This is a genomic window from Pseudoalteromonas sp. PB2-1 (assembly GCF_045040605.1).
Taxonomy (GTDB): domain Bacteria; phylum Pseudomonadota; class Gammaproteobacteria; order Enterobacterales; family Alteromonadaceae; genus Pseudoalteromonas; species Pseudoalteromonas arabiensis.
Map to the genome: position 1 here is coordinate 1,715,073 of NZ_CP090667.1, position 115,343 is coordinate 1,830,415.

At 40.6% G+C, this 115,343-nt stretch carries 103 protein-coding genes and 1 pseudogene (1 of these 104 only partly in view); 58 read left to right on the plus strand and 46 right to left on the minus strand.

The window, feature by feature from the left end:
• The 4 genes in view from rlmKL to L0Z67_RS07925 are tightly spaced (at most 14 nt apart) and all read left to right on the plus strand, a layout consistent with a single transcriptional unit that may run on beyond the window.
• Positions 1 to 78 carry the 3' portion of a bifunctional 23S rRNA (guanine(2069)-N(7))-methyltransferase RlmK/23S rRNA (guanine(2445)-N(2))-methyltransferase RlmL gene (rlmKL, locus tag L0Z67_RS07910; protein ID WP_405128662.1) on the plus strand. It extends 2,040 nt beyond the left edge of the window, so only the last 78 of its 2,118 coding nucleotides appear in the window; its start codon lies off the left edge, out of view; the stop codon is at positions 76 to 78.
• Entirely contained in the window at positions 71 to 304 is a 234-nt protein-coding gene (locus tag L0Z67_RS07915; RefSeq protein ID WP_062568992.1) for a glutaredoxin family protein, read from the plus strand. The genes rlmKL and L0Z67_RS07915 overlap by 8 nt, the downstream gene beginning before the upstream one ends.
• A gap of 14 nt (positions 305 to 318) precedes the next feature.
• The gene (locus tag L0Z67_RS07920) at positions 319 to 2,229 is read left to right on the plus strand and encodes an ABC transporter ATP-binding protein (RefSeq protein WP_062568993.1); all 1,911 of its coding nucleotides are present in this window, start codon (positions 319 to 321) and stop codon (positions 2,227 to 2,229) included.
• 11 nt (positions 2,230 to 2,240) lie between these two features.
• Positions 2,241 to 3,980 carry a DUF3466 family protein gene (locus L0Z67_RS07925; protein ID WP_062568994.1) on the plus strand — a complete coding sequence of 580 codons (1,740 nt, stop codon included), beginning with the start codon at positions 2,241 to 2,243 and terminating at the stop codon, positions 3,978 to 3,980.
• Positions 3,981 to 4,096: 116 nt separating this feature from the next.
• Here the strand turns inward: L0Z67_RS07925 and L0Z67_RS07930 are convergent, their stop codons facing one another.
• The gene (locus L0Z67_RS07930; RefSeq protein ID WP_062568995.1) at positions 4,097 to 4,603 is read right to left on the minus strand and encodes a DUF2062 domain-containing protein; all 507 of its coding nucleotides are present in this window, start codon (positions 4,601 to 4,603) and stop codon (positions 4,097 to 4,099) included.
• Between the two features lie 225 nt (positions 4,604 to 4,828).
• On the opposite strand from L0Z67_RS07930, the gene L0Z67_RS07935 reads away from it, so the two are divergent.
• The 7 genes from L0Z67_RS07935 to tcdA are packed head-to-tail and all read left to right on the plus strand — an operon-like array spanning position 4,829 to position 12,040.
• Positions 4,829 to 6,853, plus strand: coding sequence for a DNA internalization-related competence protein ComEC/Rec2 (locus L0Z67_RS07935; RefSeq protein WP_405128663.1), 2,025 nt, complete (start codon positions 4,829 to 4,831; stop codon positions 6,851 to 6,853).
• A gap of 59 nt (positions 6,854 to 6,912) precedes the next feature.
• The gene (gene msbA / locus L0Z67_RS07940) at positions 6,913 to 8,655 is read left to right on the plus strand and encodes a lipid A export permease/ATP-binding protein MsbA (protein WP_062568997.1); all 1,743 of its coding nucleotides are present in this window, start codon (positions 6,913 to 6,915) and stop codon (positions 8,653 to 8,655) included.
• Complete coding sequence (lpxK, locus tag L0Z67_RS07945; RefSeq protein ID WP_405128664.1) at positions 8,655 to 9,632, plus strand: tetraacyldisaccharide 4'-kinase; 978 nt, start codon at positions 8,655 to 8,657, stop codon at positions 9,630 to 9,632. Before msbA ends, lpxK begins: the two co-directional genes overlap by 1 nt.
• Positions 9,622 to 9,819, plus strand: coding sequence for a Trm112 family protein (locus L0Z67_RS07950; protein WP_036968654.1), 198 nt, complete (start codon positions 9,622 to 9,624; stop codon positions 9,817 to 9,819). Before lpxK ends, L0Z67_RS07950 begins: the two co-directional genes overlap by 11 nt.
• Positions 9,807 to 10,562, plus strand: a complete 756-nt coding sequence (gene kdsB, locus L0Z67_RS07955) for a 3-deoxy-manno-octulosonate cytidylyltransferase (RefSeq protein WP_405128665.1) — start codon at positions 9,807 to 9,809, stop codon at positions 10,560 to 10,562. The genes L0Z67_RS07950 and kdsB overlap by 13 nt, the downstream gene beginning before the upstream one ends.
• A gap of 14 nt (positions 10,563 to 10,576) precedes the next feature.
• A complete protein-coding gene (locus L0Z67_RS07960; RefSeq protein WP_405128666.1) occupies positions 10,577 to 11,242 on the plus strand; it encodes a TIGR01621 family pseudouridine synthase in 666 nt (221 codons plus the stop codon).
• Positions 11,243 to 12,040 carry a tRNA cyclic N6-threonylcarbamoyladenosine(37) synthase TcdA gene (tcdA, locus tag L0Z67_RS07965; protein WP_237115194.1) on the plus strand — a complete coding sequence of 266 codons (798 nt, stop codon included), beginning with the start codon at positions 11,243 to 11,245 and terminating at the stop codon, positions 12,038 to 12,040.
• 6 nt (positions 12,041 to 12,046) lie between these two features.
• Here the strand turns inward: tcdA and L0Z67_RS07970 are convergent, their stop codons facing one another.
• The 3 genes from L0Z67_RS07970 to L0Z67_RS07980 form a co-directional block, all read right to left on the minus strand.
• On the minus strand, positions 12,047 to 12,460 hold the full coding sequence (locus L0Z67_RS07970) for a SufE family protein (protein ID WP_062569002.1): 414 nt from the start codon (positions 12,458 to 12,460) through the stop codon (positions 12,047 to 12,049).
• A gap of 13 nt (positions 12,461 to 12,473) precedes the next feature.
• A complete protein-coding gene (locus L0Z67_RS07975) occupies positions 12,474 to 13,688 on the minus strand; it encodes an aminotransferase class V-fold PLP-dependent enzyme (protein WP_405128667.1) in 1,215 nt (404 codons plus the stop codon).
• 113 nt (positions 13,689 to 13,801) lie between these two features.
• Positions 13,802 to 15,088 (minus strand): citrate synthase, encoded by a 1,287-nt coding sequence (locus L0Z67_RS07980; protein ID WP_062569004.1) that lies wholly within the window; start codon positions 15,086 to 15,088, stop codon positions 13,802 to 13,804.
• Between the two features lie 408 nt (positions 15,089 to 15,496).
• On the opposite strand from L0Z67_RS07980, the gene sdhC reads away from it, so the two are divergent.
• From sdhC to argA, 9 genes are all read left to right on the plus strand, one after another.
• Positions 15,497 to 15,874 (plus strand): succinate dehydrogenase, cytochrome b556 subunit, encoded by a 378-nt coding sequence (gene sdhC / locus L0Z67_RS07985; RefSeq protein ID WP_082401567.1) that lies wholly within the window; start codon positions 15,497 to 15,499, stop codon positions 15,872 to 15,874.
• A complete protein-coding gene (sdhD, locus tag L0Z67_RS07990; RefSeq protein ID WP_062569005.1) occupies positions 15,865 to 16,212 on the plus strand; it encodes a succinate dehydrogenase, hydrophobic membrane anchor protein in 348 nt (115 codons plus the stop codon). The genes sdhC and sdhD overlap by 10 nt, the downstream gene beginning before the upstream one ends.
• Positions 16,213 to 17,985: a succinate dehydrogenase flavoprotein subunit gene (gene sdhA, locus L0Z67_RS07995; protein ID WP_062569006.1), complete on the plus strand. Its 1,773-nt coding sequence runs from the start codon at positions 16,213 to 16,215 to the stop codon at positions 17,983 to 17,985.
• Between the two features lie 10 nt (positions 17,986 to 17,995).
• Positions 17,996 to 18,712, plus strand: coding sequence for a succinate dehydrogenase iron-sulfur subunit (locus L0Z67_RS08000; RefSeq protein ID WP_062569007.1), 717 nt, complete (start codon positions 17,996 to 17,998; stop codon positions 18,710 to 18,712).
• 86 nt (positions 18,713 to 18,798) lie between these two features.
• Positions 18,799 to 21,618 (plus strand): 2-oxoglutarate dehydrogenase E1 component, encoded by a 2,820-nt coding sequence (locus tag L0Z67_RS08005; RefSeq protein ID WP_062569008.1) that lies wholly within the window; start codon positions 18,799 to 18,801, stop codon positions 21,616 to 21,618.
• A gap of 3 nt (positions 21,619 to 21,621) precedes the next feature.
• Positions 21,622 to 23,142, plus strand: a complete 1,521-nt coding sequence (gene odhB / locus L0Z67_RS08010) for a 2-oxoglutarate dehydrogenase complex dihydrolipoyllysine-residue succinyltransferase (RefSeq protein ID WP_237115197.1) — start codon at positions 21,622 to 21,624, stop codon at positions 23,140 to 23,142.
• 176 nt (positions 23,143 to 23,318) lie between these two features.
• The gene (gene sucC, locus L0Z67_RS08015) at positions 23,319 to 24,485 is read left to right on the plus strand and encodes an ADP-forming succinate--CoA ligase subunit beta (protein WP_062569010.1); all 1,167 of its coding nucleotides are present in this window, start codon (positions 23,319 to 23,321) and stop codon (positions 24,483 to 24,485) included.
• Positions 24,485 to 25,357, plus strand: a complete 873-nt coding sequence (gene sucD / locus L0Z67_RS08020; RefSeq protein WP_062569011.1) for a succinate--CoA ligase subunit alpha — start codon at positions 24,485 to 24,487, stop codon at positions 25,355 to 25,357. The genes sucC and sucD overlap by 1 nt, the downstream gene beginning before the upstream one ends.
• A 193-nt stretch (positions 25,358 to 25,550) precedes the next feature.
• A complete protein-coding gene (gene argA, locus L0Z67_RS08025; protein ID WP_193988768.1) occupies positions 25,551 to 26,891 on the plus strand; it encodes an amino-acid N-acetyltransferase in 1,341 nt (446 codons plus the stop codon).
• A 50-nt stretch (positions 26,892 to 26,941) separates the two neighbouring features.
• Here argA and L0Z67_RS08030 read toward each other — a convergent pair whose 3' ends face one another.
• The gene (locus tag L0Z67_RS08030) at positions 26,942 to 28,012 is read right to left on the minus strand and encodes a DUF3083 family protein (RefSeq protein WP_062569013.1); all 1,071 of its coding nucleotides are present in this window, start codon (positions 28,010 to 28,012) and stop codon (positions 26,942 to 26,944) included.
• Between the two features lie 228 nt (positions 28,013 to 28,240).
• Here L0Z67_RS08030 and glnS point away from each other — a divergent pair, with 228 nt between their 5' ends.
• Complete coding sequence (gene glnS, locus L0Z67_RS08035) at positions 28,241 to 29,908, plus strand: glutamine--tRNA ligase (RefSeq protein ID WP_405128668.1); 1,668 nt, start codon at positions 28,241 to 28,243, stop codon at positions 29,906 to 29,908.
• Positions 29,909 to 30,006: 98 nt separating this feature from the next.
• On the opposite strand, the gene L0Z67_RS08040 is transcribed toward glnS, so the two are convergent.
• On the minus strand, positions 30,007 to 32,412 hold the full coding sequence (locus tag L0Z67_RS08040; protein ID WP_062569015.1) for a TonB-dependent receptor: 2,406 nt from the start codon (positions 32,410 to 32,412) through the stop codon (positions 30,007 to 30,009).
• A gap of 156 nt (positions 32,413 to 32,568) precedes the next feature.
• On the opposite strand from L0Z67_RS08040, the gene L0Z67_RS08045 reads away from it, so the two are divergent.
• Positions 32,569 to 33,096 (plus strand): YaeQ family protein, encoded by a 528-nt coding sequence (locus tag L0Z67_RS08045; protein ID WP_193988771.1) that lies wholly within the window; start codon positions 32,569 to 32,571, stop codon positions 33,094 to 33,096.
• Here L0Z67_RS08045 and yfaE read toward each other — a convergent pair.
• The 5 genes from yfaE to ubiG all read right to left on the minus strand — a co-directional run bounded on the left by yfaE (position 33,093) and on the right by ubiG (position 38,628).
• A complete protein-coding gene (gene yfaE / locus L0Z67_RS08050; RefSeq protein ID WP_062569017.1) occupies positions 33,093 to 33,365 on the minus strand; it encodes a class I ribonucleotide reductase maintenance protein YfaE in 273 nt (90 codons plus the stop codon). The two genes, L0Z67_RS08045 and yfaE, sit on opposite strands and share 4 nt — an antisense overlap.
• Positions 33,365 to 34,495 carry a class Ia ribonucleoside-diphosphate reductase subunit beta gene (gene nrdB / locus L0Z67_RS08055; protein WP_062569018.1) on the minus strand — a complete coding sequence of 377 codons (1,131 nt, stop codon included), beginning with the start codon at positions 34,493 to 34,495 and terminating at the stop codon, positions 33,365 to 33,367. Before nrdB ends, yfaE begins: the two co-directional genes overlap by 1 nt.
• Before the next feature lie 70 nt (positions 34,496 to 34,565).
• Positions 34,566 to 36,851: a class 1a ribonucleoside-diphosphate reductase subunit alpha gene (gene nrdA, locus L0Z67_RS08060; RefSeq protein ID WP_062569019.1), complete on the minus strand. Its 2,286-nt coding sequence runs from the start codon at positions 36,849 to 36,851 to the stop codon at positions 34,566 to 34,568.
• A gap of 392 nt (positions 36,852 to 37,243) precedes the next feature.
• Positions 37,244 to 37,918 carry an HAD family hydrolase gene (locus L0Z67_RS08065; protein WP_193988773.1) on the minus strand — a complete coding sequence of 225 codons (675 nt, stop codon included), beginning with the start codon at positions 37,916 to 37,918 and terminating at the stop codon, positions 37,244 to 37,246.
• A complete protein-coding gene (ubiG, locus tag L0Z67_RS08070; protein ID WP_062569021.1) occupies positions 37,918 to 38,628 on the minus strand; it encodes a bifunctional 2-polyprenyl-6-hydroxyphenol methylase/3-demethylubiquinol 3-O-methyltransferase UbiG in 711 nt (236 codons plus the stop codon). The genes L0Z67_RS08065 and ubiG overlap by 1 nt, the downstream gene beginning before the upstream one ends.
• A 176-nt stretch (positions 38,629 to 38,804) precedes the next feature.
• Between ubiG and gyrA the strand changes: the two genes are divergently transcribed.
• The 9 genes from gyrA to pyrF all read left to right on the plus strand — a co-directional run bounded on the left by gyrA (position 38,805) and on the right by pyrF (position 49,048).
• A complete protein-coding gene (gyrA, locus tag L0Z67_RS08075; RefSeq protein ID WP_062569022.1) occupies positions 38,805 to 41,501 on the plus strand; it encodes a DNA topoisomerase (ATP-hydrolyzing) subunit A in 2,697 nt (898 codons plus the stop codon).
• A gap of 69 nt (positions 41,502 to 41,570) precedes the next feature.
• Positions 41,571 to 42,659: a 3-phosphoserine/phosphohydroxythreonine transaminase gene (gene serC / locus L0Z67_RS08080; protein ID WP_405128669.1), complete on the plus strand. Its 1,089-nt coding sequence runs from the start codon at positions 41,571 to 41,573 to the stop codon at positions 42,657 to 42,659.
• A 2-nt stretch (positions 42,660 to 42,661) separates the two neighbouring features.
• Positions 42,662 to 43,942, plus strand: a complete 1,281-nt coding sequence (gene aroA, locus L0Z67_RS08085; protein ID WP_405128670.1) for a 3-phosphoshikimate 1-carboxyvinyltransferase — start codon at positions 42,662 to 42,664, stop codon at positions 43,940 to 43,942.
• 104 nt (positions 43,943 to 44,046) lie between these two features.
• Positions 44,047 to 44,760: a (d)CMP kinase gene (gene cmk, locus L0Z67_RS08090; protein ID WP_062569025.1), complete on the plus strand. Its 714-nt coding sequence runs from the start codon at positions 44,047 to 44,049 to the stop codon at positions 44,758 to 44,760.
• A 92-nt stretch (positions 44,761 to 44,852) separates the two neighbouring features.
• The gene (rpsA, locus tag L0Z67_RS08095; RefSeq protein ID WP_062569026.1) at positions 44,853 to 46,520 is read left to right on the plus strand and encodes a 30S ribosomal protein S1; all 1,668 of its coding nucleotides are present in this window, start codon (positions 44,853 to 44,855) and stop codon (positions 46,518 to 46,520) included.
• A gap of 62 nt (positions 46,521 to 46,582) precedes the next feature.
• Positions 46,583 to 46,870, plus strand: a complete 288-nt coding sequence (ihfB, locus tag L0Z67_RS08100; RefSeq protein WP_062569027.1) for an integration host factor subunit beta — start codon at positions 46,583 to 46,585, stop codon at positions 46,868 to 46,870.
• A gap of 20 nt (positions 46,871 to 46,890) precedes the next feature.
• On the plus strand, positions 46,891 to 47,172 hold the full coding sequence (locus tag L0Z67_RS08105; protein WP_405128671.1) for a lipopolysaccharide assembly protein LapA domain-containing protein: 282 nt from the start codon (positions 46,891 to 46,893) through the stop codon (positions 47,170 to 47,172).
• Positions 47,173 to 47,174: 2 nt separating this feature from the next.
• Positions 47,175 to 48,311, plus strand: a complete 1,137-nt coding sequence (lapB, locus tag L0Z67_RS08110; protein WP_062569029.1) for a lipopolysaccharide assembly protein LapB — start codon at positions 47,175 to 47,177, stop codon at positions 48,309 to 48,311.
• A gap of 32 nt (positions 48,312 to 48,343) precedes the next feature.
• Positions 48,344 to 49,048, plus strand: a complete 705-nt coding sequence (pyrF, locus tag L0Z67_RS08115) for an orotidine-5'-phosphate decarboxylase (protein WP_193988776.1) — start codon at positions 48,344 to 48,346, stop codon at positions 49,046 to 49,048.
• A gap of 287 nt (positions 49,049 to 49,335) precedes the next feature.
• Here pyrF and L0Z67_RS08120 read toward each other — a convergent pair whose 3' ends face one another.
• From L0Z67_RS08120 to L0Z67_RS08130, 3 genes are all read right to left on the minus strand, one after another.
• Positions 49,336 to 50,256 carry a DUF2971 domain-containing protein gene (locus L0Z67_RS08120; RefSeq protein ID WP_405128672.1) on the minus strand — a complete coding sequence of 307 codons (921 nt, stop codon included), beginning with the start codon at positions 50,254 to 50,256 and terminating at the stop codon, positions 49,336 to 49,338.
• A 258-nt stretch (positions 50,257 to 50,514) separates the two neighbouring features.
• Positions 50,515 to 51,060, minus strand: a complete 546-nt coding sequence (locus L0Z67_RS08125; RefSeq protein ID WP_405128673.1) for a DUF4145 domain-containing protein — start codon at positions 51,058 to 51,060, stop codon at positions 50,515 to 50,517.
• A 91-nt stretch (positions 51,061 to 51,151) separates the two neighbouring features.
• Positions 51,152 to 51,538, minus strand: coding sequence for a hypothetical protein (locus tag L0Z67_RS08130; RefSeq protein ID WP_405128674.1), 387 nt, complete (start codon positions 51,536 to 51,538; stop codon positions 51,152 to 51,154).
• Between the two features lie 766 nt (positions 51,539 to 52,304).
• Between L0Z67_RS08130 and L0Z67_RS08135 the strand changes: the two genes are divergently transcribed.
• Positions 52,305 to 53,144, plus strand: coding sequence for a hypothetical protein (locus L0Z67_RS08135; RefSeq protein WP_405128675.1), 840 nt, complete (start codon positions 52,305 to 52,307; stop codon positions 53,142 to 53,144).
• Positions 53,145 to 53,430: 286 nt separating this feature from the next.
• Here L0Z67_RS08135 and L0Z67_RS08140 read toward each other — a convergent pair whose 3' ends face one another.
• The 6 genes from L0Z67_RS08140 to L0Z67_RS08165 form a co-directional block, all read right to left on the minus strand.
• Complete coding sequence (locus tag L0Z67_RS08140; protein ID WP_405128676.1) at positions 53,431 to 54,270, minus strand: hypothetical protein; 840 nt, start codon at positions 54,268 to 54,270, stop codon at positions 53,431 to 53,433.
• A 127-nt stretch (positions 54,271 to 54,397) separates the two neighbouring features.
• A complete protein-coding gene (locus L0Z67_RS08145) occupies positions 54,398 to 54,850 on the minus strand; it encodes a hypothetical protein (protein WP_405128677.1) in 453 nt (150 codons plus the stop codon).
• Between the two features lie 113 nt (positions 54,851 to 54,963).
• Complete coding sequence (locus tag L0Z67_RS08150) at positions 54,964 to 55,458, minus strand: HEPN domain-containing protein (RefSeq protein ID WP_405128678.1); 495 nt, start codon at positions 55,456 to 55,458, stop codon at positions 54,964 to 54,966.
• Between the two features lie 82 nt (positions 55,459 to 55,540).
• Positions 55,541 to 56,104, minus strand: coding sequence for a hypothetical protein (locus tag L0Z67_RS08155; protein ID WP_405128679.1), 564 nt, complete (start codon positions 56,102 to 56,104; stop codon positions 55,541 to 55,543).
• A gap of 494 nt (positions 56,105 to 56,598) precedes the next feature.
• Entirely contained in the window at positions 56,599 to 57,429 is an 831-nt protein-coding gene (locus L0Z67_RS08160; RefSeq protein ID WP_405128680.1) for a S1 RNA-binding domain-containing protein, read from the minus strand.
• A 2-nt stretch (positions 57,430 to 57,431) separates the two neighbouring features.
• A complete protein-coding gene (locus tag L0Z67_RS08165) occupies positions 57,432 to 58,757 on the minus strand; it encodes a DEAD/DEAH box helicase (protein WP_405128713.1) in 1,326 nt (441 codons plus the stop codon).
• A gap of 199 nt (positions 58,758 to 58,956) precedes the next feature.
• On the opposite strand from L0Z67_RS08165, the gene L0Z67_RS08170 reads away from it, so the two are divergent.
• The 6 genes from L0Z67_RS08170 (at position 58,957) to L0Z67_RS08195 (ending at position 67,890) form a co-directional block, all read left to right on the plus strand.
• Positions 58,957 to 59,964 (plus strand): rhodanese-related sulfurtransferase, encoded by a 1,008-nt coding sequence (locus L0Z67_RS08170; RefSeq protein WP_062569036.1) that lies wholly within the window; start codon positions 58,957 to 58,959, stop codon positions 59,962 to 59,964.
• A 234-nt stretch (positions 59,965 to 60,198) separates the two neighbouring features.
• The gene (locus L0Z67_RS08175) at positions 60,199 to 60,831 is read left to right on the plus strand and encodes an outer membrane beta-barrel protein (protein ID WP_405128681.1); all 633 of its coding nucleotides are present in this window, start codon (positions 60,199 to 60,201) and stop codon (positions 60,829 to 60,831) included.
• Between the two features lie 316 nt (positions 60,832 to 61,147).
• Entirely contained in the window at positions 61,148 to 62,125 is a 978-nt protein-coding gene (locus tag L0Z67_RS08180) for an efflux RND transporter periplasmic adaptor subunit (protein ID WP_405128714.1), read from the plus strand.
• Positions 62,125 to 65,202 (plus strand): efflux RND transporter permease subunit, encoded by a 3,078-nt coding sequence (locus tag L0Z67_RS08185; RefSeq protein WP_405128682.1) that lies wholly within the window; start codon positions 62,125 to 62,127, stop codon positions 65,200 to 65,202. The genes L0Z67_RS08180 and L0Z67_RS08185 overlap by 1 nt, the downstream gene beginning before the upstream one ends.
• A gap of 82 nt (positions 65,203 to 65,284) precedes the next feature.
• Entirely contained in the window at positions 65,285 to 67,183 is a 1,899-nt protein-coding gene (locus tag L0Z67_RS08190) for a DUF294 nucleotidyltransferase-like domain-containing protein (protein WP_193988782.1), read from the plus strand.
• On the plus strand, positions 67,183 to 67,890 hold the full coding sequence (locus L0Z67_RS08195) for a 3'-5' exonuclease (RefSeq protein WP_405128683.1): 708 nt from the start codon (positions 67,183 to 67,185) through the stop codon (positions 67,888 to 67,890). The genes L0Z67_RS08190 and L0Z67_RS08195 overlap by 1 nt, the downstream gene beginning before the upstream one ends.
• A gap of 125 nt (positions 67,891 to 68,015) precedes the next feature.
• Here the strand turns inward: L0Z67_RS08195 and L0Z67_RS08200 are convergent, their stop codons facing one another.
• The 5 genes from L0Z67_RS08200 to L0Z67_RS08220 form a co-directional block, all read right to left on the minus strand.
• Positions 68,016 to 69,590 carry a BCCT family transporter gene (locus L0Z67_RS08200; protein WP_062569041.1) on the minus strand — a complete coding sequence of 525 codons (1,575 nt, stop codon included), beginning with the start codon at positions 69,588 to 69,590 and terminating at the stop codon, positions 68,016 to 68,018.
• 340 nt (positions 69,591 to 69,930) lie between these two features.
• Positions 69,931 to 71,598 carry an asparagine synthase B gene (gene asnB / locus L0Z67_RS08205; RefSeq protein ID WP_405128684.1) on the minus strand — a complete coding sequence of 556 codons (1,668 nt, stop codon included), beginning with the start codon at positions 71,596 to 71,598 and terminating at the stop codon, positions 69,931 to 69,933.
• Positions 71,599 to 71,947: 349 nt separating this feature from the next.
• Positions 71,948 to 72,886 carry a biotin-dependent carboxyltransferase family protein gene (locus L0Z67_RS08210; RefSeq protein ID WP_405128685.1) on the minus strand — a complete coding sequence of 313 codons (939 nt, stop codon included), beginning with the start codon at positions 72,884 to 72,886 and terminating at the stop codon, positions 71,948 to 71,950.
• On the minus strand, positions 72,883 to 73,548 hold the full coding sequence (gene pxpB, locus L0Z67_RS08215) for a 5-oxoprolinase subunit PxpB (RefSeq protein ID WP_405128686.1): 666 nt from the start codon (positions 73,546 to 73,548) through the stop codon (positions 72,883 to 72,885). The genes L0Z67_RS08210 and pxpB overlap by 4 nt, the downstream gene beginning before the upstream one ends.
• Before the next feature lie 132 nt (positions 73,549 to 73,680).
• Positions 73,681 to 75,201: a leucyl aminopeptidase gene (locus L0Z67_RS08220; RefSeq protein WP_405128687.1), complete on the minus strand. Its 1,521-nt coding sequence runs from the start codon at positions 75,199 to 75,201 to the stop codon at positions 73,681 to 73,683.
• Positions 75,202 to 75,358: 157 nt separating this feature from the next.
• Between L0Z67_RS08220 and msrA the strand changes: the two genes are divergently transcribed.
• Complete coding sequence (msrA, locus tag L0Z67_RS08225; RefSeq protein ID WP_062569046.1) at positions 75,359 to 76,630, plus strand: peptide-methionine (S)-S-oxide reductase MsrA; 1,272 nt, start codon at positions 75,359 to 75,361, stop codon at positions 76,628 to 76,630.
• Positions 76,631 to 76,709: 79 nt separating this feature from the next.
• Positions 76,710 to 77,480, plus strand: a complete 771-nt coding sequence (locus tag L0Z67_RS08230) for an amino acid ABC transporter substrate-binding protein (protein ID WP_237115210.1) — start codon at positions 76,710 to 76,712, stop codon at positions 77,478 to 77,480.
• Positions 77,481 to 77,558: 78 nt separating this feature from the next.
• On the opposite strand, the gene L0Z67_RS08235 is transcribed toward L0Z67_RS08230, so the two are convergent.
• A complete protein-coding gene (locus tag L0Z67_RS08235; protein ID WP_237115211.1) occupies positions 77,559 to 77,978 on the minus strand; it encodes a hypothetical protein in 420 nt (139 codons plus the stop codon).
• 545 nt (positions 77,979 to 78,523) lie between these two features.
• Between L0Z67_RS08235 and L0Z67_RS08240 the strand changes: the two genes are divergently transcribed.
• Complete coding sequence (locus L0Z67_RS08240; RefSeq protein ID WP_237115212.1) at positions 78,524 to 79,051, plus strand: hypothetical protein; 528 nt, start codon at positions 78,524 to 78,526, stop codon at positions 79,049 to 79,051.
• A 124-nt stretch (positions 79,052 to 79,175) separates the two neighbouring features.
• Here L0Z67_RS08240 and L0Z67_RS08245 read toward each other — a convergent pair whose 3' ends face one another.
• Entirely contained in the window at positions 79,176 to 79,598 is a 423-nt protein-coding gene (locus L0Z67_RS08245) for a hypothetical protein (protein ID WP_062569050.1), read from the minus strand.
• 292 nt (positions 79,599 to 79,890) lie between these two features.
• Between L0Z67_RS08245 and L0Z67_RS08250 the strand changes: the two genes are divergently transcribed.
• On the plus strand, positions 79,891 to 80,136 hold the full coding sequence (locus tag L0Z67_RS08250) for a hypothetical protein (protein WP_237115213.1): 246 nt from the start codon (positions 79,891 to 79,893) through the stop codon (positions 80,134 to 80,136).
• A gap of 92 nt (positions 80,137 to 80,228) precedes the next feature.
• Here the strand turns inward: L0Z67_RS08250 and L0Z67_RS08255 are convergent, their stop codons facing one another.
• The 9 genes from L0Z67_RS08255 to L0Z67_RS08295 all read right to left on the minus strand — a co-directional run bounded on the left by L0Z67_RS08255 (position 80,229) and on the right by L0Z67_RS08295 (position 89,795).
• The gene (locus L0Z67_RS08255) at positions 80,229 to 81,107 is read right to left on the minus strand and encodes a LysR family transcriptional regulator (RefSeq protein WP_062569052.1); all 879 of its coding nucleotides are present in this window, start codon (positions 81,105 to 81,107) and stop codon (positions 80,229 to 80,231) included.
• Between the two features lie 379 nt (positions 81,108 to 81,486).
• Positions 81,487 to 82,143 carry a 3-oxoacid CoA-transferase subunit B gene (locus L0Z67_RS08260; RefSeq protein WP_054553796.1) on the minus strand — a complete coding sequence of 219 codons (657 nt, stop codon included), beginning with the start codon at positions 82,141 to 82,143 and terminating at the stop codon, positions 81,487 to 81,489.
• 11 nt (positions 82,144 to 82,154) lie between these two features.
• The gene (locus tag L0Z67_RS08265) at positions 82,155 to 82,853 is read right to left on the minus strand and encodes a CoA transferase subunit A (protein WP_054553797.1); all 699 of its coding nucleotides are present in this window, start codon (positions 82,851 to 82,853) and stop codon (positions 82,155 to 82,157) included.
• 11 nt (positions 82,854 to 82,864) lie between these two features.
• On the minus strand, positions 82,865 to 83,770 hold the full coding sequence (locus tag L0Z67_RS08270) for a hydroxymethylglutaryl-CoA lyase (protein WP_405128688.1): 906 nt from the start codon (positions 83,768 to 83,770) through the stop codon (positions 82,865 to 82,867).
• A complete protein-coding gene (locus L0Z67_RS08275) occupies positions 83,770 to 85,734 on the minus strand; it encodes an acetyl/propionyl/methylcrotonyl-CoA carboxylase subunit alpha (RefSeq protein WP_237115214.1) in 1,965 nt (654 codons plus the stop codon). Before L0Z67_RS08275 ends, L0Z67_RS08270 begins: the two co-directional genes overlap by 1 nt.
• A gap of 8 nt (positions 85,735 to 85,742) precedes the next feature.
• Positions 85,743 to 86,513, minus strand: coding sequence for an enoyl-CoA hydratase/isomerase family protein (locus L0Z67_RS08280; protein ID WP_237127909.1), 771 nt, complete (start codon positions 86,511 to 86,513; stop codon positions 85,743 to 85,745).
• Between the two features lie 10 nt (positions 86,514 to 86,523).
• The gene (locus L0Z67_RS08285) at positions 86,524 to 88,131 is read right to left on the minus strand and encodes a carboxyl transferase domain-containing protein (RefSeq protein WP_405128689.1); all 1,608 of its coding nucleotides are present in this window, start codon (positions 88,129 to 88,131) and stop codon (positions 86,524 to 86,526) included.
• A gap of 9 nt (positions 88,132 to 88,140) precedes the next feature.
• Positions 88,141 to 89,316 (minus strand): isovaleryl-CoA dehydrogenase, encoded by a 1,176-nt coding sequence (locus L0Z67_RS08290; RefSeq protein ID WP_054561519.1) that lies wholly within the window; start codon positions 89,314 to 89,316, stop codon positions 88,141 to 88,143.
• 44 nt (positions 89,317 to 89,360) lie between these two features.
• Positions 89,361 to 89,795, minus strand: coding sequence for a MerR family DNA-binding transcriptional regulator (locus L0Z67_RS08295; RefSeq protein WP_054553803.1), 435 nt, complete (start codon positions 89,793 to 89,795; stop codon positions 89,361 to 89,363).
• A gap of 341 nt (positions 89,796 to 90,136) precedes the next feature.
• Here L0Z67_RS08295 and L0Z67_RS08300 point away from each other — a divergent pair, with 341 nt between their 5' ends.
• From L0Z67_RS08300 to L0Z67_RS08355, 12 genes are all read left to right on the plus strand, one after another.
• Complete coding sequence (locus tag L0Z67_RS08300) at positions 90,137 to 91,318, plus strand: thiolase family protein (protein WP_405128690.1); 1,182 nt, start codon at positions 90,137 to 90,139, stop codon at positions 91,316 to 91,318.
• 92 nt (positions 91,319 to 91,410) lie between these two features.
• A complete protein-coding gene (locus L0Z67_RS08305) occupies positions 91,411 to 92,901 on the plus strand; it encodes a CoA-acylating methylmalonate-semialdehyde dehydrogenase (RefSeq protein ID WP_405128691.1) in 1,491 nt (496 codons plus the stop codon).
• Between the two features lie 277 nt (positions 92,902 to 93,178).
• Entirely contained in the window at positions 93,179 to 94,336 is a 1,158-nt protein-coding gene (locus L0Z67_RS08310) for an acyl-CoA dehydrogenase family protein (RefSeq protein ID WP_062569059.1), read from the plus strand.
• A gap of 10 nt (positions 94,337 to 94,346) precedes the next feature.
• The gene (locus L0Z67_RS08315; protein ID WP_062569060.1) at positions 94,347 to 95,126 is read left to right on the plus strand and encodes an enoyl-CoA hydratase; all 780 of its coding nucleotides are present in this window, start codon (positions 94,347 to 94,349) and stop codon (positions 95,124 to 95,126) included.
• Positions 95,126 to 96,268: an enoyl-CoA hydratase/isomerase family protein gene (locus L0Z67_RS08320; protein ID WP_405128692.1), complete on the plus strand. Its 1,143-nt coding sequence runs from the start codon at positions 95,126 to 95,128 to the stop codon at positions 96,266 to 96,268. The genes L0Z67_RS08315 and L0Z67_RS08320 overlap by 1 nt, the downstream gene beginning before the upstream one ends.
• A 17-nt stretch (positions 96,269 to 96,285) precedes the next feature.
• The gene (gene mmsB / locus L0Z67_RS08325) at positions 96,286 to 97,176 is read left to right on the plus strand and encodes a 3-hydroxyisobutyrate dehydrogenase (RefSeq protein WP_405128693.1); all 891 of its coding nucleotides are present in this window, start codon (positions 96,286 to 96,288) and stop codon (positions 97,174 to 97,176) included.
• A 9-nt stretch (positions 97,177 to 97,185) separates the two neighbouring features.
• Positions 97,186 to 97,947 carry an SDR family oxidoreductase gene (locus L0Z67_RS08330; protein WP_130149847.1) on the plus strand — a complete coding sequence of 254 codons (762 nt, stop codon included), beginning with the start codon at positions 97,186 to 97,188 and terminating at the stop codon, positions 97,945 to 97,947.
• Between the two features lie 147 nt (positions 97,948 to 98,094).
• Positions 98,095 to 99,918, plus strand: a complete 1,824-nt coding sequence (locus L0Z67_RS08335; RefSeq protein ID WP_062569064.1) for a protein kinase domain-containing protein — start codon at positions 98,095 to 98,097, stop codon at positions 99,916 to 99,918.
• Between the two features lie 256 nt (positions 99,919 to 100,174).
• Positions 100,175 to 100,972 (plus strand): enhanced serine sensitivity protein SseB, encoded by a 798-nt coding sequence (gene sseB / locus L0Z67_RS08340; protein ID WP_405128694.1) that lies wholly within the window; start codon positions 100,175 to 100,177, stop codon positions 100,970 to 100,972.
• 64 nt (positions 100,973 to 101,036) lie between these two features.
• Positions 101,037 to 101,372 (plus strand): lipoprotein, encoded by a 336-nt coding sequence (locus tag L0Z67_RS08345; protein ID WP_405128695.1) that lies wholly within the window; start codon positions 101,037 to 101,039, stop codon positions 101,370 to 101,372.
• Between the two features lie 120 nt (positions 101,373 to 101,492).
• The gene (locus tag L0Z67_RS08350) at positions 101,493 to 102,407 is read left to right on the plus strand and encodes a serine hydrolase domain-containing protein (RefSeq protein WP_405128696.1); all 915 of its coding nucleotides are present in this window, start codon (positions 101,493 to 101,495) and stop codon (positions 102,405 to 102,407) included.
• A 313-nt stretch (positions 102,408 to 102,720) separates the two neighbouring features.
• Positions 102,721 to 102,933, plus strand: coding sequence for a CPXCG motif-containing cysteine-rich protein (locus tag L0Z67_RS08355; RefSeq protein ID WP_062569068.1), 213 nt, complete (start codon positions 102,721 to 102,723; stop codon positions 102,931 to 102,933).
• Positions 102,934 to 103,008: 75 nt separating this feature from the next.
• Here L0Z67_RS08355 and gloA read toward each other — a convergent pair.
• From gloA to L0Z67_RS08375, 4 genes and pseudogenes are all read right to left on the minus strand, one after another.
• Positions 103,009 to 103,540, minus strand: a pseudogene (gene gloA, locus L0Z67_RS08360) (lactoylglutathione lyase).
• 192 nt (positions 103,541 to 103,732) lie between these two features.
• Complete coding sequence (locus L0Z67_RS08365) at positions 103,733 to 104,149, minus strand: VF530 family DNA-binding protein (RefSeq protein ID WP_062569070.1); 417 nt, start codon at positions 104,147 to 104,149, stop codon at positions 103,733 to 103,735.
• 90 nt (positions 104,150 to 104,239) lie between these two features.
• Positions 104,240 to 105,232, minus strand: coding sequence for an MDR family oxidoreductase (locus L0Z67_RS08370; protein WP_405128697.1), 993 nt, complete (start codon positions 105,230 to 105,232; stop codon positions 104,240 to 104,242).
• Between the two features lie 61 nt (positions 105,233 to 105,293).
• Positions 105,294 to 105,926 (minus strand): TetR/AcrR family transcriptional regulator, encoded by a 633-nt coding sequence (locus tag L0Z67_RS08375; RefSeq protein ID WP_237115223.1) that lies wholly within the window; start codon positions 105,924 to 105,926, stop codon positions 105,294 to 105,296.
• 370 nt (positions 105,927 to 106,296) lie between these two features.
• Between L0Z67_RS08375 and rmf the strand changes: the two genes are divergently transcribed.
• Positions 106,297 to 106,467: a ribosome modulation factor gene (gene rmf / locus L0Z67_RS08380; protein ID WP_062569403.1), complete on the plus strand. Its 171-nt coding sequence runs from the start codon at positions 106,297 to 106,299 to the stop codon at positions 106,465 to 106,467.
• 71 nt (positions 106,468 to 106,538) lie between these two features.
• On the opposite strand, the gene fabA is transcribed toward rmf, so the two are convergent.
• On the minus strand, positions 106,539 to 107,054 hold the full coding sequence (gene fabA, locus L0Z67_RS08385; protein ID WP_405128698.1) for a bifunctional 3-hydroxydecanoyl-ACP dehydratase/trans-2-decenoyl-ACP isomerase: 516 nt from the start codon (positions 107,052 to 107,054) through the stop codon (positions 106,539 to 106,541).
• Positions 107,055 to 107,261: 207 nt separating this feature from the next.
• Between fabA and L0Z67_RS08390 the strand changes: the two genes are divergently transcribed.
• Genes L0Z67_RS08390 through L0Z67_RS08400 form a run of 3 tightly spaced genes read left to right on the plus strand, consistent with a single transcriptional unit; the run spans position 107,262 to position 109,370 of the window.
• Positions 107,262 to 108,119, plus strand: coding sequence for a 6-carboxytetrahydropterin synthase (locus tag L0Z67_RS08390; RefSeq protein ID WP_193988810.1), 858 nt, complete (start codon positions 107,262 to 107,264; stop codon positions 108,117 to 108,119).
• Positions 108,112 to 108,930 (plus strand): M23 family metallopeptidase, encoded by an 819-nt coding sequence (locus tag L0Z67_RS08395; RefSeq protein WP_237115224.1) that lies wholly within the window; start codon positions 108,112 to 108,114, stop codon positions 108,928 to 108,930. The genes L0Z67_RS08390 and L0Z67_RS08395 overlap by 8 nt, the downstream gene beginning before the upstream one ends.
• Before the next feature lie 5 nt (positions 108,931 to 108,935).
• On the plus strand, positions 108,936 to 109,370 hold the full coding sequence (locus tag L0Z67_RS08400; RefSeq protein ID WP_062569076.1) for an acyl-CoA thioesterase: 435 nt from the start codon (positions 108,936 to 108,938) through the stop codon (positions 109,368 to 109,370).
• A 220-nt stretch (positions 109,371 to 109,590) separates the two neighbouring features.
• Here L0Z67_RS08400 and L0Z67_RS08405 read toward each other — a convergent pair whose 3' ends face one another.
• From L0Z67_RS08405 to L0Z67_RS08425, 5 genes are read right to left on the minus strand one after another with little or no spacing between them, the layout of a single operon-like run.
• Entirely contained in the window at positions 109,591 to 110,913 is a 1,323-nt protein-coding gene (locus L0Z67_RS08405; protein WP_062569077.1) for a Na+/H+ antiporter family protein, read from the minus strand.
• A gap of 8 nt (positions 110,914 to 110,921) precedes the next feature.
• Positions 110,922 to 112,862, minus strand: coding sequence for a transglutaminaseTgpA domain-containing protein (locus tag L0Z67_RS08410; RefSeq protein ID WP_405127832.1), 1,941 nt, complete (start codon positions 112,860 to 112,862; stop codon positions 110,922 to 110,924).
• Between the two features lie 2 nt (positions 112,863 to 112,864).
• Complete coding sequence (locus L0Z67_RS08415) at positions 112,865 to 113,824, minus strand: DUF58 domain-containing protein (RefSeq protein ID WP_062569079.1); 960 nt, start codon at positions 113,822 to 113,824, stop codon at positions 112,865 to 112,867.
• A gap of 3 nt (positions 113,825 to 113,827) precedes the next feature.
• Complete coding sequence (locus L0Z67_RS08420) at positions 113,828 to 114,721, minus strand: MoxR family ATPase (protein WP_062569080.1); 894 nt, start codon at positions 114,719 to 114,721, stop codon at positions 113,828 to 113,830.
• A gap of 7 nt (positions 114,722 to 114,728) precedes the next feature.
• Positions 114,729 to 115,124 carry a response regulator gene (locus L0Z67_RS08425; RefSeq protein WP_062569081.1) on the minus strand — a complete coding sequence of 132 codons (396 nt, stop codon included), beginning with the start codon at positions 115,122 to 115,124 and terminating at the stop codon, positions 114,729 to 114,731.
• Positions 115,125 to 115,343: the final 219 nt, after the last annotated feature.

Here is a 115,343-nt window from a genome sequence, read left to right on the forward strand (position 1 = left end):
ATTTCAGCGAAAACACTGTCGCCAGACTTTAAGCGTAATAAGCAAATTCATAATAGTTGGCTTATTACCCATGGCTAATTTTACCTTGTATCACACCGATGGTTGTCATTTGTGTGAAATGGCAGATGAGCTATTAAGTGCTGCAAATATACCGTTTGCAGCAAAAGATATTATGGATAATGAGCAGTTAATTGAGCTTTATCAAACAAGTATTCCGGTTGTTGAAAGCAGCCAAGGCAATAAATTATTTTGGCCTTTTGATACTGTCGCATTGGCGCAGTTTATTGCTGATAACAAAGAATAAGAGTAGTAATCACGATGGATTTAATCAGAATAGCCAAGGCACAACTTGCTTATGGTACACACCCACTGCTTGATGATGCTGATGCAGTCATTGAGTCGGGTGAACGTGTTTGTATTGTTGGTAGAAATGGCGCGGGCAAGTCAACCTTACTGAAAGTGCTCGATGGCCAAGTAACACTGGATGATGGTGAAATAAACCAATTAGGTGGTATCCGTATTTCGCGTCTAGAGCAAGATCCACCTAAAGGAGCCGAAGGGACGGTTTTTGATTATGTTGCTCAAGGTATGCCTGATATAGCGAACTTACTGATTGAATATCACCAAGTTAGCAATCAAATGCAGACAGATTATAACGATAAACTGCTGAATAAATTAGAGCGTTTATCAAATCAGCTAGAAACGGTTGATGGTTGGCGTTTCGATACCCGTATTCAGCTTATTTTAACACGTTTAGAGCTAGACCCAGAAGCCAAGCTTGAATCATTATCGGGTGGTTGGCTACGTAAAGTTGCTCTAGCCAGAGCCTTGGTCAGTGAACCTGATTTACTGCTTCTTGATGAGCCAACTAACCACTTGGATATGAGCAGTGTTATTTGGCTTGAGCAGTTTTTAAAAGAGTTTAAAGGCGGCATCGTTTTTATATCACACGACCGTGCATTTATTCGTGCCGTGGCGACCCGTATTCTTGATTTAGACCGCGGCAAGCTGGTTTCATACCCTGGTGACTATGCCGCTTATCTTGAACAAAAAGCGCATGATTTAAAAGTTGAAGAAACGCAAAACGCATTATTTGATAAACGCTTAGCGGAAGAAGAGGCTTGGATCCGCCAAGGTATTAAAGCACGTAGAACCCGCAACGAGGGCCGTGTTCGTGCACTTAAAGCCCTACGTAAAGAGCGCAAACAACGTGTTGATCAAGTAGGTAAAACCGATTTCAACATAGAAACGGCCGATCGTTCAGGCAAACTGGTATTCGAAGCGAAAAACATTGCTCATGCGTTTAAGGATAAGGTGATTGCGAAGGATTTCTCAACACTTGTTATGCGTGGAGACCGTATTGGCCTTGTCGGTCCAAATGGTATTGGCAAAACCACTTTATTAAAAATCTTATTTGGTGATTTAGCAGCTGATAGCGGAAGTGTGAAGCAAGGCGTAAATCTCGAGTTTGCGTATTTTGATCAATACCGTCAAAAACTAGATGAAGAAGCAACCGTGCAAGATAATGTTGCAGAAGGAAAACAAGAGGTGATGATGGGCGGTCGCTCTCGTCATGTATTAGGTTACCTTCAAGACTTTCTATTTCCACCGGCAAGAGCGCGTACGCCTGTTAAAGCCCTTTCAGGTGGTGAGAAAAATCGTTTGTTGTTAGCGAAGTTATTTCTAAAACCGTCTAATATTTTAGTCCTTGATGAACCGACCAATGATTTAGATATTGAAACCCTAGAATTACTTGAAGATATTATTAATCAATATCAGGGTACGGTATTAATTGTTAGCCATGACCGTGAGTTTATCGATAATACTTGTAGTTCTGTGTGGGCATTTGAAGGTCAAGGCAAAATTACAGATATCGTAGGCGGCTATAGTGATTACGAGGCCTACGCTGCTTATTTAGCAGAACAAGAAAAGCAGCTACAGCAGATAAAGCAGGAAAAGCCTGAGGCGAGTAGTCAGCAAGAAAAAGCACAAAAGAAAAGTAATAAACTCTCTTACAAATTAAAACTTGAATTAGAAGAATTACCCAGTAAAGTGGAGCAACTAGAAAAAGCACTCGATGCTCAGCAAATTGTCGTTAATGACCCTGACTTTTTTAAGCAAGACGCTGCAATTACAACAGACGCATTGAACCAATTAGCCCAGTTAGAGTCTGAGCTTGAAGCCGCATTTGAGCGCTGGGAAGAACTCGAAGATTTAAAGAATCAGTAGTAAGGATTAAAATGAAATATAAATTACTCGCTGCCAGTATATTAGCGACTCTTAGCACCTCAGCAATGAGCGCAACATATCAATTGACTGAGCTAGGTCGATTAGATGGTGCAAAACACAGCTATGTTACCGATGTCAGTGAAAACGGTCATATTATTGGTTTAGCAAATGGTGTTTATCGACTGCCTATTGATATCTCTTATATCGATTTTGAAGATAGCGCGATTAGAAATGCATACGATGCAACTAAAGCTAGCTATGAACTTATCGACAAAGAGATCACATTTACACTCGATGATATTGAAAATAACGATGCTGTAAATACCAATGCAGATGCACATGCGTTTATGATCTCTTTTGTAACAGATGCTCGATCTGGTCGTTTAACTAATTCCGAGTATCAAAAGATATCAAGTGCGCTTACTACGGTATACACACCTGAAGGCGCTTCTGAGCAAGTTCTTTTTGATGAACAGTCACTTGATTATGACGGTTTGACTCGCTCAACGACTAATTTATTAAACGCAGTCACCGATGATGGTGTAATGGTAGGTTGGGGCAGTGCGCCTTACGAAAAAACAGCCTTTACGCAAACGGATGAAGACGAAGAAGAAACGCACTTTTTACGTGAGTTTATCAGCCGTGGTATTGTAATCAGTCCTGACGGTGTAAAAGTGCCATTAGTACCCGAGTTTAATGAGTATGGTGGTACAAGTATTGCGACTGATATCGTGCAAACCAGTGATGGTTACGTTGTAGTTGGCAGTGTATCAACAGGCATTCCTGTTGATCGCCAAGAAGACATTGACGATAACTGTGACGGTGAAGACGAACCAGTATCGGACTGTATTGAAAGTTTAGATAGAAACATTTCAACTGGCTTATTTGATAAACGCGCAGTTAAATGGACACTTGATAATAGCCTAAATATTACCAACACTGAGGTTTTTGGTTTAGCAATCACACCAGAAGATGACGAAGACTTTGCCTTTAGAAGTAATGCATTTGCTGTAAACGAAAATGGCCTGATTGCCGGTACATCTGATGTACGTTATGACGATAGACGTTATTCGATGCCTGTTTACTTTGAAAATGGCGAAGTAAAACAATTTATTAATCAAGATGATGACTGGGTTGGCGGTAAGGCGCTCGCAATTAATGATGATAATATCATTGTTGGCTATGCCAATAAGCGTATTGAAGGCACTACCCGTACTAAGTTCTTCTATTTCGATAAAAACAGTAATAGCGTTGTTTTTCCGACAGACTTTTTCACAAGCTCTAGTTCTTTAGCAAACGACATTAACGACAACGGTGTGATTGTTGGTGAAGGTGAAACTGATATTTTCAATTCATCAAGTCGCCGTCGAGAAGGCTTTATGTATACAATTGGTGAAGACAAAATTGTTAACATAAATAGCTTACTACCTTGTTACGAAGCTGATGGCGAGACCCGTTTTAAGTATACTGTTGCTGAGGCGAAAGCAATTAACAACAACAATGAGATTTTTGGTGTTGCAACCAAAACGGTTGAGAAGACAGACACATTTGGTAATGTTGTGCTAGACGTGGACGGTAATATTGAATATGAAAGTGTTGCTGTAGCCGTTAAATTAACACCTACCAGCGGTAGTGTTGAAGAATGCCCTGCGCAAGAGATTGAAGAATATGAGCGTCAATCATCAAGCTTCCCTTGGTACACTTTACTATTACTGCCACTTGCTGCAATGCGCCGCGTGTTCAGAAAATAATAATCCGATACCAACATGCGATAATACTTAAGCATGTTGGTATAAAATGAATGACCATTAAAAACCCAGCTTTTGCTGGGTTTTTTGTCTATACATCTGTTGTTTATTTGGGTACTTTATTTATGTCGATGTAGCCAAGCTTTACGCACAGAGCGTTTCCACAGCATATCGATTCCAAAATAACCAATAATAGCTGCAGCTGTGGCGCAGATGAGTGAGCCAACAAGGAATGCTGGTCCAATTGTTGTCAGGCTGTCTAAAAACCATTGCCAGCTAGGTTCAAACTGAAAATGTTGTGGTGGTTGGGCAAGTGCAATCGTGCCAACGATATAGGAGCAATAAAAAATAGGTGGCATAGTCAGCGGGTTGGTTATCCAAACCGTCGCAACCGAGATGGGTAAATTAACGCGTAAAGGGATAGCAAGTGCGGCAGCTAAAACCATTTGAAAAGGAACGGGGATGAAGGCAAAAAACAAACCGACTGCAAATGCCCCACGGGCTGAGCGTCGATTAAGATGCCATAAATTTGCATCATGCAACAAACGACCAAAAATTCTTAAATATTTATGATCTCTTACCTTGTTATGATCGGGTAAAAACCGTTGGATCGTTTTTTTAGCCATTTAAAGCAACCATTTACATCTATTTGGTTATGCAGTGGATTTATATTCGGTTGTTTTATAACCGTTTATACTTTGCACACTGCGGCGTTTTATATACTCAGTTTTGCTATTGTTTTAGCTGGTGCTTATTTTAAGCCTTTTTCGTCAGTTTTGTTAGGATTTATTTGCGCTATTTTGGTTGTACTTCTTAACGACCACTATTTTTATAGTCTTCCTTACAAGGACTTGAAGAGAAATGAGACCGTTGATGCTAAAATTGAAATCGTATCCATTCACTCAAGCCAATCTCCGTTTTACGTAAAAGCCAAGATTATTGATTTATCAAACCTGGATAAAAACTTCAAAGCGACCCCTTTTGCTATGCTAAGTATCATTAGTGATAATGAAGTTAACGTAGGGGATGTATTAACCAGCAAATTAAAGCTAAAGCCATTTAGGAGTGTAAAGAACTTTGATGTATTTGATGCAGAGCGCTTCGCATTGTCTGAGCGTGTATTATATGAGGGCCGCTCTGTAGGTCAAAGCGTGTTAGTCTCATCACAGCAAAAATCCACTACGCGTGAGTCATACCGTGGTTTTATATTTTCTATCACAGACAAGATGAGGATGCAGTGGCTGTATTATGCATTATTAACCGGCGACAGAAGTAAAATTAAAGACACTGATAAAGTGCATTTAAAAGAACTTGGTTTAAGTCACTTACTGGCTATTTCAGGTTTACATATTGGTCTAATATTCGCGATTGGTTTTTATACCAGTAAGTTTTTGTTCGGTACTTTTTCTGTAAAGTATAGTCAACAGAATAACCTTAATAAGCTATTTGTAGTTATTGGGCTATTGCTTGCATTTTTTTATGTCTATCTCAGTGGTTTCATTGTCTCTGCAACACGAGCACTGTTGATGCTGGCCTGTTATTTAATAGTTTATAGCTTTGCAAAGCAGCCTCTACGTTGGCGAGCCATTCTATATGCGTTAACCATTTTATTATTTTTTGATCCTTTTTCTTTATTAAATCCTGGACTCTACTTTAGTTTTATTGCGGTCATAATTATTTTTTTAACACTGAACTACCGTTCTTACCCAAAATTCAAGCTAGCAAGGGGAATGGTTCAGTTAGTCATAATTCAATGTGCTTTATTCTTAGGGTTGTTACCGATCACGCTTTATTATTTTGCAGGGATTAGCGTCATTGGATTGGTCATAAACCTTATTGCTGTGCCGTTACTCGGCATCATATTAATGCCATTATTAGTCGCGTACAGCTTTTTATCAATGTTGTTCGATTTGAGCTTGTTATGGCAATTCTTTGATGCATTTTTATATCAAGGCTACCAATATCTAACGTCAATACCTTCAGATTGGCGATGGCTAAACTTTTATTTACCCAGCTTTAATTTACTCTTATTGTGCTATATCATTTTAGTAATCCTACTTTTCTCACCTTATAAGCGACTGGTTTTCGTTCCATTAGCGTTAGCACTGATTGATTGGCATTTAACAGCAAAAGGTGAATTTAAGTTAGATGTGTTTGATGTTGGTCATGGACTCATGGTTATGGTTAGTGCAAATCAAAAAGCACTAATCTACGATTTAGGGCCGCGCTACTTTGGACGGTTTGATTATATAAACTCAGTACTGCGCCCTTATATTTTACGTCATAATATTGAGGTTATAGCAACGGTTGTTAGCCACCGAGATAATGATCATGCAGGAGGGTTAGATAGTTGGCAGGCTGCTGGTTTTGGTAAAACGCTTAGTACATTCCATCCAAATGGCCTTGATCAGGCCTGTGAAAAGGTGTTTTTTCAGATTGAAAATCTAAGCGTTAGAACTATCAATCATTCCACATTGTCGATCAACAAGAATGATCAGTCCTGTGTAGTCATGGTGGAGAATAAAAACCATCAAGTATTATTAACTGGCGATATTTCTAAATTGGTAGAGCAAGCATTAGTTGAAAGTAACACGCGTATACAAAGCACTGTGTTGGTAAGTCCACATCATGGTAGTAATACGTCTTCAAGTTCTGAGTTTATAGAGCGAGTCGCACCTGATATTGTTATTCACTCTGCTGCTTATCAAGGGCAGTGGAATTTTCCTCATCCTGAGGTTGTAAAGCGTTATCAGCAGCACCATATACCTCAATTTACAACGGCCAACCTAGGTCATATACGAATCACCTTTTATCAAAATGATTACCAGCTAGAATTTGCGCGTAAGTCACAAAGTTATTGGTTCGAAGAAGATTGACGTTTTGTTTTTACCCCCATAAGGCTACAATAGTCGAAGTCTATGAATAAGAGAGTGTTATGGATCAAACTACATCCCAAATTTATAAGCGCTTAATTAGTTATGTGAGTGATTATAAGCTTATTGCATTTTTTGCTATTGTCGGCATGATTGGTTACTCAGCAATGGATGCATTGTTTATCAATTTAATGAAACCATTTATTGATGAAGGTTTGAATGCCCGTAACACGCAAGTTCTAACTTATGCACCCTTCGTGGTTATTGCATTGGTGCTAGGTCGTGGCATGTTTAATTATATGTCATCGTATTGCTTAAGCTATGTAGGCTCACAAGTTGTTAGAAGCTTACGTCAGCAATTGTTTGAGCATATCTTACATTTGCCAGTTTCTTTTCATGATAAAAATTCAAACGGTGATCTAATTTCAAAAATCACCTTTGATACTGAGCAAGTTCAACAAGCAATTACGAAAGCATTACTTATTGTTGTTAGAGAAGGGGCATTTGTGGTCTTTTTACTATTCAACATGTTTTATACCAGCTGGAAATTATCGCTAATATTCTTAGTTATTATCCCCTTGGTTGCAGTGATTGTTGCGTTCGTATCAAAACGTTTTCGTAAAATTTCAAAAAAAATTCAATCAGCCATGGGGCAAGTTACACGAAGCTCAGAACAAATGCTTTCAGGTCACAAAGTGATCCATGGTTTTGGTGGTCAAAAGCAAGAGATTTCACAATTCTCGGCAATCAATAACCATAACCGTCAGCAACGAATTAAAATGGATGCCACTAAAGCACTCAGTGTTTCTGTTATTCAGATCCTCGCTGCGAGCGCGATGGCAGTGATTTTATGGGTCGTGTCTATGCCTTCGATGATTGACACTATTAGTTCAGGTGATTTCGTATTACTAATTTCATCCATGATGATGCTACTGCGTCCATTAAAACAGTTGTCTAATGTCAACAGTGACCTGCAACGCGGTATCTCTGCGGCGCAAAGTATTTTTCTAGTACTTGATGAAGAAGTAGAAAAAGACACAGGAACGCATAAAGCCGATAAAGTAACTGGGCACATTGATGTTCAAAACGTAACCTTCCGTTATCCTACAAAAGATGAACCTGTTTTAAAAAACTTATCACTCGAAATTAAAGCAGGGGAAAGTATTGCATTAGTAGGGCGCTCAGGCTCAGGAAAGTCAACAATTTCGAACCTCTTACCCCGTTATTATGAGCTCGAAGGAGAGAGTAAAATATTATTAGATGGGGTGCCCTTATCTGATTATAAGCTAACTGATTTGCGTAAACAGTTTGCTTTAGTGTCGCAACAGGTTGTTCTGTTCAATGACACAATTGCTAATAATATTTGTTATGGTTTAGATCGTGTTTTATCAGATGATGAACTAATGGCCGTTGCTAAACAAGCGCATGTTTGGGAGTTCGTTAAGGATTTACCAGAAGGTTTAAACACCATGGTTGGTGAAAACGGTGTGATGCTATCAGGGGGGCAGCGTCAACGTATTGCCATTGCACGTGCTATTTTAAAAGATGCGCCTATTCTCATTCTTGATGAGGCTACATCTGCACTGGATACTGAATCCGAAAAACTAATTCAACAAGCACTTGATACTTTGATGAAACAGAAAACATCGATAGTGATTGCACACCGCTTATCGACTATAGAAAACAGTGATTGTATTTATGTAATTGATCATGGTCAGGTTATCGAAAAAGGCACGCATTCTGAGCTTTTAAGTAAAGACGGTACTTATTCGGCCTTATGTAAAATGCAATTTGGTGAGCAGTAGTGAGTGTCATTGAAAAAAGCTGGTATAAAAAACCAAGCCTATTAACTGTTTTACTCTTGCCGCTAAGTGTTATTTTTTGGTTGATTTCAACGCTGCGAAAATACCTGTATAAAATTAATATACTCAAAGCGTTTAAAGCCCATGTGCCAGTAATTGTTGTTGGTAACATTAGTGTGGGTGGTAATGGTAAAACGCCGTTTGTTATTTGGTTAGCGCAGTATTTGCAACAACAGGGACTGAAGGTCGCAGTGATCAGTCGCGGTTATGGTGGTAAGTCAGCAAGTTATCCGCTTTTAGTCACTGACGATACAGCCACAAGTGAAGCGGGTGATGAACCGGTTCTTATTAAACGTCGTTTAGGCTGTGTTGTGATGGTTGGCCCCGATCGCCAAGCAAGTATCGAGCAGTTACAAAGCCACGACATCGATATCATTATTTCAGATGACGGTATGCAACATTATAAAATGGCGCGTGATATAGAGTGCTGTATTGTAGATAGTGAACGTCAATTTGGTAATGGACTTTTAATGCCGGCAGGCCCACTTCGAGAAACGAAAGCACGCTTAAAGTCAGTTGATTTAGTTGTCGAGAATGGTGGCGAAACAGCCTACAGTTATGATTTGAATGCAAGTCAATTTAGATTAGTATCGTCGTCTGAACACGTCGCAGAAACGCCAACAAACGGACACGCGGTCAGCGCCATTGGCAACCCGGTACGCTTTGAGTTGAGCCTTGAAAAACAAGGTATAAATTTATTATCGACACATCATTTTCGGGATCATTATAATTATCAAGCAACTGACTTTTTAGCATTTGAGAATGAGCCCGTGTTTATGACTGAAAAAGACGCCGTAAAATGCTTTAGTTTTGCTAAGTCAAATTGGTATTATTTACCCGTAGACGCTAGGCCAACAGCCGCTGTTATTGAAAAATTAAATTCATTATTAAAACAAAAAGGGATCCTCCATGGCCTTTGATACAAAATTACTTGAAATTATTGCTTGCCCAGTGTGTAAGGGTAAGTTGCGCCTTGATAAAGAAAATCAAGAGCTTATTAGTACAGCTGCGAAATTAGCTTATCCGATTAAAGATGATATTCCCGTACTTCTTGAAAACGAAGCGCGTGAACTAAGCCAAGAAGAGGTTGATAAGTGGAATTCGTAGTAGTCATCCCTGCACGTTACGCGTCTAGCCGTTTACCCGGTAAACCTTTAGCGGATATATGTGGTAAACCTATGATTCAGCATGTTTATGAAAAAGCGGCTGCATCGGGTGCCAGTGCAGTGTATATTGCTACCGATCATCAAGCCGTGTTTGATGTTGTAAAAGACTTCACTGATAATGTGTTGATGACACGAGAAGATCATCAGTCGGGTACAGAACGTCTTGCCGAAGTAGTTGAAAAGCTCAATCTTACAAGCGACACTATTGTTGTTAATGTACAAGGTGATGAGCCATTACTTGCCAGTGAAAACGTAACTCAAGTGGCAAAATTACTGGCAGAGTCAGATGCACCCATGGCAACGTTAAGTGCAAACATGACTGATACAGATGACATTTTCAATCCCAATTGTGTCAAAGTTGTCAGTGATACAGAACAAAATGCCCTGTATTTTTCGCGTTCGCCCATTCCTTACCATCGTGACGCAATGATGAACGGTGATAATAGCAAACTAAATCTTGCTGACTATGCGCGTCATATTGGTATTTACGCTTATCGCGCAGGCTTTATTCAACAATATATTGCGCTACCTGAATCGCGTTTAGAACAACTTGAGTCACTTGAGCAATTACGTGTTTTATATCATGGTTATAAAATTAAAATTGCAGGAGCTGTGTGTGAGCCTCAAGCCGGTGTGGATACACCTGAAGATCTTACGCGTGTCATAGCCGCTTTGAGCAACTAGTAACAATGACTGAAATGAATAGGGTTCATCTTCATGCACGTGAAGATGACTTTTTTGTTTTTTACAAACCCGCAGGTGTTAGCTTTCACAGTGAAGAATGTGCCGGCTTTGTCGTGCTTGCAGAGCAACTAGTGAACGAAAAGTTATTTCCTGTTCATCGCCTAGATAAAGTGACTTCAGGGTTAATTATTTTAGCTAGAAACAAGCAGACCGCAGCGGAGTTTACAACGCTTTTCACAGCGCATCTGGTTAATAAGTTTTATATAGCCGTTAGCGATACTAAGCCTAAAAAAAAGCAAGGCTGGATTAAAGGCGATATGCAAAAAAGTCGTCGAGGTGCATTTAAGTTACTAAAAAGCCAAGAAAACCCAGCGGTTACTCGCTTTTACTCTAAAAGTATTCGTCCAGGTTTGCGTGCATATTTATTAAAACCATTTTCTGGTAAGACACATCAATTAAGAGTGGCAATGAAAAGTATTGGTGCCCCTATACTCGGTGATGCCACTTACGCTGGAAGCTTGGACGAGCGAACTAATTTGCATGCCTATGCATTGCAATTTAGTTATAAAGGGCAGCTTAAAGAATATCGATATGCGCATACAACAGGCGCACATCTCAATGAAGTTTTTAACGCAGACGAATTCAAAGAGTGGCAGACTCCTTGGACGTTGGATTGGTAAATGAAAGAAACAACACAAGACATTCGCTTTGGTGGTATTAAGCGTTTATATGGTCATCAACAATTTGATTGGCTGCAACAAGCACATTTTTGTGTCATCGGTATTGGTGGCGTAGGCAGTTGGGCTGCTGAGGCGTTAGCACGTACAGGGGTTGGTCAACTGACATTGATAGACCTAGATGATATATGCGCAACCAATGTTAATCGTCAAATTCATGCTTTGACTGGCACCGTAGGTGAAGCAAAAGTCGAAGCAATGAAAACACGTTGTGAGCTGATTAACCCAGATATTAAAATTAATGTGATTGATGACTTTATAACGCTAGATAATATTCGTGAGCATATTCAAGGTTTTGATTATGTGATTGATTGTATTGATGCAGTGAAAGAAAAAGCGGCGCTAATTGCCCATTGTAAACGTATAAAATTACCCGTTATCACAACCGGTGGAGCGGGCGGGCAAACTGACCCTAGTCAAATCAATTTTGGTGATGTTGCTAAGACAACGCATGATCCACTTCTTGCAAAAGTTCGTTATATCTTGCGAAAGCAGTACAACTTTAGTAGCAATCCCAAGCGTAAGTTTAATGTCGATTGCGTTTATTCGACCGAGCAGCTTGTCTATCCAACCTCAGAAGGTGACGTTTGCCAAGCAAAACAAGGCGCAGATGGCTCGATGAACATGGACTGTAATAATGGTTTTGGGTCTGCAACCATGGTTACAGGCAGCTTTGGCTTTTTTGTTGCAGCCAAAGCGATTAGAAAATACCTAGATAAGAAACAGCGTAGTTTAAAATAACGTTTTTTAGCGCTTTTGCTCAGCCATGGCTTGAATTTTATCGACCATGGCTTTGATGCCATTACCACGAGAAGGACTTAAATGGCTAATTAGACCAAGTCGTTCAAATTCATCATATGCATTTATTTGAGTTGCTTGCTGCGGCGTTAGACCATTGTATAAGGCTAAAATTAATGCCAGTAACCCTTTAACAATTCGAGTATCGGAATCTCCAGCCAACACGAGGCTATTCTCCGTGTGATCAAAGTCAATATATAACCAAACTTTACTTTCACAGCCTTTAACTAATGCATCGTCTACCTTCAGCGCTTCAGGCATAACGGGTAGCTGTTTACCTAATAGCATTATTTGGCGGTACTTTTGTTGCCAGCCTGCTGCATTTTCAATGTCTTTTGTTACGGCTTGAAAAGGTGAATTCATGTTTAATCCAAGTTTAATCTAATAATTCAATACTATTTTTAAGGGCGGTGATAAGTGCATCAACATCCTCTTTAGTATTGTATAAAGCGAAGCTGGCTCTAACAGTCCCCGAAATTGATAATTGGCTCATAATCGGTTGGGTACAGTGATGACCACTTCGTACAGCAACACCAAAACCATCTAACAAAGTCGCTAAATCGAAAGGGTGCTCGTTTTTGTAATTAAAGCTGATGTTACCAATGTTATTGTGATGTTGAGAGTAAATGGTAATACCATCAATTGCTGATAATTGTTTTATCGCATAACTGAAAACTGTATGCTCATGTTGACGCATCTGCTGAAAGTTTAACGAGGTTAAATATTCAATCGCCTCAGTAAAGGCTATGACACCCGCAATATTTGGGGTTCCTGCTTCAAATTTTCCTGGTGCCTCTCGAAAAGTGCTTTGTGTTAAGCTCACTGTTTCAATCATTTCGCCACCTGTTTGGTAAGCATCAAGTGAATTTAACAATTCAAAGCGGCCGTATAAGCCACCTAAGCCTGTTGGGCCAAGCATTTTATGTGCGGAAAACACATAAAAATCACAATCAATTTCTCGTAAGTTGGGGCGTAAGTGCATTGCAGCCTGTGCACCATCGATGACTGAAATAGTATTAAAATCTTTACACGCTTGGATGATAGGGGCTAAGTCTGTGATATTTCCCAGCGTGTTTGATGCATGTGTGATAGCAACGACTTTAGGCTTATGTTGTTCGATAAACTCTGCGCACTGTTGAGCGTCAATGACCAAATCACTCGTAATTGGTAAAACAATTAATTCAGCGCCAATGCGCTTCACAAGTTGTTGCCAAGGCACAATATTCGCATGATGTTCAATAGCTGAAATAGCGACTTTATCACCCGCTTTAAGTTTAGATGTTAAGCCGTTCGCAATTAAATTAATCGACTCAGTCGCCCCTTTCGTCCAGACTAGCTCATTACTTTCTACCTGAAAATAGTTGGCAAGGCTTTTACGGGCTTGTTCATACTTACGAGTTGCGTTGTCACTAAGAGTATGACGACCACGATGTACGTTGGCGTTTTCAGCACTGTAAAAGTGCGTGAGAGCGTCAATGACAGCTTGCGGCTTGTGTGATGTGGCTGCTGAATCTAAGTAGACTAATGGCTGCCCATTAATTTGTTGTTTAAGCAGAGGAAAATCAGCACGTATTTTTGCAATATCAAACATGGAAGCCCTTTTACAACGAGAATGCGACGATTTTAATTATTTTGTATAAATAGACAAGTCTAGGGCAATAAAAAAGGCCGCTGTGCGGCCTTTTTTAAGCATTTAAGCAAAAATTAACGCTTGTCCGTTGATACGTAGTCGCGCTTTGTTTCACCAGTATAAAGCTGGCGAGGGCGGCTGATCTTGTGACCAGGTTGAGAAAGCATCTCATCCCAGTGAGAGATCCAACCAACAGTACGTGACATTGCAAAGATGACAGTGAACATGCTTGTTGGAATACCGATTGCTTTTAAGATGATACCTGAGTAGAAATCTACGTTAGGGTAAAGTTTCTTCTCAACAAAGTATGGGTCTTCTAGCGCAATTTGCTCAAGCTTCATTGCGATATCAAGAAGTGGATCTTGAATGTTAAGCTCAGCAAGTACTTCGTGACATGTTTGACGCATTACTGTGGCACGTGGGTCGAAGTTTTTGTATACGCGGTGACCAAAGCCCATAAGACGGAAAGGATCTGACTTATCTTTTGCTTTAGCAACATATTCGTCGATACGGTCAACAGAGCCAATTTCTTCTAACATGTTAAGACATGCTTCGTTAGCACCACCGTGCGCAGGGCCCCATAAAGATGCGATACCGGCAGCGATACACGCGTAAGGGTTAGCACCTGAAGAACCCGCTAAACGTACCGTTGATGTCGACGCGTTTTGCTCGTGGTCAGCGTGAAGCATGAAGATTTTATCCATTGCTTTAGCAAGCACTGGATTAACTTTGTACTCTTCAGCAGGTACTGAAAACATCATGTGTAAGAAGTTTTCAGCAAAGCTTAAATCGTTACGTGGGTAAACAAATGGCTGACCTACATTGTATTTGTAAGCCATTGCTGCGATTGTTGGCAGCTTAGCAACTAGCTTGATAGCACTTGTTTTACGTTGTGTTGCATCAGTGATGTCTAAGTCTTCATGGTAGAAAGATGAAAGCGCACCTACAACACCACATAGCATCGCCATTGGGTGAGCATCAAAGCGGAAGCCTTGGAAGAAGTTAGCAATCTTAGTATCTAGCATTGTGTTGTGCGTGATTTCTTGCGCAAATGCTTCGTACTGTTCTTTCGTTGGTAACTCACCATTTAATAGTAAGTAGCATAGCTCAACGTAGTTAGACTCGTCAGCAAGTTGTTCGATTGGGTAGCCGCGATGTAGTAAAACACCTTTACCGCCATCGATGTAAGTGATTGAAGATTCACAAGAACCGGTCGACATGAAACCTGGATCGTAAGTAAAGTGACCGTGAGAACCTAACGTACGTACGTCAATTACGTCTTGGCCAGCAGTGCCTTGGTAAATTGGAAGTTCGATTGGATCAAGACCATCAATATGGACCGTGGCTTTCTTATCCGCCATCTATTTATCTCCTATTAAGATAACAACTCTGATTGTTATGTTCTGAATCTGTTTAAGCACATTCTTTTCATTTTAACGTGAAAGAGGGGGTTAAAGTCAATTTTTATAAACATTATGCACAAATGGATAATAAATATTCTGTCAGGATTAAATATTATACCATTGGCTAATTCGCAAACGACTCTTACTAAACAAGAATTGTAAAAAGACCTCTGGCTATATATACTATCCAAGGTTTTATACCGTATTGTCTGTAGGTAAACTTTATTTTTACATTTGAGTTTTGCATAAGTGTGAACTTTTTGTGTATCAACACGGTTTACTTAGATAGTTCCATCGAAATTCATTTTGATGGGTTTTAGAAAAACAAGTAGATGAGCTCCTAGTGGGCAAGATGGGCAAGTAACTGTGAAAAAGCAAAGACCTGTAAATCTAGATCTAACAACTATATCTATGCCGGCAACGGCTAAAGCATCAATTTTTCACCGCGTCACCGGTGTTGCATTATTTTTTGCTTTAACGTTTGTCATTTGGGCGTGGTCTGAGTCTCTTTCTTCTGCAGAAGGTTTTGAATTCGTCAAGGGTCTGTTCAGCGGATTCATTGCCAAATTCATAGCATGGGGCACTATTTCTGTATTGGCGTATCACTTAATCGGTGGTATCCGTCATATCATTATGGATATGGGTCACTGGGAAGAACTTGAGTCAGGAAACTTCAGCGCTAAAGTTGCATTAGCTTTAGGCGTTGTAGCTGCAATTCTAGCAGGAGTGTGGATATGGTTTTAAATCAAGCAACTCTTAAACGTGATGGTGTACAAGATTACGTATCGCTTCGTGCGACAGCCTTAATAATTAGCGCTTACGCTATTTTTATTATTGGTTACTTCTTATGCACGCCTGAAGTCACTTTCGAAGCCTGGCAAGGCCTTTTTTCAAACCTAGCAATGAAAGGGTTCACCTTAATTACCCTAGTTTGCATTATGGTTCACACCCGTATCGGCCTTTGGCAAGTTCTTACTGACTATGTTAAATGCGCTAAATTACGTGCTGTTTTAGGCTTTGTATTAAACCTTATGGCTGTTGCTTACGTAGCAATAGGTCTAATCGTTTTATGGGGTGTTTAAGTGAATTATTCTGTTCGTGAATTTGACGCTGTAGTGATTGGTGCAGGTGGTGCGGGTATGCGCGCAGCACTAGCTATCACTGAATCAGGCAAAACCTGTGCACTTATCTCAAAAGTTTTCCCTACACGTTCTCACACTGTGTCTGCACAGGGTGGTATTACGGTAGCTTTGGGTAACTCGCATGAAGATAACTGGGAATGGCACATGTACGATACGGTTAAAGGTTCCGATTTTATCGGTGACCAAGACGCTATCGAATATATGTGTAAAACAGGCCCAGAAGCTATTACTGAATTAGAAAACATGGGTTTACCATTTTCTCGTTTTGAAAATGGCCGTGTTTACCAACGTCCTTTCGGCGGTCAGTCGAAAAACTTTGGTGGTGAACAGGCTGCACGTACTGCAGCAGCAGCTGACCGTACTGGTCACGCGTTATTACACTGTCTTTACCAACAAAACGTTAAAAACAAAACTAACGTATTTTCTGAGTGGTATGCACTAGATTTAGTTAAGAACAGTGACGGTCACGTTGTTGGTTGTACTGCAATCGACATCGAGTCTGGCGAAGTTGTTTACTTTAAATCTAAAGCTGTTGTATTAGCAACAGGTGGTGCAGGCCGTATCTACGCATCGACAACGAATGCTCACATCAACACTGGTGACGGTGTTGGTATGGCTACACGCGCTGGTGTTGCAATGCAAGATATGGAAATGTGGCAGTTCCACCCAACAGGTATCGCCGGCGCTGGTGTACTTGTAACTGAAGGTTGTCGTGGTGAAGGTGGTTACCTTCTAAATAAAGACGGCGAACGCTTCATGGAACGTTACGCGCCAAATGCGAAAGACTTAGCGTCTCGTGACGTTGTTGCTCGTTCAATGATGACTGAGATCCGTGAAGGTCGTGGTTGTGATGGTCCTTACGGTCCACACATCAAGCTTAAGCTTGACCACTTAGGTGAAGAAACACTTAACTTACGTCTTCCGGGCGTATGTGACCTTGCGAAAACGTTCGCACACGTTGATCCAGCCAAAGAACCAATTCCAGTTATCCCAACATGTCACTACATGATGGGTGGTGTTCCAACTAACGTAAATGGTCAAGCATTACAAATTGATGCAAACGGCCAAGAGAAAGTAGTTGAAGGTTTATTCGCTGTAGGTGAGATTGCATGTGTATCTGTACACGGTGCTAACCGCCTAGGTGGTAACTCGCTACTTGACTTAGTTGTATTCGGCCGCGCAGCTGGTAACTTCTTAGGCACATACCTTAACGGTGTTGAAGCAGGTAAAGATGCGTCTGAATCAGACCTTGAAGCATCACTTGCACGCTTTAACCGTTGGGAAAACTCTAAAGCTGGCCAAGGTGAAGACCCAGTACAAATCAAGAAAGATCTACAAATGTGTATGCAACTTAACTTCTCGGTATTCCGTGAAGGTGAGGCAATGGCAACAGGTCTTAAAGAGCTTAAAGAAATTCGTGAACGTCTTCAGTATGCGCGTCTTGACGACAAGTCAACAGAGTTCAATACTGCACGTATCGAATGTTTAGAGCTAGATAACTTGATGGAAACAGCTTATTCAACTGCAGTAGCTGCAAACTTCCGTACAGAAAGCCGTGGTGCACACTCTCGTTTTGACTACCCAGATCGTGATGATGAAAACTGGTTATGTCACTCAATCTTTAACCCAGTTACAGATGAAATGACGAAACGTGAAGTTAACTACGCGCCGAAACTGCGTGAAGCTTTCCCACCTAAAGCACGTACATACTAGGAGCGAGACGATGGCACAAGTACAATTTTCGGTTTATCGTTACAATCCAGATGTTGATAATGCACCACGTATGCAAGACTTCTCGCTAGAAACGCAAGAAGGCCAAGATATGATGGTATTGGATGCGCTTATGCAATTAAAAGAGCAAGATCCAACATTATCATTCCGTCGTTCATGCCGTGAAGGTGTGTGTGGTTCAGACGGTATCAACATGAATGGTAAAAACGGTTTAGCGTGTATTACACCTTTATCAACGCTGCTAAAAGGTGGCAAAGGTAAAATCGTAATTCGTCCTTTACCAGGTTTACCAGTGGTACGTGACCTTGTTATTGACATGAGTCAGTTCTACACTCAATACGAAAAGGTAAAACCTTATCTAATTAATGACACGCCTGCGGCGGGTGAACGTCTTCAATCAATTGAAGAACGTGATAAGTTAGATGGCTTGTATGAGTGTATTTTATGTGCATGTTGTTCAACATCGTGTCCTTCGTTCTGGTGGAATCCAGACAAGTTCATTGGTCCTGCTGGCCTTCTTCATGCGTATCGTTTCTTGGCAGATAGCCGCGATACAGCAACTGAAGAGCGTTTAGCAGACCTTGACGATGCGTTCAGCGTGTTCCGTTGTCACAGTATCATGAACTGTGTTAGCGTGTGTCCAAAAGGTCTTAATCCGACCAAAGCGATTGGACAAATCAAATCAATGCTTTTAAACCGCTCGGTTTAAGGATATTGAATATGTAAGGTGGTTAATTTATTAACCACCTTGTTTTTATAACAATTAATTTCTGCGCTAAAGAAAAGGGCTTATAAATGCACGAAGGTGTGATGAAGGCATGGCTAGAATCTTCTCACTTAAACGGCGGTAACGTTGCTTACGTAGAAGAGCTTTATGAAGCGTACTTAGATGATGCGACTTCTGTGCCAGAAGAATGGCGAGAAGTGTTCGAACAATTACCAAAAGTTGATGGTGTGGATGTTGACGTTAAACATTCAGAAGTTCGTGCACAATTTGCACAGCTTGCTAAAAACAAGCATAGAGAGGTAGTGGTAGCAGAGGGTGGCTCTGGCGATCCTAAACAGGTCAAAGTGCTACAACTTATTAATGCTTTCCGTTTCCGTGGTCACCAAAATGCCAACCTAGATCCATTAGGTATTTGGCAACGCGAACGTGTTCGTGATCTTGAATTGGAATATCACGATTTATCAGAAGCTGATTTTGACCGTGAATTCAATGTGGGTTCGTTTGCCGTAGGTCGCGAAACCATGCCTCTTGGTGAGTTATACCAAGCACTAAAAACGACCTATTGTGGGTCAGTTGGTGCTGAGTACATGCACATCACTTCAACTGAAGAAAAACGTTGGTTACAACAGCGTTTGGAATCAGTGCAATCACGTCCTACTTTTTCAAAAGATGAAAAGCTGCGTATCCTTAAAGGTTTAACAGCTGCTGATGGTCTTGAAAAGTATTTAGGCGCAAAATTCCCTGGTGCTAAACGTTTCTCACTTGAAGGTGGTGATGCATTAGTACCTATGCTTAAAGAGCTAATTCATCGTGCAGGCGAAAGCGGGCAAAAAGAAGCCGTTATTGGTATGGCTCACCGCGGTCGTTTGAACGTACTAGTAAACGTATTAGGTAAAAACCCTTCTGATCTATTTGATGAGTTTGCTGGAAAACACAAAGACACATTAAGCTCAGGTGATGTTAAGTATCACATGGGTTACTCATCTGACTTTGCAACTAAGGGTGGCAATGTGCATATGGCACTTGCGTTTAACCCATCTCACCTTGAAATCGTAAACCCAGTAGTTATGGGCTCGGTTCGTGCGCGTTTAGACCGCCTAGGTGACAAGTCAGGGATTAAAGCATTACCAATCACTATTCACGGTGACTCTGCGATTGCAGGTCAAGGTGTTGTACAAGAAACATTTAACTTATCGCAAACTAATGCATTTAGTTGTGGTGGTAGTATCCGCATTGTTGTTAATAACCAAGTTGGTTTTACAACATCAAAACAGTCGGATGTACGTTCTACGCCATACTGTACTGATATTGCGAAAATGGTTCAGGCACCAATTTTCCACGTTAACTCTGACGATCCTGAAGCAGTTGCATTTGTTACACAAATCGCCCTTGATTTCAGAAATCAATTTAAACGTGATGTAGTGATTGATTTAGTATGTTATCGCCGCCATGGCCATAACGAAGCGGATGAGCCAAATGCGACTCAGCCTCTTATGTACCAAAAAATCAAAAAGCACCCAGTACCGCGTCTTATCTATGCAGACCAACTTGTGTCTGAAGGTTCATTCTCAGAAGAAGAAATAAAAGCACTTGCTGATGAATACCGTAATGGCCTTGACGGTGGTAACTGTGTTGTTGAAGAAATTCAACCAGAAACGTCACACTCTTCTGATTGGGCAAAATTTGTTGGTCACGATTGGAATGTAGAGTATGACGCAAAAGTCTCAGTAGAAAAGCTTAAAGAGCTTGGTAATATCGTTGCTAGCTACCCTGAAGGCCACAAAGCGCAATCACGTGTTAAGAAAATCTACGACGATCGCAAGCAAATGGCAGCCGGTGAAAAACCACTTGATTGGGGTATGGCAGAAACACTTGCTTACGCAACCCTTGTTGATGCGGGCACTGACATTCGTTTAACTGGCCAAGACTCTGGTCGTGGTACGTTCTTCCATCGTCATGCTGTTGTTCATAATCAACAAGATGCATCTACCTACTTACCACTGCAAAACATCAGTGAGAATCAAGGTGCATTTGAAGTATACGATTCTGTATTATCTGAAGAAGCAGTTCTTGCATTTGAATACGGTTATGCAACCGCTGAGCCTACATCACTTGTTATGTGGGAAGCACAGTTTGGTGACTTTGCTAACGGCGCACAAGTTGTATTTGACCAATTCTTAAGCTCAGGTGAGCAAAAATGGGGCCGTTTATGTGGCCTTACATGTTTACTTCCTCATGGTTATGAAGGGCAAGGTCCTGAGCATAGTTCAGCACGTCTTGAACGTTTCTTGCAATTGTGTGCTGATCACAATATGCAAGTGTGTGTACCTTCAACACCTGCGCAAGTATATGCAATGCTGCGTCGTCAATCGGTACGTCCACTTCGTCGTCCATTGATTGTTATGACACCTAAGTCGTTACTTCGTCACCCGCTGGCAACATCAACACTGGAAGAGTTATCTGAAGGTGTGTTCCACAATATGATCGATGAGATCGATGATATTGCAGCTGATAAAGTGGAACGCGTTGTATTTTGTAGTGGTAAAGTTTATTACGAGCTACTACAAGAGCGTCGTAAGCAAGAATTAGATAACATTGCTATTGTTCGCGTTGAGCAGCTATATCCATTCCCTCATGATGAGATGGATACAATTATGCAGCGTTACCAGCATGTTAAAGACTTTGTGTGGTGCCAAGAAGAGCCGCAAAACCAAGGTGCGTGGTATTGTTCACAACACCATTTTGTTGATGCAATCCCACAAGGCGCTAAATTGACTTACGCTGGTCGTAAAGCTTCGGCATCGCCTGCATGTGGTTACATGTCAGTGCATACAAAAGAACAACAAGCGCTCGTTGCAGATGCGCTTACTATTGAAAAGAAAGGATAAGCAATGAGCACAGAAATTAAAGTTCCTGTACTTCCTGAGTCGGTTGCTGATGCTACCGTAGCGACCTGGCACGTAAGTGTTGGCGATAAAGTAAGCCGTGACCAGAATTTGGTAGATATTGAAACAGACAAAGTTGTTTTAGAAGTTGTTGCACCAAATGATGGTGTAATTACTGAAATTTCACAAGAAGAAGGTGCAACTGTTCTTGGCGAGCAAGTAATTGCTTTACTTGGTGATGCTGATGAAGCACCAGCAAGTGATGACACTGCTAAAGAATCAGCACCAGCTAAATCAGAAGAAGACGCGCCGGCTGCGGCGCAATCAGCACCAGCATCAGAAGGTAAAGAAGTGGACATTAAAGTACCTGTACTTCCAGAATCAGTCGCAGACGCGACAATTGCTACATGGCATGTACAACCAGGCGAAGCGGTAACTCGCGACCAAAACTTAGTTGACATCGAAACTGATAAAGTTGTTCTTGAAGTTGTTGCCCAAGATGACGGTATCATGGGTGAGCACATTCACGCAGAAGGTGAAACCGTGCTAGGTGAGCAAGTAATCGGTACTGTTAAAGCCGGTGCTGCGCCAGCTAAATCTGCTGCTAAAGAAGAAGCGCCAGCCGCTTCTAGCGACTCAAATGACAGCTCTGACGTATTAACACCGTCAGTACGTCGTTTAATCGCTGAGAAAGGTCTTGATGCATCTAAAATCAAAGGCACTGGCAAAAATGGCCGTGTAACTAAAGAAGATGTTGATAAATTCTTAAAAGCACCTGCTGCTGCACCAAAAGCTGAAGCTTCTGCACCAGCTGCGCCTATGGGTGACCGTACACAAAAACGTGTGCCTATGACACGTTTACGCAAAACAATTGCTAATCGTCTACTTGAAGCTAAAAACTCAACTGCGATGTTAACTACATTTAACGAAGTGAACATGAAGCCAATCATGGACCTTCGTAAGCAGTACCAAGAAGTATTCGAAAAGCGCCACGGTATCCGTTTAGGTTTCATGTCTTTCTACGTGAAAGCAGTGACTGAAGCACTTAAGCGTTTCCCTGAAGTTAATGCATCTATCGACGGTGATGATATCGTTTATCACAACTACTTCGATATCAGCATCGCAGTTTCTACACCACGTGGTCTTGTTACGCCAGTTCTTAAAGACTGTGACAAGCTATCAGTTGCTGAAATCGAGAAGGGTATTCGCGAGTTAGCACTTAAAGGTCGTGATGGTAAATTATCTTTAGATGATATGACTGGTGGTAACTTCACTATCACTAACGGTGGTGTATTCGGTTCATTGCTATCTACACCAATCATCAACTTACCACAGTCTTCAATCTTAGGTATGCACAAAATCCAAGATCGTCCTATGGCTGTTAACGGTAAAGTTGAAATCTTACCAATGATGTATTTAGCGTTATCTTATGATCACCGCCAAATTGATGGTAAAGAATCTGTAGGCTTCTTAGTGACAATTAAAGAGTTACTAGAAGATCCAACTCGATTATTACTAGATGTTTAATCTAGTTGTATAAAAACTAAGCTGTGAACCATGTTCGCAGCTTTTTTTTTGCGCCTTTGGTCTAACTGGGGTTTTCATGTCGAGCCTTGGGATTTATACTAGGTGCGCAATTTGGGATAGCTGTTTATTTGCATAAATATTCAGCTCTTTTAGTATAAAAAATTGGATAAAGCATCATGAATTTGCATGAGTATCAGGCAAAACAACTTTTTGCCGAATATGGTTTACCAGTTTCTCACGGTTACGCTTGCGATACACCTGAAGAAGCTGCAGCAGCTGCTGAGAAAATTGGCGGTGATATGTGGGTTGTTAAAACACAGGTTCACGCAGGTGGCCGTGGTAAAGCTGGCGGTGTTAAGCTAGTTAAAACAATCGACGAAGTGAAAGAGTTCGCTGCGAACTGGTTAGGTAAAAACTTAGTTACTTACCAAACAGACGAAAATGGTCAGCCAGTAGCTAAAATCCTTGTAGAAAGCTGCACTGACATCGCTAACGAATTATACCTTGGCGCTGTAGTAGATCGTGCTTCTCGTAAAGTTGTTTTCATGGCATCTACTGAAGGTGGTGTGGAAATCGAGCAAGTTGCAGAAGAAACGCCAGAATTAATTCACAAAGCTGAGATCGATCCACTAGTTGGTCCTCAAGCTTATCAAGCTCGTGAATTAGGTTTCAAACTTGGTTTAAACCCAACTCAAATGAAACAGTTCGTTAAGATCTTCATGGGTCTTGCTAACATGTTCAACGATTTCGATTTCGCTCTTTTAGAAATCAACCCGCTAGTAATCACAGACGAAGGTAACCTTCACTGTCTAGACGGTAAAATCGGTGTAGATGGTAACGCGCTTTACCGTCAACCTAAAATCCGCGAAATGCACGATCCTTCACAAGAAGATGCACGTGAAGCTCACGCTGCAAGCTTCGAGCTTAACTACGTTGCACTAGATGGTAACGTTGGTTGTATGGTTAATGGTGCAGGCCTAGCAATGGGTACTATGGACATCGTAAACCTACACGGTGGTAAGCCAGCTAACTTCCTAGATGTTGGTGGCGGTGCGACTAAAGAGCGTGTATCTGAAGCATTCAAGATCATCCTATCTGACGACAACGTTAAAGCTGTTTTAGTTAACATCTTTGGTGGCATCGTACGTTGTGACATGATCGCAGAAGGTATCATTGGCGCAGTTAAAGAAGTAGGTGTAAATGTTCCTGTAGTAGTACGTTTAGAAGGTACTAACGCTGAACTAGGTCGTGAAGTTCTTGCAAGTTCTGACCTTAACATCATCGCTGCTGAGTCACTAACAGACGCAGCTGAAAAAGTTGTTGCTGCTGCGGAGGGCAAATAATGTCTGTATTAATCAATAAAGATACAAAAGTTATCTGTCAAGGTTTCACAGGTGGCCAAGGTACTTTCCACTCAGAGCAAGCGCTTGAGTATGGTACACAAATGGTTGGTGGTGTAAGCCCTGGTAAAGGCGGTCAAACGCACCTAGGTCTTCCAGTATTCAACACAGTACGTGACGCTGTAGAAGCAACAGGTGCAACTGCATCTGTTATTTACGTACCAGCTCCTTTCTGTAAAGATGCTATTTTAGAAGCTATCGATGCAGGCATCGAGCTTATCGTTTGTATCACTGAAGGTATCCCAACACTAGACATGGTTGACGTTAAAGTTAAGCTTGACCAAACTGGTGTTCGTATGATCGGTCCTAACTGCCCAGGTGTTATCACTCCTGGTGAAACGAAGATCGGTATCATGCCTGGTCATATCCACAAGCCTGGTAAAGTAGGTATCGTATCACGTTCTGGTACACTTACTTACGAAGCGGTTAAACAAACTACTGACGCTGGTTTCGGCCAATCAACATGTGTTGGTATCGGTGGTGACCCAATCCCAGGCACTAACTTCATCGACGTTTTAGAAATGTTCGAAAAAGACGAGCAAACTGAAGCAATCGTTATGATCGGTGAAATCGGTGGTACTGCAGAAGAAGAAGCTGCTGAGTACATCAAGCACAACGTGACTAAACCTGTTGTTTCTTACATTGCGGGTGTTACTGCACCTCCAGGTAAGCGTATGGGTCACGCTGGTGCAATCATTGCAGGCGGTAAAGGTACTGCTGATGAGAAGTTTGCTGCATTAGAAGCTGCGGGCGTAAAAACTGTACGTTCATTAGCTGATATCGGTAATGCACTTAAAGAGAAAACAGGCTGGTAATCAGTTTCAATCTCTTAAAAAGGCTCGCTTATGCGAGCCTTTTTTGTATCTGATATATTGCGGCCAATCGATGTCAAAATTTATTCATAAAACAAGAATAATAATGCTTTATTTGTGAATATAAATTCTTTAGACTGATGTCTTGTTTATTCGTTTTTATTAAAAACATCCGATTTTACAAGGTAAATATTACGTGCGTACCACTGAATTGGTCGATGGATTTCGTCAGTCAACACCCTATGTTAATGCCCACAGAGGCAAAACTTTTGTCGTAATGCTTGGTGGAGAGGCAATAGATCAGCCTGGTTGTCGCAGCATTATCAACGATGTTGCATTACTTACCAGCCTAGGTATTAAAATTGTTTTAGTGTTTGGCGCACGACCACAGTTTAATGCAGCACTTGAGCAAGTTGGCATAACTAGTCAGTTCCACAATGAGATACGCGTAACGGATAACGCCACCTTTGATGTAATTAAAAAAGTTGCGGGTGCAATGCAATTTGATATTACAGCACGGTTATCAACGTCTCTTAGTAGTACACCTATGTCAGGCTCTTTTCTGAATGTGGTAAGCGGTAACTTTGTCATCGCACAGCCACTAGGTGTGGATGAAGGGGTTGATTATCATCACTCAGGAAGAGTAAGGCGCATTGACGTAGAGGGTATTCGCCATCAGTTAAATAATAACGGTATTGTATTATTAGGGCCGATTGCGGCATCAGTTACCGGTGAAAGTTTTAATTTAACCGCAGAAGAAATTGCTACTCAAGTAGCGTTAAAACTGCGTGCCGATAAAATGCTCGGTTTCTGTCAAGAAGCCGGTATTTTAGATGAAAATGGCGAAGCAATCGCTGAGTTGATGCCAAACGAAGCGGAACGTGTTTTAGCTAATTACCGCAACCAAGCTGATTCGTGTGTAAGTGCGACTGTTTTCTTACAAGCTGCAATTGATGCTTGCCGAGGTGGTGTACATCGCTGCCACCTAGTTAGTTACAAAGAAGATGGCGCGTTATTACAAGAATTGTTCTCTTTAGATGGTATTGGTACACAAATCGCACCACAAAGCTCAGAGCAACTTCGTAGCGCAACTATCTCTGATATAACCGGTATCATTAACCTTATTAGACCGCTTGAGCAGCAAGGCTATTTAGTGCGTCGTTCACGTGAACAGCTAGAAATCGAAATTGAACAATTTACAGTTATTGAACGTGATGGACTTATCATTGCCTGTGCAGCTTTGTATCCGTTTGCTGATGAACAGGTAGGGGAGTTTGCGAGTTTGGCTGTTCACCCTCAGTACCGAGATGCCGATCGCGGCAGTTATCTACTGAGGTTTATTATTAATAAAGCCAAGCGTGCGGGTTACTCGCATTTATTTGCACTGACTACACGGAGTATTCACTGGTTTTTAGAGCAAAGCTTTGAAATAGTGACAGTTGATGAGTTGCCGGCAAAGAAAAAAGCGCTTTATAACCATGAACGCCGTTCTAAGGTATTGCGTTTGGACCTCACTAAGCTGAGTAAAAACAGGTAACCAAAAGGTGACGCATGGGCGTCACCTTCAATTTTCAATACTGTACTTATCTAATATTGATAGTTAATGTGCTGATAAAAACGTACACGTAAATCTTGCCGAGTTGGGTTGAATGCCAGTTCATCGGTCACTTCATTAATTGCGCTTTGAACTTGGTTCATAAATCGACCATAACCAATATCATGCTTATCTTTATCTGCGGCTGCAATCACGAAATGCAGCACGTCAACTAAGCTCTTGGCATCCCAGTAATGCTGTAATTGGGGTTCTTTCGTGCTGCAATCAAAGGTCAATTTTTGTAGTTCACTGTTGCTTTGCGCATTATCGATATGGCTATTGCGCACTATAGGTCGGGTACCATTAGCGATAAAAGCCCCCAGTGTTAATTGGCGTTTTTCACATGCGCGTTTAAACGCATCAAAAATATACTGATAAAATTGTGTGTAGTTTGCTTCGTTAAGCATATGCTGGAATTGCGTTTTTATCGCACGCGTCACTGGAATTGAGAATCCCGCATAGGTCATTTCACTGTGCTCACTTGGTAAGTGACATTGACGAGACTGATAACGAGGGTAGAGGCTTCTTAATTTATAACCGTAGCTTTCTTTATGGCCTTTTGCTTTTGCAAACATGTCATAAGTAAGGTGTTGGTGATCGCGAATTTTTAGCGAAGATTGGTTGCTTAACAGCTTATCTTGTAAGCTGCTAATGACACGCTGTACTTTATGATGAAACTGGGCTGCATTAGCCCTAATTTCTTCACCGGTTGCCAAGAATAAGAAGCGAATCTTTTTACATTTTTCATCATCCGAAGCAAATATAGTGTGGGCTTCATGGTATTGAGGATTATAAAAAAATAGAATTTGTTTGGCGGTTTCTAAGCTATATGCTTCATCGTGATAACGAACCACGGGTAGTTTATCATTTGCGATTAGATGAACATTGTGAAGTTCATATTCGTCGCATAGTGCAAATAATTCCCTTGCAAGACGCTTATAACTGCAGTTAACTGAGCTAAACTGCGCGAAAAACTCATCGTTTGGTTTAAATTCAACTAGCACATATTGGTTTGCACGTGCTGAGCTTGGAATATAGACTCGATGTTGATTGAGCGAAGCCATCTTTTTTCCTTATTAAAAGTAAAACTGTCGGGACTATATCGCTACTGGATGATCATTTTATTGCGTTAGAACAATTTTTTTACCGATTTTGTCGAGTCTGTGAACTATGTATTCAACAATCGACTTAATATCTTCAATAAACATGATTCAACTACTGTATGTTAAGGTTTGTTTTTGTAATAATGCATTAGTTTTGTCACCATGCAATATTCAGAGGATTATGCTCCTATGGCGGAAATTGAGAATCGCCCAAGTAACTTTATTAGAACGCGTATTGATGAAGATCTCGCAAGCGGTAAGCATGCGACTACGCACACGCGTTTTCCACCAGAACCAAACGGTTTTTTACACATTGGTCATGCAAAGTCGATTTGCTTAAACTTTGGTATTGCCAAAGATTATCAAGGTCTTTGTAATTTACGTTTCGATGATACGAATCCAGAAAAAGAAGACATCAATTACGTAAATTCGATTAAAGAAGATGTGCAGTGGTTAGGTTTTAAGTGGGATGGTGAAATCAAGTATTCATCTAACTATTTCGATGCGTTATACGGCTATGCGGTTGAGCTTATCGAAAAAGGCCTTGCGTATGTGTGTTTCTTATCGCCAGATCAAGCGCGTGAATACCGTGGTACATTAAAAGAGCCAGGTAAAAACAGCCCATACCGTGACACACCAGTTGAAGAAAACCTAGCGTTATTTGAAAAAATGCGTAATGGCGAATTCAAAGAAGGCGAGTGTGTACTTCGTGCAAAAATCGATATGGCAAGCTCATTCATGGTATTACGTGATCCGATTATATATCGTGTCCGTTTTGCTCATCACCACCAAACAGGTGACAAGTGGTGCATTTACCCAATGTACGACTTTACGCATTGTATTTCTGATGCGTTAGAGGGCATTACACACTCATTATGTACGCTTGAGTTCCAAGATAACCGTCGTTTATACGATTGGGTATTGGATAACATTAGCCTTGAGTGTCATCCGCAACAAATCGAGTTTTCACGATTAAATCTTGAGTACACCATTATGTCTAAGCGTAAATTAAACGACTTAGTGGTTAATGGTCATGTTGAAGGGTGGGACGACCCGCGTATGCCAACGATTGCTGGTTTACGTCGTCGTGGTTATACACCTGCATCAGTACGTGAGTTCTGTTCTCGTATCGGTATCACTAAACAAGAGAACATGGTTGAAATGGGTATGCTAGAAGCATGTATCCGTGAAGACCTAAATGAACATGCACCACGTGCAATGGCAGTTCTTGATCCGGTGAAGATTGTTATCGAAAACTATGACGCAGATAAAGTAGAAACGTTATCTGTTGCAAATCACCCGAATAAAGAAGAGATGGGCCGTCGTGATGTGCCTTTCACGCGTGAACTTTATATCGAGCGTGAAGACTTCCGTGAAGAAGCAAATAACAAGTTCAAGCGTTTGGTCCTTGATAAAGAAGTACGTTTACGTGGTGCTTATGTAATTAAAGCTGAGCGTGTTGAAAAAGATGAAAATGGTGAAATTACTACTATCTTCTGTTCTTACGATCCAGAAACGCTGGGTAAAAACCCAAGTGATGGTCGCAAAGTTAAAGGTGTAATTCACTGGGTATCAGCAAGTGAATCTATCACAGCTGAAGTACGTTTATACGACCGTTTATTTAACGTACCAAACCCAGCTGCTGCCGAAGACTTTAACGCAACTTTGAACCCAGAGTCACTCGTGGTGCTTGCTAACGCTAAAGTTGAACCGTCACTTGCCAACGCACAAGCAGAGCAGGGCTTCCAGTTTGAGCGTATGGGTTACTTCTGTCGTGATAGCAAAGCTGAAACATTAGTATTCAATCAAACTGTAGGTCTTCGTGATTCATGGGCGAAGATTGAACTAAAAGGCTAAACCTTTTAACTAAATTTTTAAGTTTCTAAGCTTAATAAAAAACCCTTTCACTTTTAAAGTAAAAGGGTTTTTTTATAACGATTAAAACTTAAGTCAAATTAGAAATAACCGCGAATACCTAAGCTGAAATTACGACCTGGTAGTGGTGCTTTCTCTTTAATAAATGAGCTGTGTACGAAACCTAGCTCATCGGTTAAGTTATCAATATTAATATAAAGCTGTGTATCTACAGGGCCTAAATCGAGTTGGTAGTTAGCAGATGCATCAAACAAAGTATAGCCATCAGTTTTTGTTTCATAGGCTGTGATATCTGACTGCTCAAAATAATGTGTACCTGTTAAGCTAAACTGCCAATCTGCAAATGTGTATTGTAATTCAGAGCCAAGTTTATTGGCTGGCACACGTGGTAAATAGCCTTCACCATCCTTTAATTTCGCAGTTGTTGAATCACCAAATACTTTTACTAATGCACTCGGTGTAACTTGGTAATGAACATCAAACTCAACACCGTAAAGTTTTGCATCTTTACTCGCGAATTGATAAACCGCCATTGCATCTTCATCAGCATCCGCTGCTGACTCTAAACCGTGCTCTTCATCAAATACTAAGCCTGTATTTTGTTGGTAGTAGTAGTTTTCAATATCGTTATAGAAGAAATTAACTGTGTAACCAAAATCGCCAATAAAACGGCGGAAGCTTAAATCAAAATTGGTGGCAGTTTCTTGATCAATATTTTCCGGTTCAAAATGAATTTCACCATCCTCAATGTGATAACCAAGGCCCAATTCATAGGTACTAGTAGCAATGTGCACACCATTTGATAGTAGCTCAGCACTCAGTGGTGCACGCTCTGAACGTGACACACTTAGAGCAACACTTTGACCTTCTTGATATTGCCAAATCGCACCTGCAGATAAGCTAAGGTTTGTGAAATCTTCGCTGTAGCTGATAATTTCAGCTTCTTCGTGTGCTTCTTCCTCGTGGTCATCTTCATGATCGTGATGGTGTTCACTCATGGTGATATCTGAGTCAATTTTGTAATCTTCGATTCGTGCACCTAGCTCAACCGTAACGTCACCAAATTGTCTTTCTTCGAGTAAAAATAATGCGTTTGAAGTTGTGGTGCTGGCAGGGGTAAAGGCTTCTTCACCGTCTGCATCATAATCAGACTCATAAAAGTGATAGCCTGCTATGCCATGCCACTGTCCTAATTTATGCTCAACAGTGGCACGTGCTTCTGTTGTTTCGTTATGAAAAACAGTGCCGATTTCTCCACCTTCAATTTCGGCATGTTGATAATCAGTGTAACCGACACGAAGCGTAATATTTTCGATCCAGTTATCGTGCAATGCATAGCTCATGTAACCTTGCCAACGGTCTTGTTCTAAGCGTGCAAATACTGATTCTTCATGCTCTTGTTCACCTTCATGATGCTCACCTTCTTCATGCTCGTCATGTTCATGATGATGGTGTTCATGAGCAGGAATACCATAGTCAGTTTCAATACGACCATAGGACATACCTACCGTTAAATGTTCACCTACATAGCTAGTACCAAAATTCAGCGTTTCGCTGTCGATAAATGTGTTTTCTACGCTGTTAGCTGTTTCGTGCTCTTCATGCTCTTCACCTTCATGTTCTTCGTGTTCTTCAGGAAGCTCGAAGGTAGGGGTTTCATAATCGTGGCCTTTACGCTTAGTTCCGTCAAAATGGAAATTAAATCCGTTATTACCCGTTTCTAACTTAGCGGCGTAGGTATTGGTATTCGACACTGTATCGTGAGTGTATTGTGCAGCGCCGGTTAGCGTATCGATGCTATCGGTAGGGATGCGATTATCAACGACGTTTACTACACCACCAATCGCACCTGAGCCATAAAGTAGGGTAGCAGGGCCGCGAAGTACTTCGATTTGTTCAGCAGCTAAGCTGTCGTTAGATGTGGCGTGATCTGGGCCTATACGTGAGGCATCGCTGCTATCAAGACCATTTTGGGTGATTTTTACACGTGGACCATCTAAGCCACGAATAATTGGACTTGATGAAACTGGGCCAAAATAACTGGCATTCACACCAGGTAAGCCTTTTAGTGTTTCACCTAAAGTTGGCTTGGCTTTGTTTTTTAAATTATCACCAGCAAGTACATTAACCGGTGAGATCATTTCTAAACTATTTTTATGTAGGGCTGATGCATAAACAACAACAGTTTCAACTGACGTCGGTGTTAGATTGACGACAACAGATTGGCTGTCACCAGAAATTTCTATACGTTTATCAATGTAGTTGTCTTTACTTATGTGGAGTTGGCCTTTGTTATCTACATCAATTTTAAATTGACCTGATTTGTCCGTCACCACTGTTTGTGATTTACCGTGAACATGAATTTCGGCATTTGCAATGGGTTGTTGCTTATCGTCTAGAACTTGACCTGAGATAACAGCTGCAAAGCTTGAATGTGAAAATAAAGCTGCTGCAACGGCACTTGAAAGTACTGTAAGTTTATTCATCGTTCCTACTTCTGAGTTTATTATTAATAATCTTGATATAATATAACACCTCATTTATGGCAAAACAATGACGTTATAGTATAACTTTTGTTTTGTCGCTATTTACCATACATCGGCTATACTCAAGACACCTTACTCGTGTAAAGGTTAACAGCTATGTCTGATAAAAATAGGGTATTCAAGGCACAATTTAGTATCGCTAATTTACGCCAGCACCGTAATCATTCTAAGGTATTTACTACTGCGTGCGAGCGCTCAGAAAGCTACCAGCACTTTGTTCTTAAATTATTAAGTTATTGTGTATTTGCATATAATGAGGATGCTGTGCTTAATGCAAAATCAGATCGTTCGGAGCCTGATGTTGCTATCAAAGCATTAGATGAGCACTATATAACTTGGTTAGTCGTTGATGAACCAGATTTTCCCACTCTCAGTAAAGTGGCGAAAAGGGTGGATGAATTATGGGTAGTGACAACATTGGATGGTGATTGGCTGAATGAATATCAGCATTCACTTGAACTGATCAGCAATGGACATTTGATTGCCTTTGATCATCAATTTATCGATGATTTAGCGTCACACCTAACCAAAAACCTACAGTGGGATGTCACTATTGATGAGCATGCAATCAGTGTTGCAGATAAGCTTGGTTTTTATCAGAGTAAGCAATTAGTTTGGCATTAAAGCTCAATGGTTATCTTACCATTGGGCTTACTGCAACATAGTAAAACTTCGCCTTCTCGCACAAAAGCAAGCGGCTCTTGATTATACTTGACGCTCCCTTCAACTAATTTTGCACGGCATGCACCGCAGTAACCTTCTCGGCATTGGTAGGGGACATCTATTTTTTGTTGTTCTAGGCATTCAAGGAGAGATGAACAGCCAGAATCAAACTCTACATTCTGGCTGTCTGTTCCTGCAAGGATAACCTGTGCAGTGATGTTAGTGCTCATTACAGGTCGAAGTCACCAAAGTCAGATGCATCAACTTGAGAGTCGATTTGACCAACTAGATAAGAGCTAATTTCAGCTTCTTGAGGGGCAACTTGTACATTGTCTGATACCAACCAAGAGTTGATCCAAGGAATAGGATTGCTCTTACTTTCAAACTGAGCAGGTAAGCCTACCGCAGTCATACGTGCATTAGTGATGTATTCAACGTATTGGCATAAGATATCTTTATTTAGACCAATCATAGAACCATCTTTGAATAAGTATTCTGCCCAATCTTTTTCTTGCTCGGCAGCTTCGACAAACATTTGGATCGCTTCTTCGCGGCATTGTGCAGCAACGATCGCCATTTCTGGGTCGTCCTTACCATCTTGCATAATGTTTAGAATGTGCTGTGTGCCAGACAAGTGCAGTGCTTCATCACGCGCAATTAACTTGATGATTTTCGCATTACCTTCCATTAATTCACGCTCAGCGAAAGCAAATGAACACGCAAAACTTACGTAAAAACGAATGGCTTCTAGGATGTTAACCGACATCATAGCAAGGTAAAGCTGCTTTTTAAGATCAAATAAGCTTACTTTGATTTCTTTACCATTAATAACATGTTTACCTTCACCATATAAGTTATATAGCGATACCATGTTGATTAAATCATCATAGTATTTGGTTACCGCATCAGCGCGCTCACTGATTTTTTCATTGCTTACAATATCATCGAAGATAAGCTCAGGAGATTGCGTTACGTTACGAATAATATGCGTATAAGAACGGCTGTGAATAGTCTCGCTGAATGCCCATGTTTCGATCCATGTTTCAAGCTCAGGGATTGATACAATCGGCAGTAAGGCAACATTTGGAGAGCGACCTTGCACACTATCAAGTAGTGTTTGATATTTTAGGTTACTCAAAAAAATGTGTTTTTCATGATCAGGAAGCGCTTGGAAATCTAAGCGATCTTTACTTACGTCAACCTCTTCAGGGCGCCAGAAAAACGATAATTGTTTTTCTATTAACTTTTCGAAAATAGGGTACTTTTGTTGATCGTAACGTGACACGTTTACTGTTTGGCCGAAAAACATCGGTTCTTGTAATTGGTTATTATGGTTTCGACTAAAAGTTGTATATGACATAGTGATTTCTCAAAAAACAGTCAGGACAAAGCGGGCTAATGAGCCCGCCTTTGTTATGTTATTAATTTAATTAGATTTTACAAGCGCCGCCTGCACAACTGTCATCTTCAACCTCAGGTGTTAACTCATCTTGAGAGTCAGATGCACCGTCACGGGTGTTGTGATAGTACAGGGTTTTAACACCGAGTTTATACGCAGTTAGTAAATCTTTTAATAGCACCTTCATAGGTACTTTACCGCCTTCGTACTTAGATGGATCATAGTTCGTGTTTGCAGAGATCGTTTGGTCAACGAATTTTTGCATAATACCAACAAGTTGTAAGTAACCATCGTTTGAAGGAATATCCCACAGTAGCTCGTAGTTATCTTTCAGATTTTCATACTCTGGTACTACTTGCTTTAAGATACCATCTTTACTTGCTTTAACACTGATATGACCACGTGGTGGTTCAATACCATTGGTTGCATTAGAGATTTGCGATGATGTCTCTGAAGGCATGAGTGCAGACAGCGTCGAGTTACGCATACCGTGCTCTTTAATGCTGGCACGTAATGAATCCCAGTCTAAGTGAAGTGGCTCTTCACAGAACTGATCAAGGTCACGCTTGTAAGTATCTGTTGGCATAATGCCTTGAGAATACGTAGTCTCGTTAAATTTTGGACATGCACCACGTTCTTTCGCTAACTCATTTGACGCTTTCATTAGGTAATATTGAATTGCTTCAAATGTTTTGTGAGTCAGCGCATTTGCACTGCCGTCTGAGTAACGCTTGCCATTTTTCGCTAAGTAGTAAGCAAAGTTAATTACACCAATACCTAACGTACGACGACCCATAGTCGCGTTTTTAGCTGCTGGAACAGGGTAGTCTTGGAAATCAAGTAAGTTATCAAGCGCACGAACTGCAAGTTCAGCAAGCTCTTCTAATTCATCAAGTGATTCAATTGCACCTAAGTTAAACGCAGACAAAGTACACAGTGCAATTTCACCTTCTTCATCCATTACATTGCTAAGTGGCTTAGTTGGTAATGCAATTTCTAAACATAGGTTAGATTGACGAATTGGTGCCACAGTCGAAATGAACGGGCTGTGTGTATTACAGTGGTCAACATTTTGTAAGTAGATACGACCTGTGCTTGCACGCTCTTGTGCAAACATTGAGAATAACTCAATCGCTTTAATACGTTTTTTGCGAATTGACTCGTCTTGCTCGTACTTAACATATAGCTCATCAAACTTCGCTTGATCTTCGAAGAAGGCGTCATATAGACCAGGTACATCTGATGGGCTAAATAAAGTGATGTAATCATCTTTAATTAAACGGCTGTACATTAATTTGTTGAACTGTACACCGTAGTCAAGGTGACGAACACGGTTATCGTCAACACCACGGTTGTTCTTAAGAACTAATAAGTTTTCAACTTCTAAGTGCCATAATGGGTAGAATAGGGTTGCTGCGCCGCCGCGTACACCACCTTGTGAACAGCTTTTAACTGCTGTTTGAAAATGCTTATAAAACGGGATACAACCTGTGTGGTACGCTTCACCGTTGCGAATAGGGCTGCCAAGCGCACGAATGCGACCCGCATTAATACCAATCCCTGCACGTTGCGAAACATACTTAACGATCGCAGACGATGTCGCATTAATAGAATCTAGGCTATCACCACACTCGATAAGTACACATGAGCTGAACTGGCGCGTAGGCGTACGCACACCGGCCATGATTGGTGTTGGTAATGAAATCTTGAATGTAGATACTGCATCATAAAAGCGCTTGATGTAGTCAAGACGCGTTTCTTTTGGATAATCAGAGAATAAGCTTGCAGCCACTAAGATATATAAAAACTGTGCACTTTCGTAAATTTCACCAGTAACACGGTTTTGAACCAAATATTTCCCTTCTAGCTGTTTTACAGCAGCATAGCTGAAGTTTAAGTCGCGGTTGTGATCAATATAAGAATCTAACTCATCGATTTCTTGCTCGGTATAATCAACAAGTAAGTGTTGATCATAACGTTTGTCTTCAACTAATTTCGTGATGTGATCGTATAAGCGTGGTGGCTCAAATTGGCCGTACGCTTTTTTACGTAAATGGAATACAGCTAATCGAGCAGCAAGGTATTGGTAGTCAGGCGTATCTTTAGAGATCTGATCAGCTGCCGCTTTGATGATAGTTTCATGAATGTCATCGGTACGAATTCCATCGTAAAATTGAATATGTGATTTTAATTCAACTTGCGAGACAGACACGTTATTTAGACCTTCGGCGGCCCAAGCGATCACGCGGTGGATCTTATCTAGATCAAGTGACTCTTTACGGCCGTCACGTTTGCTTACAGATAGCTGTTGGTTCATAGTCTTGCCTGTATTCCTTGGGAAATTATATTTTTAGTGAAAACTTATTCTTCAGTATAATTTTTATTATTAAACACTAGATTGTGTGAATTGAATAACATTTAGCCACAATATCTGGTGTTCTTTAAATTGCAGATCACAAGATAGTGTGGTCTGCGATCATTTGCAAGGGACAGAAATGCCCCTATTTGTGGATAACTACTGGATAAGCGCATTGTGTTAGTGAGCATTAACCTTTGACCATTCATTGATGATGAAATTTGTAAAAATCAACTCAAGATCTAGAAAATTTACCGTTTTTGAAAATAAATTTTGACTGTTTTTTTTATCGTCAAAGAATGCTCAAAACTCAAACCGATCACAATATATAGTATCTAAATTTAAATATAGCACTATATATGGTTAAATCCATCAATAGGCGAATGCCAATTGAAATCAGCTTGCCAATCCAGAGCAGCATCAACACTGGGTATATAGCCCCATAAAGCAGTAGCACTATACATATTGGCTGCTTTTGCCGCTTGGATGTCGCGCTCCGCATCCCCTATATATAAACAACGACTGGGATCAACATTGAGGATCTCAGCAGTATGCAGTAGTGGATCTGGAGATGGCTTCGCCACGTCTAGTGTATCTCCACTCACCACAGCCATAGCATTACTTAAAGAAGGGATTGCTTTGACTAACGGCTCTGTTAAAAAACCTGGTTTATTAGTCATAATGCCCCATTTAATGTCTTTTTGTTCAAGTGCAACTAAGAGCTGCTCTATACCCTTAAAGCATTTACTGTGCACAGCAATATCTGCAGCGTAGTAGTCAAGAAGCTGCTGGCGCAAGGCGAGTTGTTCAAGTTCGGGCCATTTATCACCAAAGCCTACTTCTAATAATGCATTTGCACCATTAGAAGCTGCGGGGCGATAAACATGCTCAGCAACAGGCGCCACATTGGCATCAGCTAAGACACGGTTTAATGCGCCACCTAAGTCATCTGCGGTATCGAGTAGTGTGCCATCTAAATCAAAGATAAACGCATCAAAATCGATAGGGGGTGTTTGTACACCACTCATCAGACCAGTTTCTCAAAGTGAAGAATGTAATTAACACTGACATCATCATTTAAGCTGTACTGCTTAGAGAACGGATTATAGGTAAGGCCTGTACTGGCTCTTACTTTTAAGCCTGCCTCTTCTGCCCATGCAATAAGCTGTGCAGGTTTTATAAACTTCTTGTGGTCATGAGTACCTTCGGGCACCATTTTTAAAAGCTTTTCAGCGCCAACAATGGCAAATAAGTATGCTTTCGGGGTTTTATTTAATGTTGAAAAGAACACATCGGCGCCCGGTTTGGCAAGTTCTGCTACAGCACGAATAATAGAAGCAGGATCTGGAACATGCTCCAGCATTTCCATACAAGTGATCACATCAAAGCGAGCAGGGTGCTCTTCAGCAAACTCTTCTGCGGGTACTTTAATATAATCAACGGGCACGCCGGTTTCCAAACTGTGTAGTTTGGCAACGGTTAATGGCTCTTGACCCATATCGATGCCGGTCACCTTTGCGCCCATACGTGCCATACTTTCACTTAAGATGCCGCCGCCACAGCCAACATCTAAGGTTTCTTTATCAAATAAGCCGCCCACTTTATCGGCAACAAAATCCAAGCGAAGAGGATTTATTTCATGAAGAGGTTTGAACTCTCCGTCGCGGTCCCACCAACGTTCTGCGATGGCTTCAAACTTTGCAATTTCTGCATTATCTACATTTTGATGTTCGGTCATAAAAAACTTCCTCGTCAATCTGAGGCCATTATATAGGGGTAAATTAATAAATCGCAAAGATTTAGCGCCTGTAAATCTAAATAAATTGTGATAGCATGGTCTGGAAATAATAACTAAAGCTCTGAAGACGGCGCTTTGCCTCTTTATGAGTCAATACTGAAGGAATGTGAAATCAAATGACTGATCTCGCCAATGAAATTCTGCCAGTCAATATTGAAGATGAATTAAAAAACTCCTACCTTGATTACGCGATGAGTGTAATCGTAGGGCGTGCATTGCCAGACGTACGTGACGGCTTAAAGCCTGTTCACCGCCGTGTTTTATTCGCAATGAACGAACTCAATAATGATTGGAATAAACCTTACAAGAAATCAGCACGTGTTGTTGGTGATGTAATCGGTAAGTACCACCCACATGGCGACAGCGCGGTATATGACACCATCGTTCGTATGGCGCAGCCTTTCTCATTACGCTATATGCTAGTTGACGGCCAAGGTAACTTTGGTTCTGTTGATGGTGACTCTGCGGCAGCAATGCGTTATACGGAAGTCCGTATGGCGAAAATGTCACATGAATTATTAGCTGACTTAGAAAAAGAAACGGTTGATTACGTACCTAACTACGACGGTACTGAGCAAATTCCTGACGTATTACCTACTAAAGTACCTAACTTATTAGTAAACGGTTCTTCGGGTATCGCGGTTGGTATGGCGACAAACATTCCACCTCATAACTTAACAGAAGTTATCAATGGTTGTTTAGCGCTTATTCAAAACCCTGATATGACAATTGCTGACCTTATTGAATATATCCCAGGTCCAGATTTCCCGACTGCGGCGATTATCAATGGTAAAAAAGGTATTGAGCAAGCGTACCTAACGGGCCGTGGTAAAGTTTATATTCGTGCTCGCGCTGAAATCGAAGTAGACGAAAAAACTGGCCGTGAGACGATCATCGTCCACGAAATCCCTTATCAAGTTAACAAAGCACGCCTTATCGAAAAGATCGCTGAGCTTGTTAAAGATAAGAAGATTGAAGGTATTAGCGCACTACGTGATGAATCAGATAAAGACGGTATGCGCATCGTTATCGAAATCAAACGTGGTGATGTTGGTGAAGTAATCTTAAACAACCTTTATGCACAAACTCAGTTACAAACTGTGTTTGGTATGAACATGGTTGCACTAGATAACAACCAACCTAAGTGCTTTAACCTTAAAGAAATGCTTGAAGCGTTTATCGTACACCGCCGTGAAGTGGTTACACGTCGTACGGTATTTGATTTACGTAAAGCCCGTGACCGTGCTCACACGCTTGAAGGCTTAGCGATTGCTCTTGCGAATATCGATCCGATTATTGAACTTATTCGTAAGTCACCAACACCAGCAGAAGCAAAAGCAGCATTAACAGCACGCTCATGGGAGCTGGGTACTGTTAAAGCAATGCTTGAAAAAGCAGGTGAAGATAACGTTGCACGTCCTGATTGGTTAGCTGATGATTTAGGTATCCGTGACGGTCAATACTATTTATCTGAGCAACAAGCACAAGCAATTCTAGACCTACGTTTACACAAGCTAACGGGTCTTGAGCATGAAAAGATCTTAGACGAGTACCAAACACTCCTTGATCTTATTGCTGAGCTTTTATTTATACTTTCAAGCCCAGATCGCCTAATGGAAGTTATCCGCGACGAGCTAGTAGAAATTAAAGAGCAATATGGTGACGAACGTCGTACTGAAATCAGTGCAGCGGCTCACGATATCAGCCTTGAAGACCTAATTAATGAAGAAGACGTTGTTGTAACGCTTTCTCACGAAGGTTACGTTAAGTATCAGCCATTATCTGACTACGAAGCACAGCGTCGTGGTGGTAAAGGTAAGTCAGCAACGAAGATGAAAGATGAAGATTTCATCGAACGTCTATTAGTTGCCAATACACACGATACAATCCTGTGTTTCTCAACGGCAGGTCGCTTGTATTGGCTTAAAGTATATCAGTTACCACTTGCAAGCCGTGCGGCGCGCGGTAAGCCAATTGTTAACTTATTACCACTTGAAGCTGATGAACGTATTACTGCTATCTTACCGGTACGTGAGTACGAAGAAGATAAATACATCTTCATGGCGACTGCGTTTGGTACAGTTAAGAAAACACCACTGACTGCGTATAGCCGTCAACGTGCCAGCGGTATCATCGCTGTGAACCTAAATGAAGGCGATAGCCTAATTGGTGTTGATATCACTGATGGCACGAATGAAATCATGCTATTCACTGATGCGGGTAAAGTTGTTCGCTTTAAAGAAGCGGAAGAATCAGCTGTCGTTGATGAAAACGGCAATGCAGTTCTAGACGAAAATGGTAACCCAGAAATCCGCTTCAAAGGTGTACGTCCAATGGGCCGTACAGCGACGGGTGTTCGTGGTATTAAGATGGCGGACGATCAACGCGTGGTGTCATTAATCGTACCTAAGTCAGATGGCGCAATCCTCACTGTGACTGAAAATGGTTACGGTAAGCGTACGGCACTTGAAGATTACCCATCGAAGAGCCGTGCAACGCAAGGTGTTGTATCAATCAAAGTAAGCGAGCGTAATGGCGCTGTGGTTGGTGCAGTACAAGTTGATGACAACGACGAAATCATGATTATCTCTAATCGCGGTACACTCGTACGTACTAGGGTTAATGAGGTTTCTACAGTTGGTCGTAATACACAGGGCGTTATTTTGATACGAACTATTGACGAAGAGCAAGTAGTTGGTTTACAACGTATTGAAGAAATCGAAGTTGATGAGCTTGAAGCCATCGAAGGCGAGGCCGTTGAAGTAGTCGATACAAATCCTGAAGAAACGGGTGATAACCCACCTTCAGAATAACATTGATTTAAAAAGCGGCTTCGGCCGCTTTTTTTATTAGCACTATAATTACTGGAATGAGGCAAAGTAATGACTAAATATAATTTTTGTGCAGGACCGGCAATGCTGCCGCCGGCAGTAATGCAAAAAGCACAAAAAGAATTTATAGATTGGCAAGGTTTAGGTGTATCTGTGATGGAAATCAGCCATCGCAGTAGTGATTTCATAGAGCTCACAGCTAAATGTGAAGCTAGCCTGCGTCGTTTAATGAATATTAGCGATGAATTTGAAGTGTTATTTATGCACGGTGGTGGCCGTGGTCAATTTAGCGCGGTTCCATTGAATCTTCACCTTAATGATAAAACCGCCGTTTATTGTGAAAACGGTGTGTGGTCGAAAGGCGCAACTTCAGAAGCCGCAAAATTCACTGCCGTTGAAAGCATCAATGTACGTGATGATGAGCAGCAAAATGGCCAGTTTTCTATCAAACCAGCGAGCAGCTGGGAATTACCTGCGGATGCATCGTACATTCACTATTGCCCAAATGAAACCGTAGATGGTATTGAAATTTTTGATGTGCCTTCACATCCGTCAGCTCCCATTGTGGCTGACATGTCTTCGACTATTTTATCGCGCGAAATTGATGTGAATCAGTTTGATCTTATTTACGCTGGTGCACAAAAGAATATCGGTCCGTCTGGCTTATCGATTGTTATTATCCGCAAAACGTTACTTGAGCGTGAGGGCCTTGCAAAGCCAGGTATTCTTGATTACGCATTAGAAGCAAAACAAGGCAGTATGTATAACACGCCACCTACATTTGCGTGGTACTTAGCAGCTGAAGTCTTTGAATGGCTTGAAGCAAATGGCGGCGTTAAAGCCATGGAAGAGCAAAATATCGCAAAAGCAGAGCTACTTTACAATTTTATTGATAACTCTGATTTTTATAATAATAAAGTTGCTAAGCATTGCCGTTCACGTATGAACGTACCGTTTTGGTTAAACGACGAATCGCTTAATGACAAGTTTATCATTGAGTCAAAAGAAGCAGGCTTATTAGCTCTTGAAGGCCACCGTATTGTCGGTGGTATGCGTGCAAGTATCTATAACGCGATGCCGTTAGAAGGTGTTCAAGCTTTGGTTAATTTTATGGATAAATTTGCCAAGGAGAACAGCTAATTATGGAACAGCTTCGTCTTGAACCTATTACAAAGGTAAATGGCAGTGTGACACTGCCTGGCTCAAAAAGCTTATCAAACCGTATTTTACTGCTAGCAGCGCTGGCAGAGGGCACCACAGTTGTAGAAAACCTACTTGATAGTGATGACATTCGTCATATGCTAGGTGCGCTAAAACTTCTAGGCGTAAATGTTTCGCTTAACGAAGACAAAACAGTGGCAACTGTCGAAGGTGTTGCCGGTAAATTTAAAACGCCAAGTGAGCCGCTATTTTTAGGTAATGCCGGTACTGCTTATCGTCCGCTTACAGCAGTGTTAGCGGCTGTAGAAGGTGAATACCAACTGGTGGGTGAGCCACGTATGGAAGAGCGCCCAATCGGTCACTTGGTTGATGCGCTACAAGCACTTGGCGGTGATGTTGAATACCTAAAAAATAAAGATTATCCGCCTCTGGCCATTAAAGGCGGCAAAATCAACGGTGGTAAAGTTGACATTGATGGCAGCATTTCAAGTCAATTTTTAACTGCATTATTAATGGCAGCCCCGCTATTTAATGGCGACACAGAAATCACTATTAAAGGCACCTTGGTATCAAAACCTTATATCGATATCACCCTTGATGTGATGAAGCGTTTTGGCGTTACTGTGAGCCATGACAATTACGAAACGTTTTACGTTAAAGGCTGTCAACAGTACCAAGCACTTGAGCGTATTATGGTTGAAGGGGATGCATCTAGTGCTTCTTACTTCGTTGCGGCAGCTGCAATAGCGGGCGGCGAAATTGAGATCAATGGGGTAGGTGCTGCATCTGTTCAAGGCGACATTGGCTTTGCTAAAGTCATGGAACAAGTTGGCGCTAAAATCGATTGGTACGATGAAAAGCTGGTGGTTCGTAAGGGAGAGCTTAACGCCGTAGATATTGATGCCAATGCAATCCCAGATGCCGCAATGACGCTGGCAACTGTTGCGCTTTTTGCAAAAGGTAAAACGGCCATTCGCAACATTTATAACTGGCGCGTGAAAGAAACAGATCGCTTATATGCCATGGCCACAGAGCTTCGAAAAGTAGGTGCTGAAGTTGTTGAAGGGGAAGATTTCATCGAAATTACACCACCTAAAACATTTAACGATGTAGCGATTGATACCTATAACGATCATCGTATTGCCATGTGCTTTGCGATGGTGGCAGTTGGCGGTAAGCCAATTACCATTAACGATCCTAAGTGTACATACAAAACTTTTCCAACGTTTTTCAAAGTACTAGAGTCTGTCTCAAGTCAATAAAACAGAAGAAAATATAAAAAGTTACACTCTAAATGCGGATCTATTATCAGAACTGACGTATAATATCGCGGTTTTATTTTGGTGTGCATTGCAGGAGGTTATAAATGCAGGCGTTATCAATGCCCGTTATCACCATAGATGGCCCAAGTGGTTCAGGTAAAGGAACTGTTTGCCGCTTGTTAGCCGAGAAATTAGGTTGGGATGTATTAGACAGCGGTGCGATTTATCGTGTGTTGTCACTTGCGGCACTCCATCATCAAATTGAATTAGACAATGAAGAAGGTCTTGTTCCTCTTGCTGCAAATTTAGATGTGCAATTTTTGGTTGATAGCCAAGCACACACATCGAAAATTATTTTGGAAGGCGAGGATGTCACAACCACAATTAGAAACGAAGAAGTAGGCGCTGCTGCCTCAAAAGTTGCAGCATTGCCGCGAGTTAGAGAAGCATTGTTACGCCGCCAGCGAGCATTTAGAACTGAAAATGGTTTAATTGCTGATGGTCGTGATATGGGAACGGTTGTGTTCCCTGATGCACCACTGAAGATATATTTGACTGCCTCTGCTGAGGAGCGCGCGCGTCGACGTTTTACAGAGTTGAACGAACGTGGTCTAGATGTTACACTAAGTGGTCTACTTGAGGATATAAAGGCGCGTGATCATCGCGATATGAATCGTGAAGTTGCGCCGCTTGTACCTGCAGATGACGCCATTGAAATCGACACAAGTGATTTTAATGCAATGCAAGTGTTTGATAAAGTTGTAACTTTGTTAGATGAAGCCGTGCTTGCAGGTAAGCTTCCTAAAGCTAAAAAGTAAATTTTTAAGGTGCCGGCAGGAGGCCAGTGCTATTTTAACAACCCCATGCAGCATGGTTGCTAATTGGTTATTTAATTATTTAGAGACGTATAATGTCAGAAAATTTTGCGCAGTTATTTGAAGAAAGCCTAAAGGGTTTTGAAGCAGAGCAAGGCTCTATCGTTAAAGGTACAGTTATCTCAATCGAGAACAACATCGTACTTGTTGATGCTGGTCTTAAATCTGAGAGTGCAATCCCTGCTGAGCAATTCAAAAATGCTGCTGGTGAACTAGAAGTTGCTGTTGGCGACGAAGTAGATGTTGCACTAGATGCAATCGAAGACGGTTTCGGTGAAACTATCCTTTCTCGTGAGAAAGCGAAGCGTCACGAAGCATGGATCCGTCTTGAGAAAGCGTGTGAAGAGCAAGAAACTGTTACTGGTGTTATCAACGGTAAAGTTAAAGGCGGTTTCACTGTTGAAGTTGATTCAATCCGTGCTTTCCTACCTGGTTCACTTGTTGATGTTCGTCCAGTACGTGACACAACTCACCTTGAAGGTAAAGAGCTTGAGTTCAAAGTAATCAAGCTTGACCAAAAACGTAACAACGTTGTTGTTTCTCGCCGTGCAGTTATCGAATCAGAAAACTCACAAGAGCGTGAAGAACTTCTTGCTAACCTTGTTGAAGGTCAAGAAGTTAAAGGTATCGTTAAGAACCTTACTGACTACGGTGCGTTCGTTGACCTTGGTGGTGTTGACGGTCTACTACACATCACAGACATGGCGTGGAAGCGTGTTAAGCACCCTTCAGAAATCGTTAATGTTGGCGACGAAATCGCAGTTAAAGTTCTTAAATTCGACAAAGAGAAGACTCGTGTATCTCTAGGCCTTAAACAGCTTGGCGAAGATCCATGGGCAGCTATCGCTGGTCGTTACCCAGAAGGTTCTAAGCTTTCTGGTCGTGTGACTAACCTTACTGACTACGGTTGTTTCGTTGAAATCGAAGAAGGCGTAGAAGGTCTAGTACACGTTTCTGAAATGGATTGGACTAACAAGAACATCCACCCTTCAAAAGTTGTTTCACTAGGTGACACTGTTGAAGTTATGGTTCTTGAAATCGACGAAGAGCGTCGTCGTATTTCTCTTGGTCTTAAGCAATGTATTGCTAACCCATGGCAAGAATTTGCTCGTCTACAAAACAAAGGCGACCAAGTTACTGGTAAGATCAAATCAATCACTGACTTCGGTATCTTCATCGGTCTTGAAGGCGGTATTGACGGTCTTGTTCACCTTTCAGACATTTCTTGGAACACGCCAGGCGAAGAAGCTGTACGTGAATTCAAGAAAGGCGACGAAATCACTGCTATCGTATTGCAAGTTGACCCAGAGCGTGAGCGTATCTCTCTAGGCGTTAAGCAAATCGAAGCTGACCCTTTCAATAACTACCTGGACGCAAACAAAAAAGGTGCTATTGTTAAAGGTAAAGTGACTGAAGTTGATGCGAAAGGCGCAACTGTTGAGCTAATCGAAGGCGTTGAAGGTTACATCCGTGTAGCTGATATCGCTCAAGAGCGTGTTGAAGATGCTACAACTGTAGTTTCTGAAGGCGACGAAATCGAAGCGAAATACGTTGGTGTTGATCGTAAGAACCGCACTTTAAGCTTATCAGTTAAAGCTCTTTTCGAAGCAGAAGAGAAAGAAGTACTAGAGAAGCTTAAGAAAGAAGAGCCTGCGTTCGAAAACGCAATGGCTGCAGCATTCAAAAATGCTCAAAAAGACTAATCTATAGTCTTTAATTGGAAGGGCAGTTTTGCCCTTCCTTTATCTCTTTTTAAGGAAACGTTATGACTAAGTCAGAATTGATAGAACAACTAGCTGAACAACATGCACATATCCCAGTGAAAGATGTTGAAAATGCCGTTAAAGAAATTCTTGAACAAATGGCCGGTTCATTATCTAGCTCAGATCGTATTGAGATCCGTGGCTTTGGAAGTTTCTCATTGCATTATCGTTCTCCACGCACAGGTCGTAATCCAAAGACTGGCGAAACAGTTGAGTTAGACGGTAAGCACGTACCACATTTTAAACCAGGTAAAGAATTACGTGATCGCGTAAATGAGAGTATTGCCTAGTTTTATACAGGAGTAGTTACTTGTTTAGGGTATTAAAAATTGTATTAATAGCGCTGTGTTTATTTATTGCGTTTGTACTTGGTTCACAAAATCCACAATTGGTGCAAATCAACTATTTAATTGCCAGTAATACGTTGCCCTTAGCTGTTGTAATAAGTATCTGCTTTGTTTTAGGTGTCGCCATTGGTTGTTTTATAAGCTTTACACTGTGTTCGCAGTTAAAGTGGCAAAATTATCGCTTAAAGAAAAAGTTAGCGCCTGAAAAAAACAATAAAAAGCTTGTTGCTAATAAAGACACCTAATCATGATTGAGCTTCTGTTTTTACTTTTACCCGTTGCAGCCGGTTACGGTTGGATAATGGGTAAAAACAGTGCTAAAAACCAAGCTCATCAGCTTAATAGACAAATCACCTCTGAATATTCTAAAGGCCTTAAATTTCTCTTAGACAGAGAAGAAGATCAAGGCTTAGAACACCTTATTAATCTACTTGAAGTCGCTGCTGATTCAGTTGAACACTACTCAACACTTGCAACCATGTTCCGCCGCCGTGGCGAGCTTGACCGCGCAATTAAAATTCATGAGCTATTATTAAAACACCCAAGCCTTGATGAGCAACAAGCTGCTACTAGCCGACTTGAGCTTGCAGAAGATTATATTATGGCAGGCTTATTAGATGGTGCAGAAGAACACTTAGTTTGGCTTGTAAAGGCAGGAAACAAAGACGCGTTAGAGCCAATTATTAATCTTTATTCACAAACCCGTGAATGGGAAAAAGGCATCAATATGTACGAGGCGCACAGTGATTTGTTCACTAAGCCTCAGCATATAAAAGCCATTGCCAACTTTTACTGTGAAGCGGCCTTACAAGATAATGATACGCAAATTATGCGTAAAGCCATTAGCTTAAACCACAAAGCTATTCGCCCATTGTATGAGCTTGGCCACAGTGCATTTATTAAAGAAGACTACGTAAAAGCAATCTACTATTGGCGTGAGCTAATTTGCCAATTTACCTTTTTTGCCCCTGTATTTGTTGAACAGCTAGCTATAAGTTACGAAAAGCTTAATTTAACTCATCAATTTCATGAGCTACTCAACGAGTTGCTCGATAAGGGTGGGGTACTTATAAAAATAAAACACTGCCAAGCTTTACTAGAACAAGGTCATATTGATCAAGCAATCAAATTTTTAACGGATAGTTTAAAACGTCATCCAACTATCCGTGGCTTTAGCTTTTTATTACAGCTACTTGCCAAACAAAACAACGATATTAAAGATGTACTCGATCAAATTGATAAGCTAGTAACGTCTTATATCGCAACCAAACCTGATTTTCAGTGCCAGCACTGTGGCTTTACCAGTCATACCATTTATTGGGTATGTCCATCTTGTAAGCACTGGGAAACAATTGTTCCAAGCCGTGGCATAGACGGTTTTTAATTCATATTAGTCCATTAGTTTTTAGGAAAGTTATGTCTGTCGAAGATTCAAAAAAAGTATTAATTGCCCTTGATTATGATGATCAACAAACAGCTCTTGCGTTTGTAAAGCAATTATCACCTGATGCGTGTCGCCTTAAAGTAGGTAAAGAAATGTTCACGTATTTTGGTCCTAGCTTTGTTAAGGAACTAATCGACTTAGGGTTTGATGTATTCTTAGACCTAAAATTTCACGATATTCCAAACACAGTGGCTAAAGCTGTGACAGCGGCTGCAAAAATGGGTGTATGGATGGTTAACGTGCATGCCTCTGGTGGCGTTGAAATGATGACTAAAGCAAAACACGCTTTAGAACAGTTTGGTGATGATGCGCCATTACTGATTGCAGTAACTGTACTAACCAGTATGGATGCCGCAGAGCTTACTCGTTTAGGTGTAGATAAAACCCCAGAAGAGCAAGTAATTTACCTCGCAAAGCTTGCCAAAGAATCAGGCCTTGATGGGGTAGTGTGCTCAGCACAAGAAGCGAAAAAGCTAAAAGCAGAACTAGGCGCAGACTTTAAACTGGTTACCCCTGGTATTCGTCCTGCAGGCAGCGATGCAGGTGACCAAAAGCGCATCATGACACCAAAACAAGCCGTAGAAGATGGCAGTGACTATTTAGTTGTAGGCCGCCCAATCACTCAATCGGCAGACCCAGTTGCAACATTAAAAGAAATTAACGACTCACTAAAATAACCTCGTTATTTTAAAATAGTCTCTAAAGAGCATTGTAAGCGTGATTTGTATCGCGCTATATACAGTGCTCTTTTTGTTTGTGGCAATTTCCGAAAAAAATTATCTAGGTCATCTACAAACGAGAATTAGACGGGCGAATAAGCTCGTTTATGGACATAAACAATTTAGAGCCGAATGACGGCTCTGTGCCAATAGGAGACGTTGGTCACAAGCAAGACCTGAGGCACAAACCTTTATAAGCCTCATCAAAAATAACAAGGGATACACACTGGTTCAATTTTGATAAATTATCGATATGAAGAGTCTGATTTTTCAATAAAACCATAATCTAAAACGTGTTTGAAATTCCGACTAATAAATGCTTTAAAATCGTTTGTATCTGTTAGTAAGGAGCACTTTGAGCCTAAAACAATGCCCTTTAAGCTTCGGGCGGGGAAAGTATGCTCATAGTAAGAAACAATATTCCCATTAACACATCTAAATTTACTATCTTTGGCATTGTTAGAGTTATAGATCAGTCTAACTTCTTCTTCTTCATTGAAGCTATGATGTTTAAAGAGTAGTGGTGAAGAAAAATAATCTTTACTAGCATTGATCGAGTCTAAACTATCATTACTCTGGCTAACAATCATGTGACGGATCAATCGTTGAACTAATTTTTTACTATAGCTTTCTTGCTCAACTTTATCATACATTACATCTCTAATTTCAACTGGAAAACCTAAGTCTTTATTGATGGATGCTTCTATCTCACTTCTATCAAAAGCTAGAACAATTCCTTTACCATCATCACCATATGCTCTCCACTGGCTAAGCTTGTCTCTTTGTTGTGAGAAACAGCAGATATGTGGGAGTAAAGCTGTTGAAATAAAATTTAAAGAAGATGATATTAGTTCACCTATACTTTCTTTACAAAGATCTCTTAAGGTATCAATAAATTCAGGGTTACTCTCCATATCAGGTATCTTACGCAAGTGAGGTGTTACAGGGTTTGACTTCTGATACTTCTCCATAAATTCAATTATATCTAGCGGACTAAGCGTCAAATTATCTAAAGCAGATTTAAGAAGTGTGTCATGAAGCTTTCCCTCAAGACTATCATTAACACCATTTATACTTGTAACCCATAGCGATTGAGTTTCAATTATGCCAAGAAAACCTTGTACTGAAGTGTAATGATATATCAAGCCATTTTTATCTATATTCATATAAACCTAAAGGTAATTATTTGTAGTCATAGAACGAAAGTAACCTTATAAAAACCAGCAATCTAAGACAAGATATAAAGGGAGTGAAGACTGCTCCATACTAAAAAGAGATTAGAGAGCACCTATTCCCTCTGGAGGACTTCGCTAAAGTGCCAACACCGGACGCTGGCGGCTCAATTAGAGGCAATAAAATAGCTGGTTAAAACTGGCGAGTAACGGGCAATAACCAACTGTTTTTTGTCCTGCTGAATTGACTTGCTAGCTTACGGTTGCACCAATAACAGCAGCACTTTTAACCGCCAAGTCTAAATAACGCTCTGCTTCTGATTGTGTAACAGCAAAATCAGGCAAGTGACTTGCTTTATTTCTGATTTGTCGCAATTGATTAATTAACTCCAAACTATCAGGTGAAAACTTACCTGATGCTGATAGGTGATCCAGCATCATTTTAGGATTAGTCCGTTTAATTGCTGTACCAGTTGATAGCCCGCTTTTCATTGCTGCGGTTTCAATTAATGTCCATGCTTCGACGACTGCTGCTCTAGGAGAAACATCAGCAATACGAAGTAATTGTTCTTTTTGGCTTAAGTCAGTTTCAGATTCACTTACTTGAGGCTTAGCAATATTTTTAGCACTATTTTCAGCTCTACTTAGGCTCTTTTCAAAGCTTGCTTCTACATCTTTATATTTAAAAGATGATACGCGCCCTAATAATTGGCGTACTTCAGCACGAAATATGTATGCAATCCAAATAACTGCAACTGGCCATGCTAATGCTTTAACTAGTTCGACGAAATGTTCCATACTTCCCTTAGTAAGCTTACGCCCAAATAATGGCCAAAAATAGTTGGTTAAAATAAGCGACGCAGGAGCAAGTTCCCATTTAAACGGCTTGTTATGTATTACTCACTTTCTCTAGATTTAGAAGGTAGGATATTTTTCCATGCCTTCCAGACTTTAACTCTGCTTCTTGAATTAGTTCTTTATTATTTGAAGCACTCTTACACCTAAACTGCCCCACATATGTATAATACTTATCATTTTCCGTTTCTTTAGTGAATACAGGAAAAATAGTTTGGGGCTGACTTTTTAATAGTTTTGCTTTTTCTATAACTTTTGGAAGACTACCTGCTTGTATTTGTGTAGGACAGTCGGGATTTAACTCTCGATTAAAGCAACCAGCTAAAATAATGAAACCTTTTTGTGGTAAATAAGTTTGGATTTCACCACCACGGGCTTGTTGAATATCTGTTCTCGTATATTTCTTGTTTAAATCGAACACCAAGACCTCCTTGTAATAGATAACGCTTTGCTAAGTGGAAAATAGTGATGACTATGATCGCGAAGCGATGGACAACTGTTATTTTCCGTTTAAGCAACTTGGTATGTGGTAAATATGCTTAGGCGGATAGATTTGCTGAGACAACCCCGACCCCAGTAGCCCATATACTTTCTACTACTGACCCAAAAAAGATACGAAATCGAGCTTTTAATGTTTTTACCATAGACACCTCCATAATGCTGTCGTGGTCCGAAGGAACCAATCTAATACTTGCGTAACGCAACAAAACCAACAAAAGGGCTACAGAGCCAACAATCGCCATAGGGATTGCCAATCCCTCAACTATTACCCCTATCGGCCTAAACACACTCTAAAATCACTTAACAGCTTTATTTAAGGGCACTTTCCCTACTTATGTTCCAAATATCCTACCCTATGCGCATCCATTAATAGCAAATAGCGCAAATTATTACCAGCTATAAATATTGTGATTACTATAGCTTATTTAAACATGTGGAAAAGAGGAAAGTTTTCTCTTATTGTTACTAAGTTAAAGACGACTCAACTGAAAGACAGGTTATCGCTCTTTGACGAAGTTCGGCTCTGTGCCATGAGCGGACGCTATGATGCGAAGTGTTTTAACTTGAAATACTCTTGTCTGCCAATTACCTTATGAACTACTAAATATAGTAATCAATTGAGTTGAAGCTTACTGGTACTAATAAACTTTGTTATTATGCTTAAAAAGAACAATTTAAGTACCCTGATGCCTCAGATACCATACTGGTTAACTATTAATTCAAAGCTACAAGATGATCTTTCGGGTTCGGATTGTCTTTCATTTTTCAATACTAATAGCGTAAGTGATGGCGAATCTCCATTGAATGAACATGGGAAAGTATTTGTCGATATGCTTTATTCAAGAGGTTTTCCTCCCCACGATAAAATTTGGTTATTTCCGAAAGCTCCTCTAGATAATAAACATTCTCATCAAGTAGGCCAATTGTTCGTTTTGCTCATGAGAATTAAGAGTGATAATGCACTATGTGGTCACGGTACTATTACGACCGATGATTGTGGAGCTTACGTTAACTGGCAGCCACCAAGCCCTGATTTACACGAGAACACTTATACGATACGACAGCTTTTGCTAGGAGATACTGATGCCACTTTCCTATTAGCAAAAGATATTGCTGAGCGCTCTCTATTCCATAAGTGTTTTCACCAACTGAGTTACTTGAAAGAACTTAGGTGTACAGACCCATTTCTTGGATATTTAGGTCTTTGGTCATTTATTGAAATTGAGTGGGCAAATGACCCAAAGAAAACAGATATGAGAAAATCTCTAAAGTCTCTGTTAGAAGACGTTTTTCAAGATAGAAGAGACTCTAAAAAAGCATTTAATAACAGGCTCCAAGATATATCTACCAAAGTTGGTCGGACTATGGATGAATATTCGATTCGTAATCTTTTAGCACACGGAAAATATCATAAAGTATTAAAAGATTGGGATAAGGAAAGCAACGAAGAGTTTCATGCCGTTCACGATGAGCTTTATAAAATTATGTTTGAGGGTCTTGAAGCGAAGATTAGAAATTGTGTCTAAAATATTTACACTCGTAGCGGTTAAACTAGCAACGAAAGACATACCAATCAATGACTGGTTTTCGCTCTTTGCCGAAGTTCGGCTTAGTGTTATCAGTTGTAACTCGTTTCTGCCCCAAACCTCGTTAGAGCTGTTACTCAGTCGAAATGTATTCACACCAATTAGCCAAACGGGTCAAATCTTGACTTCAGACATTTAAATTTTAACTATGCGGTTATCGCTCACAGCCGAACTTCGCAAAAGTGCCATGAGCGGACGGTCGTAACCTTATTCACTTGTTATGTGTCTATATATGGCCATATCTATAAATAAAAAAATGTTTACTTTTTACTTCAAGCACCCCAAGGTCAAGTCCATTAAGTAGCCATCTAAATTTGGTTTTTTTAGGAATTGAATAATCCGTATCTGCATAGATATTCTTTGCAAATTCCTTGCTAGAGAGTTCAACATCCACTTGCTTAATCACATGCCAATATTGCTGAGTCATCGAATGAATATGAATAGGGTGGCCAGACATTGTTATTGGATTAGACATATATGCTGTATTTGGCGCGATTTCTCGTGACACCATGTCGTCAAATATTGCCCACATTCTTTTACGTTCATGAGACATCTCATTGCTGCTATGGTCAAACACTGAATGATCGAACAACGCCACTGCTTTAAAGGTTTCCCTTGATACTTGTGCAAATAGCACAACATTACCTTTACTTCCTTTCCCTGCTTTAAGATGAAAGTGATGAAAGCCTTTGGTATTTAATAACTGGTCTTTGTCAGCCCAAGAATCGTTTTTAGCAAGAATATTCTCTTTTGGTGTATAACCTTTAGACATTACTTTATTAGATAAATGACCTGTTAAATCTTCACCTAATTTAACTTTTTTTAATAAGCTTAAGACATCTGCTTCATGATCTTCCCATCGAGTGTCCATTAATAAATAAGGTTCAACGGTTGCGCTACGAGGGCGAACAGGAATTAACCTCGATGCCCAATGAAGATAATGAAATAATACCGAGCATAGAGATTGCGCTTGAAGCTCCTCTTTTACTTCCTTTGTGTTTGGGAAGTAAGGCATAGTTTTTATTAATTCGGTTTTAAATGCCCTGATAGTACTAGACTCTTCCATATCCTCACTCTGACACATAACGTCCGCCATAAATGGCAGCTTTGTAGTTGATTATTTTGTGGTAGTCTTTTTTACCACAAAATTAAGCAACGGAGAAGCTGTCCTCTTCATAGCCTTGTTATGCCTTTTACGCTACGGCCTCAATTATACTTTGATAGCACTCTTCGAAATGACTCATTAAACCAGCATCATTGTATTTAAGTACGAATGATCTAAAGTCACCTTCACCATCATTGATGGATTCAAAAGTTTTTAAAAACTGATTATCTGATTCAAGGATAATTGCATCGTTATTATAACCATATTTATTGAACTGATCAGCTGTGATGTCAATTTGAATCCCGTTTAATTCAAGCCAAACATGAGACTGAAGCTCACTATTATTCCCACCAGAACTCCCCCTTATTACGTAGGAGTTTGGATAACCGTTATCAACCAAAAAAGCAGCTAATAATAATGAGGCATCATCACAACTCGCATCAGGAAACTTACTTACACTTAAAGATGTTCCTGCAAAATCTAAAGGATTCATATTTTCAAGTGCAGTTCTAAATTTATTAACTAGCTCAATTAATGTCAAACAATTAACTCCTTAATATATAGGCATAACGCCCAAATAATGGACAAAAAAAGTTAGTTAAAATAGCGACGCAGGAGCAAAACCAACTGTTTTTTGTCCTGTTAATTTGCTTGTTAGCTGTTTTTGTTTAAATAATTTCCAAAGATATTAATAGCTCTAATTCCATCAGCTACAGGCAATTCATTGTAATCTAATTTTTGATCTAAAACTCTTCGAATAATAGTACCTTTCCCGTCACCAAATCTAGGGTGAACGTAAGGATTACGCATTAAGCGTAATTCTGTTAACTGTTCTTCCATATCATTATCAACAACACCAAGCTCACTAGCTTTTGAAATAAGTTTAGCAAAACCTTTTGTACAAATTGATTCGTGCTCTGTTAAGAGGAACGTGTTTGCTAAGCAGTGCTCTGCTGCCAATTGGCAGAGTAGAATACATGCAACAAAGTTACCTTGTTTAAAGCTACTTTCTATTTCATGTAAGATAAATGGATCTAAACCGCCAGAAAACAACATGTCACTTTGATGCATATCGATAACGTGACTTCTAAAAAATTTAACTCGTTTCTTAGGGGAATCAAAATCCTTGTATTTTTTCAACCACTCCAAGGGAATACTCCAAAACAGCTAACGCTTGCAGCTGCGGAAAATTGCGAGCGCAGCGAGTAATTTTTCCGATAGTCTGCACTTGTTATGCTTCTACCGAACTATCTTCAGATAACCACCGTTGTAAACGAAGTGCATTGAACTCATAGTTTCTATTCCACTCCTTTATTTCGGAGCATACTTTTTTAACTAAGCGTTCAATCTCGGCTTCATTTGAGTTATAGATATCTTTAGCCTTTTCCCATGTTTCGTCATATATAGCATTTATTTGGTCTAGTTCGTTTTCTATCTTGGTATCGGTGGAAAACCTGATCCCTCTAAGGATATAACATAGTTCTCGGAGTTTACTGTGATCACTGATGCAATCAGTCTCTAGTATTTTTTCAACCGAACGTTTATCTGAGACACTTTGAAATATGACTCCAGCCCAAAGTACACTCACCCTACGTACAAGATACTCTGATATATCTTCTTTTTTGTTTAATGAAGGGTGTATATTTATATGAGCATGTGCTTCGTGTGATTCGTACTGCGCCATCTTTTTGAGATAGATTCTTATTTCACCTACATCAAAACCAAGTACTTTTGCGACGTACCAATGGCCTATTTCATGTCTAACGACATGTTCTTTATATGCATCTAATTCCATAACACTCCCTGAGAGGCATAACATTTTAATAATGCGCTCATCGCGTATATTTCTGCCGACGCTACGCTCATTTTTCCACATTATATAGTTTTAACAAATAACCTAAGGTATTACTATTACTAAGTTTTCTTAAACTTCAAAGAAAAGTTAAATAGAACAATATGCGCGCGTCGCTCATTTTCATGAATATATGCGCAAAGCGTAGTTTGACCACTCAATTGACTATTATATTAATCCAATCTCAATGACTGGTTTTCGCTCAAAACCGCCATTAGAGTATTTACGTTAACACACTTTGGGGCAGAGATGAGTTAATCCGGAAAGGCTGCTTATGGAACAATACTGACTTTCACTTCTAAATGAAAAATTCTCAAAATAGCGTTAGAAAATTTATGGCACCCGTACGTTAAAACTATAAAACTACTAAGAATAAAAAAAGAGTAAAGCTTTCACCTTACTCTTTCAAATAATTCACTATCTTGTTATCTCGCAACTTACTTCAATCTTATCGACGTCGCTTCAATATCAATCAAACCTTGCTTAAACAAACCGCCAATGGCTTTTTTGTAGTTTGCTTTACTGGTCGAAAACGTCTTTTTAATTGCTTCAGGGTCTGATTTATCACCTAAGTGAAGTACGCCTCCTTCGGCTTTTAATTTGTCTAGGATTTTTTCGCCTAGGTCGTTTACTTTGCCCATGCCTGGCTTTTCAAGTAGTACGTCGATTTTGCCATCTTCACGTACTTTTTGAATAAAGCCTTTTAAGCGCTGGCCAACAAATAGCTTTTTAAATACGGTGTTGTAATAAACCACACCAATGTGGGCTTCGTTTACAAGTACTTTGTAGCCAAGGTCTGTTTTACCGGCAACGATTAAGTCAACTTCTTCCATTACAGAGTAAGTTGGTTCATCTTTTGATAAAAACTTATTAAAGTTGCTTGATGCACAAATACGTTGGCTGGCGTTATCGAGATATAAACGTACAAGATACGAAAAGCCGTCTTTCATTTTTGGCTTTTGTTCGTTGTATGGCGCAAGTACGTCTTTTTCGAGGCCCCAATCCATAAACGCACCGGTGCTATTAATTGCTTTAACACGTAGTAGGGCAAATTCGCCCACTTCAGCCAATGGTTTCTTTGTGGTGCCGGTTGGGTGACCTGCGTGATCTAAGTAAATGAATACTTGCACGCTGTCGCCAGCTTCTAGTTCGTAATCAATTTCTTTGCTTGGTAAGAATACTTCGCCTAAATCACGGCCATCTAAATAAGCACCTTCGTTAGACATTTCGTTAACGAAAAGGGTTTGTGTGGTTCCTAAAATACTCATTGTTATTCCTGTTCTGGCTTTTTCTTACGGCGCATTGGAGCAAAACCATCTACATCAATTGGTGCTTGAATAGGGGCTTTTGGCTTTTTAGGGGCTGCTTTGCGTTTTGGCTTTGCAGGTTTTGCAGCCACTTTTTTCTCTGCTTTTTTCCAAACTGTGTTTGGTTTTTTCTCACGCAGACCTTTAAATTTACCAACAAGGCCGTCAACGGTGAAAAAGCTTAATTCATCATTTAAAAATGCTTTAATTGCTTTGTAGCTTGGCCAATCTTTCGGGCCTACTAACGAAATAGCAGTGCCTTTAAAGCCTGCGCGACCAGTACGACCAATACGGTGCACATACTCTTCAGCATGTTTTGGTAGGTCAAAGTTAATAACGTGAGTCACGCTTAATAAATCAAGACCACGTGATGCAACATCGGTGGTAATTAAGATTTTAAAGTTTTCACGGCTAAAGGCGTCCATGATTTCAAGGCGCTTAGCCTGTGTTAAGTCACCGGCGAGTGCTTGTGCTTTAAAACCTTTATCGTTTAACAGTTGGCTTAAACGCTGAGTATCTGCACGTGTTGCGGTGAAAATAATGCATTGGCCAACATTGTCTTGTTTTACAAAGTGCTCAAGTAGGGCTTCTTTGTGGTCTAAGTGATCAGCTAAATAAAGCTGCTGAGTAATGTCACTATGTTGCTCGTTAGAAGCACTTAATAAAATTTGTTTTGGTGAACGTAATAAGTTACGTGACAGGGCATCAACCTGTGCATGGTCAAGGGTTGCTGAAAACAATAACGTTTGGCGTAAACGGTGATCAGCAAGCTCGTTGATCATTTTAACTTGCTCGGTAAAGCCTAAATCTAAAATACGGTCAGCTTCATCAAAAATTAAAAGCTCTAAGCCTGAAAGCTGTAATGAGCGTTGACTTAAATGGTCAGCTAAACGCCCCGGAGTTGCCACCACAAAATGTGGGTCTTTACGAAGTGCTTTAATTTGGTCATTAAAGTTTTCACCACCCAGTACTTTTACGGCACTAAAATTTGTGCCAGCAATTAATAACCTTAATTGGCTGTATACCTGGGTTGCTAATTCGCGGGTAGGCGCAACGATTAAAACGCGAGGGTCGCGTTTACTGAGTGCTTTTTGTTTCATTACACGTTGTACAGCAGGTAATAAAAACGCCAGCGTTTTGCCCGATCCTGTTTTTGACTGTGCAAAAATATCATGGCCTGCGATAGCTGTTGGTACCGCGTGAGCTTGAATGTCAGTGGGCTGGGTGATGCCTTGATGCGCAAGTTGTTTTTCGAGGCGTGTATCAATCCCAAGTTCAGTAAAATGCAATGCGTAATCTCCGATGAGCAAAATTTGTAAATCCTGTTCATTATAACGCACTTGCCTCACTTGGAGACAGTAAAAACACAGCTATTTCGCATCAGTTTTTGCAATTATCGCTAATTCGCGTAAAATACGCGCCCTCAATGCGCCGGATTTGCGATTCGGTTAACGCCCCACATGGGCATTTAAAGCAAAAGGTAACACCATGACTGCTGTTCATAAAGACAATGTAACTAGCGAGCACTTTGTTGTTTGCGCACTTTACAAATTTGTAGCCCTTCCTAATTTTGAAGCGATTCGCCAACCACTACTTAAAGTAATGGAAGACAATGAAGTACGCGGTACTTTGTTACTTGCGGCCGAAGGTATTAACGGTACTGTTTCTGCTAAACGTGAAGGTATCGATAACCTACTTGCATGGTTAGATTCACAACCAAACCTAGACAACATTGTGACTAAAGAGTCATACGATGACGAATGCCCGTTCTACCGTACTAAGGTAAAGCTGAAAAAAGAAATCGTCACTATGGGTGTTGAAGGTATCGACCCGCGTGAAGTAGTGGGTACATACGTAAAGCCAGCGGATTGGAATGCGTTAATTTCAGACCCTGAAGTGATTCTTATCGATACGCGAAATGATTACGAAATCGAGATCGGTACTTTTCAAAATGCGGTTGATCCAAACACCAAAACATTCCGTGAATTCCCTGCGTGGGCGAAAGAAAACCTAGACCCTGAAAAGCACAAAAAAGTCGCTATGTTCTGTACCGGTGGTATCCGCTGTGAAAAATCAACTGCGTATATGAAAGAGCAAGGTTTTGACGAAGTGTTCCACCTAGAAGGCGGTATTCTTAAGTACTTAGAAGAAGTGCCAAAAGAAGAAACCATGTGGGAAGGTGAGTGTTTTGTTTTCGATAACCGTGTTGCGGTAAATCACGATTTACAAAAAGGTTCTTACGACCAATGTCACGCGTGTCGTATGCCAATCACTGAAGAAGAAAAGCAAAAGCCTGAATACATGGAAGGTGTTTCGTGCCATCACTGTCACGACAGCCTAACAGAAGAGCAACGTGCTCGTTTTGCCGAGCGCCAAAAGCAAATTGAATTAGCACAAGCGCGTGGCGAAGGTCACATCGGTAACGAAGCGCAAGAAGTACTTCGTAAGCGCAAAGAAGCGAAAAAAGCGCAAAAAGAAGCACAGCGCCAACAGTAATTTTTAGCTTTATGAATTGATAGAAACCCCAGCATTGTCTGGGGTTTTTTGCGTTTAATAATAGTGAAAACTTTAATGTTGTTCCTTAGTGGTGTACATTAGCGCCGCTTTTGAAAAATTTTATACAACCAACTAATTTTCAAATATTTTATACAGAGCTTTTAATTCGCTGAATATATCTTATTAGCTTGGCTAGTTATTTAAAAATGTTGGAACAAAAAGAGAAGGATATCTATGAAACTTAAGCTTACAACAGCGGCACTATGCCTAATGCCGTTACTGTCGCATGCCAATTCTAATAATGAATTCAGCTACTTTGGTTTGGCGCTACAAAATAATAATTACGATATTAATTTTATCCCTTCGATAGAGCAAGATTCCTTCGCACCACTAAATTACAGTGATGAGCAGTCAGGTAAAGGCTTTAGGGGTTTTTATGGTTATCAGTTTAACCAATTTTTTGCCGTTGAAGTGGGGCTCGGTTTACCTGGGGAGGCAAACTTTAATATTTATCGTGATACGGTCAATAATAAAAATGAACCGACTAAGGAAACTGTGTACGAAGGAGATTTTAAAACACTTTCCTTTGATACACGAATTATTGCCACTTACCCAATTACGGGGAGTTTTTTCCTAAGAGTACACGCTGGTGCGTACGTCTGGGACAATGATTTTAGCTACTTACAAGAATCAGCAGAATCTTATAGCGTGGTTGAAAAAAGTGATACAGGAGTATCCTTGTTAACGGGCTTTGGTGTTGGCTATGGTTTTAGTGATAACGTAGCGGTTTCAATCGACTATGAAAAAACAGACATAGCCGATATCTCAACACAAACAATCGTGGCATCGCTTATGTTTAGGTTTTAACAGTTACCAAGGTAAACATCTAGTCGCTCGATTTATTTAAAAAGTGAGTAGCCATTGCCATACTACTCACTTCTCATTATTACTCTTTACTCAGTACCAGCGCTATATCAATTAGCTAATAATATTTTGCTTGCAGCCCTTGATTAATAAGCCTAACCAGTCTTTATAATGACATTAGCCGCACTGAACTGCTATTAATCGAACATATCTTCTTATTGATCACAAAGCTGTTACACTTCGTAACAATTAAAACGATTCTTATTTAGGTGAAATTTTGAAGCTTGGCAGATTTCAATCATGGACATTTTTAGCCTGTATTAGCTTTATAACAGTAGCGCATGCAGCAAATGTTGTCGTACAACCCGTTACATTAGAACAAACAAAACAGCAAATAAAAGCGGTTGGTAACGCTGAGGCAATTCATTCAGTAACACTTTATCCTGCTGTCGGGGATAGAGTCACCCATGTACATTTCAAACCAGGAGATAATGTCGAAAAAGGTGAATTGTTACTCGAGTTAGATTCTCGCCGTCAAAAAGCAGCCCTTACAGAAGCTCGAATTACATTACAAGATACTGAGCGCACTATGAAGCGATTAGTTGAAAGTCATGCCAGAGGTGCTGTTCCACAAAGTGATCTAGATGATGCTAAAACCTTATTTGAACTGGCTAAAGTTAAGTTAACTCAGGCTGAAACTGAATTAGAAGACCGTCAAGTGCGTGCCCCATTTAGTGGCGTGATGGGCCTTACCGATGTTGAAGTAGGCGATAGGATCACCACCCAAACAGCTATTGCAACAATTGATGACACTACTGAGCTTTATATTAACTTTAATGCGCCAGAGGCCGCTGTTAATGTATTGCGTAACAAAGGCAGTGTGGAAGTGACTCCTTGGCTTAGCGAGAAAGCTTACGAGGCAAAAATTGCACAATTAGATTCGCGTATAAATGGACAAACGCGCACTTTAAGAACGAAAGCAAAACTTGATAACTCATCCAAGCAGTTTATGCCGGGGATGAGCTTTCGAGTCCATATAAATATACTTGGTGATGATTTCGCTGTAGTACCTGAAGCTGCCATGATGTGGGGCGCTGCTGGTCCTTATGTGTGGAAAAGCGCTGATAATAAAGCAACCCGTGTTGATGTCAAAATTGAACAGCGATTAGCAGGGCGTTTACTCGTGTCCGGTGGATTAAAACAAGGTGATTTACTCGTAACAGAAGGTGTTCAGCGTTTACGTCCTGGCCAAGAGTTAGTTCATATTAATGATATTAAACTAGCCAAGGAGCAATAATGAAACAGCAACCTATGATGGAAGATTTACCATCAATGGCAATACGTCGGCCAGTATTAATTGTGGTGCTGAATTTGTTGATCATCATTGCTGGTATTGCAGCGATAGCAGGTGTTGAAGTTCGTGAATTACCTGACGTGGATAGACCTCGAATTACTGTTTCAGCCTCATTTCCTGGTGGCTCACCCGAAACTGTAGATACCGAAGTAACCAGTAAGCTTGAAGGAGCTGTAGCAAGGGTAAGTGGCGTTAAGACTATTCGCGCTCAAAGTGAAGAGAATAACGCTCGTATTGTGGTTGAGTTTCGACCTGGCATAAATTTAGACGATGCAGCAAATGAAACTCGAGAATCAGTCGCGCGTGTTCAGCGTGAACTACCTGAGGAAGTTGAACGTGTATCTATAATAAAAGCCGATAACGATGCCGAAGCGGTTGTATCGTTAACGGTATCAAGCGAAAGCTTGTCACTTGAGGCGTTAACAGAGCGCGTTGATGTCGATTTAGCACCGCAGTTTTTAACTATTCCAGGGGTTGCTGATGTACGCTTAAACGGCGACCGCGAACGTGTATTACGTGTTCGAATAGACCCACTTAAACTGAGTAGCTTTAATCTAACTGTACCTGATATTGCTAACGTGCTTCGCCAAGCGCCTTTTGACGTACCAGCGGGAAGTTTAAAGTCGAGCGATCAACAAGTGATCGTGCGTGCCGATGCAACATCTATTTCTGCTGAGCAGGTAGCCGATATTATTGTTCGTGATGATACTCGAATTGGTGATGTCGCTGCGGTGTATTTTGGCCCTGCAGATCCACGTTCATTCGTAAGACTCAATGGCACGCCTGTGATTGGTATGGAAATTATTCGCCAAGCACAGTCAAATACTATCGAAATATCTGATGAAGTTCTTAGCTTAATTGAAAGAATGCGCGAACGTTTTCCTGAAATGGAGTTTACGCTTACCTCTGATGACGCACAGTTTATTAGAAGCTCCGTTGATGAAGTTATCAACTCTTTATTACTGACAGTGTTGCTGGTGGTGATTACGCTGTGGGTGTTTATTGGCTCATGGCGAGCAACCCTTGTTCCTGCCTTTGCAATACCTGTGGCATTAATTGGATCGCTCGCGCTTATTTGGGCACTTGGTTTTTCGATTAATATTTTAACTTTACTGGCGTTAGTGTTAGCAACAGGCCTAATTGTTGATGATGCGATTGTGGTGAGTGAAAACATACAGCGTCAGCGTGGTTTAGGGTTGGGCAGACGTGCAGCAGCGGTTATTGGCACCCGTGAAGTTTTTTTTGCAGTAGTGGCAACGACCGCAGTACTTGCAGCAGTATTTGTGCCTATCGCCTTTTTACCTTCAACAGCAGGGCGACTGTTTAGAGAATTTGGTGGGGTACTAGCCGGTGCAGTGATTATTTCCAGCTTTGTAGCCCTTTCATTAGTACCAGCATTGACCTCTAAGCTGAAATTAAAGCAAGGTGGTTTTCATCCTTTCGCTAAATTGGGACATGGTTTAGCAGCGATTTATAAACGCTCTATTCATGGTGTGCTTGAACATGCGTGGTTAACATTTTTTGCGTGTTTATTGGTTGCTGCAGGCTCTGGTGCACTTTATTTCAATTTAGATAATGAGTTATTACCAACAGAAGATCGCGGCAAAATTCGGATTTTTGCCCGTGGCCCAGATGGGGTTGGCCTTAATTTTATGGATAGGCAAGCCGTGCAAATGGAAGATATTTTATTACCTTATGTTGAAAGCGGAGAAATTGAGTCAATTTACACTGTGGTTGGGCAGTGGGATCCTAACATCGTATTCATTACAGTACCGTTAAAGCATTGGGATGAACGTCATTTTAGTCAGCAAGAGATTATTGATAAAATTCGCGAACCATTAGGTAATATTCCAGGAGCTGCGGGTTATCCTGGTGGCTCAAATAGCTTGAACTTACGTGGTCAAGGTGGGGGAATCGAGCTTGCACTACTTGGCCAAGACTATTTAGAGATATTTAAAGCCGCACAAGACTTCTCTGCTGAAATTGAAAAAGCGATGCCAGCTGTTGCCCCTGTGCGTATTTCGTATCAGCCATCGCAGCCACAATTGCGGGTTAATATTGATAGGCGCCGCGCTGAAGAGCTAGGGGTATCGCTCAGTGATATATCAGTGACGCTTCGAGCGGCAATCAATGGTGATGATATCGCCGATTTAAACATTGGTGATCAATCAATCCCAATTATGCTGCAAGCTCAAAACCAAACAATAACGAACCCTGGCGATTTAGCTAATCTCTATGTTGGCACGCGCGATGGGGAGCTGGTGCCACTTAGCAGCGTCGCAACTATTACGGAAGAAGGGGTTGCTGCAGAGCTTGAGCGTCATGCACAGCGAAGAGCTATTGAGCTAAGCATGGAGTTACCTGAGGATGTGACAATCGCTGAGCTGGTAACTAAAATTCGTGAAATTTCTCAGCAAAGTTTACCAAGTGGTATTAGTCTCGCGTTTAAAGGTGAAGCCCTTACCTTTGAAGAAACCGCCAATGAAGTACTGGTAACCTATGTTTTAGCATTCTTAATTGTGTTACTGGTGTTGGCAGCCCAGTTTGAGAGCGTTAATAGTGCCATAGTGGTAATGATAACCGTACCGTTCGGTATTACATCGGCAATATTAGCCCTGTATTTAACGGGTACCTCATTGAACATTTACTCACAAATAGGCCTTGTGATGTTAATTGGTTTGATTGCTAAAAATGCGATTTTATTGGTGGAGTTTGCTGACCAGTTACGGGATCAAGGCCGCTCTGTTAGAGTTGCAGTCGAAGAAGCCGCTTTGGTGCGTTTACGACCTATTGCCATGACATTGGTTTCAACTTTACTGGGTGCTTTACCGCTCATTCTTTCAACCGGGGCGGGAGCCGAAGCACGAAATGCAATAGGCTGGGTTGTATTTGGAGGTTTAGCCCTTGCAGTGTTATTTACGCTTTATTTAACTCCAGTTATTTACCTCGGTTTAGCGCGCTTTACTAAACCAAGAGGGGATGAGTCTAAACTACTTGCCGATGAGCTTGAAAAAGCTTAATTCATTAAAATCGGCTATTTTTCTTTGAAAAAATAGCCGATTACGCTCACAATCAAGAAAAAGTTTCTAACTAGGTACGCATATGCAAGCCGAACACATCGATATTGCCCAATTTTTGAAAGATCATGCTCCTTTTGATGATCTCCCTGATGAGGCCATTAATAAACTCGCATCACAAGTTGAAATTGCTTATTTTCGCGCAGGTACACAAATATTAAATTATGGCGAAGATATCGCTGATTTATACGTTATTCGTACCGGTGCGGTTGAAATGTATCGTCGTGACGGAGACTTGTATAACCGTTTAACTATTGGCGGTATTTTTGGGCAAATGGGTTTGCTAATGAATCGTAAAGTTCGGTTTCCAGCAAAAGCACTTGAAGACACACTTGTTTATTGTATCAATGTAGAGTTATTTAATCAGTATTGTGACCAGTTTGATGCCTTTGCGGATTTTTTTGAAGCCGACGGTAATGTGCGTTTACATCAAGCAATCGTTGAGCAAGCTGATAGTAACGATTTAACCACAGCTAAGGTAAAATCTTTATTGCATCGTGATGTTGTCACGGTTGCCAAAGATGCGACAGTTCAAATGGTGGCGCAGGTAATGACACAAGAGTCGGTTTCCTCTGTTCTAGTTACTGACGCAGACAAACCTATTAGTGATGACCCCGATGATGATGACGGTCAAGTAGTGGGGATCATTACCGACAGAGACTTACGCTCAAGTGTAATTGCTAAAGGGCTGAGTTATGAGTCACATGCTCAGCAAATAATGCAAACAGATTTACTACTCCTTGATAGCAATGCGTATGTATTTGAAGCTGTTCTCGCCATGCTTAGAGACAATATTCATCATCTTCCCATAGTGGTGAAGAAAAAGCCTATAGGTGTTATTTCATTATCCGATATTTTACGTTACGAGTCGCAAAGTAGCTTGTTATTAGTGCGCGGTATCTTAGCGCAGCAATCGGTGGAAGATTTAGCACATTATGCAAGGCAACTTCCTAATGTGTTTGTGCGTATGGTGAATGAAGATGCTAATTCACACATGATTGGCACGGCAATGGCCGTAATAGGGCGCACATTTAAACAGCGCTTGCTTGATTTAGCTGAAGAGCAATTTGGCCCACCGCCTGTTCCGTATTGTTTTATCGCATTAGGGTCTATGGCGCGAGATGAGCAGTTAATTGTGACCGACCAAGACAATGCCATTATTCTTGATAATAGTTTTGATGAGTCTATGCACGATGATTATTTCCAAAAGCTAGCTGATTTTGTCTGTGATGGCTTGGCTGAGTGTGGTTATAAGTACTGCGATGGTGAAATTATGGCGTCATTTAAAAAGTGGCGTTTAACACGAGAACAATGGCAAGAACAATTTGCAGGCTGGATAGCAGAGCCTAAGCCTCAAGCTTTATTACACAGTTCAATCTTTTTTGATTTGGACGGCGTTTACGGCAAAACCAAGTGGGCTGATGAATTAAAACGTTTTATTGCAAAAGAAGGGCGTAGCAATAAACGATTCTTAGCCAATATGGCAGCGAATGCGCGTAACCGAACCCCACCGCTAGGCTTTTTTAAAGATTTCGTTTTAGAGCACAATGGTCAGCACAAGCGTTCTATGAATTTGAAACGCCGTGGGACAGCACCTTTGTCTGATGTTATACGTGTACACGCACTGGCAATTGGCAGTCGAAAGCAAAATTCATTTGAGCGTCTTGAAGACATTATCGATGCAAAGCTTCTTCCCGAAGGCAAAGCGCAAGACTTACGAGATGCCCTTGAATATATCGCTATGATCCGCATTCGACATCAAGCGTGGCAAATTGAAATGCTCGATGAAGAACCTGATAACGATTTAGAGCCACATTTGCTATCGCCTTTTGAGCAGCGAAACTTAAAAGAGGCGTTCGCTATTTTAGATAAAGCGCAAAACTTCTTAAAATTTCGCTACTCTGCCAATTCAGGAATGAAATAATGGCCGTTCACCCTTCAAAAATTGATTGGCCGAAGCGTTATGAGCAGTTAGCTGAAAAAAGTACGCATCCATTAATTAAACATTTTTACCAGTCGACTATATCAAATGGCAGCTTACCGATTAGTGAAGTACCATTGGTTGCGTTAGACTTTGAGACGACCGGTCTAAATTTTGATAAAGATGATATTGTCAGTGTCGGGTTAGTGCCATTTAATGTAAGGCGTATTTTTTGTAAACATAGTCAGCATTGGGTCGTGCAACCAAGACAAAAACTCGCTGAAGAGTCTATTGTTATTCATGGCATAACTCATTCAGAGGTAAGCGAAGCTCCTGACTTTACATCGATTATGGAACCGCTGCTTGATGCTTTGCAAGGCAAGCTGATTGTTGTGCATTTTGCGCCTATTGAACGGCACTTTCTATTTCAAGCGCTTAAAGCACGATTAGGCGAAGGTCTCGAATTTGCAGTGATAGACACGCTTGAGTTGGAGAGAAGAGCACTCAAAGCAAAGCAAGGCCTATTAGGACGATTATTAAATACAAAGCTCGGTTCTGTGCGTTTAGCTGATTCACGATCTCGCTACTCTCTACCCGTTTATCAAAATCATAATGCACTCAATGATGCGATCGCGACAGCAGAGTTATTGCAAGCTCAAATCGCATATCATTATCGCCCCGATACCCCATTAAGCGAATTGATTGTTTAAACTAACGAGACTGAGATGGTGGTGGGGAAGTATACAAACATTAAGCAGCAATTCTGAAAACGTATTAATAGAACAGTTCATTCAAAAAACGCCGCAGATGCGGCGTTTTTTACATGTTTAATCGATTAGTTTCTTGGCTCAGTTTTTAAACCAAGCAGCAAGCTCACACACATAAGCAGCAATACAAATGTGAAAGGTAAGCCAGTCGATACAGCGCCAGCTTGTAATGCCTCGATAGCTTGCGTGCCGCCAATCCAAACTAGAGCAGCAGCAATTGCACCTTCAATGGTCGCCCAGAAAATGCGCTGTGGCACAGGCGCATCGACCTTACCGCCTGCGGTAATCGAATCGATAACGAGTGAACCTGAATCAGACGAAGTGATAAAGAACACGAGTACCAGCACAATTGCAATGAATGAAAGCACTTGTGACATAGGTAAAGCTTCAAACATTTGGAACATAGCCAGTGGTACATCGGTTAAGCCTTTTTCTCCTAGTACACCCACTTTATCCACCACTTGCTCAATTGCGATACCGCCATAAATTGACATCCAGAAGATAGTAACAACGGTAGGTACGAGTAATACAGCAATTAAGAACTCACGAATTGTACGTCCTTCAGATACGCGCGCAATGAACATACCTACAAACGGTGACCATGAAATCCACCAAGCCCAGTAGAATACAGTCCAACCGTGCATCCAGGTTTCATCTTCACGGCCATGCGGGTTACTCAGTGGAATAATGTTTTCGACATAACCCATTACTGTATTAGAAAGGTTGCCAAATGCTGCAGAAAAACCAACAAGTGCAACAAACACGAGTAATACAAAAGCGATAATCATGTTTACATTACTAAGTAGTTTTACACCACCGTCGATACCGCGAACGACAGAAATCACAGCAAGTAAAGTCACACCAACAATAACGCCAATTTGTAAGCCAATGCCGCCATCGGTTCCAAATACATGATTGATACCAGCAGCCGCTTGTTGTGCACCTAAACCAAGTGAGGTCGCTAGACCAAATAAGGTTGCAAGCACAGCCAGAATGTCAATAAGGTGACCAGGCCAGCCCCACGCTTTGTCACCTAAAATAGGGTAAAAAATCGAGCGAATAGATAACGGCAGGCCTTTGTTATAACAAAAGAATGCGAGTGAAAGTGAAACCACCGCGTAAATTGCCCAAGGGTGTAAACCCCAATGGAACATAGTTGCACCCATTGCTAGTTTGGCAGCTTCTGGCGTGTTAGCTTCAACGCCGAGTGGTGTTTCATACCAGCCTGTAAAATAGGCAACGGGCTCAGCTACACCCCAAAACATTAAGCCAATACCCATACCTGCAGCAAATAGCATTGCCAGCCATGAAATACGAGAGTGGGTTGGTCGCGCTTCTTTGCCACCAAGGCGGATATTACCGTAAGGAGACACAATTAACGCCAAGCAAAACAATACGAATAAGTTTGCTGACCACATAAAAAAGCCATCAAAATTATTAATAATGTCATTCTTAATGCCGTTAAGGGTTAATTTAGCGGTTTCTGCGTCAGAAATGAGTGTAGCCACTAAAAATAGCGCAATTAAGCCTGCACTAATACCAAACACGGGGTTATGCACATCAAAGCCCCATTTTTGTACATTGTCCTGACCGACAGTGTAATCTGTATTGTCGATACTGTACTTGTCATGATGTTCGCTCATGAATACCTCTTGTTGTAATTTTATTTAGCAGATAGCTAAACGGCCGGTAGGCACACAAATTAGCTATATCAGTATTTTTACGTTCGAAATTTAAAAATAGTTTGAATACTAATCATAATAGTGCCCATGATTAATCTTTAGTGTAGGAGGTCGTACACAAATGTAAATGCTTTTGTCCCTAAATATCCGAATAAATACAGTTTTTTAGCTCATTTGAATGTAATTTAAACAGTTGTGGTGTAGATAGGTAATTATTTGATGACAGTGAAATTTTCGAGATGCTAGATTGTTACATTGATTAAATAGCTGCAAGCGGAACTTGCAGCATCATATTAAAAGCTTATTTTTTATACGCGTCGTTGTGAACGCCAGCAGCACGACCAGAAGGATCTGCATTGTTTTGGAATGATTCATCCCAAGCTAGAGCTTCAGGTGTTGAACATGCAACAGACTTTCCATGAGGAACACATTTAGCGGCGGCATCACCTGGGAAGTGTTCTTCAAAAATACTACGATAGAAATAGGCTTCTTTAGAATCAGGCGTATTAATTGGGTATTTGTATTTTGCATTAGCCAGATCTTGGTCGCTTACTTGCTCGTTCACATACTCTTTTAAAGTATCAATCCAGTTATAACCCACGCCATCAGAAAATTGCTCTTTTTGACGCCACAGTACTTCATCTGGTAGGTAGCCGTCGAATGCTTCACGAATAATGTGTTTTTCGATTTTGACGTCTTTACACATTTTTGCTTCAGGGTTGATACGCATTGCGACATCAACAAACTCTTTGTCTAAGAACGGTACACGTGCTTCAACCCCCCATGCAGCCATCGATTTATTAGCACGTAAGCAGTCAAACATATGAAGCTTAGACACTTTACGGTTAAGTTCTTCATGGAACTCTTGCGCATTTGGTGCTTTATGGAAGTATAAATAACCACCAAATAATTCGTCAGCACCTTCACCCGATAATACCATTTTAATACCCATGGCTTTGATTTGGCGTGCCATTAAATACATTGGCGTTGAGGCGCGGATGGTGGTTACGTCATACGTTTCGATGTGATAAATCACTTCACGTAGTGCATCAATACCTTCTTGAATCGTAAAGTGAATAGGGTGGTGAACCGTGCCAATCATATCAGCTACTTTTTGTGCCGCAGCTAAGTCAGGTGAACCTTCAAGCCCAACCGAAAATGAATGAAGCTTTGGCCACCATGCATCAGATTCGTCGTTATCTTCAATCCGTTTTGCAGCAAAACGTTGCGTTATAGCAGAAATAACCGATGAATCTAAACCACCAGATAGTAATACACCATAAGGAACGTCACACATTAATTGGCGTTTAACAGCCGCTTCTAACCCTTGTTTTACATCACTAACTTTAGCATCGTTGTCTTTTACTGCATCATAGCTTTGCCAATCGCGGGCGTAGTATTTTCGTAATTGACCATCTTTGCTCCATAAGAAGTGCCCAGGAGGGAACTCTTCAATGTGTTTACAAATTGGCGAAAGTGCTTTTAATTCTGAGGCTACATAAAAGTTACCATGCTCATCATGACCCGTATAAAGTGGAATAATACCGATATGGTCACGGCCTATTAAGTAGGCATCTTGCTCTTCGTCGTATAAACAAAACGCAAAAATACCATTTAAGTCGTCTAAAAATTCAGGACCTTTCTGCTTGTATAAAGCCAATATGACTTCACAGTCTGATTGCGTTTGAAAAGTAAAATCGGTTTCTAGATTTGCAGCTAATTCTTTGTGGTTATAAATTTCACCATTAACAGCAAGTATATTAGTACGTTCAGGGTTATACAGTGGTTGGGCACCACTTGATACACCGACAATAGCAAGGCGTTCATGAACTAAAATCGCTTTATCAGACGAATATACGCCAGACCAATCAGGCCCGCGGTGTCTTAAAAGTTTTGACATCTCAATTGCTTGACCACGCAATTGTGTGGGATCAGATTTAATATCTAATACACCAAAAATTGAACACATAGTGACTCCTCATTCCTATTATGTGTGCAGTTAACATAAATTTAAAACTGCGAACCTTTGTTTTAACAGAAATAATTACCTAAGTCACACAGGTTTTCTAAATATTTAAGAATAAAATATGCACCACAATAGGTGGGTGTTGCACCAAAATGATCAATAACTGTTTTGCAATAAGCTCATAGACAATGGATAAATCGGAAATCGCTCTATATTTAAAAGCGAGTAGCTATTTTGCAGTTAGTCTTTGCACTAGTTTTGTGCAATAGACTACTTAAATAATTTGTACTGACGATCTTGTGTATACAAGTATCTATAAATAGAGCAGCACCGAGGTGTGCTGCTCACTATTTTACTGTTTATTTTTATATTCTAGAGCAATTTTTAATTGATTTAGGTGAGAAGTTAGTTTTTGTTGTGCTTTGGTTGCCTCATTTAGACTGACGAATTCAAAGTGTAAAAAATCCCCCGGTTTTAATTGGGCAAAGTGTCTCAAATCAGCCTCAATCACTGTACCAAGTAATGGATAACCACCCGTTGTTTGAGCATCATTTAAAAGAACAATAGGCTCGCCACTCGATGGCAACTGGATACTACCAGGCATGACTGCCATAGAAGGTAATGATAAAGCATGTTCTAATTTGCATTCATCACTACTTAACCTCGCTCCCATGCGGTTACTACTCGGCGAAATATGCCATGAATGATTAGTAAACTTGTCGATGCTTTGCTCTGACAGTAATTTATTGTGAGGGCCTTCATAAACACGTATGTGTGTACTTTTTGGTGGAAGCATCGCACCTAAACCAATTTTGGTTTTGTACTGTGGTGTAATGTCTATGCTGTCACCAGGATTTAAAGCGTTACCATGTAAACCACCAAACTTAGCGGTTAAATCGGTAGAATAAGAGCCTAATATAGGCGTTGGTAATTGCCAAATACCCCCTATAGCAAGGTAGCTTCGAAATCCGTGTCGTGCAGCATTAAGCTTTAATACATCGCCTTTTTTTATGTAATAGCTCCAGCCTGGTTGAATAGGGTTACCATTGACTGTGGCTTTCATATCCGTGCCGTGTAGGGCAATGTAGTAATCATTATCGAATTTAATTTCAGCAAGACCCAGCGTGATTTCAAGTACAGGGCAATTATCAGGGTTACCGACTAATCGGTTACAAATAATTTGTGCATATGGGTCAATGCAACCTGATTGACCAATACCTAAATGTCTCGAACCTGTGCGTCCTTGATCTTGTATAGACATTTGCATACCCGGTTTAACAACGGTGATCACGATAGCACCTCCTTGATTGTAAACTCGATGGTATCACCTGGCGCAAAAGCGCAAGGAGAGGGGGCATTAATATCAAATAATTTAAAGTCGGTGTGACCTATAATTTGCCAGCCACCTGGTGAAGTTTCTGGGTAGATACCAGTTTGTTCACCGCCAATAGCAACTGAACCCTTAGGAACAGATGTACGAGGATCGCTACGTCTTGGTGTGTATAACTTTTTATCTAAACCACTTAGATAGGCAAAGCCAGGCTGGAACCCTAAAAATAATACATGGTAGGTGCCACTACTATGTAATTGTACTACATCATCCACGCTTAGGTTGTGATAGTGTGCAACATGTTTAATATCAGAGCCATGAACTCCACCGTACCGTGTCGGTAACTTATGGTGGGTAGAGTTAAATTTTAATAATGAGACTTCAAGCCAGTGCTCATTCAAAGCTGATAACCAATACTGCAGTCTTAAAGGATCGTTTAAATATAAAGTCAGATTATTGTTCGCTGGCACCACATCAATAAAATCACCAGATTGTTGGCAGAGTTGTGCTAAAGCCCAGACCTTTTTTTGTGTTTCTAGAATTGTCTGTTCTGAATGACTTACATCAAAATAAATGCAGTGAGTGGTAAGTACAGTAATCGATGGCGAGCTGTATGTAGTCATTGCATCCCAATTTAAAAGTGATTAGTCATAGCAACATAGCATAAAAGCACGAATTTGTTGATGTAAATACAGTTTTTGTATTTTAATCGAGTGTTAATTGCCTACAATCTGCTGTTGTAGGCAATCTTTTTGTTACTGGTTGTTTAGAAGCCAGTTAGATAACAAACGCACACCGTAACCAGTGCCGCCTTCAGCAAGCTCATCTTTTGCTTTGCTGTTAAGCGCATTTCCGGCAATATCAATGTGAACCCAGCGAGTTTCACCCGCAAAGTTTTTCAGGAAGCTTGCTGCTGTTGTTGCACCTGGGCCATGTGAAGCAATATTTTTTAAGTCTGCGATATCAGACTTTAGTGCATCTTCGTAGCCTAGTGGTAAACGCCATACATTTTCGTTTACGTGTTTACCAGCGATCGTTAGTTGTTCTACTAGTTGGTCATCCTCAGAGAAAATGGCGGCATAGTCATTACCTACAGCACCAATTTTAGAGCCGGTTAATGTTGCAACATCAACCATAATACTTGGTTTAAATTTATCACGAGCGTACCACATTGCATCGCTAAGCACTAAACGACCTTCAGCATCGGTGTTTACAATTTCTACGCTTAGACCTTCGGCTGTGCGTACTACATCGCCAGGTGCAACGGCAAATTGTGACACCATATTGGCTGCCATGCCCATTACTGCAACGACATTAGTATCAGCTTTTGCAAGTGCCATTGCTTTAACCGTTCCAAGTACCGCTGCTGCACCGGCCATATCTGATTTCATGCGGGCTATTGATGCACCTGTTTTTAGACTATAACCACCAGAATCAAAAGTAATACCTTTACCCACTAAAGCAATCGGTGTATTTTTATTACCTTGATAATGCGCAACAACTAAACGTGAACCTTGTTCGCTCCCACGACCAACTGCTTCTAGTGCACCCATACCAAGCTTTTTGATTTGCTTAGGCTCTAAAATAGAAATTTTGACACCTAACTTTTTAAGTTCTTTTGCAGCTTTTGCAAAATCAGCCGGCGTCATTTCAGTTGCAACTTCACTTGTTAAGTCGCGTGCTAAAAATACGCCTTCTTCTATGTGTTGCAGTAAAGTATGGTTTTTGACCGCTTGGTCTATATTTTCAACATCGACTGTGTAGCTCACTAAGTGACTATCTTTTTCTTTTTTGTAAACTTCAAAGCGGTGATCACGTAGATTTGCGCCATGGGCAAACTCTGCAGCGTATTTAGCGTTAGTTTCTTGATCAGTGATTGTAGAGAAATCAAGGCTGACGTTTTCTTGTTTTGCTTTATGTAGCTGTGCATGTACATTGCCACCCAGCTTTGCCATTTTAGCTGCATTTAGCTTTGCTTGCTCACCTAAGCCAACTAAAAGAATACGTTGATGCTGGCTACCATTTGGAGCAATGATCTCTAATGTTTTACCATATTTAGCTTCAAAGTCTGAAAAATCAATCACTTTGTTAATATGAGTTTGTGTCTCTGAGGCTAAATGGTTAAATTTGGCGATTTGTGTTTCAGTGTCTAAAAACAATACCAAAGTGTTATCTGTAGCTTGAATAGATTGCTTAAAAGTGAACTCTGCTGCATTCACTTGCGTAGCAAGCGTTATACCCAATGCAAGAGCAGATAAGCTATGTGCAATTCTCATTTATATATCCCAATGTTAAAAAAAGCTTTTTTTACCCTATTAACACTAAAGAGTTAAATTTTAAGCGGTGAATAGCCCGTGGGATGCGTTTAAGTTGAAATATTTTATATTTCTCTTAGGTCTATTAAATACACACGCTATGACGAGGTAAATTAGTATGACAATTAAGTCTTTATTGGTGGCATGGTTCACCGTCAGTGCAGTTGCTAGTATCAGTCCCGTTTTGGCTAAAGAAGACCTGCCTAATGCAACTAAACATATTGAAACTATAGTATTAGGTTCGGGTTGTTTTTGGGGCGCAGAAAAACGCTATGAAGCCCTCAACGGTGTGCTCGATGCGGTATCGGGTTATGCTGATGGGCAGGGCTTTAAGGCGACATATAAAAACATTACACGTAGCTCTCGTCGTTTTGATGAAAACAATTACGCTGAGGTAGTCAAAGTTACTTATAACAGCAACAAATTAAGCACAGAAGATCTTTTAAAACATTACTTTGAAAGTCATGATCCGACACAGCTTAATCGGCAGGGCAATGATATTGGCACACAATATCGGTCGACTATTCTAACCAGCAACTCCAATCAACTTGTTAGTGCAAATCGCCTTAAAGAAGCGTATCAAAAAAAATTATCATCAGCGGGATTTGGCGAAATTAAAACGGTAATAAAACCGCTTGATAGGTTTTTTAAAGCAGAGGAGTATCATCAAGACTATATAAAGAAAAACCCGAATGGCTACTGTCCTGATCATTCTACAGGGGTTGTATTTAGCCCATCTGAAAAGCCTAAAATAGATAACACTGCCTTACTCGCTAACAAACATATTGTAGTAATTGATGCTAAAGGCTATTGCCCGTATTGCGAAAAATTTAAAAAAGAAGTTGCTAATGCATACAAGGGCACAATCCCTATGACTTTTCGCCATGCGGATCAACTTGCTGGCTTGGTTATTAACACACCTACTTGGGCAACACCTACACTTTTATTTATCGAAGATGGTAAAGAAGTTTATGGTCGTCAAGGGTATGTGAATAAGGAAGAGTTTTACAAAGCATTGGGCGCATTTAAATTGGGTGACAGTGAGGCCTTTAGAGTGGCATTTCATTCCAGAACAGATAGCCCGTTTTGTAAGGAATACGACATTTTTAAAAATACCCCAGATGGCATTTTTATTGACAAATTAAGTGGTGCACCATTATTTGATACCCGAGATAGATTTAATTCGGGAACAGGGTGGTTGTCTTTTACTCACCCAGTCAAAAATAGTGTAACGATGCATGAAGATAATAGCTATGGTATGCAGCGTATCGAGCTAAAATCGAAAAGTTCAGGAATTCACTTAGGGCACTTATTTCCGGGGGAAGGTCCAAGAGGGCAAGATAGATATTGTATTAATGCTACAGTACTTGAATTTGTTCCGCGTAGTTAAATGTTATTAGTAAAAATTAGTTGAAACCATAGTTATAGCCTATCCTAAAACTATGACTGGAGAAACAAGATACTTTTTCGTGTTGAAAACCAAACTAATTTATACGTTAATTTTAAAATTGTGCTTATTTTCTAATGGATTAGTGTGTAAGGAATTAAAAGCCATCGTGATAGGTGTAGAGAATATAGAGTATCTACCTTATTACGATGGCAGTGACAGTAAGAAGCCTAACTTCACTGGATTTAGTGAAAAATTGCTTAAACAATTCAGCCGAGAATTTGGTTATAGCGTTAAGTTTTATCCCGCCCCTTTAAATCGTCTTTATAGGGATCTGGTTGCCGAAAACTATATTGATTTTAAATATCCTGACAATCCGCAGTGGCAAAAATCCTTTAAAGATACATTTTCGAAACCTAACCCGATTATTTACTCAGAATCAATTTTGAATACAGTGACAGGCATTGCGAGTTTGCAACAAAATACCACGCTTTCTGATTGTAGCAGGATAGGTAAAGTTCGAGGCTTTACATCACAAAGTTATAAATCACATTTTATGAAAAAGCAGATCGACGTTGTGGAGACGGCTGATACGACTGAATTAATTTCTTTATTACTTTTAAAGCGAATAAATTGTATTTACATATCTAAAGATGTTTTGAACTATAAAATGCGAGAAGAGTTTGAAAATAGAGTGCCCGTGTACTTTCACGATAAACTTGCGGTAGATGTGCAAAGTTTCCATCTATCAACAGTTAAATACCCTGATGTTATTGAGCAATTTAACTTATATCTATCTACCCACAGTGACCAAGTTAGAGCTTTAAAGCAGCAGTTTGATATTGGCCTTTAATCAGCTCGAAAAAAAGCCCGGTCAGAACACACAAGAACCGGGCTTTCGACAACAATTTGGTTGGGGGAACCTTTACAACTACAGTGCTAAGTTTTGTTTTGCACGGCTTAAATTGTGGTTTACAAGTTCATTTTTAGAAATTTGCACTGCTTCATAAAAGTCAGAAAGCGCGGCTGTATCGTTTTCGGACATGATGCGTGCAACACCTCGGTTACTAAGTGCAAACGATGTTAACTCGCGGCGTTTGTAACCTGGTACTTTACTTGTACTTAGAAGAGAAATTGCTTGAGTACACAGGCTTTCTGCTTCTGAAAAATTCTTTTCTTTAACGCTTAATGCACAGCGGTTGAAGGCAGTTTCGTATTGGCTGGTTGCATTATCGTTGGTTTGAGGTTGCTCAATTACCATCAGTTTATAATCAGCTTGTGCGGCTACTGCCATCGCTGGGCAAGTTAATAAAGAGCTAAGTGCAATAGTGGTTACAAGTGTTTTTAACATGATAGTTTTCCTTTGAATTAGTTGGTGTTTCTTGCCAACGAGTGAACTTTAAAATATTCCTATAAGCTAAACAAACGATTAAATTAAACCTGATAGATGAAGAAATTTAATCTATAGAGTAATTGCTCAGAACTCAAAGTTTCATGGGGGATGAGAGTATGTAATGTCGACTCTAGTATTTTTTAACAACTGAAACTTTGACTGAGTGCTTATAAATTTTTGTGCCTACGCTTATTTATAGAAACGTTATTTGCATCTGTAGATTGTGATTCTTATATGGAGATAGGTTTTGATAAACGAGGTAACTTTTTAGCAGTGGCCATTGGTTAGTAACTTTGTTAAAAATAGCTTTTTAAAAATTATGGACAAAGCATTCCAAAGTGACATTTAAATTTCAACGTTACCTGTATATTTACAAGTTGAAAATGCTTCTGAACCTGAGTAGATATGCTTGTATATGAGAACCGCGGTGTTTAGCAAAACAATTAAAATTTTTGTCAAAGAATCATAAACAAGCCAATATTGAGAATCACAAGGAAAGAATTATGAAAACAGGGCTTTTATCAATTGGATTTTTATTTATATCGAATGTTGCGTTTGCTGATTGTAAAGCTGCCCTTGAAGAAAGATTAAAAGACGATTTAAACCTCACATACCAGCAATTTGATCAGACTGATGATGCTGGGTTTAGATTGTTAGAAAAATCAGGCTGTCATACTGAAGCCGCTATTCTGATTAAACGTTTTATTACCCATAATAATTCAAAAGAAAGCTCATTAACTTGGCATTTAGCGCAAATGGAAGGGCTCGCGGGTAATTATCAACACGCGATCTTTTATGCAAATAAAGTATTGGATCCGAATGAAGACTTAAGTAATTCAAAAATGTATTGGAATGACTTTGTCTTAGGGAACATCGCTTTTTGGAATAAAGACAAAGTAAAGTTAAAACAATACATAGCAAATATTGAAAAGGGGCAAAATTTTAAACCTAATCAGATAAACCTCAATTTCCTTAATCAGTTGCTCAAAAACTTTGATTTAAGTTACAAACAGGCATTATCGGAGGATTAAGGTAAGCTTCGTCAGCTTAATTTTTAAATCGCTATTGTATTTTTGCCGTAAGTAAAAAGATGGGTACATAAACGACAAAACCCAGCCAAAGCTGGGTTTTAAGACAACACAATTTTGAGAGAGCTTATAATGCTAAGTTCTTTTTCGCTCGAGTTAAGTTGTGTTCTACTAACTCGTTACCTGAAATTTGTACTGCTTCGTAGAAGTCAGAGAGTGCCGCTGTGTCGTTTTCAGACATGATGCGAGCAACACCGCGGTTGCTTAAAGCAAATGACGTTAATTCACGGCGTTTATAAGCAGGTACTTTGCTTGTATTTAGTAAACTGATTGCTTTTGAACAGAGTGTTTCAGCTTCGGTAAAATTCTTTGCTTGAACACTTAACGCACATTGGTTAAATGCTAATTCGTATTGACGGTTAACCTCAGCACTTGCCTGTGTCGATTGGTCAATTACCATTAATTTATAGTCACTTTGATCAGCCATTGCCATAGCTGAACAAGTTAATAAAGAGCTAACTACAACGCGTTTCATAAGTGTACTAAACATAATCTTTTCCTCTGTTATATCGGTATCAAGTGCCGATAGTTGAACTTTAGTTGAGTAGAAAAAATTCAACAAACGATAAAAAAACACTCAATAGATGAAGAAAATTAACTTATAGACTTTAGTCTAATATAATAATTTAAGGCTAAGCGCTGTGTGTATTAGTTTATAAGGGTTGTAAGTTAATTGTCGTAAATTAAAAGTATAGAGTTTTTAAATAGCTGAACGATAATCCGATGATTTAAAAAGTCTAACTGTCCTCACTTTAAGTTAAGGGCTTACTGATGGATTGAAAATGAACTTACTTACGCTTGTACTGATAATTACTATAGGTTTAATCGGCTTTTATATATTACTAAGAGCCCTAACCTTGATGGTGCGGTGGGCTAAAAAAGCGCCAAAGGGAGCATATTTATTTATGGCATTGTTACCACTTATTTCGCTATTTCCAATCCCACCTTCGGTATATGAAAATGTTGCCAAAGCAAAGCATGAGCAGCGTAAAAAACAAAAGCGAGACGATGATAAAGACTCAAGTTAAGTGTGTGATAAAACGAGTTAAAGCTGAGTTGATTGTTATTTAAGATATTATAAATTTAGATAACCCTCAGATTTCTCTGAGGGCAATAATGACTACTTAAGGTGCTTAAAAGTATCAAGCATCCATTTTATGAATAGTTCTAGTTGTGCATTGGTTTCACTTGGTTCGTGTTGCACTAAGTAATATTTATCCTTGGTTTTTAATGGCATATTAGTGAAATTAAATAACCATTGCTCATCAAACCAAGTCTGACTGATAGGTAAGGGGATTAGGGCAATACCCATACCCTGTTGCGCGGCACGTGCCACACCAAACATACTATCAACCTGAATAATTTGCTTTGGTGCAAAGTCATCAATACCAGCATGCTCAGCCCATTGGTGCCAAGCCCATGGACGCGCTTTATGAAGTATTAGAGGAACTTCATTTAATGCCTGAAATGGGTTTTCTTGCCATGCTTGCCAGTTTTCTTTATTGCAAGCTGGCGTATAAGAAAGCGAAAACAGCTCATGTACAACCCCTTCGTGCGGTTTAGACGAAGACAATACAATCGATAAATCGCTTTGCTTAGTCAGCTCTTTACGCGTTTTTAAGGTATTAAGCTGTAAATTTGTATTTGGATGATCGCTAGTCCATTCGCTCAGTTTTGGCATTAACAGCTCACTGGCGAAAAACTCAGGTAGCGTAATACTTATAGTCACGTTCTCTTGTAACTGACTAAACTCGTTAATGGTTTTTTCTAGCGCTTTAATAAGCGGCGATACAGAGTCATAAAAATTTTTCCCCGCAGCTGTTAAGCGGATAGAGCGGGTTTGACGTTCAAACAGTTCAATACCCAATTGTTCTTCTAATTGTTTGATCTGATGGCTTACGGCAGAAGGCGTAAGGTAGAGTTGGTTTGCCGCATCTTTAAAGCTAAGGGTGCGTGCAGCAAAACAAAATGAGCGTAAGCCACGAATAGGTGTTTGCATAGTTAATTTCAGTAAGTCTCAATAGCGCGTGTTAGTTAACTAACTGCTAAGCAATTATTATCCCAAAATGTAAAAAGTAAGAGAGTAAAGGTTGAATATAGCTAATATTTGCACAAATGCATAAAAAAGACTCTTTAATTGATTGTTTAATCTACTTTTATTGCATTTAAAAGATTTTAGCAGTTTTCTGAAACAGGTAACACCCTATACTTTAAAGACTTTCACTTCACAAAGTTAGGGCATTTTATACTATTTATGTGACAAAATGGTGCAGCTCACAGTAAATCAATAGATAAAAAAAATCCCTCTTGCGAGGGATTTTGGGTAACTCAGCGCCATTGGCACTGGGAATGAGGTCGGTACATGGGATGTGAGTGGATTAAAAAACCATCTCTGGAACATCACCTTCAACAAGCAATTTGCCTGCCGTTTTGCTAATGATTTCGTCTACCGACACGCCCGGAGCGCGTTCGATTAGATGAAATGCGCCGTCTTTAACTTCTAGTACGGCTAAATCAGTTACGATTTTCTTTACACAGTTAACCCCAGTTAGCGGTAAAGTGCAACTTTCTAATAACTTAGAGTCACCATGCTTGCTTGCATGAGTCATCGTAACAATAATATTCTTCGCGCCAGCAACGAGGTCCATCGCGCCACCCATGCCTTTAATTAGCTTCTTTGGGATCATCCACGATGCGATGTTACCGTTCTGGTCAACTTCAAATGCACCTAATACTGTTAAGTCTACATGACCACCCCGTATCATGGCAAAACTATCTGCACTATTAAATATTGCTGCACCTGTGGCTGCTGTCACGGTTTCTTTACCCGCATTGATCATATCTGCATCAACTTGGTCTTTAGTTGGGTACGCACCCATACCCAGTAAGCCATTTTCAGACTGCAGCATGACTTCGATGCCATCTGGGACATAGTTAGCAACTAGGGTAGGGATACCAATACCTAGGTTTACGTAATAGCCATCTTGTAGCTCTTGTGCAACACGCATTGCAACTTGTTCACGTGATAATGCCATTTTATTGCTCCTTAATCGCGAGTTGTTACACGTTCGATGCGTTTTTCAAAGTCGCCTTTGATCACGCGATTAACATAAATACCTGGGGTATGAATTTGGCTAGGCTCAAGTTCACCTGGTTCTACAATCTCTTCTACTTCAGCAACAGTAATTTTACCTGCTGTCGCGGCCATCGGGTTGAAGTTCATTGCAGTATGGCGAAATACAAGATTACCGTAGCGGTCGGCTTTCCATGCTTTAACAATGGCAAACTCACCAGTAATTGATTCTTCTAAGATATACGGACGGCCATCAAATTCTTTGACTTCTTTGCCCTCAGCAACCGGAGTGCCGTAACCTGTAGCAGTATAAAACGCAGGAATACCAGCGCCACCGGCACGCATCTTCTCAGCGAGTGTACCTTGTGGTGTTAAAACAACATCAATTTCACCATCAAGTAGTTGTTTTTCGAAAAGCGCATTTTCACCCACATAAGAAGCGATGATTTTTTTAATTTGCTTATCGTGAAGTAAAACCCCTAAACCAAAATCATCTACACCGCAGTTGTTTGAAACAACGGTTAGATTTTTAGTTTGTTTACGCTTAATTTCACTGATAAGCCCCTCAGGAATACCACACAAGCCAAAGCCACCAGCGATAATAGTATCGCCATCTTTTAAACCTTCCATTGCAGCTTCATAACTTGAAACTACTTTATCGAAACCGGCCATGAGCCTACTCCTTAATTATTCTGAGTGTTCTTTAGAGCAAGTGATACCTTGCTGACAGGTTGTTTATTTAATGCACTGCAAATAGCCCAACCAGCTTTCGCCAGTCTTTCTAAATCAATTCCATGCTCTATGCCAAGCCCTTGTAGTAAGTAAACTACATCTTCAGTGGCAACATTTCCTGACGCACCTTTTGCGTAAGGGCAGCCACCAAGGCCTGCAACTGCACTGTCAACCGTTGCTATACCGCGGTTTAGGGCGGTGTAAATATTTGTGAGCGCTTGTCCGTAGGTGTCGTGAAAATGTACAGCGAGTTTTGATTTATCAATATGTTGCAAGAGTAAACCTAATAACTCATCGACTTTTTTCGCCGTACCCACACCAATGGTGTCACCTAGGCTAATTTCGTAACAACCAAGCTCGAGTAATCGCTCTGATACGTTTAATACATCATTGTAGTCGACATCACCTTGATATGGGCAACCCATAACGCAGCTAACGTAACCTCTAACACGAATGTTATTCGCTTTGGCAAAATCCATGACATCTTTAAAGCGATCAATACTTTCATCAATAGAGCAGTTGATGTTCTTTTGACAGAACGCTTCACTTGCTGCTGTAAAGATAGCAAATTCTTGTATGCCGACTAGTTTTGCTGCCTCTGCACCCCGTAAATTCGGGGTGAGGGCACTTAAATTAACGTCTTGTAAATTTAACGCACTAATTACATCGCTAGAGTCAGCCATTTGTGGCACCCATTTAGGTGACACAAATGCGCCTGCTTCAATATCTTTAAGACCAGCTTCAGCTAGGGCGTTGATAAGATCGACTTTATCTTGCGTGCTAACGGCGGCTTCATTTTGCAAACCGTCTCTGGCGCCAACTTCTACAATGCGAACAAAATCAGGAAACTGTGCCATTACGCCTCCGGCTCTTCAACAATCGCGAGCATATCACCGTGACTCACCAGTTCACCTTCAGCAAAGCAATAGCTCGTTAATACACCATCATGCGGGGCATTAAGGGTGTATTCCATTTTCATAGCTTCAATGATAACGACCGCGTCCCCCTTAGAAACAGTACTACCTACCTCAACTAAATGCTTAACAACAGTACCGTTGAGTGGCGCGGCAAGTGGTAGTGCATCACTTTCGTGCTCACTAATATAGTGTTTATCAATCAGCTCAAGCACCTTTTGTTGTGCTTTGTACATCACTGTGATGTGAGAGTCTGTTTGATTAATATGAGCAACAACTTTTTCGCCATTAACGACTAGGTTTGCAAGGCCATCTTCAACGTTGCCCGAAGTTGTATAGTCAACCCCGTCAAGGCTTATTCTAAAACCATCTGAAGTCTTAATGGCATGAATAGATAAATCAACAAACGGGATGGTTGTTTTAGCGTCACTGTTAAGCATAAAGCCTGTTAATTGTTGCCATGGGCTGCTGCTTTCACCTTTTAGTTGATGAGCATACGCATAAGCTGCGACAACGGTCGCAATAACAGACTGTTGCTCGCTTTTAGCAACAAGTTGCTCACCTTGGTCTTCAATAAAGTGCGTATCGGGTGCACCTGCTTGAAAAGTAGGGTGGTTAGCAAGATTATGTAAGAAATTAACGTTACAGCTAAAACCCGCTAAGTGAAATTGCTCAAGTGCTTTTGATAAACGCCCAAGCGCTGCCTCACGGTTATCGTCATGAACAATTAACTTAGCGATCATAGGGTCGTAGAACGGGCTAATTTCATCACCTGCTGCAATGCCTGTATCGATACGAACAAACTCAGATTCATCCGGTGTAAATAGGGCATCAATATGACCCGAACACGGAATAAAGTCATTGCTAGGATCTTCCGCATAAATACGCGCTTCAAAACTGTGGCCTTGTAGCTGAATATCAGCTTGGTTAAGAGGTAATGCTTCACCTGCCGCAATGTTGATTTGCCAATTCACCAAATCAACACCGGTTACCATTTCTGTTACTGGGTGCTCAACCTGTAAACGGGTGTTCATTTCCATGAAGAAGAATTCATCACCGCATAATAAAAACTCAACCGTACCTGCACCGCGATAGTTAATCGCTTGGGCACAACGTACCGCTGCTTCACCCATTTCTTTGCGAAGTGCATCAGATAAACCAGGTGCTGGGGCCTCTTCAATTACTTTTTGGTGACGTCGTTGTAAAGAACAGTCACGATCGCCTAAGTACACACAGTTACCATGGCTATCGGCAAAAACTTGCACTTCAACATGGCGAGGTTTAGTGACATAGCGCTCTAACAGTACTAAATCGTTGCCAAAGCCTGCTTTTGCTTCACGTTTTGCGCCTTCAAGAGCACTGATAAAGTCTTTTGCGTGTTCAACTACTCGCATACCTTTACCACCGCCACCAAAGGCCGCTTTAATAAGAACGGGATAACCAATTTTTTCAGCTTCGGCTTGTAAGAACTCAGTATCTTGATTATCACCATAATACCCAGGTACTAAAGGTACATTCGCTTGGTGCATTATTTCTTTAGCGCGGGTTTTTGAACCCATGGCTTCAATGCTTGATGCTGGTGGGCCAATAAAGGCGATATCATTTTTCTCACACGCGAGAGCAAAGTCAGAGTTCTCAGATAAAAAGCCATAACCCGGGTGAATACAATCAACACCTGCTTGTTTTGCAACATCGATGATTTTATCTGCCACTAAGTACGAGTCTTTACTCGGTGCAGGACCAATATGGTACGCCTCATCAGCAAGCTTTACGTGCTGAGCATGTTTATCAGCATCTGAATACACTGCAACCGTTGTTAAGCCCATTTGTTTTGCTGTACGCATAACTCGGCAGGCAATTTCACCACGGTTGGCAACGAGAATTTTTTCCAATGATTTTGTTGTCATAATGGTTCCTATTTCTGCCAGTTAGGGGCGCGTTTTTCAAAAAATGCAGTCAGACCTTCTTGGCCTTCTTCAGATACACGAATGCGTGCAATGCGCTCTGCGGTTAACTCAATAAGTGCATCATCAATTACATTACCAGCCACATCATTTATAAGCTGCTTTGCTGCTTTAACGGCAATAGGGCCGTTGTTGACAAGGTTTTGTAAATGTTTGTCGAGCGCTGTTTGCAAATCGCCAGTGATTTGGTGAATTAAACCCAGTTGCTTGGCTGTATGCGCGTCAAAAATCTCTGCCGTTAAAAAATAACGACGTGCAGCGCGTTCACCAATAGCTTTAATGACATAAGGGCTGATAACCGCAGGAATAAGACCCAGCTTTACTTCACTTAAGCAAAATTGTGCATCGTCTTGGCAAATCGCGATATCACAACACGCAATCAAGCCTAATGCACCGCCAAAGGCTGCACCTTGTACGGCACAAATTGTTGGGTGTGGGCTTCTAGCAAGGACTTTCATAAGCTTTGCTAGCTGCATTGAATCCGCTAAGTTTTCTGCAAAGTCATTGCCAGCCATCGACTTCATCCAATTTAAATCAGCGCCAGCAGAAAAGTGTTTACCTTCGGTTTTTAAAACCAGTGCGCGCACATCACAGCTATTTGCGTGTTCAATTAAACGGATCAGCTCACTAATGACTTCTTCGTTAAATGCATTGTGTTTTTCAGGGCGACTTAGTACCAGTACAGCCACATTTGATTTTGTTATTTCGAGTGTTACTGACATAAGGCCTCCATTACATTCTAAATACGCCGAACTGAGAATCGCGCTCAGGTGCATTTTTAGCTGCACTTAAGGCCAGCCCTAATACATTGCGAGTATCAGCAGGATCGATAATGCCATCATCCCAAAGGCGGGCACTGGCGTAATATGGATGACCTTGTTTTTCGTATTGCTCGATAATTGGCTTTTTAAACTGACTGACTTGCTCATCAGTCATGCTTTCGCCTTTACGGGCTAAACCGTCTTGTTTAACTTGTGCAAGAACGCCTGCTGCTTGTTCTCCACCCATCACAGAGATACGGGCATTTGGCCACATCCACATCATGGTTGGTTCAAACGCGCGGCCACACATACCGTAGTTACCAGCTCCATACGAGCCACCGATTAACACTGTGAATTTTGGTACATCAGCACATGACACAGCGGTTACCATTTTCGCACCATGTTTGGCGATGCCTTCTGCTTCGTATTTCTTACCAACCATAAAGCCAGTAATGTTTTGTAAAAACACCAAAGGGATTTTACGTTGTGCACATAACTGTATAAAGTGCGCGCCTTTTTGCGCTGACTCACTAAATAAAATGCCGTTGTTGGCAACAATACCCACAGGGTGACCAAAGATTTTTGCAAAGCCGGTTACTAAGGTTTCACCAAAGTAGCGTTTAAATTCATCAAATGATGAATCATCAACAACACGGGCAATTACTTCACGTACATCAAATGGTTTTTTTAGGTCGGTACCAACAATGCCGTATATTTCGTTAATGTCGTAACGCGGCGGTTTAACATCATCAAGTAAGGGTGCAGTAGGGCGCTGATAATTAATTCGTTCGATACATTGGCGTGCAATTGAAAGTGCATGAGCATCGTTTTCAGCGTAGTGGTCGGCAACTCCTGATGTTTTACAGTGAACATCGGCACCACCGAGCTCTTCAGCGCTCACTTCTTCACCCGTAGCCGCCTTAACCAGCGGTGGGCCTGCTAAGAAAATTGTGCCTTGTTCTTTTACGATAATACTTTCATCAGCCATAGCAGGTACATATGCACCACCTGCGGTACATAAACCCATTACGACCGCAATTTGTGGAATGCCTTTACCAGACATACGTGCTTGGTTGTAGAAAATACGGCCAAAGTGTAATTTATCTGGAAACACATCATCTTGTTCAGGCAGGTTTGCACCGCCTGAATCAACTAAATAAATACACGGCAAATGACAACGCTCTGCGATATCTTGGGCACGTAGGTGTTTTTTTACTGTAAGCGGAAAGTAAGTCCCGCCTTTTACGGTGGCATCATTGGCGATGATCATACATTCAACGCCTTTAACACGACCAATACCAGCCACCACTCCAGCACAAGGAATGGCTTGTTCATAGACGCCAAAGGCAGCAAATTGAGAAATCTCTAAAAATGGTGAGCCTTCGTCAAGTAGCGTTACAATACGGTCTCGAACAAACAATTTACCACGGCCTTGATGACGCTCAATCAGGGCTGGGCCACCACCTAAACGGATATCAGCTACCTTTTCACGTAAGTCACTTACGAGTGCTGCCATGTTGTCGTGATTTTGCAAAAATTGCGGATCGTGTGGGTTTACACTCGATTTTAAAATCGTCATAACAAGGTCCTATCGGCTTTCAGTGAATAATTCGCGGCCAATTAGCATGCGGCGGATTTCAGACGTACCAGCGCCAATTTCATACAGTTTTGCATCACGTAATAAACGACCTGTCGCGTATTCGTTAATATAACCATTACCCCCTAAGATTTGGATAGCATCAAGGGCCATCTTAGTAGCAAGCTCTGCGGCATATAAAATCGCACCAGCGGCATCTTTACGCGTTGTTTCTCCGCGGTCACAGGCACGCGCTACCGTGTAAACGTATGAACGAGCTGCATTCATTTGCGTGTACATGTCAGCGATTTTGCCTTGAATAAGCTGGAATTGACCAATTGGGCTATCAAATTGCTTACGTTCATGAATATAAGGAACAACAATGTCCATACATGCTTGCATAATGCCAAGCGGGCCAGCTGCTAGTACAACACGCTCATAATCAAGACCACTCATAAGTACTTTTACGCCTTCGTTTAAGTTACCTAGAATGTTTTCTGCGGGCACTTCGCAGTTCTCGAACACTAATTCACAGGTGTTAGAGCCACGCATACCTAGTTTGTCGAGCTTTTGCGCAGTAGAGAATCCTGGCGTGTTACGTTCAACGATGAAAGCGGTGATCCCTTTAGGACCAGCATTTAAATCTGTTTTTGCATAAATAACAAAGGTATCGGCATCTGGACCATTAGTGATCCACATCTTGTTACCGTTAAGCACAAACACATCGCCTTTCTTCTCAGCTTTTAATTTCATCGATACAACATCAGAACCCGCATTTGGCTCACTCATCGCAAGGGCACCAATGTGCTCACCACTGATTAGCTTAGGCAGGTATTTTTCTTTTTGAGCCTGTGACCCATTACGGTTAATTTGGTTAACACATAGGTTTGAATGAGCACCATAACTTAAACCAATCGATGCACTTGCACGGCTAATTTCTTCCATTGCGATTACATGCTCGAGGTAACCAAGGCCCGCACCGCCAAATTCTTCTGGCACTGTCATACCCAATAAACCCATTTCGCCAAGCTGTGGCCAAAGTTGATTAGGGAAGGCGTTGTCGACATCAGTTTGTTCTGCAAGTGGGGCAATTTCTTGGCTAGCAAAGCTATTAACATGATCGCGGATCATGTCTGCTGTTTCGCCAAGTCCGAAGTTCATTTCTTTGTATAGTGAAATAGTGCTCATAATGTGTGTTCCTGTGAGAGTCTGTTGACGAGATTGTTGTCAGGTTATTCGTCTAAATTATTAAGGGTTTCACGACAGCGACGTTCTGCTGTAACCAATTCCATCAGTACAACTTTAATGTCGTCCATCTGTTGGCTTAGGTCTGCTTTTTTCTCTGCGATAAGGTCAAGCATAGTCACTAGCTGTTTAGCGCTTGATTTATCTGCATCGTAAAGTTCAAACAAACGGCCCGTTTCAGCTAAGGTAAAACCTAAGCGTTTACCACGTAGAATAAGCTTTAGTCTTACTTTGTCGCGTTTTGAATAAATACGGGTTTGACCATTGCGATCAGGTGAGATCAGCCCTTGGTCTTCATAAAAGCGGATAGAGCGAGTTGTAATATCAAATTCTTTTGCTAGTTCACTGATACTAAACGTTTGCTCATTGCTAGCAGGTTCAACTGCTGCGCTTTCGAAGTTTGTTTGATTGTCTTGTTTCATGATTTATTTACCTCATTCGAATAACACCAATATAAGTGAAGTTTACGTAAAGGTAAAGGGTGATTTGGGTGTTATACTTTAGACTTATAAAGATAACTGGTTGGATTTGTTGAAAAGCTTTATTTACCTAGCCTTGTAAGCAGATGTTCGATTTTTAATACAACAAAATACAGATAAGTTTACAGTTTTAACGACCGCAAAAAAGTTGATTTTAGATTTACGTTGGCGTAAACGTAAATATTATGTATGCTGAATTAAATCGAAATTAAACTATAACAAATTAACTGTTTGGTTACACATGATTTGAACACATGATGATAACCACTTACATGGAGCCAATTATGACTACTGAAGCCGTTGTTATTGTTGCCGCAAAACGTACCCCAATGGGGGGGTTTATGGGCGCACTAAGTGGTGCACACGCAACTGATTTAGGTGCTACAGCTATTAAAAGTAGCTTAGAGCAAGCCGGTTTATCAGCCGATAAGATTGATGAAGTGATCATGGGCTGTGTATTACCAGCGGGTCTTGGTCAAGCACCTGCGCGCCAAGCAATGTTAAAAGCGGGCCTTAATCAAGGTACTGGCGCAACAACAATCAACAAGGTATGTGGCTCTGGCTTAAAAGCTGCAATGTTTGCCCATGACTTAATTAAATCAGGCTCTATCAATACCGCAGTTGCTGGTGGCATGGAAAGCATGAGTAATGCGCCTTATATGTTACCGAATGCACGTTCAGGAATGCGTATGGGTCATGGCGAAGTAAAAGATCACATGATGTGTGATGGCCTTGAAGATGCTTACGACAATAAAGCAATGGGTTGTTTTGCTCAAGACACTGCCGATCAGTATTCAATTGGTCGTGAACAAATGGATAATTTTGCACTTAGCTCACTGACTAAAGCAAACAGCGCGATTGAAACAGGCGCATTTGCAAACGAGATTGCCGCGCACACTATTTCTACACGCAAAGGTGATGTGACCGTTGCGATTGATGAGCAACCAAGCAATGCACGCCCTGATAAAATCCCAGGTTTACGTCCTGCATTTAAAAAAGACGGCACGATCACAGCTGCAAACTCGTCATCAATTTCTGATGGTGCAGCAGCGCTTGTGTTGATGCGTGAGTCAGATGCTAAAGCACAAGGCTTAACACCACTTTGCCGTATCGTTGCTCACAGCACACATTCACAAGCGCCAAGCGAGTTTACTTTAGCACCGGTTGGCGCGATGCAATCGCTTTTAGAAAAAGCCGGTTGGTCTGTTAATGATGTTGATTTATGGGAAATCAACGAAGCGTTTGCCATGGTGACTATGCTTGCAATTAACGAGTTAAAACTTGATGAAAGCAAAGTAAATGTTAACGGCGGTGCCTGTGCACTTGGTCACCCAATTGGTGCCAGCGGCGCGCGTATCTTAGTAACGTTAATTCATGCATTAAAGAATCGTGGTCTTAGCAAAGGTGTTGCCTCACTGTGTATCGGTGGTGGTGAAGCTGTTGCTATGGCAGTCGAAGTAATTTAATTACGTTTTTGAACTTAATCTCTCACAGCCGCAACGTATTTTAAAAACTATCATGTTGCGGCCTCTTTATACCCACTGGGGAGGAGTGCCTCATGCACCAAGTACCTTTATTTATCAACGGCGAATTTACCCAATCAAGTTCAACGCAGTTGATTGATGTTATCAACCCTGCAAACCAAGAAGTGTTAGCGCAAGTGCCGTGTGCAACGGATGCAGAAATGGATGCAGCTATTGCCTCTGCAAAAGAAACGTTTAAAACATGGAAAGAAGTGCCAATTTCTGAGCGTGCGCGCATTATGATGAAATACGCAGCACTGTTAAAAGAAAACCATGACGAGCTTGCGACGATTATTTGTCATGAGCTGGGTAAAACATTTGAAGATGCCAAAGGCGATGTTTGGCGTGGTATTGAAGTGGTTGAGCAAGCAGCCAATGCACCATCACTGATGATGGGCGAAACAATGGAAAACGTAGCGCGTAAAATCGATACTTACTCTTACATGCAGCCACTGGGTGTATGTGCAGGTATTACGCCATTTAACTTCCCTGCAATGATCCCATTATGGATGTTCCCACTGGCTATTGTGTGTGGTAACACCTTTATTCTTAAGCCCTCAGAGCAAGATCCACTAACACCGATGCGTTTAGCTGAACTATTTGTTGAAGCGGGCGCGCCAAAAGGGGTGTTACAAGTTGTTCACGGTACAAAACCACAAGTTGACCGTTTATTAGAAGATCCAGCAGTACGCGCTATTTCATTTGTTGGCTCGTGTGGTGTAGGTGAGTATATCTACTCAAAAGGCACAGCAAACCTTAAACGCGTGCAAGCGTGTGTAGGTGCAAAAAACCACATGGTTATTATGCCTGATGCAAGTAAATCGCATGTTGTAAACAACCTAGTAGGTGCGTCTGTAGGTGCTGCGGGTCAGCGCTGTATGGGTATTTCGGTTGCTGTATTTGTTGGTCAAGCAAAAGACTGGGTTGATGAAATTAAAGCAGGCTTTGAAAACGTACGCCCAGGTGTATGGGATGATGCTAACGCGGCTTACGGCCCACAAACATCAAAAGCAGCTAAAGACCGTATTTTATCACTTATCGCAAGTGGTAAAGAACAAGGTGCAAGGTGTTTAATTGATGGCTCTGACTTTACTGTTGAAGGTTACGAGCAAGGTAACTGGGTGGGTCCAACGCTATTTACTGATGTAACAACCGAGATGGATTTATACAAAGAAGAGATCTTTGGTCCAGTATTAGCTTGTATGTTTGTAGATACATTAGAAGAGGCTATTGCGCTTATCAATAACTCGCCGTACGGTAACGGTACTTCTTTATTTACATCAAGCGGCGCTGCTGCGCGTAAATTCCAACATGAAATCGAAGTAGGTCAAGTTGGTATCAACGTGCCAATTCCTGTGCCACTCCCGTTTTTCTCTTTCACAGGTTGGAAAGGCTCATTCTACGGCGACCAACACACCTATGGTAAGCAAGGTATTCGTTTTTACACAGAAACGAAAACGATTACTTCACGTTGGTTTGAGGATGATATCGCCTCAGGTCCTAACATGAGTATCAACCTTAAATAAGCTGTAATTAATTTACTGCTGAGCGAGCACACGCTCGCTCGAAGAACACACATTTAAACGACAATAAGAGTTATACCAACTCACTTAATTAAGTGAGATTTTTGAGGCAAATAAATCTAGTTGATAACAAGGCAAAAATTTCGTTATTTAGTTGTTCTAAATGAGAAATTTTTAACGCAGGTAGCGACAGATTTAATCCCTCAAAATACTTAAGTATTTAAGTATTATTGTGGGTTGGTATTCACACAAGAATAAGACAACAAAATAGAGGTCTACTATGGACTTTAATTTAACCGAAGATCAGCAAGCATTTGCACAAACAGCCCGTCAGTTTGCAGAGTCTGAACTTGCTCCACATGCAGCTAAGTGGGACCAAGAACACATTTTCCCTAAAGACACGATAAAAGCAGCCGGTGAGCTTGGCTTTTGTGGTTTATATACCCCTGAGGAAGCTGGCGGTTTAGGTTTATCTCGCCTAGATTCAAGCATTATTTTTGAACAGCTTGCCATGGGTTGTACCGCAACGACAGCTATGTTGACCATTCATAATATGGCGACGTGGATGATTGCAAGTTTTGGTACTGATGATGTTAAAGCCCAGTACTGTGAGCAATTAGTAATGGGTGAGTTACTTGCTTCTTACTGTTTAACAGAGCCTGGCTCTGGCTCTGATGCGGCATCGCTAAAAACCAAAGCAGTAAAAGAGGGCGATGAGTATGTGATTTCAGGCTCTAAGATGTTTATCTCGGGTGCTGGTGAAACTGACTTACTCGTTGTTATGGCGCGCACTGGTGGCGAAGGCGCAGCCGGTATTTCGGCATTCGTAGTACCTGCTGACGCAGCGGGTATTGAATACGGTAAAGCTGAAGAAAAAATGGGCTGGAATGCCCAGCCAACACGCTTAATTAGTTTTGAAGGTGTCAGAATTCCTGCGGCTAACTTATTAGGCCAAGAAGGCGAAGGCTTTAAGTTTGCAATGCAAGGCTTAGACGGGGGTCGTATTAATATTGCTACTTGTTCGTTAGGTACAGCGCAAGCAGCCCTTAACACCGCACGCGAATACTTAAAAGAACGTGAGCAATTTGGCAAGCCATTAGCTGCTTTTCAAGCATTGCAATTTAAGATTGCCGATATGAACACAGAGCTTGTTGCGGCTCGTCAAATGGTGCGCTTAGCGGCATTTAAACTTGATACCGGTGACAGTGAAAAAACTACGTACTGTGCAATGGCAAAACGTTTTGCAACAGATGTTGGTTTTAAAGTATGTGATGATGCACTGCAAATTCACGGTGGTTACGGTTACATCAAAGAATACCCATTAGAGCGTCATTTCAGAGACGTCCGTGTGCATCAAATTCTTGAAGGCACAAACGAAATCATGCGTGTGATTATCGCACGTCGTATCTTAGCCGAGTCAGCTGGCGACATTCTATAAGGAGCAACCTATGTCTAATCCATCGATTGATTTAAATATTGAAGGTAACGTAGCGGTTTTAACCATGAACAACCCGCCAGCGAATACCTGGACACAAGATACATTAACCGCACTTAAAGAGACTGTGACTGAGCTAAATGCCAACAAAAATGTGTATGCATTAGTGATCACAGGTCAAGGTGAAAAGTTCTTTAGCGCTGGTGCCGATTTAAACGTGTTTGCCAGTGGTGACAAAGGCGTAGCTGCCACTATGTCAAAAGTGTTTGGTGATGCATTTGAAGCACTAACCAATTTCCGTGGCGTATCAATCGCAGCAATTAATGGTTATGCCATGGGCGGCGGCCTTGAAGTTGCACTTGCTTGTGACATTCGTATTGCCGAAGAGCAAGCACAAATGGCATTACCAGAAGCAAAAGTTGGCTTACTGCCATGTGCTGGTGGTACGCAAAATCTTGCATGGCTTGTAGGTGAAGGCTGGGCAAAACGTATGATCTTATGTGGCGAGCGCCTAAAAGCAGATAAAGCACGCGAGATAGGCCTTGTTGAAGAAGTGGTTGGCGTTGGAGAAAGTTTAGCGGCGGCAATGAAACTTGCTAACCAAGTTGGCGAGCAAAGCCCAGTTGCTGTGACTGCATGTAAAGAACTTATTCAAAAAGGTCGTACACAACCGATGCTTCATGCATTGCCATTAGAGCGTGAGTTATTTGTACAATTATTTGATACGCAAGACCAAAAAGAAGGTGTGAATGCGTTCTTAGAAAAGCGTAAAGCTAATTGGGTAAATGGCTAATGACTAACGTAACACTACTAAATCACCAAGATGCGCCTGTGGTGTTTGAAACTGCAGAGGCCGCAAGTGGCCTCATTGCAATTGCGACACTCAATGCGCCAAAATCGTTAAACGCCTTAAATTACGACATGATCCAACTGCTTGAGCCTCAGCTTAGAAAATGGGCTGAAGATGACACTGTTGCCATGGTTATTTTAAAAGGGGCTGGCGAAAAAGCCTTTTGCGCCGGTGGCGATGTAGTAAGCCTTCACAAGGCAATGAGCACGGGTGAGCCAGCTAATTACATCGAAGACTTTTTCTCACTTGAGTATAAATTAGACTATCTAATTCATTGCTATGAAAAGCCAATATTACTTTGGGGTAATGGCATTGTTATGGGGGGCGGCTTAGGTTTAATGGCAGGGGCAAGTCATCGTGTGGTAACAGAAACCTCTCGTATTGCAATGCCTGAGCTTACCATTGGTTTATACCCTGATGTTGGTGGCAGTTATTTCTTACATAAAATGCCTGAGCAAGTGGGTCTCTTTTTAGGATTAACTGCAGCGTCTATCAATGCTGAAGATGCATTGTTTGTTAATCTTGCTGATCACTATGCAACTGCCGATAAATATGATGCTATGTTAACGGCTATCACAGCTGAAAAGTGGGGCAAAACGGCTTCATTAAATCACGAAAAGCTGACTAAAATTTTAATCTCAATCGATAATATTTCAGGCCGTGTACCTAAAGGAAACGTAAAGGATAATCTTGAGCTTATTCAAAAGTTGGCTGAATTTGACTCATTGCAGGGCAAAATCGACTACATCCAAGGTTTAGATACCGAAGACAAATGGCTCACACGTGCGCAAAAGTCATTAGCGCATGGTTGTCCGCTTAGTTGTGCGCTGGTTGAACGTCAATTAGCAAACTCAAAAGAGATGACGTTAGCACAGTGCTTCAAAATGGAACTAGGCATGTCGGTACGCTGTGGCGAAGTAGGCGAGTTCCAAGAAGGAGTACGTGCGCTACTAATCGACAAAGACGGTGCACCTAACTGGCAGTTTAAATCGCTTAGCGATATTGACGCAGCAGTTGTAGATAGTTTCTTTACACCACGCTGGGATGAGCAATCTCACCCACTTAACTCATTAACGTCATCTTAAGTCCAAGGGGTAAACAAATGGCTAAATTAACAATAGGATTTATTGGTTTAGGCAACATGGGTGGCCCGATGGCGGCAAACCTTGTTAATGCGGGTCACACAGTTCGTGTGTTTGACTTAAATAAAACAGCAGTCAGTGAACTTGCCGATAAAGGTGCCATTGCAGCAAACGATGCAGCTGAGTGTGCTATTGGCGCTGATATTTTTATCAGTATGCTACCAGCAAGTAAGCATGTTAAGTCGCTTTACTTAGGTGAAACGGGACTTATCAACTTACTTGATAGCAAAACCTTAGTGATTGACTGCTCAACCATTGATGCAGAGTCAGCGCGTCAAGTGGGTAGGGAACTTGCTCAAAAAGGCATTGATTTTGTTGATGCACCGGTATCAGGTGGTGTTGCAGGTGCAACAGCGGGTACTTTAACATTTATCGTGGGTGGTGAGCAAAGCCATTTTGAAAAAGCTAAGCTTGCTTTAGTTGATATGGGTAAAAACATCTTCCATGCTGGTGATATTGGCGCTGGCCAAGTGGCAAAAATCTGTAACAACATGCTTCTGAGCATTTTAATGGCAGGTACTAGTGAAGCCCTGCAAATGGGGATTAACAATGGGCTTGATCCAAAAGTGTTAAGCGACATTATGACTGCCAGCTCTGGTCGTAACTGGACACTTGAGCTTTACAACCCATGCCCTGGTGTAATGGAAACGGCGCCAGCAAGTAATGATTATAAACCTGGCTTCATGGTTGATTTAATGGCTAAAGATTTAGGCCTTGCTATGGAAGCGGCTCAACAAAGTAATTCATCTACCCCAATGGGGTCAATGGCGAAGAATCTATACACTATGCTTCAGCATCAAGGTGCAGGTAGTGATGATTTTAGCGCTATTTTTAAATTATTCTCGAAGTAGGAGTTTGTTGTGGAAATTAAAAACAACAACATTGTAATTACTGGTGGTGCGCAAGGTTTAGGCTTTGCGATGGCTGAAAAATTTGCATCGCTTGGCGCGAACATCGCCCTTATCGATATGCAACAAGACGTACTTGATACTGCAGTATCAGCGCTTGCTAAGCATGGCACAAAAGTGATGGCGTATGCTGCTAATGTGACCGATGAAGACGCTGTGGTAGCAACGTTTAACACGATTAACAAAGACTTTGGTCATATTGGTGTGTTAATTAATAACGCAGGTATCTTACGCGATGGTATGTTTATCAAAGCAAAAGAAGGCAAAGTGGTTGATAAAATGTCGTTGGCTCAGTTTCAATCTGTAATTGATGTTAACCTAACCGGTGTATTCTTAGCCGGTCGTGAAGCTGCAAGCCACATGATTGAGTCTGGCAAAGGCGGCGTTATCGTTAATATGTCGAGTGTTGCCCGTGCTGGTAACATTGGCCAAACTAACTATGCAGCGTCTAAAGCCGGTGTTGTTGCGATGACAACGGGTTGGGCGAAAGAATTAGGTCGCTTTGGTATCCGTGTTGGTGCAATCGCACCAGGTGTTATCCGCACTGCGATGACAGATGCAATGAAACCAGAAGCAAAACAACGCATGATGGCGGTAACGCCAGTGGGTCGTTTTGGTGAAGCACAAGAAATTGCCCAAACAGCACAGTACATTGTAGAAAACGACTTCTTTACCGGTCGTGTTGTAGAAATTGACGGTGGTATAAGACTTTAATTTCAACTACCCATTGAGTCCCAAAACGGTAAGCTTTGCTTGCCGTTTTTTTGCTTTAAGTCGCAACAAACCTTAATTTAACTCAGCCCTTGTAATTAACTTTCCTACATTCAATAATTAAAGTCGTTTTCTACCTTGAGAGATGCAGTGAATTCCAAACAAATCCGCAATTTTTATATCAATGAAGAACAGTCTGTTTATTTGCTGTCTCACCATGATGCTAAAAAGCACCGCCAATGGCTTAACATTTGTATTAAACAGCTAACCTTGCTTGGTTACAGCGATGTTGAATTGATTGGTTCTGGTGCATTTGGCTTTGTATTTGCGGGTATTGATGACGAAGGTATGCCTTGGGTCTTTAAGTTTTCACGCATAACCCTTGCGCAGAGTGTACGTGACCGTTTAGAAGACGAAGCCTACATGCTCTCGCAAGTGCATAACCCGCTCGTGCCAAAATTTTATGCTTTTGAGCGCATTAAAAAGCAAGGCATTTTAATGATGGAGCGCGCCCTAGGTGAAGACTTAGAAAAAATCTCCATCAAACAGGGGCGTTTTAGCGCAGCGAAAATCATGGCGCTGGCGCTTAAGCTTCGCAATGTTCTTATTGACTTACGCGAACACAAAAACGGCATCAGCCCGCAACCGATTGTACATGGTGATATTAAACCTTCTAACATTGTTTATGATGAACAAACTAATAAATTGTCGTTGGTAGACTGGGGCAGCTCTGTTTATGCGCAAATAGACGCTGAAGGGAATCCGGTTGCCAGCAATTTTATGGATCTTATGTCTGCTGATATAAGCACCACGAATGCACGCATGGGTGATGTGTATTTTATTGGTGATGAGCAAATGTCAGGTGGACAGTCCTCGCCACGATTTGATGAGCAAGGTGTCGCCTCAACTCTTTATGCACTGGCCTCTGCCCAATCTTGCCGATTTGGTGCTGCGGTTATTCCGGCTACAAGCCTAAATTTACCTATGGAGCTTGCACGAGTTATTGACGGTATGCTTTCAAAAAATAAGGCCACTCGCGATAGTGCGGGTGATTATTTTATGCGTAACATGCCTACAATGGCCAAAGCTTACTTACCTGAGCTGCCCCGTAAACTAATTCGACCTTATATTCCTTATTGGTTTAGTGAGTTTGATGAGCACCCAGATACGGTTGTTTATAGCTCGCGTAAGCAATTTTTAAGACAAGCCGACCATAATCAACAACTACTTGATGTAAACGATGCCCAGCTCGATAGGTACTACAAAGAATTTTTATTTGATACCGGCGACACCGAAAAAGCATTTTTAGCCTCGATTAGCCGGCTAGCAAAGTACCCAGTAGTAGGGGGTCTGAGTTTTCACTGGAAAGAAAACTCACTGTTTGTTGAATCATCGCTGATTCTGCATGATGAAACACTCGGCACTGCCTTTACAGATGCGATTAACAACACCGTCATGCTTGCCCAAGGGATTGAACAAAAAGGTCTATTTAAATGTTGCTTATTTGATGCCCGTAAGACCATTCAGCTAGAACGGGATGGCACTGGCGCATTTAAATTTGAACATTTACCTGAACTTGATTATGAAGTGATGGATGTACAAGCCTCAGATGTAACCAGACCACACTCTTACTTTGAAGATGGTAAAGATCCTGATGAGCAATTGCAGCTCCCAAAAAAGGTTATAAAGTGCGTATTTGAGCTAAACCAAATACACCATACGGGGTGTATCATTTTTGAGGCGTTGCCAGATAGGATGAAGATACACCACTATTATCGACTATTAGATGCCAGTAAAGAGCCTGAATTTAAACGTTTGCTAAGTAAGTTGATGCAATATGCGGTAAGTATAACTGATGTAGGTGTAGCTGGCTTTATGAAACTACCTTACAAAAATACCCGTGAATTTGATTTATGTGCTAAACAAGCCGATGAGTTTTATCCACGAGATCCAAAAAGAATTTTGATGGAATGAGTTCTTTAATTAAGACTCATTGTAAACGGTTAGAAAATATAACTTTCCAAAATAAAAATATAGAACAAGCATTTATTTTTAGAGATAGATTGTTTTTTAGTAAGTAAAATATTGTCACTTTTTGTACACGCGCGATAATCGTGGTTTAATGCAAGCAGCTAATTTCAAAAAAATTTTGAAATTAGCTAAATCAAAAAGCTAAGCATTACTCACTTCAACCTGCCATTTTAGGTGTAAACCAGCTTAAGGAAGAGTTGTGGAAATAATCGAAGAAAATAAACTTGAAGAACTATTAAGGCTTGCAGCAGATGAACCTGCTCATCGGCCAGAATTTTGCGAAACTTTACTTAATTCAAACGTGTTTTTACTGGGTGCTACAGAACAAGTAGAAGCTTATGGGCATAACAACCTTGAAGCTGGTAGCCACATTCAAATACAACATTGGCAAAGAGGCGATGGCTTATCTGTCATCCCGTTTTTTTCGTCTTTAGAAGTGCTTCAGAAATCCATTGATACTGAACAGTCGTATTTGATGCTGCCAGCCCGCTCTTTATTTGAAATGACACAAGGAGCTACATTACTCCTCAATCCTAAGTCAAAGTATGGTAAAGAGTTTTTACCACAGGAAGTGGCTCAGCTATTAACCACAGGTATTAGTCAATCTCCTGTACAAAGAGTTGTTGAGGAAGAAACAAAAGTCCTACTGGGAGAGCCCGCTAATTATCCTCATAAAATGATTGACTCTTTAACTCAGTTATTCGCAAAGCATAGAAATGTGAATAGCGCCTACCTTGCTTTAATGCACGATAAATCCGTTGATGAAAAGCCGCATTTAATTATTGGCATTGAAACAGATGGTGACGCTAAAAAAGTGATAACAGAAGCAGGCTCTGTCGCCATAGATACATTACCTAAAGGTGAATCAATAGATTTTTATCAAATCAAAGAAAATGACTCTGGTTTGAGTGAGTTTTTGCTTACTCAAATTAAGCCCTTTTATGAGAAAAGATGGGGAACGAAACTTTGTTCTACGCTTGGCTCAGGCAAGGCATAAAACTCTTTGGTATTTAATTACTTAGTTATTGCACAATGTGATGTTTAGTTAATCGTGAGGGATTATGAAAAAGTTTATTTTACTGGTTTTAGCTGTGCTTACTCTGACTTCTTGTAGCAAGCCTTTGCCAGCGGATAAGTTATCTTACGTAGGTGAGTGGGAAAGCAAAGAAATGTATTTGCTTATCCTCCAAGATGGAACAGTGGTATATGAGAGGGTTCAGGATGGAGGGTCAACATCCATAAACGCGCCGTTAAAAGAGTTTAGAGGAGATGACTTTGTAGTAGGAGTCGCTTTTTTAACCACTAATTTCGATGTAACAGAAGTACCACACTTGGTTGATGACCAATGGGTAATGGTTGTTGATGGCGTGAGGCTAACAAAAAACCAAGGTTATTAGAAATTGCTGTAAATATTAATAGGAATTTACTTAAATAATTAATAGTCGGGTGTTTTTTATTAAAGAGATTCTTACTTTAGAAGCGTGTACTTACGATATTTAGCTTTTTAAAGGGATGTTATGAATAAATTATTATTTTTTATTGTTTTTTTCGTTATTAGTAATGCTCAAGCAGCTGACGCGACTTATTTCTCAGAATTAAAAGCCGAGCTTGATCAGGCTGTACCAAAGATTTTAGATAAGCATAAAGCCCCAGGTGTGGCCATTGCCTTTGTTCAAGGCGAAGAGGTTACCGGATTTCTTTCTTATGGCTTTGCTGATATTGAAAGTCAAAAAGCGATTACAGAAAATACCATGTTTAATGTGGGCTCAATATCAAAAGTAGTAACTTCGTGGGGGGTTATGCAGTTGGTTGAGCAAGGTAAAGTTGAACTTGATAAACCAATAAATAATTATTTAAAACGCTGGAAGATACCTAAGTCTGAATTTGGAACAGAAAATGTAACGTTAAGAAATGTTCTGTCGCATACATCTGGCTTGTCTCTCGGTCCTTATTTTGGCTGGGGCTCACCGACTGATGTTCCTTCGATCGTTGATTCATTAAATGGCAAGAATAATTGTGCAGGCGATGTAAAATTAATACATACACCAAATACAAAATGGTCATACTCAGGGGGTGCGTACTCTATTGTTCAGTTACTCATAGAAGATGTATCGGGTTTAAGTTTTGAAGACTATATGCAGAAAAATGTACTTGAGCCGCTCGGAATGAATAACTCAACATTTAATGTAACACCTGCTGTTATGAGTAAGTCAGCAACACCGTATGATGAAAATGCCAAGAAAACATCCATGATCTACTTTGCTGAGCAAGCCGCTGCGGGTTTACAAACAACTGCTATTGATTTAGCACGATTTAATTTAGCCGTGCTTAAAAATAAGGAAAATAAATACAATGGCTACCGTCTTATATCACAAGTTCTAATTACAGAAATGATTACACCTGTAGCAAACACGGGGGGCGCTGGAGTATGAGTTATGTTGTCGATTCAGAAAATAAAAGTTTAGGGTTCGCTGGATTTAATCAAGGTTGGATAGCCTTAACACGGTCGATTACAGACCAAAATAGAGGCTACGTCATACTTACCAATAGCAGCATAGGAGGCGTTAGTAATGATATTGATAGTCTTATTTTATCTAAACTGCGCAAGTCTTAAAAGTGAGTAGTTTATGGCAACTAAGCTTACTTAATAGGTATTTTTGATATTTAATAAGGTGGTTATGTTGAAAAGCATAGAGGTAAGAACAATCTACTTAGTATAGAACTCAATTTTAGGGAGTCGTACTGATGAATCAATTAACTGAAAAAACGATTGCATGTCCATATTGTGGAGAACATATAGATGTTTTACTTGACCCCGCAGACTTAAATCAACAATACATCGAAGATTGCCAAGTTTGTTGTAAGCCAATAAATTTTTTAGTTTTTGAAAACAGTGATGAAGAACTTTCCGTTACTGTATCAAGCGATGATGAAAGTTGTGGCTTTTCTAACTATTAAAAAATGAAATACTAAGATTTCTAATTCATTAAATATTAAAACCTGCGAGATGGCAGGTTTTAATATAAGGTTTTCTTATTTGTGATCTTCAATTATCTCAGTGATCCCTTCAGCTGAGAGTATTTCTATCCAATAACCATCTGGGTCTTTAATAAAGGCTAGGCCTTTCATAGAGCCATCGTCAGGCTTTTTTTACAAACTCAACATCGTATTTTGCAAAGCGCTCGCATGCTGCGTAAACGTCTGGCACGCTAATACCGATATGACCAAAGCCTTTTGGTTCATCATTACCACTATGGTACCCAGCAAAGCTCTCGTCGTTTTCTGTGCCCCAATTATGTGTAAGCTCGATAAGAGCAGGGCGACGAAACACCCACTGTGCTTTTTCCTTATCGGTGCCTGTTGGCATGTCTTGCTCATAGCCTAAAAAGTACAGCGTAAACTCCATTTTAGGGAAGTCATATTTACCCAATAACTTCATGCCTAAAACGTTTTGGTAGAAGTCTAATGAAGGCTTTGGATCTTTTATGCGCAACATTGTCTGTTGCATTACATAACCTTGCGTTGCATTTGCGATTTGTTCTGGTGACTCGTTGTAGTTAGACATACACATCCTTTTTAACTCAAATTATTGATGATGTAATCAGTCTAACATAATCAGGTTGCCCTTAAATTAATAACAAATATTATTGACGTGTTTAGATAGCACTTCAATTTTTAACTTACTAACTCACATAAAAAAACCGCCCAACAGGCGGCCCATTTCTACTTATAGCTTAAAACTTACAGCTTTTGTCGATCAATTACCCCAAGGGTTACTCGCATTTGATCGCTGCTTACGCGCACGGGCTTTTTGCTTCGCTTCTTTTTTCTCATGAATGCGTTTTGCATCAGTAAAGCTAAGCTCACACGGTTCACCTGGTTTTTGATCAGCAGGGATCACACGGTCGCGCGGCGGTAATTCGTAGTTTACATCGTCAGGGCGTGGTAAGTTTTTAAGACGATACAAATAAAAATTCTCGACTTTTTCTTGTGCCCATTGGGTTTTACGTAAAAACTTAACCGCTGATTTAACATCTGGGTTATTCTTAAAGCAGTTCAAACGCATATAGGCGTGGAGTAATTCCCAGCCATATTGTTCGACAAGCTCTATCACAACTTGCTCGATACCAACACCTTGCAGTGGGTTATTGCTGAAAATTTCTTTATTACTCATTAGGCTGTCCGGTATTACAAAACTAGGGTAAGTATAATTGCCTTTACCCTAGTTTTATAGCTAACTTGCAAAGAATGTTTATATTCGCGCCTATTCTTTACAATTAACCACTACACGGCCGCGAATTTCACCTTTTAATAGGGCTTCGGCATTGGCAACGGCATCAGAAAGTGGAATTTCTTGCGAAATAGCATTGAGGTACTCAGCTTCTACTAACTCACTTAAACGTTGCCATGCTTCAATTCGGTCGGCTTTAGGGCGCATTACACTGTCTATTCCCATTAGACTAATGCCACGAAGGATAAAGGGCGCTACCGTTGCCGGAAAGTCCATACCTTGTGCTAATCCACAGGCTGTTACAACACCACCGTATTTAATCGATGCACACACATTGGCAAGGGTGTGGCTACCTACAGAATCAATCGCGCCAGCAAATTGCTCTTTTGCGAGCGGTTTACCAGGTTTGGAGAATTCATCGCGAGATAGAACGCGTTTTGCGCCTAGTTTTTTTAGGTGCTCTGCTTCATTCATTCGACCCGTTGTTGCAACTACATCAAAGCCAAGTTTATTTAATAAGTAGATAGCAAAACTACCTACACCACCATTAGCACCGGTGACAAGTATTTCGCCGCTTTGTGGTTTGATACCTTGTTTTTCTAAGGCGATAATACTGAGCATTGCGGTATAACCTGCTGTACCAATTTGCATTGCCTGTTTTGGTGTTAAATTAGCGGGTAGGGGGATAAGCCAGTCACTGTTCATAGACGCTTTTGAACTTAGACCACCTAAGTATTTTTCCCCAACACCAAAGCCATTTAACAGGACTTTATCACCAATTTTAAATTCATCGCTCTTAGACTCTGTCACTGTGCCTGCAAGGTCAATGCCTGGGATCATAGGAAATGTTCTTACCACAGGACCTTTACCTGTAATCGCTAAAGCATCTTTGTAATTTAACGTACTGTAGTCAACATCAATATTTACATCGTGCTGGTGGATGCTCTCTACAGGGAAATCTGTGTACTGGGCACGGTAGCCTTGATCATCTTTGTTGATAACTACCGATTTTACTGATGTTGTCATGTTGACTCCTTTTAGACCGATCGTCTTTTAATGGTTGAAATAAAACCGTATTAAAACGGCTTTATAAAATTAAGCGTAAAAATTGTGCTGTATAAAGGGTAAGTGGTTCACTTGATTTATCAAGTTTAGAGCGCATTACAGCGCCTTCCCAGCCGATCCAGAAGAACTCAGCTAGCATTTTACAATCTGATGATTGAGGTATTTGCTTTTGCTGCTTTGCGTCAACTAAGCACTGCTCAATTAAAGCTTGCCAGCTGGTGTAAGCCTGTTTAATACGGTCAATCATTGGCTCATCAAGGTAACTGAGTTCTTGATTTAAATTGCCAATTAAGCAGCCACGATTAAACTCAAATTTTGCCATGCCTTGTTTGGCGTCGTTAGCAAACAGTACAACTCTTTCAAGCGGGTTTATTTTTTCATCAGTTAGATGGCGTTTTAACTTTGCTTGAAAATAGCTGTCGTAAGCATCTATAAGTGCTAAGCCAAAATCATTTTTACTTTTGAAGTAATGATAAAAAGAGCCTTTAGGTACTTGGGCTGATTTTAAAATTAAATCAATGCCGGTTGCGCTAAAGCCTTTTTCGGTTAATACAGCTAAACCCGTATTAATTAATAAGGCGCGAGTATCTGCATTTGAACGCGCTATTTTAGGTGGCCTGCCGCGACGGCTTGGCACAGAGTTATTTGTTTGCATGAATACTATATTAGACCGATTGGTCTTTAATGTGCAAGTAATTAATTGCATAAATTGTAATCATCATAAATTTGTCATGATTACAATTTAAATGGGAACTTTGCCGAAACGGCTTAGGTCACAATTATGAAGCTAAAAAAGATAAAAATTTTTAGCCTAATTTAAGTGTATTTATAGGTGGTTTTAGATGAGAGGTACGACCACTTAGTCATTTAAAATGTTAATTCAGTTGAGCATCAGCATGTTAGTTATTGTCAATTTATTTAATTGCTTTTTGCTATTTGAATTTAACAGTTTTATTAACTATTCATTAAATGTAGATGTCAATTTCGCTACATATCTATAAATATAAAAGGTGAGGATGTTACCTATGAAGAGACAGAAAAGAGATCGTTTAGAAAGAGCTCATTCTCAAGGTTATAAAGCAGGCTTGGCAGGCCGTTCCAAAGATCAATGCCCTTATCAACAAATCGACCCTAAATCTGAATGGTTAGGCGGCTGGCGCGAAGCAATTGAAAACCGCAATATGTTTAAAACTTAATATAGGCACCTGTTAATTTACGCAAAAAAGCCCCATGCAGGGGCTTTTTTGTATCTGCAAACAAGTAAAAATTAGAATGCAGTTGTATCTTGGAAAAGACCTACCTTAAGATCTTTCGCTTCATAGATTACGCGGCCATCTACTTTTACAGTACCATCAGCCATACCCATGAATAATTTACGTTTGATAACACGTTTCATGTCTAAACGATAAGTAACTTTTTTTGCTGTTGGCAGGATCTGACCTGTGAATTTAACTTCACCTACACCGAGTGCACGGCCAAGTCCAGGACCACCAGACCAACCAAGGAAGAAACCAACTAATTGCCACATTGCATCAAGGCCTAGACAACCAGGCATAACAGGGTCACCTTTAAAGTGGCAGTCAAAGAACCAAAGATCAGGGTTAATATCTAACTCGGCAACGATCTGGCCTTTACCGTGCTCGCCGCCATCTTCAGTAATTGAAACGATGCGATCCATCATTAGCATGTTGTCGCTAGGTAGGCGGCAGTTGCCTTCACCAAACATTTCACCTTGACCGCAAAGGATTAGTTCTTCTTTTGTATAGCTGTTTTTAGGTTCCATAACTCTTATTCGTCGCTTAGAAATTGCCCTGTACTTTAGCGTACACTTGTACGCTAAACAACTCGGAGCAGTTAAATAATTTATATTTTCAGCTTGTTTTATGACCACTTAATTAAACTGTTACAGATAAAGGGAGATAAAACCGCGCATTGTGAAGTAAAAATCATTATAATTGCTGTGATTCTTTAACCAGTCTAAAGGAAATTTATGATCCTTTTTGTAAACTCACTAACAGTGATTGATTTTTCTTACTTGTGTAATAAACGCGGCGCAGTTGGCGAGAGCTGGATTGTGGATTTAACTCTACATGGTCAGTTGAATGATGAGTCGATGGTGCTGGATTTTGGTTTAGTTAAAAAGCAAATTAAAGGCATTATTGATGAATGTATTGACCATAAACTTGCTGTACCAGCAAAATTAAATGGTTCACTAACACAGCATGCAGAGCACAGCGTGCTAGATTGTCACTTCGGTGATAATTATCACTTAGCAATGAGTGCACCAAATCAAGCCTTTTGTCCTATAGATGCAGATATTATTGATGAAAACTCAGTGACTGAGTTTTTAATTAAAACGATAATGCCCAAGCTTCCTAATAATATCGAAAAAATCGAAATTAGTTTAAAGCCAGAACATAGCCAAAGCTTTTACTATCATTACAGCCACGGTCTCAAAAAGCACGATGGTAATTGCCAGCGTATTATTCATGGTCATCGCTCACAAATTGGAATTAGCCTTGATGGTATGGCGATGCCTCGCTTACAAAAAGAATGGGCAGATAAATGGCAAGATATTTACTTAGCGACAGCAGAAGATGAAATCAATAAATCTGACCTTAAGCATGTAACTGCACTAGATAACGATGTGTGTTTTGCCTATACATCACAACAAGGCTATTTTGAAATGGCGATTGATAAATCACGTTGTGACATTTTACCTTGCGATACCACGGTTGAATGCATTGCCGATTATCTAAGCTCACAAGTGAAAAGCCAGTACCCTGACTCTGAAGTAAAAATTACCGCTTATGAAGGAGTGGGCAAGGGGTCTATAAGTTATGCGTAAAGGATTACTAATAGCAGCGTTTGCAGGATTGTTTTCTTTAACTGCCAGTGCTGTTGAATTAAAAGGACATTTAACTCAAGGCGGTTTAGTAACTGGCCAAATTGAAGGCGCTAAAAGTGTTAGTTTCAATGGCGAGCAACTTAAGCTTTCAACAAGTGGTGAATTTGTTTTTGGTTTTGGCCGTGATGCTAAGACAAACCATACTCTTTCTTGGGTTGATAGTGCTGGTGTGAACCACGAGAAAGCAATTGTAATCACCAAGCGTGATTATAAAATCGATAAAATCACCGGTGTTGCAAAAAAATATGTTTCGCCACCTAAAGAAGTGTCTGAACGTATTAGCCGTGAAGCCGTTGCTGTTCGTAAAGCTAGGCAAGTAAATTCTGACTTACGTTACTTTTTAGATCCTGTTTATAAGCCAGCCACAGGGCGTATTTCAGGTGTTTATGGTAGCCAGCGTTACTTTAACGGTGAGCCTCGCCGCCCACATTTTGGGTTAGACATTGCCAATAAAACAGGCAGCCCAGTGTATGCACCAGTAAGCGGCACCGTGGTGTTTGCTGATGCAGATTTATATTACTCTGGCGGCACGTTAATTCTTGACCATGGCCATGGTGTTACCTCTACCTACATTCATTTAAGCAAATTAGATGTAAAAGTAGGGGATGAAATTACGCGTGGTGACAAAATTGCTGAGATCGGCGCAACAGGCCGAGTTACCGGCCCTCATTTAGACTGGCGTTTTAATTGGAAAAACGAACGCCTTGACCCTGCGCTAATGATGCAAGACACATTAGCTAATGAAAAGTAGAGACTATGACACAACAAATCGATCGTGATGCTATTATTGCACAGCGTATTATTGACTCAACAACATCAGTAACAAAAACAGTTTTCCCAGGCCGTACAAATCACCATAACACACTATTTGGTGGGGACGCGTTAGCTTGGATGGATGAAGTCGCCTTTATTGCAGCAACCCGTTTTTGTCGTAAGCCACTTGTAACGATTTCGTCTGACCGTGTTGATTTTAAAGAGGCTATTCCGGCAGGTACATTCGCCGAGCTAATTTCAAAAGTTGTTCACGTTGGCAATACCAGCCTTAAAGTAGACGTAGAAATCTTTTTAGAAAGAATGCATAAAGATGACAAGCATTTAGCTATTTCAGGTAGCTTCACGTTTGTAGCTGTTGATGATAACCACAGACCAACACCGGTAGTTTGCGATAAGATGATCAACGGTTTCGAATAATACTTACTATAAGTTTTAAATAAATTAAGTACCTTCGGGTGCTTAATTTATTAGATATAAAGAACACATCATACTTTATTTTTTAAAGTTAACTTTGGCAACTGTAAAAATAATTTAAGAAAGTGTGTACAAGGGATAGATATATGAGGGAGTTCTTTCTTTTTATTATTGAGAATAGTTTAGTGTAGCCCCATAAAAAGAAGCTACACTGTTTATCTATTTACAAAACCATTGCCGCAACCCAGCCAGCAATAAGTAGCGGAATATTAAAGTGGATAAAAGTAGGTACCACTGAATCCCAAATATGGTCATGTTGACCATCTGCATTTAGGCCAGATGTTGGCCCAAGTGTTGAGTCAGAAGCAGGGGAGCCAGCATCACCTAAAGCGCCCGCTGTACCAACCAGTGCAGCCGTTGCCATTACCGAAAAATTAAGTTCCATGCAAAGTGGTACAAATAGGGTGGCTATAATTGGCACTGTTGAAAACGAGCTACCAATACCCATGGTTATTAAGAGTCCAACCAATAAAATCAATGCGGCTGCAAGGGGTTTGTTACCTTCAATCATAGCCGCTGCTGAGCTGACTAACGAAGTTACATCACCCGTTGCTTTCATCACAGAAGCAAAGCCTTGTGCTGAGATCATAATAAAGCCAATCATCGCCATCATCGCGATGCCTTTACTAAATACATCGCCGTTTTGCTCAAGCTTTACAACACCAAGCAAGGTAAATATGGCCACTCCAACGAGGCCGCCTAAGATCATTGAGCCACTGATATTTTGCGCCACTAAAGAGCAAAGTACAGCGGTAATGCCAACTACCAGTACCTTTTTAGGCTGTTCTATGAGCACCTCTTGTTGTGGCTCTGTTAAGCTATGAGACTCATAACTGCGGCGCTTTCGATAGCTAATAAATACCGCAACCAATAAACCAAATAACATCCCGATGGCTGGAATTATCATTGCCATGGGGACTTGAGTATTAACGATATCTAAGCCATTTTCAGTGAGGTTTTTGTGCAAAATGGAATATAAGTAAATCCCACCAAAACCATAAGGTAACACCATATAAGAAGTGGCTAATCCGAAGGTTAAAATACATGCTATAGCACGTCTATCAAGGCGCAACTTGTTAAACACAATCAGTAATGGCGGAATAAGTATTGGGATAAAGGCTATATGGACAGGTATTAAATTTTGCGATGAAATCGCACAGAGTAAAATAATACTTAAAATAAGGTAACTAAGCGTAGTTTCGCCTTTATGACTATTCTCGTTTACTTGCTTAAGTAACTTAGACGCTAAAATACGTGTTAAACCCGACTTAGAAATAGCAACCGCAAACGCACCTAACATCGCATAGCTAAGCGCTATTTCAGCACCGCCCGATAAGCCATCATTGAATGCATTAACAGTTTCAGTTAAACCAAGACCAGCGGTCAGACCCGCAACAATAGCACTCACTGTCATCGCGACAATGACATTAATTCGACAAAGCGTTAAAACCAGCATCAACATAACGCCGACAATTACTGCATTCATATTGTTCTCTATTTGGCTGTTTTGAGAGAGTTTAACAGAACTCGCACACGGTTTTTGCGATTTTGAGTATATGATTGTTGTTGATAGCGTACTTCGATGATTATTTGCTCAAATTCGTTTAAAAAAGGCTTCACTGCGGGCTTTTGCTGTTTGATCAAAGCAATATTTTGTAGTGGTGTGTTGGTAGAAACAGGCGAGACACCTTGCTTTTTAGCCCACTGATAAAGCCAAGTAATGTCATCAACCAATGGTTCACTACTTTGTACTGGGCGCTTGCTATATAAAAAATAGCCTGTAAAGCTCAGTAATAAAGTACCTAACACAACTAATGGCGTTAGCCATGCTGAATTATTACCAAACAGTGAATCAAATAAACTTTGCTGCGATGCTTGGTCAAACGTAAGCACCCAGTTAGTCCATTTATAGTCGAGCTCTTCAAGCTGAATACGCAGCCAGTTTATTGCTTTAAAATGGCTCCAGCGCTTTAAACCAAAATTAAGATTGTTGTTAAAACTTTCATTTAAATCACCAAGCTGTGATAACGAACCATTTAAACGCTCCGGGGCAACAACAGCGGTAGCATCAAATATGTGCCACTTTTCATCGAAGAACACTTCAACCCACGCATGCGCATCATATTGATAAATGTTGAGCGTAGTGGCTTTAGTTTGTTCGCCCCCTAAATAACCCGACACAACTCGGGCAGGGTAACCGGCAACACGAAACATAAATGCGGCCGTGCTTGCATAATGACCACAAAAACCACGTTTGGTATCAAATACAAACTGGTCTAACGTATTATCACCATACATTGGCGTTGGTGTTAATGTGTAAGCAAACTGCTGCTGATTAAAGTAATTAAGTAATGCGTTAAAGTAACTTTGTGCATTATCATGCTCAGCAGCCAGCTGATTTGCCAGCACCGTCGTTTGTGGGTTAGTCATTTTAGGTAAGCGGGTGTATAAACGTTTTTCAAAGGCATTCAGGCTCAGCGAAGCTTGGCTACTCGTTACCGCATATTTAATGTTTTTGTTTAAGTTACCTTTGCGTTTTAACAAACCATTGTAAGTAGAGTGCACATCTGAATTAGCACTTTGTGCAAAGCCAAGGGCAAATAACCAATTTGAAGATGAGGGCTCTGCAATAACATGATAATCAATGCTATTACTACGGCTAATGGTGTGGCGAATAGGGTTAAATTGTTTAGATTTTAAAATGTCCGATATTAACCATTCACTGCCATTAAACTCATCATGAATGAGGCTTCGCCAATAATAGGGGGCGTGTAAAGTTTGCCCTGGCTGTTGTTCTACCCGAAAAACCAAATCATCAGACTCAGCTAATTTAGCAATCGAAAAGGGGTTCACTTGTTCTGATAAGCCAGTTTTCGCAAGCTTTGGCCCAGGTAGCTGCCAAAATGCTGGTATTTTAGGTAAAAACAAAATCAAAAATGCTGCTATGGGTAAGGCTAGTAATATTGTTTTAAAACTCTGCTTGTTAGCGGCCTTAAAGCTTTGCGGACTGGTTAAGTAGCCAAGTACTGCGAAGTTAACAATATAGAGTACACTCACAATCAAGGTTTCGAACAGCCCTTGATGAAATAAATACACAGTTGAAAGGTTAAAAAACACTAGTAAACAAACGGTTTGATACTGTTTAATTGTTTTTGCTTGTAGCAATTTAAAGCTGCTAGCAAGTAGCATCATGGATACAAACAACTTTACCGTATCGCTCACACCAACAAGAACAAATAAGGCTATTAAGCTAACTGCAGCCAAAATATTCGCGACCAATCCATTTAGTTTTTTATAAAACTTACTTAAAAACAGGTTTAAAAAGCTTAAGCCAGCCAATATGGCTAAAAATAGAGTAGGGACTTCGGTAAACAAAAAACCACTGATAACAATAAAAAGCAGTGATAAAACAGTATTTATAAGCGGGGTATTCATAATTAAAACTCCGCCAAAGCTTGTAAGCAGGCTCTTTGATGGTGAACTCCTAAGCCTTTTGCAATGTGTTTATTAGGCAAGGTTAACGAAAACGCCATGTGTTGATCGGTTAATTGGTTTACCAAAAAGCATAATTGGCTTAAACGATGTTCGTTATTGCCAGTTAACATATTGAAATTAAGCGCTAATTCCTGTGATGCATCACTGGTAAACTCTTTCGTTAATAGCTGCTGAGTTTTAGCGTAGTGTTTCCACGATACTTTATTCAGTGCTGTACCTTGCACAAACGGTGTAAGCTGATAAAAGTCATCATTACCGGCTTTAACTTGTGCGTTATCGCCATCATGTTCGTCATTTTCATGGAGTTGAGTATCAAGCTTTTCTGATGTAATTGGTTGTGGGTAAACAAAAACGGTACTTATTGGCTCTATATAACTCCAAACAGATACTAAACCAAATGGAAAATGACTAATAATTTTAATTCTATCAAAGTCATAAGCACCACGATCGCTACATTTAAGTGCTATTTCAACTGTTTTTGTCTCTTTGCTTTGCAGTGACACAGTTTCAGATTCAACGTTTTTATTAACGAGTTTTACTAGTTCACAGTGTGATTTAGCTTGAACTTGAAAACGCGCGAAAGGGGCTTTTGGCGCATAACTTTCATTAACAAATAGGTAGTTAACTGACAAACCTCTAACGTTTTTATAGCCGGTCAGTATCGTAAACACCAAAACAACCACCATTAAATACGCCATGGCTAAAATTAGGTTGTTTTGATAGTTAATACCCATCACAAAATTAAGCAGCGCAATCAGTAAAAACTGCCCGCCAAGTTTAGAGGGTAATACATAAATTGTTTTATGCTTAAGTTCAATTTCGTTGGTTCTATGTTTGCTTTTTAATAACTTATTAAAAATTGACTGACGAAATTGCTCAATAAAAGCAGGGCACTTAAACATGTTTTATAAGCTTACTGGCACATGTTTAAGTGCAAACCCGCTATCACCAGCGTTTAAACCAAGCCTGTGATCGGTCACGCTAGGGAAAACCGCTTGCACATCTTCAGGTAGCACAAAATCACGGCCTTCAATATACGCCCATGACTTTGCAGCACGGGCAAGCGCAATACTGGCTCTTGGTGATAATGGGTTTACAAAGTGGTTATCTTGGCGAGTAAACGCAACTAGCTCAAGTATATAGTCAACAACCGCATTACTTATCGTTACCGTATTAATTTCTTTTTGGATAACAGCAAGTTGACCAGGATTAATACGAACGGGCAAGTCATCGTAGTTACGGTTGTTTAACCCTAAAATGAGATTTTTTTCAGCGTGTTTGTCAGGAAAACCTAAACTAATACGCATAAAAAAGCGATCTAATTGCGACTCAGGTAAAGGATAAGTGCCTGATTGATGCACTGGATTTTGAGTAGCAATCACAAAAAATGGTGATGGTAGGGCGTGCTTAACAGAATCTACCGTCACTTGTTTTTCTTCCATTGCTTCTAACAGTGCACTTTGCGTTTTAGGACCAGCACGATTAATTTCATCGCCTAAAACAACTTGGCTAAATACAGGGCCTTGATGAAATGAAAAGCTATGCTCTTTGGCATCAAAGATGTTTGTACCAAGTATGTCAGAGGGTAATAAATCGCTGGTGAATTGAATTCGCTGATACGATAAGCCAAGAACAGCCGCAAGTGCATGAGATAACGTGGTTTTTCCCATACCTGGTAAATCTTCAATTAACAGGTGGCCTTCACTAAATAAACACGTTAGGGCGAGTTTTATTTGTTGTTGCTTACCGAAAATAACCGTTGATAGGTCATCTATAACGAGTTGGATTGTCGAATTCATAAACTACTTAATTTGTTATGGTTTCCATCAATTCTAGACGTTTCATAACAGAGTCGACTTTTTTTGCGTTGAATGGTTTGGCGATAAAACCTTTAGCACCGAGTTCCCAGGTGTTTTGAACATTCTCAAGACTGTTATGGCCAGAGCACATAACAACATGTGTATGTGGGTGGTGGTCGTTTAAGTATTCAAGAATTTCCGTACCATCAGTATTAGGTAGCTCAATATCAAGAAAGATAACGTTCGGTGACTTTTCTTCGATAACAGTTTTAGCTGATTCAAAATCTCGACTTTCTAAAATATCTTCAAAGCCAAGACCAGTCAAAATTTGGTTTAGATAATCTCTGATGTCTTGCATATCATCAATTATCAAAATAGGTTCCAACGGCTTCACAAATTCCATATTGTTACATCTTATCGTTACATCTCAAGTTGATAGTTTTAATATAAGTCATGAGATAAGTAAGCTCAAGAAACAGACACTAATAAAATGAATAATACGATAAAACAATAGTAAAATGTCCGATACCGTCTAGTATTGGACTTAGTGTACGCAGAGGATGGGTTGAGCTATGCTTAAATAGTTAACTTCCTATAATTTATATTACATAGATAATAAGAA

Excerpts from the sequence above, each read along its gene's own strand:
- L0Z67_RS08140 (WP_405128676.1), bottom strand. The coding sequence starts at position 54,270 with ATGGAAGAGTCTAGTACTATCAGGGCATTTAAAACCGAATTAATAAAA.
- L0Z67_RS08005 (WP_062569008.1), top strand. The coding sequence starts at position 18,799 with ATGCACGAAGGTGTGATGAAGGCATGGCTAGAATCTTCTCACTTAAAC.
- sdhD (WP_062569005.1), top strand. The coding sequence starts at position 15,865 with ATGGTTTTAAATCAAGCAACTCTTAAACGTGATGGTGTACAAGATTAC.
- L0Z67_RS08285 (WP_405128689.1), bottom strand. The coding sequence starts at position 88,131 with ATGACGATTTTAAAATCGAGTGTAAACCCACACGATCCGCAATTTTTG.
- L0Z67_RS08040 (WP_062569015.1), bottom strand. The coding sequence starts at position 32,412 with ATGAATAAACTTACAGTACTTTCAAGTGCCGTTGCAGCAGCTTTATTT.
- L0Z67_RS08365 (WP_062569070.1), bottom strand. The coding sequence starts at position 104,149 with ATGAGTAATAAAGAAATTTTCAGCAATAACCCACTGCAAGGTGTTGGT.
- L0Z67_RS08400 (WP_062569076.1), top strand. The coding sequence starts at position 108,936 with ATGACACAACAAATCGATCGTGATGCTATTATTGCACAGCGTATTATT.
- L0Z67_RS08395 (WP_237115224.1), top strand. The coding sequence starts at position 108,112 with ATGCGTAAAGGATTACTAATAGCAGCGTTTGCAGGATTGTTTTCTTTA.
- L0Z67_RS07975 (WP_405128667.1), bottom strand. The coding sequence starts at position 13,688 with ATGTTTGATATTGCAAAAATACGTGCTGATTTTCCTCTGCTTAAACAA.
- L0Z67_RS08270 (WP_405128688.1), bottom strand. The coding sequence starts at position 83,770 with ATGGCACAGTTTCCTGATTTTGTTCGCATTGTAGAAGTTGGCGCCAGA.
- L0Z67_RS08160 (WP_405128680.1), bottom strand. The coding sequence starts at position 57,429 with ATGAGTATTTTAGGAACCACACAAACCCTTTTCGTTAACGAAATGTCT.
- L0Z67_RS08135 (WP_405128675.1), top strand. The coding sequence starts at position 52,305 with ATGCCTCAGATACCATACTGGTTAACTATTAATTCAAAGCTACAAGAT.
- L0Z67_RS08250 (WP_237115213.1), top strand. The coding sequence starts at position 79,891 with ATGAACTTACTTACGCTTGTACTGATAATTACTATAGGTTTAATCGGC.
- L0Z67_RS08425 (WP_062569081.1), bottom strand. The coding sequence starts at position 115,124 with ATGGAATTTGTGAAGCCGTTGGAACCTATTTTGATAATTGATGATATG.
- L0Z67_RS08300 (WP_405128690.1), top strand. The coding sequence starts at position 90,137 with ATGACTACTGAAGCCGTTGTTATTGTTGCCGCAAAACGTACCCCAATG.
- L0Z67_RS07930 (WP_062568995.1), bottom strand. The coding sequence starts at position 4,603 with ATGGCTAAAAAAACGATCCAACGGTTTTTACCCGATCATAACAAGGTA.
- L0Z67_RS08290 (WP_054561519.1), bottom strand. The coding sequence starts at position 89,316 with ATGAGCACTATTTCACTATACAAAGAAATGAACTTCGGACTTGGCGAA.
- L0Z67_RS08045 (WP_193988771.1), top strand. The coding sequence starts at position 32,569 with ATGTCTGATAAAAATAGGGTATTCAAGGCACAATTTAGTATCGCTAAT.
- L0Z67_RS08195 (WP_405128683.1), top strand. The coding sequence starts at position 67,183 with ATGGCCGTTCACCCTTCAAAAATTGATTGGCCGAAGCGTTATGAGCAG.
- L0Z67_RS08235 (WP_237115211.1), bottom strand. The coding sequence starts at position 77,978 with ATGTTAAAAACACTTGTAACCACTATTGCACTTAGCTCTTTATTAACT.
- L0Z67_RS08350 (WP_405128696.1), top strand. The coding sequence starts at position 101,493 with ATGAATAAATTATTATTTTTTATTGTTTTTTTCGTTATTAGTAATGCT.
- L0Z67_RS08030 (WP_062569013.1), bottom strand. The coding sequence starts at position 28,012 with ATGGCTTCGCTCAATCAACATCGAGTCTATATTCCAAGCTCAGCACGT.
- sucC (WP_062569010.1), top strand. The coding sequence starts at position 23,319 with ATGAATTTGCATGAGTATCAGGCAAAACAACTTTTTGCCGAATATGGT.
- L0Z67_RS08355 (WP_062569068.1), top strand. The coding sequence starts at position 102,721 with ATGAATCAATTAACTGAAAAAACGATTGCATGTCCATATTGTGGAGAA.
- nrdB (WP_062569018.1), bottom strand. The coding sequence starts at position 34,495 with ATGTCATATACAACTTTTAGTCGAAACCATAATAACCAATTACAAGAA.
- L0Z67_RS08345 (WP_405128695.1), top strand. The coding sequence starts at position 101,037 with ATGAAAAAGTTTATTTTACTGGTTTTAGCTGTGCTTACTCTGACTTCT.
- L0Z67_RS08000 (WP_062569007.1), top strand. The coding sequence starts at position 17,996 with ATGGCACAAGTACAATTTTCGGTTTATCGTTACAATCCAGATGTTGAT.
- lapB (WP_062569029.1), top strand. The coding sequence starts at position 47,175 with ATGATTGAGCTTCTGTTTTTACTTTTACCCGTTGCAGCCGGTTACGGT.
- L0Z67_RS08315 (WP_062569060.1), top strand. The coding sequence starts at position 94,347 with ATGTCTAATCCATCGATTGATTTAAATATTGAAGGTAACGTAGCGGTT.
- fabA (WP_405128698.1), bottom strand. The coding sequence starts at position 107,054 with ATGGAACCTAAAAACAGCTATACAAAAGAAGAACTAATCCTTTGCGGT.
- rmf (WP_062569403.1), top strand. The coding sequence starts at position 106,297 with ATGAAGAGACAGAAAAGAGATCGTTTAGAAAGAGCTCATTCTCAAGGT.
- ihfB (WP_062569027.1), top strand. The coding sequence starts at position 46,583 with ATGACTAAGTCAGAATTGATAGAACAACTAGCTGAACAACATGCACAT.
- L0Z67_RS08185 (WP_405128682.1), top strand. The coding sequence starts at position 62,125 with ATGAAACAGCAACCTATGATGGAAGATTTACCATCAATGGCAATACGT.
- L0Z67_RS08420 (WP_062569080.1), bottom strand. The coding sequence starts at position 114,721 with ATGAATTCGACAATCCAACTCGTTATAGATGACCTATCAACGGTTATT.
- gyrA (WP_062569022.1), top strand. The coding sequence starts at position 38,805 with ATGACTGATCTCGCCAATGAAATTCTGCCAGTCAATATTGAAGATGAA.
- pxpB (WP_405128686.1), bottom strand. The coding sequence starts at position 73,548 with ATGACTACATACAGCTCGCCATCGATTACTGTACTTACCACTCACTGC.
- L0Z67_RS07960 (WP_405128666.1), top strand. The coding sequence starts at position 10,577 with ATGAATAGGGTTCATCTTCATGCACGTGAAGATGACTTTTTTGTTTTT.
- L0Z67_RS08200 (WP_062569041.1), bottom strand. The coding sequence starts at position 69,590 with ATGAGCGAACATCATGACAAGTACAGTATCGACAATACAGATTACACT.
- L0Z67_RS07915 (WP_062568992.1), top strand. The coding sequence starts at position 71 with ATGGCTAATTTTACCTTGTATCACACCGATGGTTGTCATTTGTGTGAA.
- L0Z67_RS08125 (WP_405128673.1), bottom strand. The coding sequence starts at position 51,060 with ATGGAACATTTCGTCGAACTAGTTAAAGCATTAGCATGGCCAGTTGCA.
- L0Z67_RS08245 (WP_062569050.1), bottom strand. The coding sequence starts at position 79,598 with ATGTTTAGTACACTTATGAAACGCGTTGTAGTTAGCTCTTTATTAACT.
- L0Z67_RS08155 (WP_405128679.1), bottom strand. The coding sequence starts at position 56,104 with ATGGAATTAGATGCATATAAAGAACATGTCGTTAGACATGAAATAGGC.
- L0Z67_RS08260 (WP_054553796.1), bottom strand. The coding sequence starts at position 82,143 with ATGGCATTATCACGTGAACAAGTTGCAATGCGTGTTGCACAAGAGCTA.
- L0Z67_RS08175 (WP_405128681.1), top strand. The coding sequence starts at position 60,199 with ATGAAACTTAAGCTTACAACAGCGGCACTATGCCTAATGCCGTTACTG.
- rpsA (WP_062569026.1), top strand. The coding sequence starts at position 44,853 with ATGTCAGAAAATTTTGCGCAGTTATTTGAAGAAAGCCTAAAGGGTTTT.
- asnB (WP_405128684.1), bottom strand. The coding sequence starts at position 71,598 with ATGTGTTCAATTTTTGGTGTATTAGATATTAAATCTGATCCCACACAA.
- pyrF (WP_193988776.1), top strand. The coding sequence starts at position 48,344 with ATGTCTGTCGAAGATTCAAAAAAAGTATTAATTGCCCTTGATTATGAT.
- L0Z67_RS08320 (WP_405128692.1), top strand. The coding sequence starts at position 95,126 with ATGACTAACGTAACACTACTAAATCACCAAGATGCGCCTGTGGTGTTT.
- sucD (WP_062569011.1), top strand. The coding sequence starts at position 24,485 with ATGTCTGTATTAATCAATAAAGATACAAAAGTTATCTGTCAAGGTTTC.
- L0Z67_RS08240 (WP_237115212.1), top strand. The coding sequence starts at position 78,524 with ATGAAAACAGGGCTTTTATCAATTGGATTTTTATTTATATCGAATGTT.
- yfaE (WP_062569017.1), bottom strand. The coding sequence starts at position 33,365 with ATGAGCACTAACATCACTGCACAGGTTATCCTTGCAGGAACAGACAGC.
- L0Z67_RS07950 (WP_036968654.1), top strand. The coding sequence starts at position 9,622 with ATGGCCTTTGATACAAAATTACTTGAAATTATTGCTTGCCCAGTGTGT.
- L0Z67_RS07925 (WP_062568994.1), top strand. The coding sequence starts at position 2,241 with ATGAAATATAAATTACTCGCTGCCAGTATATTAGCGACTCTTAGCACC.
- msbA (WP_062568997.1), top strand. The coding sequence starts at position 6,913 with ATGGATCAAACTACATCCCAAATTTATAAGCGCTTAATTAGTTATGTG.
- L0Z67_RS08410 (WP_405127832.1), bottom strand. The coding sequence starts at position 112,862 with ATGAATACCCCGCTTATAAATACTGTTTTATCACTGCTTTTTATTGTT.
- L0Z67_RS08170 (WP_062569036.1), top strand. The coding sequence starts at position 58,957 with ATGACTGCTGTTCATAAAGACAATGTAACTAGCGAGCACTTTGTTGTT.
- L0Z67_RS08415 (WP_062569079.1), bottom strand. The coding sequence starts at position 113,824 with ATGTTTAAGTGCCCTGCTTTTATTGAGCAATTTCGTCAGTCAATTTTT.
- L0Z67_RS08305 (WP_405128691.1), top strand. The coding sequence starts at position 91,411 with ATGCACCAAGTACCTTTATTTATCAACGGCGAATTTACCCAATCAAGT.
- msrA (WP_062569046.1), top strand. The coding sequence starts at position 75,359 with ATGACAATTAAGTCTTTATTGGTGGCATGGTTCACCGTCAGTGCAGTT.
- L0Z67_RS08280 (WP_237127909.1), bottom strand. The coding sequence starts at position 86,513 with ATGTCAGTAACACTCGAAATAACAAAATCAAATGTGGCTGTACTGGTA.
- glnS (WP_405128668.1), top strand. The coding sequence starts at position 28,241 with ATGGCGGAAATTGAGAATCGCCCAAGTAACTTTATTAGAACGCGTATT.
- aroA (WP_405128670.1), top strand. The coding sequence starts at position 42,662 with ATGGAACAGCTTCGTCTTGAACCTATTACAAAGGTAAATGGCAGTGTG.
- L0Z67_RS07970 (WP_062569002.1), bottom strand. The coding sequence starts at position 12,460 with ATGAATTCACCTTTTCAAGCCGTAACAAAAGACATTGAAAATGCAGCA.
- L0Z67_RS08310 (WP_062569059.1), top strand. The coding sequence starts at position 93,179 with ATGGACTTTAATTTAACCGAAGATCAGCAAGCATTTGCACAAACAGCC.
- L0Z67_RS08295 (WP_054553803.1), bottom strand. The coding sequence starts at position 89,795 with ATGAAACAAGACAATCAAACAAACTTCGAAAGCGCAGCAGTTGAACCT.
- L0Z67_RS08275 (WP_237115214.1), bottom strand. The coding sequence starts at position 85,734 with ATGACAACAAAATCATTGGAAAAAATTCTCGTTGCCAACCGTGGTGAA.
- L0Z67_RS08390 (WP_193988810.1), top strand. The coding sequence starts at position 107,262 with ATGATCCTTTTTGTAAACTCACTAACAGTGATTGATTTTTCTTACTTG.
- cmk (WP_062569025.1), top strand. The coding sequence starts at position 44,047 with ATGCAGGCGTTATCAATGCCCGTTATCACCATAGATGGCCCAAGTGGT.
- L0Z67_RS08190 (WP_193988782.1), top strand. The coding sequence starts at position 65,285 with ATGCAAGCCGAACACATCGATATTGCCCAATTTTTGAAAGATCATGCT.
- ubiG (WP_062569021.1), bottom strand. The coding sequence starts at position 38,628 with ATGACCGAACATCAAAATGTAGATAATGCAGAAATTGCAAAGTTTGAA.
- L0Z67_RS08265 (WP_054553797.1), bottom strand. The coding sequence starts at position 82,853 with ATGGCCGGTTTCGATAAAGTAGTTTCAAGTTATGAAGCTGCAATGGAA.
- L0Z67_RS07920 (WP_062568993.1), top strand. The coding sequence starts at position 319 with ATGGATTTAATCAGAATAGCCAAGGCACAACTTGCTTATGGTACACAC.
- L0Z67_RS08065 (WP_193988773.1), bottom strand. The coding sequence starts at position 37,918 with ATGAGTGGTGTACAAACACCCCCTATCGATTTTGATGCGTTTATCTTT.
- nrdA (WP_062569019.1), bottom strand. The coding sequence starts at position 36,851 with ATGAACCAACAGCTATCTGTAAGCAAACGTGACGGCCGTAAAGAGTCA.
- L0Z67_RS08370 (WP_405128697.1), bottom strand. The coding sequence starts at position 105,232 with ATGACAACATCAGTAAAATCGGTAGTTATCAACAAAGATGATCAAGGC.
- L0Z67_RS08255 (WP_062569052.1), bottom strand. The coding sequence starts at position 81,107 with ATGCAAACACCTATTCGTGGCTTACGCTCATTTTGTTTTGCTGCACGC.
- L0Z67_RS08405 (WP_062569077.1), bottom strand. The coding sequence starts at position 110,913 with ATGAATGCAGTAATTGTCGGCGTTATGTTGATGCTGGTTTTAACGCTT.
- L0Z67_RS08120 (WP_405128672.1), bottom strand. The coding sequence starts at position 50,256 with ATGAATATAGATAAAAATGGCTTGATATATCATTACACTTCAGTACAA.
- L0Z67_RS08220 (WP_405128687.1), bottom strand. The coding sequence starts at position 75,201 with ATGAGAATTGCACATAGCTTATCTGCTCTTGCATTGGGTATAACGCTT.
- L0Z67_RS07980 (WP_062569004.1), bottom strand. The coding sequence starts at position 15,088 with ATGGCGGATAAGAAAGCCACGGTCCATATTGATGGTCTTGATCCAATC.
- odhB (WP_237115197.1), top strand. The coding sequence starts at position 21,622 with ATGAGCACAGAAATTAAAGTTCCTGTACTTCCTGAGTCGGTTGCTGAT.
- tcdA (WP_237115194.1), top strand. The coding sequence starts at position 11,243 with ATGAAAGAAACAACACAAGACATTCGCTTTGGTGGTATTAAGCGTTTA.
- mmsB (WP_405128693.1), top strand. The coding sequence starts at position 96,286 with ATGGCTAAATTAACAATAGGATTTATTGGTTTAGGCAACATGGGTGGC.
- L0Z67_RS08375 (WP_237115223.1), bottom strand. The coding sequence starts at position 105,926 with ATGCAAACAAATAACTCTGTGCCAAGCCGTCGCGGCAGGCCACCTAAA.
- serC (WP_405128669.1), top strand. The coding sequence starts at position 41,571 with ATGACTAAATATAATTTTTGTGCAGGACCGGCAATGCTGCCGCCGGCA.